103 protein-coding genes, 1 tRNA gene and 1 pseudogene (2 of these 105 cut by a window edge) are annotated in these 112,917 nt (G+C 65.8%); 62 read left to right on the top strand and 43 right to left on the bottom strand.

Annotated features, from left to right (window positions below; genetic code table 11):
- Window positions 1-549, bottom strand: the 5' portion of a protein-coding gene (locus tag ACV17W_RS04165) for a MotA/TolQ/ExbB proton channel family protein (protein ID WP_462595191.1). The gene continues 72 nt to the left of window position 1, outside the view; only the first 549 of its 621 coding nucleotides appear in the window; the start codon lies at window positions 547-549; its stop codon lies beyond the left edge, outside the window.
- 345 nt (window positions 550-894) lie between these two features.
- On the opposite strand from ACV17W_RS04165, the gene xseA reads away from it, so the two are divergent.
- The 4 genes from xseA (at window position 895) to pcaF (ending at window position 5,927) form a co-directional block, all read left to right on the top strand.
- Window positions 895-2,262 (top strand): exodeoxyribonuclease VII large subunit, encoded by a 1,368-nt coding sequence (xseA, locus tag ACV17W_RS04160; protein ID WP_462595190.1) that lies wholly within the window; start codon window positions 895-897, stop codon window positions 2,260-2,262.
- Between the two features lie 154 nt (window positions 2,263-2,416).
- Window positions 2,417-2,995: a superoxide dismutase [Fe] gene (gene sodB / locus ACV17W_RS04155; RefSeq protein ID WP_462595189.1), complete on the top strand. Its 579-nt coding sequence runs from the start codon at window positions 2,417-2,419 to the stop codon at window positions 2,993-2,995.
- A 222-nt stretch (window positions 2,996-3,217) separates the two neighbouring features.
- The gene (locus tag ACV17W_RS04150) at window positions 3,218-4,594 is read left to right on the top strand and encodes a chloride channel protein (protein WP_462596454.1); all 1,377 of its coding nucleotides are present in this window, start codon (window positions 3,218-3,220) and stop codon (window positions 4,592-4,594) included.
- Window positions 4,595-4,721: 127 nt separating this feature from the next.
- Window positions 4,722-5,927 (top strand): 3-oxoadipyl-CoA thiolase, encoded by a 1,206-nt coding sequence (pcaF, locus tag ACV17W_RS04145; protein ID WP_462595188.1) that lies wholly within the window; start codon window positions 4,722-4,724, stop codon window positions 5,925-5,927.
- A 198-nt stretch (window positions 5,928-6,125) separates the two neighbouring features.
- Here the strand turns inward: pcaF and ACV17W_RS04140 are convergent, their stop codons facing one another.
- Both ACV17W_RS04140 and ACV17W_RS04135 read right to left on the bottom strand, forming a co-directional pair.
- Window positions 6,126-6,608: a DUF192 domain-containing protein gene (locus tag ACV17W_RS04140; RefSeq protein WP_462595187.1), complete on the bottom strand. Its 483-nt coding sequence runs from the start codon at window positions 6,606-6,608 to the stop codon at window positions 6,126-6,128.
- A gap of 114 nt (window positions 6,609-6,722) precedes the next feature.
- Window positions 6,723-6,968, bottom strand: a complete 246-nt coding sequence (locus ACV17W_RS04135; RefSeq protein WP_462595186.1) for a cold-shock protein — start codon at window positions 6,966-6,968, stop codon at window positions 6,723-6,725.
- 219 nt (window positions 6,969-7,187) lie between these two features.
- On the opposite strand from ACV17W_RS04135, the gene clpS reads away from it, so the two are divergent.
- From clpS to ACV17W_RS04070, 13 genes are all read left to right on the top strand, one after another.
- Window positions 7,188-7,502, top strand: a complete 315-nt coding sequence (gene clpS / locus ACV17W_RS04130; RefSeq protein ID WP_462595185.1) for an ATP-dependent Clp protease adapter ClpS — start codon at window positions 7,188-7,190, stop codon at window positions 7,500-7,502.
- Between the two features lie 93 nt (window positions 7,503-7,595).
- Window positions 7,596-12,764: an alpha-2-macroglobulin family protein gene (locus tag ACV17W_RS04125; RefSeq protein WP_462595184.1), complete on the top strand. Its 5,169-nt coding sequence runs from the start codon at window positions 7,596-7,598 to the stop codon at window positions 12,762-12,764.
- On the top strand, window positions 12,719-14,917 hold the full coding sequence (gene pbpC, locus ACV17W_RS04120) for a penicillin-binding protein 1C (RefSeq protein WP_462595183.1): 2,199 nt from the start codon (window positions 12,719-12,721) through the stop codon (window positions 14,915-14,917). The genes ACV17W_RS04125 and pbpC overlap by 46 nt, the downstream gene beginning before the upstream one ends.
- A gap of 38 nt (window positions 14,918-14,955) precedes the next feature.
- On the top strand, window positions 14,956-17,283 hold the full coding sequence (clpA, locus tag ACV17W_RS04115) for an ATP-dependent Clp protease ATP-binding subunit ClpA (protein ID WP_462595182.1): 2,328 nt from the start codon (window positions 14,956-14,958) through the stop codon (window positions 17,281-17,283).
- Window positions 17,280-18,590 carry a paraquat-inducible protein A gene (locus ACV17W_RS04110; RefSeq protein ID WP_462595181.1) on the top strand — a complete coding sequence of 437 codons (1,311 nt, stop codon included), beginning with the start codon at window positions 17,280-17,282 and terminating at the stop codon, window positions 18,588-18,590. Before clpA ends, ACV17W_RS04110 begins: the two co-directional genes overlap by 4 nt.
- A gap of 27 nt (window positions 18,591-18,617) precedes the next feature.
- Complete coding sequence (locus ACV17W_RS04105) at window positions 18,618-20,270, top strand: PqiB family protein (protein WP_462595180.1); 1,653 nt, start codon at window positions 18,618-18,620, stop codon at window positions 20,268-20,270.
- Window positions 20,271-20,273: 3 nt separating this feature from the next.
- On the top strand, window positions 20,274-20,918 hold the full coding sequence (locus tag ACV17W_RS04100) for a PqiC family protein (protein WP_462595179.1): 645 nt from the start codon (window positions 20,274-20,276) through the stop codon (window positions 20,916-20,918).
- 172 nt (window positions 20,919-21,090) lie between these two features.
- Window positions 21,091-24,906: a trifunctional transcriptional regulator/proline dehydrogenase/L-glutamate gamma-semialdehyde dehydrogenase gene (gene putA, locus ACV17W_RS04095; RefSeq protein WP_462595178.1), complete on the top strand. Its 3,816-nt coding sequence runs from the start codon at window positions 21,091-21,093 to the stop codon at window positions 24,904-24,906.
- Between the two features lie 223 nt (window positions 24,907-25,129).
- On the top strand, window positions 25,130-26,275 hold the full coding sequence (locus ACV17W_RS04090; RefSeq protein WP_462595177.1) for a branched-chain amino acid ABC transporter substrate-binding protein: 1,146 nt from the start codon (window positions 25,130-25,132) through the stop codon (window positions 26,273-26,275).
- 326 nt (window positions 26,276-26,601) lie between these two features.
- Window positions 26,602-27,531, top strand: a complete 930-nt coding sequence (locus ACV17W_RS04085) for a branched-chain amino acid ABC transporter permease (RefSeq protein WP_462595176.1) — start codon at window positions 26,602-26,604, stop codon at window positions 27,529-27,531.
- Window positions 27,528-28,613 (top strand): ABC transporter permease subunit, encoded by a 1,086-nt coding sequence (locus tag ACV17W_RS04080; RefSeq protein WP_462595175.1) that lies wholly within the window; start codon window positions 27,528-27,530, stop codon window positions 28,611-28,613. Before ACV17W_RS04085 ends, ACV17W_RS04080 begins: the two co-directional genes overlap by 4 nt.
- Complete coding sequence (locus ACV17W_RS04075; protein ID WP_462595174.1) at window positions 28,610-29,413, top strand: ABC transporter ATP-binding protein; 804 nt, start codon at window positions 28,610-28,612, stop codon at window positions 29,411-29,413. Before ACV17W_RS04080 ends, ACV17W_RS04075 begins: the two co-directional genes overlap by 4 nt.
- Window positions 29,410-30,147: an ABC transporter ATP-binding protein gene (locus ACV17W_RS04070; RefSeq protein ID WP_462595173.1), complete on the top strand. Its 738-nt coding sequence runs from the start codon at window positions 29,410-29,412 to the stop codon at window positions 30,145-30,147. Before ACV17W_RS04075 ends, ACV17W_RS04070 begins: the two co-directional genes overlap by 4 nt.
- Before the next feature lie 251 nt (window positions 30,148-30,398).
- On the opposite strand, the gene amt is transcribed toward ACV17W_RS04070, so the two are convergent.
- Window positions 30,399-31,637, bottom strand: coding sequence for an ammonium transporter (amt, locus tag ACV17W_RS04065; RefSeq protein WP_462595172.1), 1,239 nt, complete (start codon window positions 31,635-31,637; stop codon window positions 30,399-30,401).
- Window positions 31,638-31,673: 36 nt separating this feature from the next.
- Window positions 31,674-32,012 carry a P-II family nitrogen regulator gene (gene glnK, locus ACV17W_RS04060; RefSeq protein ID WP_012249555.1) on the bottom strand — a complete coding sequence of 113 codons (339 nt, stop codon included), beginning with the start codon at window positions 32,010-32,012 and terminating at the stop codon, window positions 31,674-31,676.
- 644 nt (window positions 32,013-32,656) lie between these two features.
- Between glnK and ACV17W_RS04055 the strand changes: the two genes are divergently transcribed.
- The 9 genes from ACV17W_RS04055 to ACV17W_RS04015 all read left to right on the top strand — a co-directional run bounded on the left by ACV17W_RS04055 (window position 32,657) and on the right by ACV17W_RS04015 (window position 39,943).
- Entirely contained in the window at window positions 32,657-32,920 is a 264-nt protein-coding gene (locus tag ACV17W_RS04055) for an accessory factor UbiK family protein (protein WP_462595171.1), read from the top strand.
- Between the two features lie 86 nt (window positions 32,921-33,006).
- Window positions 33,007-34,533, top strand: a complete 1,527-nt coding sequence (locus tag ACV17W_RS04050; protein ID WP_462595170.1) for a YifB family Mg chelatase-like AAA ATPase — start codon at window positions 33,007-33,009, stop codon at window positions 34,531-34,533.
- 278 nt (window positions 34,534-34,811) lie between these two features.
- A complete protein-coding gene (gene rpmI / locus ACV17W_RS04045; protein WP_066659711.1) occupies window positions 34,812-35,009 on the top strand; it encodes a 50S ribosomal protein L35 in 198 nt (65 codons plus the stop codon).
- Window positions 35,010-35,024: 15 nt separating this feature from the next.
- Window positions 35,025-35,384 carry a 50S ribosomal protein L20 gene (gene rplT / locus ACV17W_RS04040; RefSeq protein WP_026637986.1) on the top strand — a complete coding sequence of 120 codons (360 nt, stop codon included), beginning with the start codon at window positions 35,025-35,027 and terminating at the stop codon, window positions 35,382-35,384.
- A 138-nt stretch (window positions 35,385-35,522) separates the two neighbouring features.
- Window positions 35,523-36,545, top strand: a complete 1,023-nt coding sequence (gene pheS / locus ACV17W_RS04035) for a phenylalanine--tRNA ligase subunit alpha (protein WP_462595169.1) — start codon at window positions 35,523-35,525, stop codon at window positions 36,543-36,545.
- Between the two features lie 13 nt (window positions 36,546-36,558).
- Window positions 36,559-38,976 carry a phenylalanine--tRNA ligase subunit beta gene (gene pheT, locus ACV17W_RS04030; protein ID WP_462595168.1) on the top strand — a complete coding sequence of 806 codons (2,418 nt, stop codon included), beginning with the start codon at window positions 36,559-36,561 and terminating at the stop codon, window positions 38,974-38,976.
- 14 nt (window positions 38,977-38,990) lie between these two features.
- Window positions 38,991-39,323, top strand: coding sequence for an integration host factor subunit alpha (locus ACV17W_RS04025; protein WP_462595167.1), 333 nt, complete (start codon window positions 38,991-38,993; stop codon window positions 39,321-39,323).
- A 58-nt stretch (window positions 39,324-39,381) separates the two neighbouring features.
- Window positions 39,382-39,789: a MerR family transcriptional regulator gene (locus ACV17W_RS04020; RefSeq protein ID WP_462595166.1), complete on the top strand. Its 408-nt coding sequence runs from the start codon at window positions 39,382-39,384 to the stop codon at window positions 39,787-39,789.
- A 77-nt stretch (window positions 39,790-39,866) separates the two neighbouring features.
- Window positions 39,867-39,943 (top strand) — tRNA-Pro (locus tag ACV17W_RS04015).
- 99 nt (window positions 39,944-40,042) lie between these two features.
- Here ACV17W_RS04015 and ACV17W_RS04010 read toward each other — a convergent pair.
- Both ACV17W_RS04010 and ACV17W_RS04005 read right to left on the bottom strand, forming a co-directional pair.
- A complete protein-coding gene (locus tag ACV17W_RS04010) occupies window positions 40,043-40,501 on the bottom strand; it encodes a carboxymuconolactone decarboxylase family protein (RefSeq protein ID WP_462595165.1) in 459 nt (152 codons plus the stop codon).
- 26 nt (window positions 40,502-40,527) lie between these two features.
- Complete coding sequence (locus tag ACV17W_RS04005) at window positions 40,528-41,262, bottom strand: SDR family oxidoreductase (RefSeq protein ID WP_462595164.1); 735 nt, start codon at window positions 41,260-41,262, stop codon at window positions 40,528-40,530.
- A gap of 191 nt (window positions 41,263-41,453) precedes the next feature.
- On the opposite strand from ACV17W_RS04005, the gene ACV17W_RS04000 reads away from it, so the two are divergent.
- Complete coding sequence (locus ACV17W_RS04000; RefSeq protein WP_462595163.1) at window positions 41,454-42,440, top strand: AraC family transcriptional regulator; 987 nt, start codon at window positions 41,454-41,456, stop codon at window positions 42,438-42,440.
- Window positions 42,441-42,529: 89 nt separating this feature from the next.
- The gene (locus ACV17W_RS03995) at window positions 42,530-42,928 is read left to right on the top strand and encodes a hypothetical protein (RefSeq protein ID WP_462595162.1); all 399 of its coding nucleotides are present in this window, start codon (window positions 42,530-42,532) and stop codon (window positions 42,926-42,928) included.
- Window positions 42,929-43,023: 95 nt separating this feature from the next.
- On the opposite strand, the gene ACV17W_RS03990 is transcribed toward ACV17W_RS03995, so the two are convergent.
- The 4 genes from ACV17W_RS03990 to hpaR form a co-directional block, all read right to left on the bottom strand.
- The gene (locus tag ACV17W_RS03990; protein ID WP_462595161.1) at window positions 43,024-43,221 is read right to left on the bottom strand and encodes a DUF3606 domain-containing protein; all 198 of its coding nucleotides are present in this window, start codon (window positions 43,219-43,221) and stop codon (window positions 43,024-43,026) included.
- A 147-nt stretch (window positions 43,222-43,368) separates the two neighbouring features.
- Window positions 43,369-44,175 carry a 4-hydroxy-2-oxoheptanedioate aldolase gene (gene hpaI / locus ACV17W_RS03985; protein WP_462595160.1) on the bottom strand — a complete coding sequence of 269 codons (807 nt, stop codon included), beginning with the start codon at window positions 44,173-44,175 and terminating at the stop codon, window positions 43,369-43,371.
- Window positions 44,176-44,182: 7 nt separating this feature from the next.
- Window positions 44,183-44,983 (bottom strand): 2-oxo-hept-4-ene-1,7-dioate hydratase, encoded by an 801-nt coding sequence (hpaH, locus tag ACV17W_RS03980; protein ID WP_462595159.1) that lies wholly within the window; start codon window positions 44,981-44,983, stop codon window positions 44,183-44,185.
- A 75-nt stretch (window positions 44,984-45,058) separates the two neighbouring features.
- Complete coding sequence (gene hpaR / locus ACV17W_RS03975) at window positions 45,059-45,508, bottom strand: homoprotocatechuate degradation operon regulator HpaR (RefSeq protein WP_462595158.1); 450 nt, start codon at window positions 45,506-45,508, stop codon at window positions 45,059-45,061.
- A 360-nt stretch (window positions 45,509-45,868) separates the two neighbouring features.
- Here hpaR and ACV17W_RS03970 point away from each other — a divergent pair, with 360 nt between their 5' ends.
- The 5 genes from ACV17W_RS03970 to ACV17W_RS03950 all read left to right on the top strand — a co-directional run bounded on the left by ACV17W_RS03970 (window position 45,869) and on the right by ACV17W_RS03950 (window position 48,820).
- Window positions 45,869-46,615 (top strand): sulfite exporter TauE/SafE family protein, encoded by a 747-nt coding sequence (locus ACV17W_RS03970; RefSeq protein ID WP_462595157.1) that lies wholly within the window; start codon window positions 45,869-45,871, stop codon window positions 46,613-46,615.
- Between the two features lie 72 nt (window positions 46,616-46,687).
- A complete protein-coding gene (locus ACV17W_RS03965) occupies window positions 46,688-46,903 on the top strand; it encodes a hypothetical protein (protein WP_462595156.1) in 216 nt (71 codons plus the stop codon).
- A gap of 181 nt (window positions 46,904-47,084) precedes the next feature.
- Window positions 47,085-47,297 (top strand): hypothetical protein, encoded by a 213-nt coding sequence (locus ACV17W_RS03960; protein WP_012249539.1) that lies wholly within the window; start codon window positions 47,085-47,087, stop codon window positions 47,295-47,297.
- A gap of 138 nt (window positions 47,298-47,435) precedes the next feature.
- On the top strand, window positions 47,436-48,539 hold the full coding sequence (locus ACV17W_RS03955) for an AGE family epimerase/isomerase (RefSeq protein ID WP_462595155.1): 1,104 nt from the start codon (window positions 47,436-47,438) through the stop codon (window positions 48,537-48,539).
- Window positions 48,540-48,604: 65 nt separating this feature from the next.
- Window positions 48,605-48,820: a hypothetical protein gene (locus tag ACV17W_RS03950; RefSeq protein ID WP_462595154.1), complete on the top strand. Its 216-nt coding sequence runs from the start codon at window positions 48,605-48,607 to the stop codon at window positions 48,818-48,820.
- Window positions 48,821-48,963: 143 nt separating this feature from the next.
- Here the strand turns inward: ACV17W_RS03950 and ACV17W_RS03945 are convergent, their stop codons facing one another.
- Window positions 48,964-50,004, bottom strand: coding sequence for a Bug family tripartite tricarboxylate transporter substrate binding protein (locus ACV17W_RS03945; protein ID WP_462595153.1), 1,041 nt, complete (start codon window positions 50,002-50,004; stop codon window positions 48,964-48,966).
- A 639-nt stretch (window positions 50,005-50,643) separates the two neighbouring features.
- On the opposite strand from ACV17W_RS03945, the gene ACV17W_RS03940 reads away from it, so the two are divergent.
- Window positions 50,644-51,471, top strand: coding sequence for an aldo/keto reductase (locus ACV17W_RS03940; protein WP_462595152.1), 828 nt, complete (start codon window positions 50,644-50,646; stop codon window positions 51,469-51,471).
- 33 nt (window positions 51,472-51,504) lie between these two features.
- On the opposite strand, the gene ACV17W_RS03935 is transcribed toward ACV17W_RS03940, so the two are convergent.
- From ACV17W_RS03935 to ACV17W_RS03920, 4 genes are all read right to left on the bottom strand, one after another.
- Window positions 51,505-51,687, bottom strand: coding sequence for a hypothetical protein (locus ACV17W_RS03935; RefSeq protein WP_462595151.1), 183 nt, complete (start codon window positions 51,685-51,687; stop codon window positions 51,505-51,507).
- Window positions 51,684-52,856, bottom strand: a complete 1,173-nt coding sequence (locus tag ACV17W_RS03930) for a PepSY-associated TM helix domain-containing protein (RefSeq protein WP_462595150.1) — start codon at window positions 52,854-52,856, stop codon at window positions 51,684-51,686. Before ACV17W_RS03930 ends, ACV17W_RS03935 begins: the two co-directional genes overlap by 4 nt.
- A 147-nt stretch (window positions 52,857-53,003) precedes the next feature.
- On the bottom strand, window positions 53,004-55,610 hold the full coding sequence (locus tag ACV17W_RS03925) for a penicillin-binding protein 1A (protein ID WP_462595149.1): 2,607 nt from the start codon (window positions 55,608-55,610) through the stop codon (window positions 53,004-53,006).
- A 114-nt stretch (window positions 55,611-55,724) separates the two neighbouring features.
- On the bottom strand, window positions 55,725-57,596 hold the full coding sequence (locus ACV17W_RS03920) for an alpha/beta hydrolase family protein (protein WP_462595148.1): 1,872 nt from the start codon (window positions 57,594-57,596) through the stop codon (window positions 55,725-55,727).
- Between the two features lie 141 nt (window positions 57,597-57,737).
- On the opposite strand from ACV17W_RS03920, the gene ACV17W_RS03915 reads away from it, so the two are divergent.
- The gene (locus ACV17W_RS03915) at window positions 57,738-58,181 is read left to right on the top strand and encodes a BPTD_2524 family lipoprotein (protein ID WP_462595147.1); all 444 of its coding nucleotides are present in this window, start codon (window positions 57,738-57,740) and stop codon (window positions 58,179-58,181) included.
- 255 nt (window positions 58,182-58,436) lie between these two features.
- Here the strand turns inward: ACV17W_RS03915 and ACV17W_RS03910 are convergent, their stop codons facing one another.
- The gene (locus ACV17W_RS03910; protein ID WP_462595146.1) at window positions 58,437-58,850 is read right to left on the bottom strand and encodes a PaaI family thioesterase; all 414 of its coding nucleotides are present in this window, start codon (window positions 58,848-58,850) and stop codon (window positions 58,437-58,439) included.
- A 92-nt stretch (window positions 58,851-58,942) separates the two neighbouring features.
- On the opposite strand from ACV17W_RS03910, the gene dinB reads away from it, so the two are divergent.
- Window positions 58,943-60,058 (top strand): DNA polymerase IV, encoded by a 1,116-nt coding sequence (dinB, locus tag ACV17W_RS03905; protein ID WP_462595145.1) that lies wholly within the window; start codon window positions 58,943-58,945, stop codon window positions 60,056-60,058.
- Here dinB and ACV17W_RS03900 read toward each other — a convergent pair.
- Window positions 60,039-60,500 (bottom strand): GatB/YqeY domain-containing protein, encoded by a 462-nt coding sequence (locus ACV17W_RS03900; protein ID WP_462595144.1) that lies wholly within the window; start codon window positions 60,498-60,500, stop codon window positions 60,039-60,041. The two genes, dinB and ACV17W_RS03900, sit on opposite strands and share 20 nt — an antisense overlap.
- 292 nt (window positions 60,501-60,792) lie before the next feature.
- Between ACV17W_RS03900 and ACV17W_RS03895 the strand changes: the two genes are divergently transcribed.
- Window positions 60,793-62,040 carry a D-amino acid dehydrogenase gene (locus ACV17W_RS03895; protein WP_462595143.1) on the top strand — a complete coding sequence of 416 codons (1,248 nt, stop codon included), beginning with the start codon at window positions 60,793-60,795 and terminating at the stop codon, window positions 62,038-62,040.
- Between the two features lie 52 nt (window positions 62,041-62,092).
- Here the strand turns inward: ACV17W_RS03895 and ACV17W_RS03890 are convergent, their stop codons facing one another.
- The 4 genes from ACV17W_RS03890 to ACV17W_RS03875 form a co-directional block, all read right to left on the bottom strand.
- Window positions 62,093-63,607 carry a tripartite tricarboxylate transporter permease gene (locus ACV17W_RS03890; RefSeq protein ID WP_462595142.1) on the bottom strand — a complete coding sequence of 505 codons (1,515 nt, stop codon included), beginning with the start codon at window positions 63,605-63,607 and terminating at the stop codon, window positions 62,093-62,095.
- 15 nt (window positions 63,608-63,622) lie between these two features.
- Entirely contained in the window at window positions 63,623-64,090 is a 468-nt protein-coding gene (locus ACV17W_RS03885) for a tripartite tricarboxylate transporter TctB family protein (RefSeq protein WP_462595141.1), read from the bottom strand.
- A gap of 154 nt (window positions 64,091-64,244) precedes the next feature.
- Window positions 64,245-65,618: a sensor histidine kinase gene (locus tag ACV17W_RS03880; protein ID WP_462595140.1), complete on the bottom strand. Its 1,374-nt coding sequence runs from the start codon at window positions 65,616-65,618 to the stop codon at window positions 64,245-64,247.
- A gap of 6 nt (window positions 65,619-65,624) precedes the next feature.
- Entirely contained in the window at window positions 65,625-66,329 is a 705-nt protein-coding gene (locus ACV17W_RS03875; protein ID WP_462596453.1) for a response regulator transcription factor, read from the bottom strand.
- Window positions 66,330-66,515: 186 nt separating this feature from the next.
- Here ACV17W_RS03875 and ACV17W_RS03870 point away from each other — a divergent pair, with 186 nt between their 5' ends.
- Window positions 66,516-67,058 (top strand): hypothetical protein, encoded by a 543-nt coding sequence (locus tag ACV17W_RS03870; protein ID WP_462595139.1) that lies wholly within the window; start codon window positions 66,516-66,518, stop codon window positions 67,056-67,058.
- Between the two features lie 91 nt (window positions 67,059-67,149).
- On the opposite strand, the gene ACV17W_RS03865 is transcribed toward ACV17W_RS03870, so the two are convergent.
- Genes ACV17W_RS03865 through imuA form a run of 3 tightly spaced genes read right to left on the bottom strand, consistent with a single transcriptional unit; the run spans window position 67,150 to window position 72,411 of the window.
- A complete protein-coding gene (locus ACV17W_RS03865) occupies window positions 67,150-70,311 on the bottom strand; it encodes an error-prone DNA polymerase (RefSeq protein WP_462596452.1) in 3,162 nt (1,053 codons plus the stop codon).
- The gene (locus ACV17W_RS03860; protein ID WP_462595138.1) at window positions 70,311-71,777 is read right to left on the bottom strand and encodes a Y-family DNA polymerase; all 1,467 of its coding nucleotides are present in this window, start codon (window positions 71,775-71,777) and stop codon (window positions 70,311-70,313) included. Before ACV17W_RS03860 ends, ACV17W_RS03865 begins: the two co-directional genes overlap by 1 nt.
- Window positions 71,707-72,411, bottom strand: a complete 705-nt coding sequence (imuA, locus tag ACV17W_RS03855) for a translesion DNA synthesis-associated protein ImuA (RefSeq protein ID WP_462595137.1) — start codon at window positions 72,409-72,411, stop codon at window positions 71,707-71,709. The genes ACV17W_RS03860 and imuA overlap by 71 nt, the downstream gene beginning before the upstream one ends.
- 127 nt (window positions 72,412-72,538) lie before the next feature.
- Here imuA and ypfH point away from each other — a divergent pair, with 127 nt between their 5' ends.
- On the top strand, window positions 72,539-73,237 hold the full coding sequence (gene ypfH / locus ACV17W_RS03850; RefSeq protein ID WP_462595136.1) for an esterase: 699 nt from the start codon (window positions 72,539-72,541) through the stop codon (window positions 73,235-73,237).
- A gap of 27 nt (window positions 73,238-73,264) precedes the next feature.
- Here the strand turns inward: ypfH and ACV17W_RS03845 are convergent, their stop codons facing one another.
- Window positions 73,265-73,864 (bottom strand): helix-turn-helix domain-containing protein, encoded by a 600-nt coding sequence (locus ACV17W_RS03845; RefSeq protein WP_462595135.1) that lies wholly within the window; start codon window positions 73,862-73,864, stop codon window positions 73,265-73,267.
- Window positions 73,865-74,054: 190 nt separating this feature from the next.
- Between ACV17W_RS03845 and ACV17W_RS03840 the strand changes: the two genes are divergently transcribed.
- Together ACV17W_RS03840 and ACV17W_RS03835 are read left to right on the top strand one after the other, a co-directional pair.
- Entirely contained in the window at window positions 74,055-74,843 is a 789-nt protein-coding gene (locus ACV17W_RS03840; protein WP_462595134.1) for an aldolase, read from the top strand.
- A gap of 11 nt (window positions 74,844-74,854) precedes the next feature.
- Complete coding sequence (locus ACV17W_RS03835; protein ID WP_462595133.1) at window positions 74,855-75,940, top strand: TRAP transporter substrate-binding protein; 1,086 nt, start codon at window positions 74,855-74,857, stop codon at window positions 75,938-75,940.
- A gap of 19 nt (window positions 75,941-75,959) precedes the next feature.
- Here the strand turns inward: ACV17W_RS03835 and queD are convergent, their stop codons facing one another.
- Together queD and queE are read right to left on the bottom strand one after the other, a co-directional pair.
- Window positions 75,960-76,403: a 6-carboxytetrahydropterin synthase QueD gene (gene queD / locus ACV17W_RS03830; protein WP_462595132.1), complete on the bottom strand. Its 444-nt coding sequence runs from the start codon at window positions 76,401-76,403 to the stop codon at window positions 75,960-75,962.
- 28 nt (window positions 76,404-76,431) lie between these two features.
- A complete protein-coding gene (gene queE, locus ACV17W_RS03825; protein WP_462595131.1) occupies window positions 76,432-77,064 on the bottom strand; it encodes a 7-carboxy-7-deazaguanine synthase in 633 nt (210 codons plus the stop codon).
- Window positions 77,065-77,162: 98 nt separating this feature from the next.
- Between queE and arfB the strand changes: the two genes are divergently transcribed.
- Complete coding sequence (arfB, locus tag ACV17W_RS03820; protein ID WP_462595130.1) at window positions 77,163-77,579, top strand: alternative ribosome rescue aminoacyl-tRNA hydrolase ArfB; 417 nt, start codon at window positions 77,163-77,165, stop codon at window positions 77,577-77,579.
- A gap of 42 nt (window positions 77,580-77,621) precedes the next feature.
- The gene (locus ACV17W_RS03815; RefSeq protein WP_462595129.1) at window positions 77,622-78,308 is read left to right on the top strand and encodes a DUF2238 domain-containing protein; all 687 of its coding nucleotides are present in this window, start codon (window positions 77,622-77,624) and stop codon (window positions 78,306-78,308) included.
- Window positions 78,309-78,361: 53 nt separating this feature from the next.
- On the opposite strand, the gene ACV17W_RS03810 is transcribed toward ACV17W_RS03815, so the two are convergent.
- From ACV17W_RS03810 to ACV17W_RS03770, 9 genes and pseudogenes are all read right to left on the bottom strand, one after another.
- Window positions 78,362-78,802, bottom strand: a complete 441-nt coding sequence (locus ACV17W_RS03810) for a carboxypeptidase-like regulatory domain-containing protein (RefSeq protein WP_462595128.1) — start codon at window positions 78,800-78,802, stop codon at window positions 78,362-78,364.
- 216 nt (window positions 78,803-79,018) lie between these two features.
- Window positions 79,019-79,816: an NRDE family protein gene (locus tag ACV17W_RS03805; protein ID WP_462595127.1), complete on the bottom strand. Its 798-nt coding sequence runs from the start codon at window positions 79,814-79,816 to the stop codon at window positions 79,019-79,021.
- A 63-nt stretch (window positions 79,817-79,879) separates the two neighbouring features.
- Complete coding sequence (locus ACV17W_RS03800; protein WP_462595126.1) at window positions 79,880-81,439, bottom strand: efflux transporter outer membrane subunit; 1,560 nt, start codon at window positions 81,437-81,439, stop codon at window positions 79,880-79,882.
- Window positions 81,440-81,442: 3 nt separating this feature from the next.
- Window positions 81,443-82,588 (bottom strand): ABC transporter permease, encoded by a 1,146-nt coding sequence (locus tag ACV17W_RS03795; protein WP_462595125.1) that lies wholly within the window; start codon window positions 82,586-82,588, stop codon window positions 81,443-81,445.
- Window positions 82,585-83,532: an ABC transporter ATP-binding protein gene (locus ACV17W_RS03790; protein WP_462595124.1), complete on the bottom strand. Its 948-nt coding sequence runs from the start codon at window positions 83,530-83,532 to the stop codon at window positions 82,585-82,587. Before ACV17W_RS03790 ends, ACV17W_RS03795 begins: the two co-directional genes overlap by 4 nt.
- Complete coding sequence (locus ACV17W_RS03785) at window positions 83,529-84,518, bottom strand: HlyD family secretion protein (protein ID WP_462595123.1); 990 nt, start codon at window positions 84,516-84,518, stop codon at window positions 83,529-83,531. The genes ACV17W_RS03790 and ACV17W_RS03785 overlap by 4 nt, the downstream gene beginning before the upstream one ends.
- Before the next feature lies 1 nt (window position 84,519).
- Entirely contained in the window at window positions 84,520-85,206 is a 687-nt protein-coding gene (locus ACV17W_RS03780) for a TetR/AcrR family transcriptional regulator (RefSeq protein WP_462595122.1), read from the bottom strand.
- A 153-nt stretch (window positions 85,207-85,359) separates the two neighbouring features.
- A pseudogene (locus ACV17W_RS03775) lies at window positions 85,360-86,956 on the bottom strand (glycerol-3-phosphate dehydrogenase/oxidase).
- A 27-nt stretch (window positions 86,957-86,983) separates the two neighbouring features.
- Window positions 86,984-87,799, bottom strand: coding sequence for a DeoR/GlpR family DNA-binding transcription regulator (locus ACV17W_RS03770; protein ID WP_462595121.1), 816 nt, complete (start codon window positions 87,797-87,799; stop codon window positions 86,984-86,986).
- 135 nt (window positions 87,800-87,934) lie between these two features.
- Between ACV17W_RS03770 and ACV17W_RS03765 the strand changes: the two genes are divergently transcribed.
- The 6 genes from ACV17W_RS03765 to ACV17W_RS03740 all read left to right on the top strand — a co-directional run bounded on the left by ACV17W_RS03765 (window position 87,935) and on the right by ACV17W_RS03740 (window position 93,940).
- Entirely contained in the window at window positions 87,935-89,011 is a 1,077-nt protein-coding gene (locus tag ACV17W_RS03765; RefSeq protein WP_462595120.1) for an ABC transporter ATP-binding protein, read from the top strand.
- Window positions 89,011-90,102, top strand: coding sequence for an ABC transporter ATP-binding protein (locus tag ACV17W_RS03760; protein WP_462595119.1), 1,092 nt, complete (start codon window positions 89,011-89,013; stop codon window positions 90,100-90,102). The genes ACV17W_RS03765 and ACV17W_RS03760 overlap by 1 nt, the downstream gene beginning before the upstream one ends.
- Window positions 90,099-90,980 (top strand): carbohydrate ABC transporter permease, encoded by an 882-nt coding sequence (locus tag ACV17W_RS03755; protein ID WP_462595118.1) that lies wholly within the window; start codon window positions 90,099-90,101, stop codon window positions 90,978-90,980. Before ACV17W_RS03760 ends, ACV17W_RS03755 begins: the two co-directional genes overlap by 4 nt.
- Window positions 90,973-91,785, top strand: a complete 813-nt coding sequence (locus tag ACV17W_RS03750; protein ID WP_462595117.1) for a carbohydrate ABC transporter permease — start codon at window positions 90,973-90,975, stop codon at window positions 91,783-91,785. The genes ACV17W_RS03755 and ACV17W_RS03750 overlap by 8 nt, the downstream gene beginning before the upstream one ends.
- Before the next feature lie 19 nt (window positions 91,786-91,804).
- Window positions 91,805-92,113: a DUF2160 domain-containing protein gene (locus ACV17W_RS03745; RefSeq protein WP_462595116.1), complete on the top strand. Its 309-nt coding sequence runs from the start codon at window positions 91,805-91,807 to the stop codon at window positions 92,111-92,113.
- Window positions 92,114-92,209: 96 nt separating this feature from the next.
- Window positions 92,210-93,940: an ABC transporter substrate-binding protein gene (locus ACV17W_RS03740; RefSeq protein ID WP_462595115.1), complete on the top strand. Its 1,731-nt coding sequence runs from the start codon at window positions 92,210-92,212 to the stop codon at window positions 93,938-93,940.
- 93 nt (window positions 93,941-94,033) lie between these two features.
- Here ACV17W_RS03740 and ACV17W_RS03735 read toward each other — a convergent pair whose 3' ends face one another.
- From ACV17W_RS03735 to ACV17W_RS03720, 4 genes are all read right to left on the bottom strand, one after another.
- The gene (locus ACV17W_RS03735) at window positions 94,034-95,185 is read right to left on the bottom strand and encodes a hypothetical protein (RefSeq protein WP_462595114.1); all 1,152 of its coding nucleotides are present in this window, start codon (window positions 95,183-95,185) and stop codon (window positions 94,034-94,036) included.
- A 65-nt stretch (window positions 95,186-95,250) separates the two neighbouring features.
- Window positions 95,251-95,844, bottom strand: a complete 594-nt coding sequence (locus ACV17W_RS03730) for a restriction endonuclease (protein WP_462595113.1) — start codon at window positions 95,842-95,844, stop codon at window positions 95,251-95,253.
- Between the two features lie 34 nt (window positions 95,845-95,878).
- Window positions 95,879-96,619: a DUF502 domain-containing protein gene (locus ACV17W_RS03725; RefSeq protein ID WP_462595112.1), complete on the bottom strand. Its 741-nt coding sequence runs from the start codon at window positions 96,617-96,619 to the stop codon at window positions 95,879-95,881.
- 46 nt (window positions 96,620-96,665) lie between these two features.
- On the bottom strand, window positions 96,666-97,136 hold the full coding sequence (locus ACV17W_RS03720; protein WP_462595111.1) for a winged helix-turn-helix transcriptional regulator: 471 nt from the start codon (window positions 97,134-97,136) through the stop codon (window positions 96,666-96,668).
- A 139-nt stretch (window positions 97,137-97,275) separates the two neighbouring features.
- Here ACV17W_RS03720 and ACV17W_RS03715 point away from each other — a divergent pair, with 139 nt between their 5' ends.
- The 3 genes from ACV17W_RS03715 to ACV17W_RS03705 all read left to right on the top strand — a co-directional run bounded on the left by ACV17W_RS03715 (window position 97,276) and on the right by ACV17W_RS03705 (window position 102,443).
- The gene (locus tag ACV17W_RS03715) at window positions 97,276-98,580 is read left to right on the top strand and encodes a D-amino acid dehydrogenase (RefSeq protein ID WP_462595110.1); all 1,305 of its coding nucleotides are present in this window, start codon (window positions 97,276-97,278) and stop codon (window positions 98,578-98,580) included.
- A 123-nt stretch (window positions 98,581-98,703) separates the two neighbouring features.
- On the top strand, window positions 98,704-99,822 hold the full coding sequence (locus ACV17W_RS03710) for a metallophosphoesterase family protein (protein WP_462595109.1): 1,119 nt from the start codon (window positions 98,704-98,706) through the stop codon (window positions 99,820-99,822).
- The gene (locus ACV17W_RS03705) at window positions 99,819-102,443 is read left to right on the top strand and encodes an AAA family ATPase (RefSeq protein ID WP_462595108.1); all 2,625 of its coding nucleotides are present in this window, start codon (window positions 99,819-99,821) and stop codon (window positions 102,441-102,443) included. The genes ACV17W_RS03710 and ACV17W_RS03705 overlap by 4 nt, the downstream gene beginning before the upstream one ends.
- Before the next feature lie 99 nt (window positions 102,444-102,542).
- On the opposite strand, the gene ACV17W_RS03700 is transcribed toward ACV17W_RS03705, so the two are convergent.
- On the bottom strand, window positions 102,543-103,511 hold the full coding sequence (locus tag ACV17W_RS03700; protein WP_462596451.1) for a Bug family tripartite tricarboxylate transporter substrate binding protein: 969 nt from the start codon (window positions 103,509-103,511) through the stop codon (window positions 102,543-102,545).
- 269 nt (window positions 103,512-103,780) lie between these two features.
- Between ACV17W_RS03700 and ACV17W_RS03695 the strand changes: the two genes are divergently transcribed.
- The 10 genes from ACV17W_RS03695 to ACV17W_RS03650 all read left to right on the top strand — a co-directional run bounded on the left by ACV17W_RS03695 (window position 103,781) and on the right by ACV17W_RS03650 (window position 112,868).
- A complete protein-coding gene (locus ACV17W_RS03695; RefSeq protein ID WP_462595107.1) occupies window positions 103,781-106,693 on the top strand; it encodes a monovalent cation/H+ antiporter subunit A in 2,913 nt (970 codons plus the stop codon).
- Window positions 106,693-107,037: a Na+/H+ antiporter subunit C gene (locus ACV17W_RS03690; RefSeq protein ID WP_462595106.1), complete on the top strand. Its 345-nt coding sequence runs from the start codon at window positions 106,693-106,695 to the stop codon at window positions 107,035-107,037. The genes ACV17W_RS03695 and ACV17W_RS03690 overlap by 1 nt, the downstream gene beginning before the upstream one ends.
- On the top strand, window positions 107,034-108,659 hold the full coding sequence (locus ACV17W_RS03685; RefSeq protein WP_462595105.1) for a monovalent cation/H+ antiporter subunit D: 1,626 nt from the start codon (window positions 107,034-107,036) through the stop codon (window positions 108,657-108,659). Before ACV17W_RS03690 ends, ACV17W_RS03685 begins: the two co-directional genes overlap by 4 nt.
- A complete protein-coding gene (locus tag ACV17W_RS03680) occupies window positions 108,659-109,135 on the top strand; it encodes a Na+/H+ antiporter subunit E (RefSeq protein WP_462595104.1) in 477 nt (158 codons plus the stop codon). Before ACV17W_RS03685 ends, ACV17W_RS03680 begins: the two co-directional genes overlap by 1 nt.
- The gene (locus ACV17W_RS03675) at window positions 109,132-109,413 is read left to right on the top strand and encodes a K+/H+ antiporter subunit F (RefSeq protein WP_462595103.1); all 282 of its coding nucleotides are present in this window, start codon (window positions 109,132-109,134) and stop codon (window positions 109,411-109,413) included. The genes ACV17W_RS03680 and ACV17W_RS03675 overlap by 4 nt, the downstream gene beginning before the upstream one ends.
- Window positions 109,410-109,781 (top strand): monovalent cation/H(+) antiporter subunit G, encoded by a 372-nt coding sequence (gene mnhG / locus ACV17W_RS03670; RefSeq protein ID WP_462595102.1) that lies wholly within the window; start codon window positions 109,410-109,412, stop codon window positions 109,779-109,781. The genes ACV17W_RS03675 and mnhG overlap by 4 nt, the downstream gene beginning before the upstream one ends.
- Before the next feature lie 85 nt (window positions 109,782-109,866).
- Window positions 109,867-110,469 carry a hypothetical protein gene (locus ACV17W_RS03665; RefSeq protein ID WP_462595101.1) on the top strand — a complete coding sequence of 201 codons (603 nt, stop codon included), beginning with the start codon at window positions 109,867-109,869 and terminating at the stop codon, window positions 110,467-110,469.
- Window positions 110,470-110,552: 83 nt separating this feature from the next.
- Window positions 110,553-111,401, top strand: a complete 849-nt coding sequence (locus ACV17W_RS03660; protein WP_462595100.1) for an HAD family hydrolase — start codon at window positions 110,553-110,555, stop codon at window positions 111,399-111,401.
- Between the two features lie 55 nt (window positions 111,402-111,456).
- On the top strand, window positions 111,457-111,909 hold the full coding sequence (gene tadA, locus ACV17W_RS03655) for a tRNA adenosine(34) deaminase TadA (protein WP_462596450.1): 453 nt from the start codon (window positions 111,457-111,459) through the stop codon (window positions 111,907-111,909).
- Entirely contained in the window at window positions 111,906-112,868 is a 963-nt protein-coding gene (locus ACV17W_RS03650) for an LD-carboxypeptidase (protein WP_462595099.1), read from the top strand. The genes tadA and ACV17W_RS03650 overlap by 4 nt, the downstream gene beginning before the upstream one ends.
- A gap of 33 nt (window positions 112,869-112,901) precedes the next feature.
- Here ACV17W_RS03650 and ACV17W_RS03645 read toward each other — a convergent pair whose 3' ends face one another.
- Window positions 112,902-112,917, bottom strand: partial view of an enoyl-CoA hydratase/isomerase family protein gene (locus ACV17W_RS03645; protein ID WP_462595098.1) — the final stretch only. The gene runs 791 nt beyond the window's last position; 16 of the gene's 807 nt are visible here — the last part of the coding sequence; its start codon lies beyond the right edge, outside the window — the gene reads right to left on this strand; it ends in the stop codon at window positions 112,902-112,904.

Genomic DNA, 112,917 nt, shown 5'->3' with positions numbered 1-112,917 from the left:
GACGAGCAGGCTGTCGACCCGGCCGCGGAGATAGCGATGGGCGACCATGGCGGGAATCGCGATCAGAATACCGAAGGCCGTGTTGTACAGGGCGATGGATATGCCGCGTGCCAGCTGGGCGGGGTCGCCTCCCGAGGGCGTGTACGACCCGAAGATCTCGATCATGCCGACGACGGTGCCGAACAGGCCCATCAGCGGTGCGATGACGGCAACCGTACCCAGCGCCGGAATATAGCGATTCAGGTCATGCGCCACGGCCCGGCCCACGTCCTCGACCGCGGCACGTTGCAGCTCTGGAGGCTGCTGGCGTTGGCGCAATACTTCGGCCAGTATCCGGCCCAGGGGAGAATTGCGTTCGAGACGCGCCAGCGCTTCGGGGGCATCCTGGCCGTTGCGCAGCATGTCCAGCACCTGGTCGGCAAGACCACGCGGCAGGATCAGTCCGCGCCGCAGCGTGAGCATGCGTTCGACGATCAGGGCCAGGCCCAGGACGGACGTGGCAAGCAGCGGCCAGATCGGCCAGCCGGCTTCTTGAATGATGGACAGCAAGACGGGGACTCCAGCTAGGGCTGCGCGCGCCGGCGCAGCCCGATTCAAGGGCGAACTGTAACGGGCCAACGGCGGTCGTGGCAAGGCCGCAGACCGCCAATGCAACTATCCACAGATTTTGTGGATAATTCTGTGCAGAACTTCCCCGAAACGTGGGTAAATGCTGGCTCTGCGCTGGATTGGGTCCGTGGCGTCCAATGTGCCAGATCCGATTTATTTATAACTATCAATCACTTAGTACGAATTCTTTGGCTCTGCGGGCCGTTGCGGCTGCTGGAGCGGGCTGAGATATCATCGGGGCCCATTCTTCAAGGCCTGTGGACAGGTATCCCTTCGGAAACCCTTATGACAGTTGAATTTCCCGTAAGAAACCACGTATTTACGCGGGATATCCTGACGGTTGCCCAGCTAAATCAAGCAGTAGGCCAGTTACTGGAAAGCAATGTCCCGCTGCTGTGGGTTCGCGGCGAGATCTCGAACTTCACCCAGGCCGCATCGGGGCATTGGTATTTCACGCTGAAGGACAGCCGGGCCTCGGTGCGAACGGTGATGTTCCGCAGCCGTGCTGGCGCGGTGGGTTTCGTGCCGCGCGCAGGCGACCAGGTGGAGGTGCGGGCGCGGGTGTCCCTGTACGAACCGCGCGGCGACTACCAACTGCAGGCAGACGCCATGCGCCGCGCCGGGCTGGGCAATCTGTATGAAACTTTTCTGCGGCTGAAGGCGCAGCTCGAGTCCGAGGGCCTCTTCGACCCAGCGTCCAAGCGTGCGCCCGCGGCACTGCCGCGCGCCATAGGCGTGATCACCTCCCTGCATGCCGCAGCCTTGCGCGACGTGCTGTCGGCGCTGGCGCGGCGGGCTCCCCAAGTGCCGGTCGTGGTGTATCCGGCCCCCGTCCAGGGCGCCGACGCGGCGGCCCGCCTGGCTGCCCAGCTGCAACTCGCCAACGCCCGGCAAGAAGTCGATACGCTGCTGCTGGTGCGCGGCGGAGGCAGTATCGAGGATCTCTGGAGCTTCAATGACGAGGCGCTGGCTCGCGCCGTTGCAGCGAGCGCCATTCCGATCATCAGTGGAGTAGGGCACGAAACGGACTTCACCATCGTCGATTTCGTGGCCGATGTGCGTGCGCCCACTCCCACGGCGGCAGCGGAGCTGGCTTGTGTGCCGCGCGCCGAGTTGCTGGGGCAGGTGCGGCAGGCGGCCCGTGGTCTGGCGCGCGCGCAACAGCGGCGCCTGGAAATGGCTGCGCAACGTCTCGATCGCGCCGCGTCTCAACTGGTGTCGCCCGGACGCCGGCTGGCGCACCAGGCGGAACGGCTGAACACGCTGCGGCATCGGCTGGTGGCGGCCTGGCGCGGCCCGCACGCCCGCCGGGTGGCGCGTGTGGGCCTGCTGTCCCAGCGGCTGGCGCATGCCACGCCCGACCTTGAACGCTCCCAGGAAAGACTGCGTGCCCTGGTGCGCCGCCTGGGCCAGGCGCAGAGTCGTCAGGTGGCCGTGCGGCAGGCGCGCGTGGCGGCGGTGGCGGCACATCTGCGTGCGCTCGATCCGCACCACACTTTGGCGCGCGGCTACGCGATTGTGCGCGGTGCCGAAGGGCGCATCCTGCGCGACGCGGCCTTGCTTGCGCGCGGCGACCGACTCGACGTCACGTTTGCACAGGGCGCAGCGCAGGTGCAGGTGGTCGACGCCAGCCCGCCCGTGAGCGACACGTGAACGGCGCGGCGGCTCCGGGGCGTGCACCATTGCGGCCGCCGCTGGTTTTGCCAGCCCTATACCCGCGCCAGATCAGGGTTAAGCTGCCCCATGGCTGCCAAGGTCGATACAATGACATCGCTTGATCGTGCACTCAACAAAGAAGGAAACCCACATGGCACATACTCTTCCCCCCCTGCCTTATGCTCTGGATGCTCTGGCTCCGCACATCTCGAAAGAAACGCTCGAGTTTCACTACGGCAAGCACCACCAGACCTATGTCACGAACCTGAACAACCTGATTCCGGGTACCGAGTTCGAAAATGCCTCGCTCGAAGACATCGTCAAGAAGTCGTCCGGTGGCATTTTCAACAACGCTGCCCAGGTCTGGAACCACACGTTCTACTGGAACAGCCTGGCTCCGAATGCAGGCGGCGCACCCTCGGGCGCCCTGGCCGACGCCATCAACGCCAAGTGGGGCAGCTTCGACGCCTTCAAGGAAGCGTTCAATAAATCCGCGGCCGGCAACTTCGGTTCGGGCTGGACCTGGCTTGTCAAGAAGGCCGATGGCTCGCTCGACATCGTGAACACCAGCAACGCCGCCACGCCGCTGACCACGTCCGACAAGCCGCTGCTCACCTGTGACGTCTGGGAGCACGCCTACTACATCGACTACCGCAACGCGCGTCCCAAGTACCTGGAAAACTTCTGGGCGCTGGTCAACTGGGACTTCGCCGCGAAGAACTACGCTTAAGGCTTCCAGCCCCAGTAAACGCCCGGCCCGACCGGGCGTTTTTGCGTGCGCGGCGTCCGCGACAGGCCGCCGGCTGCACAGCACTTCCTGGCGCGCAGGTATCTCGACGGCCGACGGCCCGTGGTGCCCATGCGCGGCAAATCCGTCTCGTCCGGTGGTAAGGTAGCGCCTGGCTGCGCCATGCCGGGCGCAGCGTCTGCTCGGTGGTGCCTTTCCATGCCGATGTTGCGCGTCCTGATTTCACGCCTGTCTGTTATTGCGCGCCGGAAGTTGCGCCAGAGCCGGCGCCTTTCCCGCAAGAGCCTGCCGATGCTGCTCTTGCTGGGCGGTGCCGGGTTGGTCGCTCTGGTATCCCTGGGCTTCGCACGCCTGGCCGACGTAGCCCTCGAATGGAATCAGGCCTGGACGTCCCGCAACGGATGGCTGGCCTTCGTGGTGATTCCCCTGGCATTCGCAGCGTTGCGGTGGGCCACGCTGCGGCTGGCTCCCAACGCCGCGGGCAGCGGTATTCCGCAGGTGATCGGGGCGCTGTCGCTGCCTCCCGGTCCGGCACAGACCAGCCTGGTGTCGGTCAGGCAGACTTTCTGGAAAATCCCTTTGACATTCCTGGGCCTGGCGGCGGGCGCCTCCGCCGGGCGCGAAGGCCCATCGGTGCAGGTCGGCGCTGCAGTGATGCTGGCGTGGGGCCAGTTCTGGCGCCGCAAGGGGCTGCCCCTGCGCGGCTTTCATGCCAACGAACTGATCGCGGCGGGCGCCGCCGGCGGGCTGGCCGCGGCGTTCAATGCGCCGCTGGCGGGGGTCATCTTCGCCATCGAAGAGCTGGGGCGTGGCACGGTATTGCGCTGGCAGCGCCTGGTGTTGATCGGCGTGCTGGCCTCCGGCTTCCTGGTCGTGGCGGTAGCTGGCAACAATCCCTATTTCGGCGTGTTCGCCGGCCAGGAGCTTGCGCATTACATGTTGCTATGGGTGCTGCTGTGCGGACTCGCAAACGGCATACTGGGCGGACTTTTCGGGCGCCTGCTGGGCAAAGGCGCCGCCGGCGCTGCGCCGGCGGGCTGGCGTGCGTGGATACGCGCGCACCCCATCTGGACGGCGGCCGCCATGGGCCTGGCGCTGGCCGTGCTGGGCGCACTCAGCCACAACACGGTCTACGGCACGGGCTATGGCGTGGCGGGCGGTCTGCTGGCCGGTGAGACCGAGGGTCCGGCGGCATTCGGGCTGGCCAAAATCGCGGCCACCGTGGTGTCGTACTGGGCGGGCATTCCGGGCGGGATTTTCACGCCTGCGCTCACGGCCGGCGCCGGCGTGGGCCAGCATCTGTGGGAAATGACGGGCGGGGAGGTCGACCGACGCGTACTCGTGCTGCTCTCGATGGCCGCCTTCCTGGCAGCGGCCACGCAGTCTCCGCTGACGGCCAGCGTGATCGTCATGGAGATGACCGGCAGCCAGCCCATGCTGTTCTGGTTGCTGCTGGCGTCGTTGTCGGCCTCGCTGGTGGCAAGGCAGTTCTGTCCACGGCCGTTCTATCATTTTTCGGCGGGCCGCTATCGCCGGCAGGCGCAGATCGACACGGCCCGCAAGGACAGGATGCAGGCTTAGTGTCCGTCGGCTAGACAGTGTCCGTCTTGCGGACAGATGGCAAGGTCGGCATGCCGGGCGTCGCCACGCTGGCGTAAGATCGAAAGTTGACGATTTTCTCTACCTCTACTTAGTCGAGCTCCGATCCATGACCGTGCATGCTTACATCTGCGATGCCATCCGCACTCCTTTCGGCCGCTATGGCGGCGCCCTGGCGCCGGTACGCGCCGACGACCTCGCCGCCGTGCCGATCAAGGCGCTGATGGCGCGCAATCCGGGCGTGCAATGGGACGAACTGGCAGACGTGATCATGGGTTGCGCCAACCAGGCCGGTGAAGACAATCGCAACGTCGCTCGCATGGCCGCACTGCTGGCGGGGCTGCCCATCGAGGTGCCTGGCGCCACGCTTAACCGGCTTTGCGGTTCGGGCCTGGACGCCGTGGGCACCGCGGCCCGCGCCATACGCGCCGGCGAGGCCGGCCTGATGCTGGCCGGCGGGGTGGAAAGCATGAGCCGCGCGCCGTTCGTCATGGGCAAGGCCACGTCCGCGTTTTCGCGCGATGCCGCTATCTATGACACCACCATCGGCTGGCGCTTCGTGAACAAGCTCATGAAGGCGCAATATGGCGTCGATTCGATGCCGGAAACGGCCGAGAACGTGGCCGACGATTACAAAATCAGTCGTGAAGACCAGGACAAGTTCGCACTCGCCAGCCAGGAAAAAACCGCTCGCGCACAGCAGGAAGGCTATTTCGACGCCGAAATCACGCCGGTAACCATCGCGCAGAAAAAAGGCGACCCCGTGGTTGTTTCGAAAGACGAGCACCCGCGTCAGACCAGCCTGGAAGCGCTGGGGCGCCTGAAGGGCGTGGTGCGCGAGGGCGGCAGCGTGACGGCAGGCAACGCCTCGGGCGTCAACGACGGTGCCGCGGCGCTGTTGCTCGCTGACGAGAGCGCTGCGGCCCGACACGGGCTCACCCCGCGCGCCCGCGTGGTGGGCATGGCCACTGCTGGCGTGGCGCCGCGCATCATGGGCATGGGCCCGGCGCCGGCCACGCGCAAGGTGCTTCAGCTCACCGGGCTCACGCTCGATCAGATCGACGTCATCGAATTGAACGAAGCTTTCGCCGCCCAGGGCCTGGCGGTGTTGCGCGACCTGGGCATCGCCGATGACGATGCTCGCGTCAATCCCAACGGGGGCGCCATCGCGCTGGGCCATCCGTTGGGCGCCAGCGGTGCGCGCCTGGCTACCACCGCCATCAACCAGCTGCATCGCACCGGTGGGCGCTATGCCTTGTGCACGATGTGCATCGGCGTGGGGCAGGGCATCGCACTGGTGATCGAACGCGTCTGAGTCGGGCGCACACAAAAGAGCCGGCTTGCCGGCTCTTTTTTTTGCGTGATGCGGGCCGCAAGCAGTTCTCAGGCCGCGTTGCAGCAAGTGCGCAATGTTTGGCGAAAGTGCGCGCCGCATCGGCCGCACGAATGCCACGGGTCAGGCCCAGGTGTGCCCATCTGGCTCACCGGGGGGGCGTACCAATCGGCCGTCAATTCAGGGCAGGCCGCGGATCCGGTTGCCGGCCTGGATTCCATGCGTGGCGAACCAGCCCTGGGCCATCTCGAGCGCATACCGCACGGGGCGAGCCGAGCAGTGCGCGTCGTCCGTGTAGGGCGCCATGTCGGCGATGTTCACGATGGTGCCGTCGTCAGCGATAAATGCGATGGAAAGCGGCAGGGGAGTATTGCGCATCCAGAAACACTGCAGGTCAGGCACTTGGAACACAAACAGCATGCCATTATTGTCGGGCAGGCTCTGACGATGCATCAGGCCGGCTCGGCGGGTCTCTTCCGTGTCGGCCAGCTCGGCCTTGATGATGTGGATTCCAGCGCTCAGCTGCACGACAGGCAGCCTCTGCTGGGGGGCGGCGGGTGCATATTGCGCAAGCGCCGTGGAGGATATGCCGCAGCACAACGCAGTGGCGAACGCCGCTTGGGCCAGCAGACGTGGCAGGGACAGCAGGGAAAGGGTCGACATGAAGCGGGAAAACGGCGGACAATAACAGGGCGGGGCATTGCGCCCCGCCCGGGCAATGACGCCGCCCGGAGCCGGCTGGCCGGCGCGCGGGCGGCGCTGTATGGATACTGGGCGTCAGGCCGAGGTGATATTCAGAGCCTGTTTGCCTTTAGGGCCCTGGATGATCTCGAAGGCGACCTTCTGGCCTTCTTTCAGGGTCTTGAAACCGTTCATCTGGATGGACGAAAAATGCGCGAACAGATCTTCACCGCCGTCATCGGGCGTAATGAAGCCGAAACCCTTCGCATCGTTGAACCATTTGACGGTACCCGTCGATTTGGGATTGTCCCCTTGGACGGCGGTTGCGGTCGAATCAGACATGCGGACTGCCTCATTGAATCGTATATTTGACAGAAGGCATGCGGCCTGGGCCGGTGGCCTTCCGGCTTCCGGGTGCATCCTGCCGCGGCAAGGAGCCCCGAATGCGTGGATAATGCTCCGCTTTTATTTCGTACGTCAAGTGTGGAAACTACGCATTTCTGCCTGTAATTGTGCGTAAGTGCTGGCCTTGTCTGCCCCTGTTGAATAGAATCCCGCCCTATGAGTTCGAGCTTGGATACCCAGCATGACCTGGCAGTCGAAAAGGCGCCGGCCCGTACCGCGCCGCCTCCGATGTATCAGGTGCTACTGCTGAACGATGACTACACCCCGATGGAATTCGTGGTGAAGGTCTTGCAGAAATTCTTCAACAAGAACCAGGAAGATGCCACGCGCATCATGCTGCAAGTGCACCACGAAGGCCGCGGTACCTGTGGGGTGTACCCGCGTGATGTCGCCGCGACACGCATTGCGCAAGTCGCGCAGTATGCGCGTGCGCGCCAGCATCCGCTGCAATGCGTCATGGAACCGGTATAAGAAGAACGGCTGCTTTCAACCGCTACCCGCCGGCGAGCCCAGGCAGGTGCATTCAGGGCGCACCGCGCTCGCGTACGCTGCACAAGGCATGTCATGAGTCAGAAGAAGGGTGCTGGTGGAATCCTGGTGTTGTTGCTGGTCATCGCACTGGGGTTGGGTTGGTTGGCGGGACGTACACACGGGCGGGATACCGCGGCAGCGCCGGCAGCGACTGCTTCGCCTGCTGCGCAGCGCGCTCCTGCTGCGACAGAACAGCCCCGAGCCGCGACGGTGGGGCGAGCGGATCCGTTTGGCGTCGTGGACTGCCAGGCGCGTGAATTCAACGATACGCTGGCATTGGCCATCACCTTTACGCAGCCCGTCGACCGCAAGGCGACCCTGGATCCTTATCTGACGGTGGTCGATACCGGGGCCGCCCGGCTCGAAGACGCCGATGACGACGCAACCCCGCCTGGCAGGTCAGGCCATGCGGCCGAAAACCTCGCGCAGGCGGGCAAGCCGGTGCAGGGGGCCTGGGTCGTGGGCGACAACCCCCGCATGGTCTATTTCCCCTATGTGCAGCCGCAGCGCAGCTATGCGCTGCAGGTGCGCGCCGACTTGCCGGCCGCCCAGGGCGCCGCGCTGGACGCCGAGCACCGGTGCAGTGTGCAGACCCCGGCGATGCCGCCGTCTTTCTATTTCGCGAGCCGGGGCGTCGTGCTGCCTGCCGGGCAGAATGGCGGCTTGCCCGTCACGACGGTGAATGTGCCCGAGATCGATGTGCAGTTCCTGCGCGTGGCGCCAGAGCGGATGCCCGAGTTCTTCGATAACGTGCTGGGCTTGAAGTCGCGCGCTTCCGACGGCGATGACGACGACGACGAAGACGAGTGGCGCTATGCGGACAATCGCAGCCTGAAGGGTTCGGTCAGCAACTGGGATCTCGACCGACTGCACCGCCTGACCACCAGCGTGTACCAGGGCCGCTTCCTGACCGACAACCGGCCCAACCGGCGGCACGTCACCTTTCTGCCCGTCGAGGCCATCGCCGAATTGAAGCAACCGGGCATTTATGTGGCCGTGATGAGCGAGCCCGGGCGGTTCCGCTATGAATATCAAGTCACGTACTTCTATGTCAGCGATATCGGCTTGCACACCCGGCGCTACGACGATCGCATCGAAGCCTATACGATATCGCTGCAATCCGGCCAGCCGTTGGCTGAAACCGAGGTCGAACTTATCGACAGCGCGGGCAAGGTGCTGGCGCGCGCGCGGGCAAACCAGGAAGGTCATGTCCGCTTCGACGGAGACACCGCCCAGGGCCGCCTGCTCAGGGCCTCACGCGGCGCCGAGATGACCGTCCTGGCATTGGGGGAGCCGGCGCTGGACCTGTCGGAATTCGATATCGCGGGTCACCCGGCGCGCGCCAATAATTTATTCGTCTATGCCGGGCGCAACCTGTATCGGCCCGGCGAAACCTTCCAGGTGTCGGTGCTGCCGCGAGACCGCGATGGCCGGGCCTTGGCCCCGGCTCCGCTCACCGCCACGTTGAAGCGTCCCGATGGCAAGGTGGTGCGCAGCGAGTTGTGGCAGCCCTCTGAACAAGTGCAGGCCTACGTGCAGCATCAGATCGATCTGCCCGGCGATGCCCAGACGGGCAAATGGTTGCTCGAATTGCGGGTCGATCCTGCCGCGCGCGTGGCGGACGCGTCATGGTGGTTTCAGGTTGAAGAGTTCATGCCCGAGCGCATGAAGCTGCGCCTTGAATCCACACAGTCTGTGTTGGCACCCGGCGAAGCCTGGCGCATCGATGCGCAGGGTGACTATCTATATGGCGCGCCGGCGGCAGGCAACCGGCTGCTCGCCAGCTTCCAGGTGCGGCGCGATCGATATGCGCTGGCCCAGCAGTGGCCCGGCTTCATCTTCGGCGATGCGGATGACGACACCTTGCGTCACTACGAAGAACTGCCCGAGCATACGCTGGACGACCAGGGTGCAACCCGGCTGCAGATCGACCCGCAGGGTGCGGGCGCCGCGCGTTCGCCGATGCGAGTCCGGTTGTCGGCGAGCTTGCTTGAATCCGGCGGGCGGCCGGTGGCGCGTTCTATCGAGCGAAGTGTCTGGCCCGCCGGGCAGTTGATCGCGGTACGCCCCCTGTTCGACGGGGATGTCACAAAAGAAGGTGCGCCGGCGGCATTCGAGGTCGTGCGGGTCGCCCCGAATGGCGACGTCAAGCCACTGCCCGAAGCGCAGCTGCGGCTGTATCGCGAGCATCGCCGTTACTACTGGCGCTATGACGACCAGCGAGGCTGGAACAGCGGTTATACCGACACCGAGGAGCTGGTCGAGTCGCGGATGATTGCGCTGCCGGACCGCACGACGCTCAGTCTGCCGGTAGGCTGGGGCCGTTACCGCCTGGAAATCGCAGACCCGCAAACCGGGCAGACGACCCGCTATCGTTTTTATGCCGGTTGGGGCGCGCAAGATGCCGAGGCCGTGGGTAACCGGCCCGATCGGGTGCAGATGAAGCTCGACGGCGTGCCGGCGCGGCCCGGCGAAAGCGTCAACCTGACCATTGTGCCGCCGCACGACGGGCAGGCGCTGGTCACCGTCGAAGGTGACCGCATGCTGTGGTCGCGCTGGGTACCCGTGCAGGCGGCAGGCACGGCGGTTGAAATTCCAGTGGACCCCGCATGGAAACGGCACGACCTGTACGTGTCGGCCGTCGTGTTCCGGCCCGCAAGCGCGGGTGATCGCGTGACGCCGGCGCGTGCGGTCGGCCTGGCTTTTCTGCCCGTCGCCAGCGCAGAGCGCAGGCTTCAGGTGAGTCTGTCAGCGCCCGGCAAGGTCGAACCGGAAAAGCGCACCGAAGTTCGCATCAAAGTTGAAGGCACGCGTGATCAGCGCGCCACGGTCACCTTGTCTGCGGTTGACGTGGGCATTCTCAACATCAACCAGTACGCCACGCCTGATCCGCTGGATTTCTTCTTTGGCAAGCATCGCTATGCCGCCGAGCTGCGCGACATGTATGGCAAGCTCATCGAGAAGATGGACGGTACCACCGGCCGCCTGAAATGGGGCGGCGACGCTGCGCTTCGCGGCGACAGCCGCAGCCTGCCTCGCAAGGTGAAACTGGTCGACCTTTTCTCCGGCCCGGTACGGCTGGATGAACAGGGGGAAGCAAGCATTCCGCTGGACCTGCCTGATTTCAACGGCACCTTGCGCCTGATGGCGGTCGCCTTCACCGACGACAACTACGGCAACGCGGATGCCGAGATGGTGGTCGCGGCGCCTATCGTCGCCGAGCTCAGCACGCCGCGCTTCATTACCCCGGGCGACGAGGCCGCGGTGGCGCTCGACCTCACGAACCTTAGCGGCGCGACGCAGCAAGTGAAGGTGGACTTGCGGGCCCTTGACCCGCTGGCCATTGCCGATGGCGTGCGAACGGTCACGCTCAAAGACCGCCAGCGCACCACGCTGCGCTTCGTGGCAACCACTACGGGATCCTATGGCCTGGGCTTGATGCGCCTGCAGATTGACGGCAGCGGCGGCGCCCAGCCCGTGCACATCGTGCGGGAGTCGGTGCTGCAAGTCCAGCCGGCCCATGCGCCCGAGAACCGGGTCCGGCGAGTGCGGTTGGCGCCCGGTGAAAGCTACGCGCCGGGAGCGGAGCAGGTGGCAGGGTATTTCTCCGACTCGATAACGGCCAGCTTCAGTATGTCGAACCGGCCCCCCATCAACGTGACGCGCCTGGTGCAACGCCTGCTGAGCTATCCGTATGGCTGCACCGAGCAGACCATCAGCGCCGCGCTGCCATGGGTGCTGATCGACGAGTCCCAGGCCGAGCGTTATGGCTTGCCCCCGAGCACGCAGCAGGTGCGCGCGGAGAAAGTCGCCTCGGCCATGGCGCGACTGTCCGGCATGCGAAACGCGGCGGGAGCTTACTCGCTGTGGGGCGATGCGTCGTCGCAGGACATCTGGCTCACCGCCTACGCCTTCGGCTTCATGCTGGACGCGCGCGATCGCGGCTTCGCCGTTCCGGACGCTCCCATGCTGCGCTCGCGGCAATGGCTGCTCGAGCGGTTGCAGCAGAGTGCTGGCCAGTTCGGTACCTGGCCCGATCAGTTGCGCACCGACCTGCGCAGCGGCCGAGTGAACCGGGACAACGCCGCCACGCTGCGCAACGACCATCGGCGTTTCGCTGGCTTTGCCGCCGCGGCACTGGTGCTCGCGCGCGATCGGCAGGCGCCGCTTTCGACGGTGCGCCAGCTTTTCGACCGCTACCAAGAGCGCGCTTTGTCCCCGTTGCCGCTGATCCAGCTGGCGGCCGCATTTCAATTGATGGGCGATTCGGCGCGCATGGAGCAGGCGGTTGCGCATGCGCTCGCGCGGCCTTACGGGTATCGCCAGCATGGGGGCTCGAACGCCGACGCCTGGCTGGGAGACTATGGCAGCGCGGTACGCGATTACGCGCAGGCCTATGCGCTGGCGGCTCAGTACCAGCTGGCGCCGCAGGGCCGGGAACGTTGGCTGTCCGACCTCGACAGCCGCATGCAGGGTCGTTCGTATTTTTCGACGCAAGAGCAAATGGCCCTTTTGCTGGCGGCCGAGTCTGCCGGCGGCGATCCGGCCCAGCCGTGGGCGGCGGTACTGTCTGCCGGCGGCAACTCGAAGAACCTGGGCGGCACTGCCGACCGCACCGTCGCGTTGGACGCGGCCGACCTGGGAAGCCTGCGGATCACCAACGCCGGTGCGCAGCCGCTGTTCGTCGAGTTCGACCTGCAAGGCACCCCGGCACTGCCCCCTGCACCCCGCAGCGACGCCATCCGTTTGCAACGGGCCTGGTACACGCCCGAGGGTCGGTCCTGGGACGGCGGTGTGCTGCGAACGGGCGACCTGCTGGTCGTAAAGCTGCGCGTATCATCCGACCAGGCCCTGCCGGACGCGCTGGTGGTGGATCGCGTGCCGGCGGGCTTCGAAGTCGAGAACCTCAATCTCTCGCAAAGTCCCGACATGCGGGATTGGGAGATCGGCGGTACCCGGGTGGCCGACGCCATGACGGACCCTGCGATCAAACACCGCGAATTCCGCGATGACCGGTACGTGGCGGCGCTGGCCTTGCACCGCCAGCCCGTCGACGTGTTCTACATGGTGCGCGTGGTCACGCCGGGCCGCTATGCCGTGCCGTCCAGCGTGGCGGAAGACATGTACAGGCCCGAATTGCGAGGCGTAGGCGAGCGATGGAGCCCTATCGAGATCCGCGATCGCGGCGTGGCGGAGAAATAGCGTCGTCCCGCACGCGCGCTCGAGCGGCGCGCTGGGCCCTCGGGCTGCTGGCGGCCGCGCTCTCGCTGGTCGCGCTGGACCACGAATTTCCCCTGCCGGCCACGGCCAATGGCGGCGCGGCGGTCGTGGTGGCTTCCGACGGGACGCCGCTGCGCACTTACCCGAGCCAGGATGGTGTGTGGCGCTATCCCGTGACCCCGGGGCAGGTGGCGCCCGTTTATATCGAGACGCTGCTGGGCTACGAAGACCGCTGGTTCTATTGGCACCCCGGCGTGAATCCGGCCGCGCTTGTGCGAGCCGGCTGGCAATGGCTGGTGCATGGGCGGATCGTTTCCGGGGGTTCGACCCTGACCATGCAGGTGGCTCGACTGCTGGACGCGCGACTGGCGGCGCGTCCGTCGCGCTCGGCGGCCGCCAAGCTGCATCAGGTTGCGCGGGCGCTCCAGCTCGAATGGCACTTCAGCAAAGACGAGATTCTTGCCATGTATCTGGCGCGCGCGCCGATGGGTGGAATCGTGGAAGGCGTGGAAATGGGCGCGCGGCTATGGCTGGGCAAGTCGGCACGCGACCTCAGCCCGGCCGAGGCCGCGCTGCTGACGGCTCTGCCGCAGGCGCCGTCGCGCCTGCGCCCGGATCGTCACCCCCGGGCAGCGCAGGCCGCGCGCGACAAGGTGCTGGACCGGATGCGCGCCCGGGGCTGGAGCGCTGCCGCCGTCGCCGACGCCAGCATCGAAACGGTCGTGTCGCCGCCCTTGCGCGCGCGGTGGCTTGCGCCCCTGGCCGCGCAGCGGCTGCTGGCCGAACAGCGGCGGTCGGGACGGCAGCCCGCCATCGTGACCTCTACGCTGGACGCCAACCTGCAGGTCATTGCCGAGAGCATGCTGCTCGACCGGGTCGATGCATTGCCGCCCAAAGTTTCAATGGCGGTGCTGGTCATGGACAACGATACGCTGGAGGTCAAAGCCTATGCCGGCTCGGCGGATTTTTCCGACGCAAGCCGCTATGCCCATGTGGATATGGTGCGCGGGGTGCGTTCGCCCGGCTCCACGCTGAAGCCTTTCCTGTACGCCCAGGCCCTGGACGAAGGGCTGGTGCATTCCGAAAGCCTTCTGATGGACGCGCCCCTGTCGTTCGGCGGATACGCGCCGGGCAATTTCCAGGCAGCGTTCTCGGGACCGGTGAGCGTGGCGCAGGCGTTGCAGCGCTCGCTGAACGTCCCGGCGGTGGATCTGCTCGACCGCGTCGGACCGGCGCGTTTCGCCGCCATGCTGCAGGCGGGCGGAGTGAGGCTGCGCCTGTCCGGCGGTGCGGTGCCCAACCTGAGCTTGATATTGGGCGGGGCAGGCACCACATTGGAAGAACTGGTGGGCGCGTACCGGGCGTTGGCGCGGGATGGTCTGGCGGGACGGCCCCGGCTGGCCCCGGAACAGCCGCGTGTCGAATCCCGTATGATGAGTCCGGGAGCCGCCTGGATCGTGCGCGACATCCTCGAGCGCGGCGGCCACCCCGACCGTCCCCTGGTGCAGGGAGGCCGCAGGCTGGCATGGAAGACCGGCACGAGTTTCGGTTTTCGCGACGCCTGGGCATTGGGCGTGACCGATGCATGGACCATCGGCGTGTGGGTAGGGCGCCCCGACGGAACCCCGAACCCGGGTTTTTTCGGTGCGAACGTGGCGGCGCCGCTGCTGCACGATATCGCGACGGCCTTGCCCGAGCGCGCCGCGGGCCGGGCCGCCCGGCCGGCCAGCGTGCAGCCGGTCATCACCTGCTGGCCTCACGGTCGGCGCCAGGACAGCGCTGCGGGTGGCGCCTGTGCGCAGCCGCGTGCGGCCTGGGCGCTGGACGACACCGTGCCGCCAAGTTTCGCCGGCTATGCCGATGTGGCCGAGGGACCGTTGCGCGTGGTGGGGGTGTCCAACGGATCCGTGTTGCGGCCGGTGCCGGGACAGCAAGAAGTAGTACTGGATGTAAACGTGCAGGGCGCACGCGGCCGGGTATGGTGGATGCTGGATGGCCGCGTACGCAAGCAGGACGCGGCTGCGGCGCCACTGACATTGTCAATAGTGCACAATGGTCGCTATAGCTTGACCGCCATGGATGAGCAAGGCCGTTACGATCGAGTGGTTTTTGAAATCGCTGGTGTTACGCCCTGATCAGCTTAGAATATGAATCGTGTATTTCGACCGCTTCGATGCGTTACGGAGGAAGCGTGATTTCCCAAGAACTTGAAGTCAGCCTGCATATGGCTTTTGTCGAGGCCCGTTCGGCCCGGCATGAATTCATCACCGTCGAGCATCTGCTTCTGTCGCTGCTCGACAACGCGTCGGCCGTAGAAGTCCTGCGTGCCTGCGCGGCCAATCTGGATGACTTGCGCCGTAATCTGCGTCAGTTCGTGTCCGAGAACACGCCGGTCATCCCTACCGGCGCCGAAGTCGACACGCAGCCCACGCTCGGGTTCCAGCGTGTGATCCAGCGCGCGATCATGCACGTATCGGCGGGCGGCACGGGCAAGAAGCCCGTCACCGGCGCCAACGTGCTGGTGGCCATCTTCGGCGAAAAGGACTCTCATGCGGTGTACTACCTGCAGCAGCAGGGCGTCACGCGCCTGGATGTCGTCAATTTCCTTTCGCATGGCATCACCAAGCAGCCCCAGGAGGATCCGGCGGCCGCGCCCAAAGAGCAACCGGGGCTCGACGAACCGGCCGAGTCGCGCCAGTCGCCGCTGGACCAATATGCCAACGACCTGAACGCCGCCGCGCTGGCCGGCCGCATCGATCCGCTCATCGGCCGTGAACACGAGGTCGAGCGCGTCATCCAGGTGTTGTGCCGCCGCCGCAAGAACAACCCGCTGCTGGTGGGAGAAGCGGGCGTGGGCAAGACTGCCATCGCAGAAGGCCTGGCCTGGCGCATCACCCGTGGCGAGGTGCCCGAGATCCTCCAGGGCGCGCATGTCTATGCGCTCGACATGGGCGCCCTGCTGGCGGGCACCAAGTACCGCGGAGATTTCGAACAGCGGCTCAAGGGTGTGCTCAAGCAGATCCGCGGCAATCCCGATTCCATCCTGTTCATCGATGAAATCCACACGCTGATCGGTGCCGGTTCGGCCTCGGGGGGCACGCTCGACGCATCCAATCTGCTGAAGCCGGCCCTGTCGTCCGGCCAGCTCAAGTGCATCGGCGCCACCACCTACACCGAGTTCCGCGGGGTCTTCGAAAAAGATCATGCCCTGTCGCGGCGGTTCCAGAAAATCGATGTCTCCGAGCCCAGCGTCGAGCAGACCGTCCAGATCCTGCGTGGTCTGAAAAGCCGTTTCGAAGAGCATCACAACGTGCGCTATTCGGCGGCGGCGCTCAGCGCCGCAGCCGAACTGTCGGCGCGCTACATCAACGACCGCCATCTGCCCGACAAGGCCATTGACGTCATTGATGAAGCGGGGGCCGCGCAACGTCTGTTGCCCCGCTCGCGCCAGAAAAAAGTCATCGGCAAGATCGACATCGAGAACATCGTGTCGAAGATCGCGCGCATTCCGCCGCAGTCGGTCTCGAACGACGACCGCAGCAAGCTGGCCACGCTCGAGCGCGACCTGAAAACCGTGGTGTTCGGCCAGGACGACGCCATCGAGGCCCTCGCTGCCGCCATCAAGATGGCGCGCTCGGGCCTGGGCAAGCCCGATCGTCCCATCGGCTCGTTCCTGTTTTCCGGTCCGACCGGCGTGGGCAAGACCGAAGTGGCGCGCCAGTTGGCATTCACCATGGGTGTCGAGCTGCTGCGCTTCGACATGTCCGAATACATGGAACGCCATGCGGTGTCGCGCCTGATCGGCGCGCCGCCGGGGTACGTGGGATTCGACCAGGGCGGCCTGCTCACTGAAGCCATCACCAAGCAGCCGCATTGCGTGCTGCTGCTCGATGAAATCGAGAAAGCGCATCCGGACGTCTTCAACATCCTGCTGCAGGTCATGGACCACGGCACCCTGACCGACAACAACGGACGCAAGGCCGATTTCCGCAACGTCATCATCATCATGACGACCAACGCCGGCGCCGAGACCCTCAACCGTCCGGCCATCGGGTTCTCGAATACACGCATTGTCGGCGACGAAATGGCCGAAATCCGGCGCATGTTCACGCCGGAGTTCCGCAACCGGCTCGATGCGATCATCCCTTTTGCGCCGCTGTCTCGCGAGATCATCCTGCGCGTGGTCGACAAGTTCCTCATGCAGCTCGAAGACCAGTTGCACGAACGACGCGTAGAAGTCGTGTTCACCGATGCGTTGCGCGAGCACCTGGCGAAAGAAGGCTTCGATCCGCTGATGGGGGCGAGGCCGATGCAGCGCCTCATCCAGGACACCATCCGCCGTGCGCTGGCCGACGAACTTCTGTTCGGCAAGCTGGCCGATGGCGGCACGGTCACTGTCGAACTCGACGATGCAGGCAAGGTACGGCTGAGCTTCGATGGCGCAGGCAAATCGCCGGATTCCGGTGCGCCAGACAAGCAGGAAGTCGAGCTGGTCGATTGACTTTGATCCGCGAGCCTCTGATCTCGTGCGAACATTGCGCCAACATCTTCAGGCGCCACCAGTTGCAGCCGGGCGAGACTGCGTCTTGCCCGCGTTGCGGCACCGTGCTGTGGCGCTATAGCCGCATCACGGCGTCCGGGTGGCTGGCGCTGGCGTTGGCCGCCTTGATCACGTTCGTGGTGGCCAACGCCTATCCCGTGGTGACCATGTCGGTACGCGGCATGGAGCGCGAAGCGTCGATGCTCGATGCCGTGGTCATGACCTGGCAGCACGGGTACATTGCCACCGCCGTCATGACCGGCCTGGCGGGATTCCTGCTGCCGCTGGTTCAGATATGCCTGCTGATATGGCTGTTGTGGCCACTGGCCGCCGGCCGCGAGCCTCGGGGCCTGCGCCTGTTTGTACGCATGCTGGGCCTGGCACGGCCGTGGTGCATGGTGCCGGTTTTCCTGCTGGGGGTGGTGGTTTCAGTCGTCAAACTGGCCGGCATGGCCAAAGTCGGGCCCGCTCCGGGGCTTTATGCGTTTGGCGCACTGACGGTGTTGTTGACCATGCTGGACCGGCTGTCGCCCCACATGATCTGGCGGCTCGTCGAGCAGGCTGGCGTGGTGCCGGCCAATGAGCCAAGCCGCAAGACTGGTCATGCGCTGGCGGGCTGCCATGCCTGCGGCCAGGTTCAGGGCATGGTTCCCGATCCGCATCGGCCTGTCCATGCGCGGTGCGTGCGTTGCCACGCCTTGCTGCACTACCGCAAGCCGAATAGCCTGGCGCGCACCTGGGCCTTGCTTGCAGCCGCCATCGTGCTGTACGTGCCCGCCAACGTCCTGCCCATCATGAACATCAGTTCGATATTCCTGGGCAACAGCGGTCATACGATCCTGGGCGGCGTGGTCGAACTCTGGGAAACCGGATCGTGGGACATCGCCCTGATTGTCTTCGTGGCCAGCGTCGTGGTGCCCCTGACCAAGATTCTCGCGTTGGTCGTGCTGGCCTGCGCGGTTCAATGGGGCAGTGTGCTCAACCTGCGACCTCGTACGCGCCTGTATGAAATGATCGAGTTCATCGGGCAGTGGTCGATGCTCGATGTCTTCGTCGTGATATTGTTGTCGGCGCTGGCGGATTTCCGGGGCGTTCTCGAGATTTCCGCCGGCCCCGCGGCCGGGGCATTCGGGCTGGTCGTCATACTGACCATGCTCGCGGCCATGAGCTTCGACCCGCGGCTCGCCTGGGACCGCGCCCGGCCGGGTGCCGGGCAGTCTCAGGGCGGCGGCCGGCAGGCCTGCGCCGGCGGACCCAACACGGCATAGCCCCACCAACAAGAACCACATTCCCATATGGCCGACGACACGCGTTCACCTGCCGAAGATGGCATCGATGTCCCGGAAGTGGCGCGCAAGAAGCAGCGCCGGATTCCCTGGATATGGCTTGTGCCCGTTGTGGCATTGCTGGCGGGCTTGTCGCTGGTGGTGCGCACCTGGATGGCCGTGGGCCCGGAAGTCTCGATCGAGTTCAATACTGCGGAGGGCATCGAGGTGGGCCGGACGCAGGTGCGCTACAAAGACGTGGTGGTTGGCACGGTCGAGACGATCCGATTCAACAAAGACCGCTCCAAAGTCATCGTCAAGGCGCAACTGGTCAAAGAGGCCGCCGGCCTGGCCACCGAAGGCACCAACTTCTGGGTGGTGCGCCCGCGGCTGGGCATCAGCGGAGTGTCGGGCCTTGGCACGCTGTTGTCGGGTGCCTACATCGGCGTAGATGCCGTGGACGGCGCCGGCGCTGCAACCACCGCCACCAAGTTCGACTTTGTCGGGCTGGAAACGCCTCCGGCCGTCACCCATGATCGTGACGGCAAGCGCTTCATGCTGAAGGCGCACGATCTGGGCTCGCTGGATATCGGTTCGCCAGTCTATTTCCGGCGCATCAACGTCGGCCGAGTCATCGGCTACAAGCTTGACGACAGCGGTAAAACGGTCAACGTCGAAGTGTTCGTCGACGCTCCCAACGACAAGTTCGTCACAGAAGGAACACGTTTCTGGAATGCCAGTGGGGTCGACTTGTCGGTCGACGGCAATGGCCTGAAGCTGCATACGCAATCCCTGGTGTCGCTGGCGCTGGGCGGCGTGGCTTTTGCTCCAGTCAACCTCAGTGATACCGAGCAGGCCAAGGCGGGAACGGCGTTCCAGCTCTACCCCAGCGAAAGCGAAGCGAAGGCCAACCCCGACGGCGACCCGGTGCCCATCCGCATGCGCTTCGATCAGTCGGTGCGCGGACTGAGTGCGGGCGCCACCATCGATTTCCAGGGTATCGCGCTGGGCGAGGTCACTCACGTCACTGTCGACTACGATTCCAACACCAAGCGATTCTTCGCCGTCGTCGATGCGGCGCTGTACCCCGAGCGCCTCGGTCCGGTCTACGACCGCGTGCATGAAAGGGCGATACGCGACGGCGACAACACTGAAGGCAAACTGCTGGCATCGATGATCAAGCATGGCCTGCGCGCACAGCTGCGCACCGCCAACTTGCTGACCGGGCAGTTGTACATCGTGATGGAGCATTTCCCCAAGGCCGCGCCGGTGGACTTCAAGATGACCGACCCGATCATGATTCCCACGGTGCCCGGCAATCTCGAGCAGTTGCAGCAGCAACTGACCAATATCGTCGCCAAGATCGATAAGATTCCGTTCGAGGAAATCGGCCGCGACTTGCGCAGCACCCTGTCCAGCGCTTCGAAGCTGATGAACAATCTGGACAAGAGCCTGGCGCCCGAGGCGCGCGCCACGCTGCGCGCGGCGCGCCAGTCGCTGGACAACATCAACCAGTTGCTGGCCAACGATGCCAGCTTGCCGGTGAATGCCGAACGCGCCATGCAGGAGCTGGGCCGTGCGGCGCGCTCGTTGCGCGCCCTGGCTGATTACCTGCAGGCCAATCCCCAGGCCCTGATCCGCGGTCGTGGTCCGGATCAGCTGCCCGGCGCACCCAGGAACTGATCAATGCGAAATTCCCGACGCCTTCCGCTTCTCTTGGCTGCTTCGGCGCTGCTGGCCGCATGCGGCACATCGCCGCCTGCCCAGTTCTATACGCTGCAACCGGCCGTTCAGAGCCAGCCGGCGCCTGTCGCCCCAGTCGATTTCCAGATCGAGATCACCCCCGTGTCCGTGCCCCTGCAGGCCGACCAGCCCCAGATCATGTTGCGCGAGCGCGACGGAGAGGGCGAACTCATCCCCCTGTATTCACATCGCTGGAGCGCTCCCTTGGCCGATGAAATCGGCAGCGCCTTGTCCGACGCGCTGACCCGCAAGTTGGGCGCGCTGAACGTCCAGACGCTGCAGCCCGTCAGCGGCACGCCCGTCTGGCGCGTGCAGGTTGACGTGCAGCGCTTCGACATGGTGGCGCAAGGGCCGGCACGGCTGGATGCCACCTGGCGGGTGCGACCGGTGAACCACAAGAAGGGACGGACGCTGGTCTGCCGCAGCGCGGTCGAAGTTGCGCCAGTCGGGGCCGGGGTCGCCGCGCTGGTCCAGGCCCAGCAGGGCGCGGTGGCTCTGCTAGCCGACACCATTGCTTCGGCGGTCCAGGCTCAAGGGCAGCGGGCCACCGCCCCGAATGGGCAGGTCGCACTACTCGGTTGCACGTGATTAGGGTAAACCCTTAAAGGTTAACCATTATATAAACCGGGTTGTATCTTCCTTAGTATTCGGTTGTACCGCCGCGCCCTCGCGTGGCAAACTGTAATGCGCGACACCTGCGTCCGGCCAGGCCTGACTACGGCGCCGCGCTGTAATCACCGAGTCAAGGATCCGATACATCATGGCCAGCACGACACTGGGCGTCAAGGTGGATGACACCTTGCGCGACCGCCTGAAAGCCGCGGCGCAAAAATTGAGCTGTACGCCACATTGGCTGCACAAGCAGGCGTTGCTGGCTTATCTAGAGAAAATCGAACGGGGGCACTTGCCGGCCGAGATTTCGCATTTGTCGCAGGAAGAGGGCGACGCGGAAAGCCACGATGCTGTCGGACCGCCGACCACGCCGCCATTCTTCGAGTTCGGCCAGGATGTGCAACCGCAGTCGGTGTTGCGCGCCGCCATTACGGCTGCGTATCGGCGGCCCGAGCCGGAATGCGTGCCGCTGTTACTGGGCCAGGCGCGTATGCCGCAGCCCGAGAAGATCCATGCCATGGCCGCGCGGCTGGTGCGCACCCTGCGCGACAAGGGCCGAGGCGGCGGCGTCGAAGGGCTGATTCACGAGTTTTCGCTGTCGAGCCAGGAAGGCGTCGCGCTGATGTGTCTGGCGGAAGCCCTGCTGCGCATTCCCGACAGCGCCACGCGGGACGCCCTCATCCGTGACAAGATTTCGCGGGGCGACTGGCGCTCGCACATGGGCGGGTCCCAGTCGCTGTTCGTCAACGCCGCCACCTGGGGGCTGATGCTCACGGGCAAGTTGGTGGCGGTGAACAGCGAGCAGTCGCTCTCCAAGGCCCTGACGCGCCTGATCGGCAAGGGCGGTGAGCCCCTGGTGCGCAAGGGGGTGAACCTGGCCATGCGCATGATGGGCGAGCAATTCGTCTCGGGCCAGTCGATTTCCGAAGCGCTGGCCAACAACCGCAAGCTCGAGGCCAAGGGCTTTCGCTATTCGTACGACATGCTGGGCGAGGCCGCTACCACCAGCGCCGATGCGGACCGCTACTACGCGTCGTACGAACAGGCCATTCACGCCATCGGCAAGTCGGCGGCCGGCCGCGGCATTTACGAGGGCCCGGGCATTTCCATCAAGCTGTCGGCGCTGCATCCTACTTATTCGCGCGCGCAGCGCGACCGTGTCATGACCGAGCTGCTGCCGCGCGTGAAAGCGTTGACGGTGCTCGCCCGCAGTTACGACATCGGCTTGAACATCGACGCCGAAGAGGCCGACCGCCTGGAGATATCGCTGGACCTGCTCGAGGCATTGTGCCTGGCGCCCGAACTGGAGGGCTGGAACGGCATCGGCTTCGTGGTGCAGGCCTACCAGAAGCGTGCGCCGTTCGTCATCGATTATGTAATTGACCTGGCGCGCCGCAGCCGTCACCGCATCATGGTGCGTCTGGTCAAAGGCGCATACTGGGACAGCGAGATCAAGCGCGCCCAGGTCGACGGTCTGGAAGGTTATCCGGTCTATACGCGCAAGGTATATACCGACGTGGCCTACCTGGCATGCGCACGCAAGCTGCTGGGCGCGCCCGAAGCGGTGTATCCGCAGTTCGCGACACACAATGCCTATACCTTGTCGGCGGTATATCACCTGGCCGGCCAGAACTACTATCCGGGGCAATACGAGTTCCAGTGCCTGCACGGTATGGGCGAACCGTTGTACGAAGAAGTCGTGGGACCGGTCGCGCAGAACAAACTCAACCGCCCGTGCCGCATTTATGCTCCGGTGGGCACCCATGAAACGCTGCTGGCCTACCTGGTGCGCCGCCTGCTCGAAAACGGCGCCAACACGTCGTTCGTAAACCTGATCGGCGACGAAAGCATTTCAGTGGACGAGCTGGTCGCGGACCCTGTCGAGTTGGCGTCGCGCATCTCGCCCCTGGGCGCTCCGCACGAAAAGATTCCCTTGCCGCGCGACCTATATGGCCCTCCGGGCAGTGGCGCGCGCGCCAATTCGGCCGGCCTCGACCTGACCAACGAACATCGCCTGGGCTCCCTGGCGGCGTCGTTGCTGGCCAGTGCCGCCACGCCGTGGCAGGCTTTGCCGCTGTTGGGAGAAGGCGAGGCCTGCTGGGACGCCGAACGTGCCGTAGAGGTGCGCAATCCGGCTGATCATCGCGATGTGGTGGGTCATGTGATCGAGGCCGGGGCCGATGATGTTCGGGCCGCCGTGCAGGCTGCCGACAATGCAGCGCCGATCTGGCAGTCGACCCCGGTGGGGGAGCGCGCGCAATGCCTGCGCCGCGCCGCGCAACTGCTCGAAGAAGGCATGCAGCCGCTGCTGGGCCTGATTGTCCGCGAAGCGGGCAAGTCCCTGCCCAACGCCATCGCCGAAGTGCGGGAAGCCGTGGATTTCCTGCGTTATTACGCCGACCAGGCCGAGCGCGAGTTCAGCAACGACACCCATCGGCCGCTGGGCACGGTGCTGTGCATCAGCCCCTGGAATTTCCCGCTGGCGATTTTCACAGGCCAGGTGGCCGCGGCCCTCGTGGCGGGCAACACCGTCATTGCCAAGCCGGCTGAACAGACGTGCCTGATCGCCGCGCAGGCCATACAGATATTGCGCGAGGCAGGCGTGCCGGCCGGCGCCGTGCAACTGCTGCCCGGGCGTGGCGAAACCGTGGGTGCGCAGCTGGTCGCGCACCCGGCGATCGACGGGGTGATGTTCACGGGCTCGACTGACGTGGCGCGCCTGATCGCGCGCACGCTGGCCGGCAGGCTCGATGACCGCGGCCACACCATCCCCCTGATCGCCGAGACCGGGGGGCAGAATGCGATGGTGGTGGACTCCTCCGCGCTGGCCGAGCAGGTGGTGTTCGATGTACTGGATTCTGCCTATGATTCGGCGGGACAGCGCTGTTCGGCGCTGCGCGTACTGTGCCTGCAGGAAGACAGCGCCGACCACGTGCTCGAGATGCTTCGTGGCGCCATGCGTGAACTGCGAGTCGGCAACCCCGATCACCTCAGCACCGACGTCGGCCCGGTCATCGACGCCGAAGCGCGGGAAAGCATCCTGCAGCACATCGACACCATGCGTGCCGCCGGCCATCGCGTCGACCAGGTCGAGCTCGACCCGGCCTGCCGTCACGGCACTTTCGTGCCTCCCACGCTGATCGAGATCGGAAGCATCAGTGAACTGAAGCGCGAGGTGTTCGGCCCCGTGCTGCATGTGCTGCGCTATGCGCGCACCGAACTGGACCAGGTGCTGGATCAGATCAACGCCACGGGATATGGACTGACCTTCGGGGTACACAGCCGCATCGACGAGACCATAGGTTGCGTGACGCAGCGCGTGCATGCCGGCAACATGTATGTCAACCGCAATATCGTGGGCGCCGTGGTGGGCGTGCAGCCCTTCGGAGGCGAGGGCCTCTCGGGCACCGGGCCGAAGGCGGGTGGCCCGCTGTATCTGTACCGCCTGCTGGCCACCCGTCCGACCGGGCTGCCGGCAAGCGTGGCCGGGCCGGATCCCTTGCCGCGCGCTCTTGCGCTGCCAGGCCCCACGGGCGAGCAGAACACCTACACCTTGATGCCTCGCGGCACCGTGCTGTGCATCGCCGCTACCGAAGCTGGCGTACGCGCCCAATATGCGGCCGTGCAGGCCACGGGCAACGCAGCACTGTTCCTGGACACGCCGGCGGCACGGTCCTGGCGGGACTGGGCGGGGGCTCAGGCCGCGGCGAGCCTGGTGGCTGACGCCGGGGTCGACGCGGTCGAGTTCCATGCCGTGTTGTTCGAGGGCGACGGCGACGCGCTGCGGGCGTGGAACCAGCGCATTGCCGAGCGTGGCGGTCCGATTCTGACCGTCCAGGGCCTCACGTCAGACGCGGTGGCGAGCGGCGCGGCCTACGTACAGGAGCAATTGCTTGCCGAGCGGTCCGTCAGCGTCAACACTGCGGCGGCAGGAGGCAATGCCAGCCTGATGTCCATCGGGTAGCGCGAGGGAATCAATGCGCGAAATGAAAAGTCGGTTGTACGCGGGTTATCGCCAATAGCGTGTCAGGTTGCACCTGATCGAAAATCCGGTGCAACTTTTGCAGGTCCGCCGATCCGGCGGAGTAGGGCTTACCGCCCGAGCATAGACAGGTCGACAATGACAAGGCTCTTGCGCCACGAGCGCACGGGCCATGTATTACCCCATTCACACAGGAGGGTTCATCATGAAACGCGCATTTTCCCGCACGGCCTTGCTGGCCGCTCTGGCTGCCGCCTGCATCAGCGGCGCCGTGCACGCCGAAGACATCAAGTTCGGTTTCGCCGCGCCGCTTACCGGGCCTCAATCGCACTACGGCGAAGACATGCAGAACGGCTTGACGCTGGCGCTGGAAGAGGCCAACCAGAAGGGCATCAAGATCGACGGCGAGACAGCACGATTCGTGCTGGTGTCCCGCGACGACCAGGCCGACCCGCGCACAGCCGTGCAGGTGGCTCAGCAACTGGTGGATGAAGACGTCGACGGAATTCTGGGCCACTTCAATTCCGGCACCACCATCCCGGCCTCGCGTGTGTACAACGAAGCCGGGTTGCCGCAGATTGCCATGGCGACCTCGCCCGAATACACCAACCAGGGCTATGACACGACGTTCCGCATGATGACCAGCGACACCCAGCAGGGTGCTGCGGTGGGTCAATTCATCGTCGAGAAACTCAAGGCCAAGAAGATCGCCATCATCGACGATCGCACGGCCTACGGCCAGGGCCTGGCCGACGAGGTCGAAAAAGCCGTGAAGAAGGCGGGCGGCGAAATCGTGCGGCGCGAGTACACCACCGACAAAGCCAACGATTTCACGTCGATCCTTACCAACATCAAGGCGGCGAACCCCGACGCCATTTTCTACGGCGGCCTTGATGCCCAGTCGGGGCCCATGAAGCGCCAGCTGGTGCGGCTTGGGCTGCAGGCACCGCTGGTCTCCGGCGAAATGACGCGCAGCGACACCTTCATCAAGCTTGCCGGCGATGCCGCCGACGGCACCTATGCGTCGCTGGCGGGTGTGCCGCTCGAGAAAATGGCGGCTGGCAAAGACTTCGCGCAGCGGTATGAAGCCCGCTTCAAGAAGGCGCCCGGCGTGTATGCGCCTTATGCCTACGACGGTGCGTGGAACATGATCACCGCCATCGAGCAAGCCGACTCCGCCGATCCTTCCGACTATCTGCCCAAGCTGGCCCAGCTGCAGCGCAAGGGCGCCACCAGCGAGCACATTGCCTACGACGCCAAGGGCGACCTGAAAGAAATTTCGGTCACGATCTATGAAGTGAAGAATGGCAAGTGGGAAATGGTCGAAACGATGGTGAGCCAGGCGAACTGAGCCGAGCGGCCCTGTGCGAGCGTATTGCGCCCGCGCCGCCGGATGGCTGCCTCACTGGTCATGTGCCACGGGGCCAGGGCCGGAATCACGGCCGGCGCGCCTGGCTCGCTCGCGGGCGGCCCGCGTGATCCGGCCAGTGCGGCCCCGGCGCGCGTGGCCGGGCGGCATGCATGTGACATGCCGCCCGACTGCGCGGCTCACCTCCGCGGCCCGACCTGCGCGGCCCGACCTGCACGGCCCGACCTCCGCGGCCCGTTATCTGGAGGGGCCGCCTTGGCCGGCCCCACGATCTTCTCTTCGGTATGCACCTGTAATGCGCGGGCCTTATGGATATCTTCATACAACAACTTATTAACGGCCTGACGCTGGGCAGCGTCTACGCGCTGGTGGCGCTGGGCTACACGATGGTGTACGGCATCATCGGACTGATCAATTTCGCGCATGGCGATGTCGTCATGATCGGGGCCATGGCGGCAACCATGCTCGCCGCGGCCCTGGTGGGGGGCGATCCCACTGTGTCGGCGTTCGCGGTGCTGGGCCTCGGGCTGCTCGTGTCGGTGCCTCTGTGCATGGGCGTGGGCTGGACGACAGAACGCCTGGCCTACCGCCCGCTGCGCCGCGCGCCGCGTCTGGCCGCGCTCATCACCGCCATAGGTGTTTCGATCATCCTGCAGAACGTGGCCATGATGGTGTGGGGCCGCAACTATCTGAATTTTCCGCAGGTGCTGCAGCCCGAAGTCTATGAGCTGGCCGGCGCGCGCATGAGTTCGCTGCAGATGGCCATTGTGCTGATCGCGGCGCTGATCATGGGGGCGCTGCTGGCGGTCGTGCACAAAACGCGGCTGGGTACTGCCATGCGGGCCACGGCGCAGAACCGCGAGGTGGCCGGCCTGATGGGCGTGAACATCAATACCGTCATCTCGGCGGCGTTCCTGATCGGCTCGGCGCTGGCCGCAGTGGCGGGCATGATGGTCACCACCTACTACGGTGTCGCGCAGTACACGATGGGCTTCATGCTTGGCTTGAAAGCGTTCACGGCGGCCGTGCTGGGCGGCATCGGCAATCTGGTGGGGGCAATGGCCGGTGGCCTGTTGCTTGGCATCATCGAATCGCTCGGTGCCGGCTACATCGGGGATCTCACCGGCGGCTTCCTGGGCAGCCACTACCAGGATGTGTTCGCCTTCGTGGTGCTGGTGCTGGTACTGGTGTTCCGGCCGTCGGGCCTGCTGGGTGAACGCGTGGGAGACCGTGCATGAACGCCATACTCAGAAAACAGGGCATGTCGCCTCGTGCGCTCGCCGGCGTGATTCTGATCGGCGTCGTGCTGGCGGTGTTGCCATTTGTGCTGGGCATGGCCGGGCAGAGCTGGGTGCGCATCCTCAATTTCGCGTTGCTGTACGTGATGCTGGCCCTGGGCCTGAACATCGTGGTGGGATTCGCCGGCCTGCTCGACCTGGGCTACATCGCGTTCTACGCCGTGGGCGCCTATACCTGGGCTCTGCTGGCCTCGCCACATTTCGGCCTGCACCTGCCGTTCTGGGCCATACTGCCCATCAGTCTGGCGCTGGCCTGCCTGTTCGGCGTGCTGCTGGGCGCGCCTACGCTGAAACTGCGGGGCGATTACCTGGCCATTGTCACGCTGGGGTTCGGCGAGATCATCCGCATCTTCCTGAACAACCTCAATGCGCCCGTGAACATCACCAACGGGCCGCAGGGCATCAACCGCATCGACGGCTTCAAGGTCGGCGAATTCATGTTCGGTCGCACCGAATCGCTGATGGGCATCCGTGTGACCGGCCCCGAGAAGTATTACTACCTGCTGCTGGGGCTGACGCTGCTCATCGTGCTGGTGTGCGTGCGCCTGCAGAATTCGCGCATCGGCCGCGCATGGGAAGCCGTGCGCGAGGACGAGGTCGCGGCCAAGGCCATGGGCATCAATACCCGCAACGTGAAGCTGCTGGCGTTCGCCATGGGCGCGTCCTTCGGCGGCGTGGCGGGTTCGCTGTTTGCTTCGATGCAGGGGTTCGTCAGCCCGGAAAGTTTCAGTCTCACCGAATCGATATCAGTGCTCTGCATGGTCGTGCTGGGCGGCATGGGCAACATCCCGGGTGTCATCCTGGGCGCCATCTTGCTCGCCGCGCTGCCGGAATTCCTGCGCGCGGTGGTCGAACCGGTGCAGAGAATGGTGTTCGGCGAAGTGGTGCTTGACCCCGAAGGCATACGCATGCTGCTGTTCGGCCTTGCCATGGTGTGCGTCATGCTGTTCCGTCCGGCAGGGCTCTGGCCCTCGGCCGTGCGCAAGCGCGAGCTGGCCGGCCATACCGGAGGCCAGGCATGAACGCGATACTTCACGCCGAGGGGCTGGGCAAGCGTTTTGGCGGACTGCGCGCGCTGAGTGACGTCAGTTTCGACATACGCCGGGGCGAGATCTATGGGCTGATCGGCCCCAACGGTGCGGGCAAGACCACGCTGTTCAATGTGCTGACCGGCCTGTATATCCCCGAAGAAGGGCGCTGCACGTTCGACGGCGCGCCCCTGACGGGGCTCAAGCCCCATGAGGTGGCTCAGGCCGGGCTGGCCCGCACTTTCCAGAACATCCGTCTGTTCGCCAACCTGAGCGCCATCGAGAATGTCATGATAGGCCGTCACGCGCGTACGAGCGCCAGCGTGCTGGGTGCCATATTGCGTACCCGCGCCGAGCGCGCCGAAGAGGCCGCCATCGAACGTCGCGCGCACGAGCTGCTCGATTATGTGGGCATCGGATCGCGCGCGAATGACGTGGCGCGTTCGCTTCCGTATGGCGATCAGCGGCGGCTGGAGATCGCACGCGCGCTGGCCACCGAACCCAAGCTGCTGGCGCTGGACGAGCCCGCCGCCGGCATGAACGCCTCTGAAACCCTGGTGCTGCGCCAGCTCATCGAAAAGATCCGTAGCGACGGCATTACGGTGCTGCTCATCGAACACGATATGAAGCTGGTGATGGGGCTGTGCGACCGCGTGCTGGTGCTGGAATATGGCAAGGTGCTGGCCATGGGCAAGCCTGCCCAGGTGCAGCGCGATCCCAAAGTGATCGAGGCCTATCTGGGCGCGGGCGCGGCCCACGATGCGCCCGCCCAAGCAGAGCGAGCGGCAACATGAGTGTCTCCCAACCTTTACTTGAATTGCGCGGCCTGGCGGTGGCCTACGGCGGTATACGCGCGGTGCGCGGCATCGACCTGCGTGTCGACGCGGGCGAGCTGGTCTGCCTGATCGGAGCCAACGGCGCGGGCAAAAGCACTACGCTGCGGGCGATCTGCGGGCTGGTGCCGCCGTCTGGGGGCGACATCACCTATGACGGGCAGCGCATCAACGGATGCAAGTCATTCGAGCTCGTGCGGCGCGGCCTCGTCATGGTTCCCGAAGGCCGCGGCATTTTTGGTCAGCTGACCATCGAAGAGAACCTTGCCATGGGGGCCTACGTGCGGCGTGACACCGCGCAGGTGCGTCGGGATACCGAGCGCGTATTTACGCTGTTTCCGCGCCTGGCCGAGCGGCGCAAGCAGGCCGCCGGCACCCTGTCGGGCGGCGAGCAGCAAATGGTGGCGATGGGGCGCGCGATGATCGCCCGACCCAAATTGCTGCTACTGGACGAGCCTTCCATGGGGCTGGCGCCATTGATGGTGGAAAAAGTGTTCGAGGTGGTACGTACGGTGGCCGCCGAAGGGGTCACCATCCTGCTCATCGAGCAGAACGCCAAGCTGGCGCTCGAGCACAGCCATCGCGGCTATGTGATGGAGTCCGGATCGCTCACGCTTTCCGGCCCGGCGGGCAAGCTGCTCACCAATCCCAAGGTGCGGGCCGCCTACCTGGGCGAAGTCGAAGATCCCGCCTGAGCCGCGCCCCGAGCCGGGGCCTGGCGCGAGTCCATGGCGCGTTCCCGGCCGGCTGCCGACATGCGCCGCAATGGCGACACATCCCCATGCTGCCGCGGCGGCGGGCAGGGTTGTCACTGCGTGCCGCTTGAGCGCACCCCAGGTGCCGGGTGCCCCCGAACTCCGGCAGTGGCACGTTCCTCAATGGACAAGGCCCGGTGGCCTGCCGCGCGGGGCGGTCGGACACCGGGCCTTGCAGCCGTACAGGTCGATCAGCTGTGGTACGCCGATTCGCCGTGGCTGGTGACGTCCAGTCCTTCGCGTTCCTGGTCTTCAGGCACACGCAGGCCGCAGAGAGCATTGGCGATCTTGTAGGCAACCCAGGCCACGACGCCCGACCATACGATCGTCAGCAGCACGCCTTCGAGCTGCACCCATACCTGGCCCAGTATTTCACCAGCATCGGCCAGGCCGGGGCCGCCCAGGACCTGGGCGTTGAACACGCCCGTGAGCAGCGCACCCACAATGCCGCCCACACCGTGCACGCCGAACACATCCAGCGCGTCGTCGGCGCGCAGCATGCGCTTGAGGCCGTTGACACCCCATACGCAGACCACACCCGCGGCAATGCCGATGATCAGCGCGCCGCCAGGGCCCACCAGGCCGGCTGCGGGCGTGATGCCGACCAGGCCGGCGATGGCGCCCGACGCGGCGCCCAGCATCGACGGTTTACCTTTCACGGCCCATTCGGTGAACAGCCAGGCCAGCACGGCGCCTGCCGTGGCGATCATGGTGTTGAAAAAGGCGAGGGTGGCGCCACCGTCGGCGGCCAGGGCCGAGCCGGCGTTGAAGCCGAACCAGCCCACCCACAGCAGGGCCGCGCCGATGAAAGTCATCGGCAGGTTGTGCGGCTGCATCGCTTCACGGCCATAGCCCAGGCGCTTGCCGACCACATAGGCGCCCACCAGGCCGGCCACACCGGCGTTGATGTGCACCACGGTGCCGCCGGCGAAATCGAGCGCGCCGCGGGCGTTGAGCAGGCCAGGCGCGGTGTCGGACGCGAACCAGACCATGTGCGCGATGGGCACGTAGGCAAAGGTGAACCAGATCACCGTGAACACCAACACGGCCGAGAAGCGGGCGCGCTCGGCAAAACTGCCGACGATGAGTGCGCAGGTGATCCCCGCGAACGTAGCCTGGAACGAGGCGAACAGCAGTTCCGTCAGGGTGCCCGACATGGCGAACGAGCCGTCGGCGGGCGTGAACATGCCCGAGAAGAAGGTGCGCGACAGGCCGCCGAAGAAGGCATTGCCTTCCGTAAAGGCCAGGGAATAGCCGTAGGCAAACCACAGGACCACGCCCAGCGCGAAGGTGCACAGCACCTGCAGCAATACGGACAGCACGTTCTTGCTGCGCACCAGGCCGCCGTAGAACAACGCCAGGCCGGGCACGGCCATCATCAACACCAGCAGGGTGGAAACAAGCAACCAGGAGATATCCGCTTTATCCATTTTTCAGGCTCCAATGCATTTTCTTTATCGTTGTGGTTACAGCGCGGCCTCGCCGGACTCTCCGGTCCGGATCCGGATCACCTGCTCCAGGGGCGCGGTAAAAATCTTTCCGTCCCCGATCTTGCCGGTACGGGCGGCCTGCTCGATGACGTCGATGACCTGATCGACCAGGTGGTCAGGCACGGCGGCCTCGACGCGCAGCTTGGGCAGGAAATCAACGGCGTATTCCGCTCCCCGGTAAAGTTCGGTATGGCCCTTCTGGCGGCCGAAGCCTTTGACTTCCGTCACGGTCAGGCCCTGGACGCCGATACCGGACAGAGCCACCCGCACTTCGTCGAGCTTGAAGGGCTTGATGATGGCGATGATGAGTTTCATGGCAATTCCTCTCGTGGTTGCACTCAGGCAAGCCCAATCAAGCAACATCCATGCCAAGTCGGTGCCTGACCTTCTGCCGTGGCCGTAGGGGCAGGGCCACTCGGGTGAGTCCGCAGGCGCTCCATATCGGTGCGCGTCGGCGTGCATGATTGCCCCATGGCGGTGCATGGCACCGCGGCGGGGCGTCCTGCAACAAAATATTCGTCCTACCTTTGTGTTGTATCGAATTGCTGCCCCTCCGGCCGCCTTGCCCGACAGGCAAGCCGGAAGCGAGGCGCCGGCAAGGCGGGCCGACAGCCTTGTCCGGCGCGCTTTGCCGCCGATCGACGGCCCGAATTACGTCAGAATTGGCCCGCAATTCGACACAGATGTGTCGTCGGCATTGAAACGCCGGATTACATGCGGCGCTTGTGGGTCGGGCCGGCCTCAGCAAGAATCAACTCATGCCGCATCGGTTGCGGCCAGCACCTCAGGGTGTGATTGCTTCTGGGAGTCGCCAGATGGCGATTCGGTTTTCTCCTGTGCTTTGAGGCGGTGCCGCGTGCGGCCCGCCCATTTTTTTGCCCGGCCGACGCCGGCGTGCGGGGGCGTTCGCCTACACGTTCGCCTACACTGTACGCACTGAACATGAATGCGAGGATGTCATGAACCGCACGCAATGGCTCGAAGATCTCCAGAAGAACCTGTCTGACCTGATCGCACGCAGCCCGGCCGCCGATCTGGAACGCAATGTCAAGGCCATGATGGGGCAGGCGTTCACCAGGATGGACCTGGTCACGCGCGAAGAATTCGATGTGCAGGCCGACTTGCTGGCGCGCGCCCGCGAGCGGGTCGACCAGCTCGACGCTCAGGTGCGCCAGTTGGAACTGCGCGTCGCGGCGATGGAAAGCAAGCCTGACGCGGGTTAGGCGGGCGTGACATTCGGGTCGCGCCGGCACTGCCGCGCGGCGGCCTGACTCGCATACTGGCGGTTTTCCCGGAAAGGGGGGCCGCCATGACGCTTTCCATACTCTCCAGCCGTGCCCTGGCGGGCGCCGAGGCGCCCGCCGTGCGGGTCGAGACCCACCTGGGTCCGGGCCTGCCCGCGTTCACGGTCGTTGGTCTGCCGGACACCGAAGTGCGCGAAAGCCGCGAGCGGGTCCGGGCGGCGATTGTCAACAGTGGGTTCGAATTTCCGAACGGCCGCATCACGGTCAACCTCTCTCCGGCCGATCTTCCAAAGGCGTCGGCGCGTTTCGACTTGCCGATTGCGGTGGGGGTGTTGCTGGCGTCAGGCCAGGTAGCGGTGCCCGGCCCGGCGGGTGGTCTGGCGCCCTCCGGCCTGCAGGACTTCGTCCTGGCAGGCGAGTTGTCGCTGACCGGCGCCCTGGTGCCTGTCGGCACGCCATTGCCGTTGGCCTTGGCCGTGGCGCGCGAGCAGCCCGGCGCGATGCTGGTGCTTCCCGGTGCCAGCGCGGCGGTGGCCGCCTGGGTCCCCGGCTTGCGAGTGCTGGCAGCCGGAACGCTGGCCGACGTCGTGGCGCACCTGACCGGCGCGACGGCCTTGCCGCAGGCGCAGCCGGGGGAGTGGCCCGCCGCCGAGCCCTTGCCCTGCCTGGCTGACGTGCGAGGCCAGAGCATGGCGCGCCGCGCGCTCGAAGTCGCCGCCGCGGGCGGGCACAGCCTGCTCATGGTGGGTCCGCCCGGGGCGGGCAAGAGCATGCTGGCGCAGCGGCTTCCCGGATTGCTGCCCCCGCTGTCGCGGACACAGGCGCTGGAGGCGGCCGCCCTGGCAGGGCTAGCCGCTCCGGCCGGGGTGGCGCCGGCGCTGCAGGGTCACCCGCCTTTCCGGGCGCCGCACCATGGCGCCACCGCCGCCGCCCTGATCGGCGGTGGGGCGCGGCCGCGCCCGGGCGAGGTCAGCCTGGCGCACAACGGGGTGCTGTTCCTCGACGAGCTGCCCGAATTCGACCGGCGCGCCCTGGAATCACTGCGCGAACCGCTCGAGACGGGCAGGGTGGCGATCGCCCGCGCGCGGCACACGGTGCAGTATCCTGCGCGCTTCCAACTGATAGCGGCCATGAATCCCTGTCCGTGTGGCTGGCGAGGGCATCCGGCGCGTGCCTGCCGGTGCACGCCTGACCAGGTGGCCCGCTACCTGGGCAAGATTTCCGGGCCGCTATTCGATCGGCTGGACCTGGCGATCGAGCTGCCGGCCGCGGCGCCCGACTGGCTGGAGGCGCCCCCCGGCGAACCGTCCGAGGCGGTGCGTGCGCGGGTGGCCCATTGCCGCGCGCTGCAGCAACAGCGCCAGGGCGGTCCCAATGCCGGGCTGCACGGCGCCGCGCTAGAGGATTTCTGTGTGCTGGAGGCCGATGGGCGCAACCTGTTGCAGCAGGCCATGCAACGCCTGCACGGCTCGGCGCGCGCGGCACACCGGGCATTGCGGGTGGCTCGTACGGTGGCCGACCTTGACGCGAAGCCGCGAATTCTGCCGCGCCATGTGGCCGAGGCCCTGCAGTATCGCTGCACCTTGCGCTAGCCGGGGGCTCGATTCGACAAAAATCTCGAAATCACCTTATAATCAAGGGCTTTTCCTGGTTTGCCAGTCATGCAAGCCGGGTGAAGTACGCTTTGACCGCTATCGTGGTCTTGCTGGTCGGAACGGCATGGTTCTGGCCGGGGCGCACGGCCGTGCAGGCCACGCCCGCAAGCCGCATGCGGATCGAGGCACCCCCAGAAGTGGGCCCGGGTTCGGCAAGTCTTGCCTTCGTGCAAGCACCTGAGGTTCATGTAATCATCAACAATGTAGGAATCATCATGCCCAAGATGAAGACCAAGAAAAGCGCGTCCAAGCGCTTTAAGGTTCGCGGCAGCGGATCCATCAAGCGTGGCCAGGCTTTCAAGCGCCACATCCTGACCAAGAAGACCACCAAGAACAAGCGTCAACTGCGCGGTTCGGCGGCGGTTCATGAAACCAACGTGGCCTCCGTCAAGGCCATGATGCCTTTCGCTTGATAAAGGAGATCCACTATGCCTCGCGTTAAACGTGGTGTTACCGCCCGTGCCCGTCACAAGAAAGTCATTGCCGCCGCCAAGGGTTACCGTGGCCGCCGTGGCAATGTATTCCGCATCGCCAAACAGGCGGTCATGCGCGCCGGGCAATACGCCTATCGCGATCGCCGCAACAAGAAGCGCACCTTCCGCGCCCTGTGGATCACCCGCATCAACGCCGCCGTGCGTGAGCAGGGCATGAGCTACAGCGTGTTCATCGCCGGCCTCAAGAAGGCCTCGATCGAGCTCGACCGCAAGGTGCTGGCCGACCTGGCCGTTCGCGACAAGGCCGGCTTTGCCGCGATCGTGCAGCAGGCCAAGGCGGCGCTGTCTGCCTGATCGCGCATCGCATCGCGCATCGCTGCAAACGGGGCTGTAGGCCCCGTTTGCGTTTTGCCGGGCCGCCCCCAGGCAAGACGGCCTTCGGGCTTGCAGGCAAGGCGTGGCGTGGGGGCGTTGTTTTTAGGCTGTGAATCCATGACTCTACTGGCTGACGACCTGGTTTCCCAGGCCCAACAACGCTTTGCCGCGGCCACCGACGCCGCCGCGCTCGAGAACGCCAAGGCGCGCTTCCTGGGCAAAGAAGGCGCGCTGACCACGCTGCTCAAGGGGCTCGGCAAGCTCGAGCCCGAGCAGAAGCGCGAAATGGGCGCCCGCATCAATCAGGCCAAGCAACAGATCGAGGCGCTGCTGAACCAGCGCCGCTCCGAGCTGGCGCAGGCCGAGCTCGATGCCCGTCTGGCGGCGGAAACCATTGATGTCACCCTGCCGGGCCGCGGCCGCGCGCCGGGCGGCATACATCCTGTGGCGCGCAGCTGGGAGCGCGTCGAGGAAATCTTTCGTTCCATCGGTTTCGACGTGGCCGACGGCCCCGAAATCGAAAACGACTGGACCAACTTCACCGCGCTGAACAATCCGCTGGATCACCCCGCGCGTTCCATGCAGGACACGTTCTACGTCGACCTGCAAGACGGTGACGGCTTGCCGCTGCTGCTGCGCACGCACACCAGCCCCATGCAGGTGCGCTATGCGCGCATGCACAAGCCGCCCATCAAGGTGATCGCACCCGGACGCACGTACCGCGTCGACAGCGACGCCACCCATTCGCCCATGTTTCATCAGGTCGAAGGGCTCTGGATCGCCGAAGATATCTCTTTCGCCGACCTGAAAGGCGTCTACACCGATTTCCTGCGGCGGTTCTTCGAAAGCGACGACCTGGTCGTGCGGTTCCGGCCGTCGTTCTTCCCGTTTACCGAGCCCTCGGCCGAAATCGACATGATGTTCACGTCCGGCCCCAACCGCGGGCGCTGGCTGGAAATTTCCGGTTCAGGCCAGGTGCATCCGCAAGTGGTTCGCAACTTCGGTCTCGATCCCGAGCGCTACATCGGCTTCGCGTTCGGCTCAGGCCTCGAGCGCCTGACCATGTTGCGCTACGGGGTCAACGACCTGCGCCAGTTCTACGAAGGCGACCTGCGCTTCCTTCGCCAGTTCAACGAATAACCGACGGCTGATCATGCAATTTCCCGAATCCTGGCTGCGCGCCCTGGTCAATCCCGAGATTTCCACCGACGAACTGGCGCATCGGCTCACCATGGCCGGCCTTGAAGTCGAAGAAACGGCTCCCGCCGCGCCGCCTTTCAAAGGGGTCGTGGTCGCGCGCATCACTTCGGTGGCGGCCCATCCCGATGCCGACAAGCTGCGGGTGTGCCAGGTGGTTGACGGCTCCGGCCAGCCACTGCAGATCGTGTGCGGCGCGCCCAACGCGGCGCAGGGCATCACGGTGCCACTGGCGCGCGTCGGCGCCGAATTGCCCGGTGGCATGAAGATCGGCGTGGCCAAGATGCGCGGCGTGGCATCCGCCGGCATGTTGTGCTCGGCGCGCGAGCTGGGCCTGTCCCAGGATCACGGCGGCTTGCTCGAGCTGCCGGGCACCTTGCAGCCCGGCCAGTCGCTGCGCGAGGCGCTGGATCTCGACGACACGCTGTTCACGCTGAAGCTCACGCCCAATCGTGCCGACTGCCTGTCGATCCTGGGCGTGGCCCGGGAGGTCGCGGCCCTGACCGGCGCGCCGCTGTCCGTGCCCACCGCGCAAGCCGTGCCCGTCACGCTCGATGAGCGGGTACCCGTGGCCATCCAGGCGCCCGACCTGTGCGGGCGGTTCGCCGGCCGCGTGATCCGCGGCGTCGATGCGCGCGCCGCCACGCCGGCCTGGATGAAATCGCGGCTGGAGCGCGCCGGCCAGCGCTCGGTGTCCGCACTGGTGGATATCTCCAACTATGTGATGCTCGAGCTCGGACGTCCGTCGCACGTGTTCGATCTCGACAAGATCCATGGCGGCATCGAGGTGCGTTGGGCCCGTGAGGGCGAAACGCTCGAGCTGCTGAACGGCCAGACGGTCGAGCTTGCCGGCAACGTCGGCGTGGTGGCAGCGGGCGAGCAGGTCGAGAGCCTGGCTGGCATCATGGGCGGCGAAGCCACCGCCGTCACCTTGGATACCCGGAACATCTACGTCGAAGCGGCGTTCTGGTGGCCCGAGGCGATCGCCGGGCGCGCGCGCCGCTTCAAGTTCAGCTCTGAAGCCAGCCATCGCTTCGAGCGCGGTGTCGACTACGCCAGCATTCCCGAGCACCTCGAGTTCCTGAGCCGCCTGATCATCGATATCTGCGGCGGCCAGGCCGGCCCCATTGATGATCAGATCACGCGTCTGCCCAGCCGCGATCCGGTGCGCATGCGGCTGTCGCGTTGCCACAAGGTGCTGGGCGTGCCCGTGACCCAGGATGAAGTCGGCCAGATATTCGCCCGGCTGGGCTTGCCGTACCAGGTCGTGGGCGATGACTTCATTGTCGAGCCGCCGTCGTATCGCTTCGACCTGTCGCTCGAAGAAGATCTCATTGAAGAGGTGGCACGCATCTATGGTTTCGAGCGCCTGCCCGACGTGCCCCCGATGGCGCGCGCGCAGATGTTCTCGCAGCCCGAGCAGCGCCGGGGTCCGCACGCCTTGCGCCGCATGGCTGCCGCGCAAGACTACCAGGAAGTGGTCAACTACAGCTTCGTCGAGGCCGACTGGGAACGTGACTACGCAGGCAACGAACAGCCGGTTCGGCTGCTCAATCCCATTGCCAGCCATCTGTCGGTCATGCGTTCCAGCCTGATTGCCGGGCTGGTTGCCAACATCCGCTACAACGCCAACCGCAAGCAAACGCGCGTGCGGGTGTTCGAGCTGGGGCGCGTGTTCCTGCGCGATGCTGCGCACGCTGATGGCCCACTCGACGTCGCGGGCGTGCGGCAACCCTTGCGCCTGGCGGGTGCCGCCTGGGGCCCGGCCGTCGAAGAGCAGTGGGGAACGCCCGCTCGGCAGGTGGATTTCTATGACGTGAAAATGGATGTCGAGGCTCTTTTTGGCGCCCGGGCGCGGCAGCTGCGTTTCGAACCCGCGACGCATCCGGCCCTGCATCCGGGGCGCAGCGCCCGCATCGACCTGCATGGCCAGACGGTCGGCTGGATCGGCGAGCTGCATCCGCGCTGGGCTCAGCAATCCGACCTGCAACATGCTCCGGTGGTGTTTGAACTCGAAGTCGAGGCACTGTCTCAGGGCCGCCTGCCTGAAGTCCGTGAATTGTCCCGCCAGCCCGTGGTGGTGCGCGACCTTGCCCTGTGGGTCGATCTGTCGGTCAGCGCGCAAGCCATGCTGGACACGGTCGCGGCCGCCATCCAGGCCGATCCGCAACTGGCCGTGGTGCAGGACGCCCGGGTGTTCGACGTGTGGCGAGACCGCCAGCAAGATGGCAAGGCTGTTACCGAGAAAAGCCTTGCGTTCCGCTTCTGGCTACAGGACACTGAAGTCACGCTGGACGAAGCCCGGGTGGCCGATTGCCTGGCCCGTATCAACCAGGCGCTGGTCAGCGCCCACGGCGCGCGCCAGCGCACTTGAACCAGGGAAACACCATGCTCGTCGAGCCGCGTACGCTTACCAAGGCCGAACTCGCCGAACTGCTGTTCGAGCGAGTGGGCCTCAACAAGCGCGAAGCCAAAGACATTGTCGATACCTTCTTCGAAGAAATCCGCGACGCCCTGGCGCGTGGCGAGCCGGTGAAGCTTTCCGGCTTCGGCAATTTCCAGGTGCGCAACAAGCCGCCACGCCCTGGGCGCAACCCCAAGACGGGCGAAACCATTCCGATCGCGGCTCGCCGCGTAGTGACTTTCCACGCCAGCCAGAAGCTGAAAAGCGTGGTCGAACAGGCCGATCCGGCCACAGGTGCCGACCAAAACGGGGAGTGATACCCTTTGTCGGTAATTGTTATCGGAGCGCCGGCGTCAGCCGGCATAAAATCCTGATATGACTCGTCCTGAAACCACTGCCGCGCTTCCGCCCATTCCCGCCAAACGCTACTTCACCATTGGCGAAGTCAGCGATCTATGCCAGGTCAAGCCGCACGTCCTGCGCTACTGGGAACAAGAATTCACACAGCTCAAGCCGGTGAAGCGCCGGGGCAACCGCCGCTACTACCAACATCACGAAGTCCTGCTGATCCGCCGCATTCGTTCGCTGCTGTACGAGCAGGGCTTCACGATCAGCGGCGCGCGCAATCGCCTGGGTGACGCACGCGATACGCCACACGACCAGGACGCAGCGGTACGCCTGAGCGCCACCGAAATCCAGGCGCTGCGCGCCGAGCTCGGCAATGTATCGGCAATGCTGGGCGAAGCATTGGGAGGCGCGTCGCAGACGCAAGCCTCGGCTTGAATCAATATGCGTTTTGAACAAAAAAACCTGCGTCGCTGATGCAGGTTTTTTTCAGTTCTGATATACTCTTTTTCTTTCGGGGCGTAGCGCAGCCTGGTAGCGCACTTGCATGGGGTGCAAGGGGTCGCGAGTTCGAATCCCGCCGTCCCGACCAGCAGTTTGAAGGCCGTCAGTGGTTGCCACTGACGGCCTTTTTCATTGCAGGCGCATGTGGCACCCCTTTGTTTTGGCGGGCAGGAGGCCCGCCGCAAGCCTAGTTTGCCGCGGCCTTGCGATGCTGCTCGAACACTTGCGACAAGGCTTGCGAAGCGGCGATCGCTCGCGGAAAACCCACCGGCACAGTGATCAGATAAATCATTTCCTTGAGCTCGTCTTCAGACACGCCGACGTTCAGTGCATAACCCGCGTGCACGCGCATCATTGCCGTTTCGCCCAGCGCCGCCATGACGGCCACCGCTGCCAGCTGTCGCGTTCGATGATCCAGGCCCGGGCGGCCCCAGACATCGCCCAGCGCGTAGGCTTCGGTGGCCTCCGCCAGGAACGGGAATTCCTTGCGCAGCGCTTCGAGATTGCCCTGGGCCTGGCCCCGATTCAATTCAAGGATCACTTCGGCGCCTCGCTTTGCGCGCGCTTCGGTCGTGGTGGCGTGCGAAAGGGACGGGGCCAGGCCGGCCAAAAGCAGGCCGGTGAGCAGGGTTCGGATACGAGTCATGACATTCTCCTTGAATGAGGGCAAGTTCAAACGCCGGCGGTGGGCCGCACCACGATTTCGCTGGTGTCCACGTCGGCGGGTTGGTCGATCACATGCGCGATCGCAGAGGCAATGGCATCGGGCTTGAGCGCGATGCGGCGGAAGCTTTCCATGGCGCTTGCCGCGGCGGGGTCGGTAATGGTGTTGGCCAGCTCCGACTCGACGACGCCGGGATATACGCAGGTGACGCGCAGCTTGTCATTTTCCTGACGCAGGCCATCGGAAATGGCCCGTACGGCGTATTTGGTGGCGCAATACACCGCGGCGGTGGGCACCACCGACAATCCTCCGATCGAGGATACGTTGATGATCTGACCCGAGCCTTGCCGCTGCATGCTGGGCAGCACAGCGGCCACGCCGTGCAGCACGCCCCGGATGTTCACGTCGATCATGCGATCCCATTCGTCGACCTTCAGCGAGGCCATGGGCGACAGGGGCATGATTCCCGCATTGTTGACGATGACGTCGATACGGCCGTGGGCTTGCAATGCGTGGTCGGCGAAGGCCTGCACGTCTTCGCGGGAGGTCACGTCAAGCGCGCGGTACTGCACATGGCCGCCGGCGGCGTTCAAGGTGTCGGCCAGTGCCTGCAGGCGGTCGGTGCGCCTGGCGCCTATCACCAGGTGATGGCCGCGCGTCGCCAGCAGGCGGACGGTGGCTTCACCGATGCCGCTGCTGGCGCCGGTGACGAGTATGACTTTTTCGTTTGAGGGGGTGGACATGGGTATTTCCTTGATCAATAGTGGACAGGCGGGGCGGCAACCGTTACGCCATGACAAGCATGCTAGGGCCGCGAGCGTGCCGCGGTAAGACCCATTTGTCTTCCAGGTTTGCCTGAAACTATTCGATCTTTGCGATACGTGCTGCAAAATTGGTATCTTCTGTCCTGTTCCTCTTCTTCCCGGGATCACACATGGACAGAGCCCCTGAGGCCCGCTCGCCGAGGCAGGCGCGCATGGTCGAACTGTTGAAGCAGCTGGCGCCCTCCGAGGGCTATACGCGCTCGTTACTGGACGGGGTCACCTTCATGCGATCGAACGCGCCCCTGGCCTGCACGGCGGCGCTGTATGAACCGAGCATCGTCATCGTGGCGCAAGGGCGCAAGCGCGGGTTCCACGGAGGTGCCATGTACGTGTATGACGCGCAGCATTACCTCGTGCTGTCGGTGCCGCTGCCCTTCAATATCGAAACCGAGGCCAGCGAGTCAGAACCCTTGCTGGGACTGGCGCTGCGCATCGACGCGTCGATGACGGCTGAGCTCGTCATGGGCGTGGACGCGTCCGGTCCGGAATATGCAGCCCAGCCGGTCAGCATGTATGCCTCGCGCATGGACGGCAAGCTTGAAGACGCCACGCTGCGCCTCCTGGAGGCCCTGGGTTCGCCGGTCGAAGCCAAGCTGCTGGGGCCGTCGATCTACCGCGAGATCACATATCGTGTATTGATGGGCGAGCAGGGCGGCGGCTTGCGCGCGGCTTTACTGCAGGGCGGCAGCTTCGGACGCGTCGCCAAGGTGCTGCGTCGTATTCACGCCCAGTATCAGCGTGAACTGGATGTTGCGACGCTGGCCCGTGATGCGAACCTGAGCGTGGCCGCATTTCATGTGCACTTCAAGGCAGTGACGTCAACCACGCCCATCCAGTACATCAAGGCGATACGCCTGCACCAGGCCCGCCTGATGATGGTACGCCAGGGGCTGAGCGCCGCCAGCGCCTGCGCGCAAGTGGGCTACGAAAGCGCCTCGCAGTTCAGCCGTGAATTCAAGCGCCTGTTCGGCCGCAGCCCCACGCAAGAAGTGCGCAGCCTGAAATCGGTGCTGGGCCTGGCTTCGCCTTCGGTGTATCCGGAAGGCTATCTGCGCAGGTCCGGCGAACTGGGAGCTTCGGCTTCTCAGGTCGCCTGAGCCCGTTGCGGTAATAATGCGCGAAGCCGCCGGGCATCGCGCTGGCGCAACCTACGCGGCTGCTTCTTTATCCACACCAAGGAATCACGATGAAATCCATCTTAAGGCCACTGGTCGCGGGATGCCTGATGACACTGGCCGCCTGCGCGTCCGACCCCATTGCGGAATTCAAGGCCGACACGGATGGCCGCGAGACGCGCGACAGCAGGCTGGGCGCCCGCGCGCTGGCGGAGTGCATGCGCCCACATCTCGAGAAAACCACTACGGCGGGCGCGAGCACACCTGAATTGCGGCTCCATGCGTTCGAGGATCGGTGGGAGGCCTGGCGCCTGCAAGCCACCAATGGCTCGCGCACGGTGTACCTCACAGAATTCGAACCCCGCGGGGATAACGGAAGTACGGCCCGGCTGTACTACGCTCGCCAATTCCAGCACATCGATGCGTTGCGCGCCAACTTCAATGAAGGAATGGCGGCCTGCCAGGGATAGCGCGCCACGTGGCCTGGGCGGCGGTGATGGCACAGATGGCCGCGCGCACGTCCGCACCATTTCGCCGGCATGCTCATGCCGGTTCAGGCACGGCTTCAGCTGGTACGACCCGATGCCGGCGTAGCCAGGTAATCGCGTACGGTTTCGACTGCCGGGCCCACCTGGTGCACGGCCTCATCGAGCTGGTCCATGGTGACCCCGAGCTGCTCGCTCCAATAGCGACGGTCACCCTCGTCATCGATAGCGATCTTCGACGGGTCGATCGGACTTGATGGCTGCTTGCTGTCGTTCATATGCGGTTCCTATTACAGGTTGGTCGTAATGTCGGTTCAGCAAGCGGCGTGCCCCCGCAGCCCTGTTCGCAAGCGGCAGTCGCCAACGGAGTGGATCGCCGGAGCCAGCCAGACGCAGCGGGCCGGCCGCAGGGGCCGGCCGGCGGGTCAGTAGGGCCCGCCTGCCCGGGGTGCCGTCGTAGCCGGCTTGCCCTTGAAGTCCTGCGCAAGCTTTTCGGCCGCACGGGCGAGAAGGGTGGCATCGACGCCCACCGCGACAAAGGTGGCGCCCAGGTCCAGGTAATGCCGCGCCTGGACGGGATCGGCGTGCAGAATGCCCGCTGCCTTTCCCGAACGCACGATGCGCACGATGGCGTCGTCAATTGCGGCCCGCACATCGGGATGCCCAGGGTTGCCCAGGTGGCCCATGCTGGCAGACAGATCGGCCGGGCCGATGAACACGCCATCCACGCCTTCGACGGCGAGAATTTCATCGAGCGCCTGCAGCCCCTGGGGCGTCTCGAGCTGCACCAGCAGGCACATCTCGTCGTTGGCGCGTTGAATGTAGTCGGGGATGCGATTCCAACGCGACGCGCGGGCCAGCGCCGCGCCCAGGCCGCGTATGCCGGCGGGCGGGTACCGCATGGCCGACACGGCCGCGGCTGCCTCTTCAGCGGTCTGGATCATGGGAACCAGCAGCGTCTGCGCGCCGGCGTCCAGCAGTTGCTTGATCTGGACGAAATCGTTCCACGGCGGGCGCACCACGGGGGCGACGGGGTACGCCGCGACCGCCTGCAACTGAGCCAGCACGGTCTGCAAGGTATTGGGCGCGTGCTCACCGTCGATCAGCAGCCAGTCGAAGCCGGCGCCGGCGCAGATTTCGGCGGGGTAGGGGTGAGCCATGCCGGCCCACAGACCGATCTGCGGCTGTCCGGCGCGCAGGGCGCGCTTGAATTGGTTCGTGAGAATGTCCATGGCGTGCTCAGACGAAGTGGCAGTTGACGCTGCCCAATGTGCCATAGTCGACGGCGAAGGTGTCGCCGGGCTTCGCGAAAACCGGTCGTGTGAAAGAGCCGGACAAGATGACCTGACCCGGTTCGAGCATTACATCGCGCGGGCCGAGTTTGTTGGCCAGCCACACGACGCCATTGGCCGGGTGGTTCAACACGCCTGCTGCCACGCCGGTCTCTTCGATGATGGCGTTGCGTGACATGATCGCGCCGACCCAGCGCAGGTCGAGGTCATGCATGCGCACCGGACGCCCACCCAGCACGACGCCTGCATTGGCGGCGTTGTCGGCGATGGTATCGAACACTTTGCGAGGACGCTTGGTATCGGGGTCGATCATGTGCGAGCGGGCGTCGATGATTTCGAGTGCGGGCACGACATAATCCACCGCATTGAACACGTCTGCCAGCGTGACGCCGGGCCCGCGCAGGGGCTTGGCCAGGATGAAAGCCAGTTCCACCTCCAGGCGGGGGGCAATAAAACGGCTGGATGGAATCTCGCCCTCTTCGAAGAACATGTCGTCGAACAGCGTGCCGTAATCGGGTTCGTTGATTTGCGAGGCTTGCTGCATGGCGCGCGAGGTCAGGCCGATCTTGTGGCCTTTGATGACGCGGCCTTCCGCCAGTTTCAATTCCAGCCATTGCCGCTGGATGGCGTACGCGTCGTCGATGGTGATCTCGGGATATTCCAGCGAAATCTGGCTGATCTGCGTGCGGCTGCGTTCGGCCTCGTGCAGGCGCGCGGCCAGGGCCTGGATGGTGGATGTGTCGAGCATGGCGGGTTCCGCAAAGTAGTTAACACGTTATCTATTATGCGGAAAGGCCATCGGGCTGGCAAGCCCGTTCGCCGGCTACGCCGGGGGATGACGCTTGATCTGCTCGATCGCCTCGTCGATGTCGCGGTACAGGCGCTCCAGACGTTCTTTTCCCAGAGAGGACTCGAGCCCCTGATAGCAGGCATCCACTTGCGGGCGCAAGGCATCGATGAGGCGACGCGCCTTGGGGGTCAGGGTGATGTCCTGCCGGCGCTGGTCGGCGTGCGACCGCGTACGTTGGATCAGGCCCGCCTGTTCCATGCCAAGCAGCATGCGGGTCAGGCTGGGGCGCAGGATCTGGCATTGCGCGGCGATCTGATTGGGCTCCATGGGCTCCAGTTCGCTGAGCGTGCGCAGCACGCGCCATTGCTGCTCGGTGATGCCGGCGCGATGCAGAATGGGCCTGAAATGCGCCATCAGGGTTTCGCGCGCGTGCAATAACAGGTGGGGCAGGTTGCGATGGTGGAACTGGCTCATGCGCGGCATGTTACCAAGACGCCCAACGGCCCGGAAAAATCTGCGCCGCGCGCCGGGGCACGCCCTGCGGCCTGTCCGCATGGGCCTGGGCACTATGGGCGGGCAATCGGAGCGTCACAACCGTGTATCGCGGGCGCTGCCACCGTGCGATGAGGGCGCGCAACGTGAAATGAAGGGCGCCGCAGACGCGCAATAAAGAGCGCCCCAACTCAGGGAGTGTGGGGCGCTCTTGCCTGGCTTCGCACGCATGGGTGTCAGAACGCCTGGCAACTTCAATTTAGTGCTGCAGCGTGCACGATGCAAGCGGAAAATCGTATCAGGCAGTACGATCCGCGACTGACATATACGGCAACGGGAACTGATGAGTCGATGGATAGTGCGCTGATCCTGGTTGTTGCCGGCGCGGCGGTGGCCGGTTTCGTGCAGGGCCTCGCCGGGTTCGGCTTCGGCATGGTCGCCATGGCATTCTGGGCCTGGTCGTTGGACCCGCGCCTGGCCGCCGTGATGGCGGTGGCATGCGGACTGGCAGGGCAGATCCTGGCGGCGCTCACCGTGCGCAGGGGGTTCGACCTGCGGCGCCTGTTGCCCTTCGTGGCCGGCGGCCTGGTGGGCATTCCGATAGGCGTGGCGATTCTGCCGCTGTTGAATCCAGCGTGGTTCAAGGCCCTGATAGGGGGCTTCCTGGCTACATGGTGTCCATTCATGCTTGCCGCGAGCCGGCTTCCGCGCGTAGAGCGGGGGGGCCGCGCGGCCGACGCCGCTGTGGGCGCCCTGGGGGGCATCATGGGTGGGCTGGGCGGGTTCACCGGCGTGCTGCCCACGCTATGGTGCACCCTGCGGGGCCTGGACAAAGACGCGCAGCGCTCCATCATCCAGAACTTCAACCTGGCCATGCTGGCCGCCACGCTGGCCTCGTATGGGGCCACAGGCCTGGTCACTGCCGCCATGGGCCCCTTTCTGGCCGTTGCCATTCTGGCGATGCTGCTGCCGGGATGGTTGGGCGCGCGAGCCTATCTGGGCATCTCGGATGCAACGTTTCGCAAGATCGTGCTGGGCCTGCTGACGGCCGCCGGCGTCGCGCTGCTGGCGTCGTCATTGCCGGAGCTGCTGGGGTGAATCGGGGGCAGGCACGCCCCATGCTATCGTACAGACAGCGTTTTTCCACTTAACAGCACGAGCATGGCGCGCATGAAAATTCAACAGGGCGAGTTGGCCCATTGGCTGCAGTTCGTGGCCGATGCCGAATCAGAGACGGTGGCAGCCGACCAGCTGCCTGCGCATGTGGCCGAAAGCTTGCTCATTCTTCGATGCGTGCAAGAGGCGGGGCAGGGTAGGCTGTCGCTTACCGGCAAGGGGCGTCTGGCCCTTCGTATGCAGGCGCCCGGCGCCATCCATCTGCAGTAGGGTGACGGCGGGCGTCCACGGCGCGGGCGCCCCGGCACGCCGGGGTATCCCTGTTGCGGCTGCGCCGTTAAGATGAACTTGCGTGTCGCTTGCGGGTCCAACCGATAGCGGACCTTTCCAACGGAACCCGCCAGCGCCGCGCGTGGATCCACGCGTTTTGGTAACCGACTGGGAGGCAGCCATGCAGCATCATGACCAGGAAGTACTGATCGACGTATCCACAGCGGCCATGGATACCGGCGGATACGGTGTACTGCTGACGGTGACGGCCGAAGGAGGCACCGAAGTCGATGCCGCCTTTTCGTATCTGGGCGACTGCGCGTCGTTGCACGAGGCGCGCGATCGCGCAGAAATCTTCGCCCAGAACTGGGTAGAGGAAAACATCTTCCGCTGACGACGCTCGTGGGGCGCAGGAAGCTGGCAGGGTGCGCGCGCCATGACCTGGTTTCGATACGTGGCCCGACGGCGGCACAAATCCGGGTTATCGTCGCTGCTTCGTCATTTCAGGCGCGCGCCCCCGCGCCAGGTATCGATGGGCGCTCCGTTGGCTTCCGATCTTCAGCTTACTGTCCAGACCCTGCGCCAGCACTTCAATGAAGTGATTCTGGCGCTATGGTGCGACGCCGGCTTCAACGCGAACGTGGGCCTGCCCTACGAGTCGCTGCACGGCGACAGCACCCTTGCGGTGCCGCCGCAGCGCTACCGGGCGATGGCGTGCGCGCGCCAGTTGTACATCTATGCGCGCGCTCCCGAGTCCGGTCACGTGCGGCACGCCGATCGCCTGTTCGAGGCCTTGCTGCGCCATTTTCGCGACGACCGCCATGGCGGCTGGCGATACAGCGTCGATCCGCACGGCGAAACGCTGGACGCTACGCAAGATCTATATACACACGCGTTCGTCATTTTCGCGTGCGCGGCGTATTTCGAACGTACCCGCAATGCGGACGCGCGCCATGCCATGTTGCAGACGGCCGAACGGGTCGAGCAGCATTTCCGCCGGCCCGACGGCTTGTACGAGGCGGCCCTGTCGTCCGACTGGCGCGAACCGCGGGCGGGGCCGGCGCAGAATCCCATGATGCACTTGACCGAGGCTTACCTGGCGGCCGCCCGCGTGGCCGAGCCGGCCTGGTTTGCGCAGAATTTGCGCCATATCGCACAAGGGGTGGCCGACGCCTTTCTCCATGCGGCCACCCAATGCATCGCCGAGGCCCCGGTGGGCACCCCTGGCAATCGCATCGAACCTGGCCACCAGTTCGAATGGTTTGTGTTGCTCGGCAGCGCCCCGGCGGTGTTCGCCGGACTTGAATTGCCCCTGGCCGTTCCGCGTGGTTGTGATTGGGCGAGGCGTCATGGCGTGGACCGCGACACGGCGGGAGTACTGGCGTCGCTACACGAAGGTGGGCAAGTGCTCGATTCCGTGCAGCGCCTGTGGGCGCAGACCGAATACGCACGCTATCTGGCCGTTACGGATCCCGCGGCACTCGGCGCCCAGCTCCAGGCGCTGCGACGCCGGTTCATCACACCGACAGGCTGGCGCGAATGCCTGGACGCCCATGGCGCAGTGGTGCGCGGCGACATGCCGTCCACGACGCCTTATCACCTCGCCACCTGCTACGAGAGTTTGCAATCTATTTAACTGCCTGGCATAACGCTACAGACTAATTCCTTTACAATTTGGCAACTATTGTCTAGAGGTAGGTCATGAGCGTAATGTGTGCAGGGTGCCAGGCCATCACGCCGGGCGTGCCGGGTATTCCTCCCCATGCGGGGCTGGGCCACCAAGGATTCGTGCATCCCAGCGTGAAGGGACGCGAAGGTTGCCGCGAGGACCACTTCCGCTGCCTGGAATGCGGCGCCAAATGGCTGCGGGAAACCGACAAATGGGGAACTGATCAGGGTTTCAAGCTGGCCCCCTAGCGGGGCAGTTGGGCGGCACTCTACCGGGCAGCGATCCGCCGGGCAGCGATCCGCCGGGCGGCACTGCGCTGGGCAGAGCGCCTAGGGGCAGCGGGCTCGGCCGGCGCTGATAAACCGGCCTCGGGCGCGCCCCGCGCGCCGGTTCAATCGACCTGGGCCCCGGAAGCCCGCACCACTTCACTCCACCGTTCCACGTCGGCAGCGAGTATCTGCGCGAACTCTGCGGGGCTGGTCGCGTAGGGTTCGGCGCCTTGCGCGGCGAAGCTTTCCGCTACTTTGGGTTCAGCGAGCGTGGCATTGACGATGCTGTTGATCTGATCCACGCGTTCGGGGGGAGTCCCCTTGGGCGCCATCAGGCCGAACCAGGGGTTTACGTCGAAACTCGTGAAGCCGGCTTCCGCAATGGTCGGGATGTCCGGGAACGACTTCGCGCGTTTTGCGCTGGTGACGGCGAGCGGGCGCAGGGCACCGCTCTTGATGGAGCCCGCGACAGACGGCAGGCTGGTGAACACCACGTCGATTCGGCCGCCCAGCAGGTCTTGCAGCGCCGGGGCGGCGCCGCGGTAGGGCACGTGCTGCATGGGAACTTGCGCGGCGGTGCTGAACATCTCGCCCAGCAGATGGTTCACCGAACCGTTGCCTGCCGACCCGTACGTCACGTGGCCCTGCTTGGCCGCCTGCACCAGGTCGCCAACCGACTTCAGAGGCGAATCGGGCCGCGTGATCAGCACGAAGGGAAGCGTTGCGAGCGTGGCCACCGGCACGAAATCGGTGCCTGGGTCGAACTTCAGCTGCTTGTACAGCGAGCCATTGATGGCCTGGGTACCCACGTAGCTCATCAGCAGCGTGTAGCCATCGGGCGGCGCGCCCAGCACCGCTTCCATGCCTACATTACCCCCGGCGCCAGCACGGTTCTCGACGACTACCGTCTGCTTCCATTTGTCGCCGAGTTGCTGCCCCATGATGCGTGCCAGCGTGTCTGAGGCGCCACCAGGAGTTTGCGGAACAATGATGCGCACCGGCTTGGTCGGGAAGTCTTGCGCGGCGGCGCCCGGCGCAGCGGCGCCCGGCGCAGCGGCGCCCGGCGCAGCGGCGGCCGGCGCGGCGGCGGCCGGCGCGGCGAGGGCGGGCGCGGCCAGCCCGGCCGACAGCAGCAGGCCCAGTGCCCAGGTTGCACGACGCATGTTTCTCTCCTTTGAGGATAACGGCCTTATGAATGGCCTTGGGTTTGTGCCAGCGCGGCAGGCAGCCGCGCCAGCTGATCTGGCAATGGTATCGAAAAGAACGTGCTGTCCCGGGCCGCGATGGCTCGGCGCCGCTTATCCCGAGCAGGCGGCGCGGGCGATGACGTGCGCGCTCGTCGGGAACGCGTTCGCGCTGTCGCGCTGACGCGAACGGGGCCTGATGTTGATCGACGGGGTCGGACAGAGCCCGGATAGTATCAGGCTGGCCGAGCGCGAGCCGTCATGCGGGCGGCATCCCGGCGTGCCGTTCGTGAAGCGATGCGTCGGGGACGCGGCGGATGTCGCCCGCCCGCGGCGAGACCGTCGCTGACAACCGGGCGGTCGCGTGGCGGCGAGTACTGAATCAAGAACCCTTTGCCGCGAGTTTCCGGAATGAAGCGCCGCCCGGGTCGGTCACGGCGCACTGCACAGTGCGCCGCTTGCAGCTTCTGTTGCGCCAGTCCCACGCCAGGCGCCGACGCGATTCCGTCGCTGGCAACGCCTGGTTGCAAGCCCGCCCCGATAGAGCGCTATCATGAAGTCATGTTGCCCCCCGCCCGCGGGGCGGTTCGCATACCCGCTAGTCAATTCGGAGGTCACATGGCGACAGTTCCCATCCTGAAATTGAACGACGGCAATACGATTCCGCAACTTGGCCTGGGCGTCTGGCAGATTCCCGACGACGAGGCCTCGCGCTGCGTGAAAGAGGCGCTGGCGGCCGGCTACCGCTTGATCGACACCGCGGCGATCTATGGCAACGAAAGCGGCGTGGGCGAGGGCCTGCGCGCGTCGGGTGTGGCGCGTAAAGACCTGTTCGTCACCACCAAGCTTTGGAATGACACACACGGCTACGATGAAGCCCAGCAGGCCATGGACGAAAGCCTGAAGCGCCTGGGCCTGGCATATGTCGACCTGTATCTGATTCATTGGCCGGTGGCGGGCAGCGACAAATACCTGGATGCGTGGCGCGCGCTGGTGGCCATGAAGGAAGACGGACGTGCGCGGTCGATAGGTGTCTCGAATTTTCCCCCGGCGCAGTTGCAGCGCTTGATCGACGAAACGGGCGTGGTTCCTGCGGTGAATCAGGTGGAACTGCATCCGGGGTTTGCCCAGAAGCCGCTGCGCGCCGTGCATGCGGAACAAGGCATCGCCACCGAGTGCTGGAGCCCGCTCGGGCAGGGCAGCGTCGTCGATAATGCCACGCTGGCCGCCCTGGGACAGAAATACGGGAAGTCGGCCGCGCAGGTCACGCTGCGCTGGCACGTCCAGAATGGCCTCATCGCCATTCCCAAATCCGCAACGCCGGCGCGCATCCGCGCCAACATCGATATCTTCGACTTCGAGCTGTCGGCCGACGACATGGCCGATATCGACAACCTGCCTCAGGGCGAGCGTCTGGGCCCCGATCCCGAACGTTTCCGCGGCTGACGCCGAACCGGCGCCGCCGGCCTGAGGCCGGCCTCAGTGCCTGGCGGGAAAGCACCAGTAACGTGCAATCACTAGCAGCAGCGCGCCCAGCGACAGCCAGGACGCCCAATGCCACGGGCCCGTGCCCAGCAACGCGGCCAGCAAGCCGAACACGCTGAGCACGCCCAGTGCGATGGGGGCTGCCCAGACGAACCAGAAACGTTGGCGAGGCGTCATGCGGGGCTCCGTTGCGGGGTGGCGTGCTGGTGCCGCCGCACCAGTTCGGCGATTCGGGCGTCGGTGGCTTTGCGCCGCGCGATCCACAGGTACAGGCCGCTGGCCAGAACCACAATGGTGACCAGGTCGAGCAGGGTCCAGAGAATCTTGAGCGGCATGCCACCGTAGTCGCCGAAGTGCAGGGGGCGCGAAAGTTCGAGCGCCGTCAGGTACCAGGGCATGCGCGCCACGGCGCTCAGCTGGCCGGTGACACCGTCCACAAGGACAGGGCTGTTCAATTTGGACGTCAACGGCGTACTGCCGCGCAACCACACAATGTAATGATGCGGGCTCCCGTAGGCATTGCCCGGATAGGCGATGAAGGACACCTCGCGCCCGGGCAGCGCCTTCATGGCGGTATCGGCGGCATGTTGCACCGACGACAGCGTGGTGGGCACGGGCTTGCCCTGGTAGGGCGCCAGCACGCGCGGCAGCTCGGTGGATTGCCACAAGCGGAACAGCGGCGTGGATAGCTCGTTGATGACCCCGGTGATGCCGACGACGAAGGCCCACACCAGCGTCACGATGCCCAGCAGATTGTGCAGATCCAGCCATTTCAGTCGGGTCGAACGCGCCGCGCGCACAGTGCCGAATTCCAGCTTTTTCATGAAGGGGCCGTACAGCACCACGCCCGATACGATGGCAACGACGAACAGCAAGCCCATGAAGCCCAGGAACAGTTCGCCGGGCAGACCGGCGAACAGATCCACGTGCAGGGCCAGCATGATGCCCATGAAGGAGAACCGGTCATCGGAGTAGGGTGGGCCGTCGTGCAGCACGTCGGCCGTGCGCAGGTCGACGCGTACCGCATGGCCTTTCTCGACGGCCTTGCCCAGTTCGGGCACGAAGCCGACAAAGGCCTGCGGCTCATGGTCGTCGATATAGACGTAGTCGATGTATTCGTCCGGGTAGAGCGTGCGGGCCTGCGCGACGATCCGGTCCAGGCTGGCATTGGGCGTGCCTTCCGGCAGTTCCGCTACGGGCTTGCCTTCATCGAACAGGTGTTCGATCTCATGATGAAAAATCAGGGGCAGGCCGGTCAGGCAGATGACCAGCAGAAACAGGGTGCAGACCAGGCTGGTCCATTTGTGTACCAGGTACCAGGTCTTGACGGTGGTCGCGGTGGTCATGGGCGCGCGTCGGGCAAATTGAACGAAACCTGAACGATATCATGAACAATATGTATTCTCATCATCATATTTGCACGGGGCGTAGCTCAGGCCCCTTGCGCTGCCCCGACCGAATCCCGCCGCCCGGGCTGCGGGCGGACAGCGGAATCAGAGCGGCCGGGCTTCCCCGGCGCCAGGCGCCTGGATAGGCTGCGCGCTGGCGGGGCCGGGCGCGGGCGGGATGGGAATGGTGAAGATGGGAGCTGCCTCGGTGCGCGGCGTGGGGGCCGGGGCGGTCGCAGGCACGGCGGGGGCCGCGGCCTGGCCTATCGGAGGCATGGACGGGGCCGCGGGCGACGGCGCCGAGGGCATCGGCTGATCCAGCGGCCGCACGCGGGTCGGCGCGCTGTCGCTGGGGCGCATGTTGTTCAGGAAGTCGGTAAGCTCATCGCCGGTGGAAAGGTCGAGCGCGGCCACCGCCTGGCCGGGGGGAAACTCGGAAAAATAATACTCGTCGTTGTGCACGATCAGGCCGCTGGGCAGGGGACGCTGGGGCTGTTCAGGAACGTCTTTCATGACCGGCTGCATGTAATCGAGCCAGGTCGACAGGGCCAGCCCGCTGCCGAAGGCATTGGTGCCCAGCGAGCGCGGCTGGTCGAAACCCATCCAGACCGTGGTGCTGAGCGTCGAGGTGTAGCCGCTGAACCAGACGTCGACCGCGTCGTTGGTGGTGCCGGTCTTGCCGCCCACGTCGGAACGCTTGAGCGTACGCTTGGCACGCGCGCCCGTGCCAATGGAGGCCACGTCGCGCAGCATATCGTCCATGACCCAGGCGGTGCGGGGGTCGATGGCGCGGACGGCTTCGTCGCCGGCCTTTACCGGCTGGGCCTGCATCAGTACCTTGCCCGAACGGTCGGTGACGCGGGCGATCAGGTACGGCGGCACGCTGTAGCCGCCGTTGGCGAATACGCTGTAGGCATTGGCCACCTGCAGCGGCGTGGCGCCCCCGGCGCCCAGGGCCAGCGGCAGTACGGCGGGCCAGCGTTCTTTCTGGAAGCCGAAGCGGGTCAGGTAGTCTTGCGCGTACTGCGGCGAAATGGCTTGCAGGATGCGGATGGACACCATGTTCTTCGAGCGGTACAGGCCCTGGCGCAAGGTCTGCATGGGCTCATAGCGGTTGCCGTCGTTCTTGGGCGACCAGGGCCGTGAACCCGTCTGCTCGACAGACAGCGTGAACGGCATGTCCGACACTTGCGTGGCGGGCGTCATGCCGCGTTCCAGTGCGGCCGCATAGACAAACGGCTTGATGGTGGACCCGGGTTGGCGCCAGGCCTGGGTGGCGCGGTTGAACGAACCCCGGTAGAAATCGAAGCCGCCTATCATGGCGCGCACCGCGCCATCCTGCGGCGACAGCGATACCAGCGCGGCCTGCAGCGCCGGCATGTTGATGATTTCCCAGGTGTCGCCATTGCGATGCAGGTACACGACCGAGCCGCGGCGCAGGCGCAGTTTGTCGTCGGCCTTGGGCGCCAGCGCCCGCGCCACGATGGACAGCGCCTTCTTGTCGGACACCGTGACGATGTCGGTGGCGCTGCGGGCCACTCTGACCTCGGTAGGGCTCGCCGACAGCACCACACCCGCGGTCAGGTCACCGCTGTCGGGGGTTTCTTCCTGCACGCCGTCGAGAATCTCTTCGAACGCCTGGCGATCGTCTTCGATGCCCTCCGGCAGGTCGATCTGGTCTTCCGGGCCGGGATAGGGCGCGCGCCGGGTGTAGTCGAGCACGCCTGCGCGCACGGCCTCGTAGGCGGCCTGCTGGGCCTTGGAATCGATGGTGGTGTAGACGTCCAGGCCCAGCGTGTAGGTCTCGTCCTGGAACATGCCATACATGAGCTGGCGGACCAGTTCGGCCGGGTACTCCCCGTGCACGGCGAAGCCGTTCGCCTGGGCGCCTTCGGTTCCGCGGATCAGCAGCGGCTGTTCGAGCGCGGCCTGGGTCTGCTCTGGCGTGAGGAACCCCAGTTTCTGCATGCGTCCGAGCACATAGTGCTGGCGCACCTTGGCGCGTTCAAGGTTGGTGATGGGATTGGAGCGTGACGGCGCCTTGGGCACTCCGGCCAGCAATGCAGCCTCGGCCGCGGTGATTTCGGACAAGGGCTTGCCGAAGTAGGTGCGCGAGGCCGCGGCGAAGCCATAGGCACGATGCCCCAGATAGATCTGATTCATGTAGAGCTCGAGGATCTGATCTTTGGTGAGCTCGGCTTCGATCTTGAACGTGAGCAGCAGTTCGTAGAACTTGCGCGAATAGGTTTTATCGGAAGACAGGTAGAAGTTGCGCGCCACCTGCATGGTGATGGTGCTGGCGCCCTGCGATTTCGACATGCTGACGACGTTGGCCAGCCCCGCGCGGATCATGCCCATCCAGTCGATGCCGCGATGTTCGTAGAAGCTGTCGTCTTCGGCCGCCAGGATGGCCTGCTTCATGACCAGCGGTATCTCTTCGAAATGCAGCACATTGCGGTGCTCTTCGCCGAATTCGCCGATCAGTACCTTGTCGGCGGTGTAGATGCGCAACGGCACGCTGGGCCGGTAGTCGGTCATGGCGTGCAGGGCCGGCAGACTGGGCCACGCCAGGGCCACGGCCAGGCCCACCGCAAGCAGGCCGCACAGGCCCAGCCCGGCCAGGGCGACGGCGGCCTTGGCCAGGAAGCGCTGTTGCAATAACGATCTGAAGCCCCGGCGAGGGGCGGAAGGGCGGTGTTCGGGGGTATTCATTGCTGCCGATTCTAGGCCAGATCCAGATAGACCCGCCCGCGGGCCATTAGGTTTCCGTAACCAAACGTGGCAGCGGGCGGGGGCGCGCAGGTCCAGGTGCGCGCACCCGGTGCATTATGGTTTCAGGTGTTCCACCAGAAACGCTTCCATGGCGGCGTAAAACTCGAACTTGTTTTCATCATTGTGAAAACCGTGCCCTTCATTGTCTTTCACCATGTACTGCACTTCAACGCCCCGCTGGCGCAGCGCTTCGACGACCTGATCGCTTTCGGCCTTGTTGACGCGGGGATCCTGGGCGCCCTGGGCGATGAAAAGCGGGGTACGGATACGGTCGACGTGCAACGCGGGCGAAGTGGCCGCCAGGCGCTCGCGATCCCGCTCGGGGTGGCCCACCATATCGTACATCTTGGCCAGCAGCGGCTTCCAGTAAGGCGGGATGGTGTTCATGAAGGTGAACAGGTTCGACACGCCGACGTAGTCGACCGCCGCAGCGTACAGGTCGGGCGTGAACGCGATGCCCGCCAGCGTGGCATAGCCGCCGTAGCTGCCGCCGTAGATGCCGATGCGCGCCGGGTCGGCAATGCCCTGGTCGATGAGCCATTGCACGCCATCGGTGATGTCGTCCTGCATGGCAAGGCCCCATTGTCCGAAGCTGGCCTCCCAGAACCGGCGCCCATAGCCGGTCGAGCCGCGGAAGTTGATCTGCAGCACGCAGAAGCCCCGGTTGGCCAGGAATTGCACCTCGGGGTTGTAACCCCAGCCGTCGCGCGCCCACGGGCCGCCGTGGGGGTTGATGATGCAGGGCAGGCCGCGTGGGGCGCGCCCGACGGGCAGCGTCAGGTAGCCGTGGATTTCCAGGCCGTCGCGGCTGGTGTAGCGCACCGGGCGGACCGGTGCCATGTCGGCTTCGGGAATGGCCGGATTGATGTCCGCCAGCTTGTGCAGCGCTCTGGTGTCGGTCTGGTATAGATAGCGCGCACCCGGGGTGCGGTCGTTGTAGGCGGCCACGATGCAAGTGTCTTCATCGCGGTTCCAGCCCTGGATGGCAAGATCGTAGCCGGGCAGCAGGGTTTCGAGCTGCTGGTACAGATCGCGCGTGGGTCCGTCGAAATAATGGCGGCGCGGCTTGTCGGTCTGGTAGGCGGCCAGCTTCAGCACGCGGCGCTTGCGCGAATACGTGGCTGCGTCGAGATCGACCTCGTCGGTGGCGTACACGAGTTCTTCGTCGTGGGGCAGTGACGGGTCGATGATGACCAGCGCGAGCTTGTCGCGGCCGCGATTGCTCAACGCGTACAGGGCGCGGTCGTCGAACGTGAAGAACAGCGGATGTACCGTCGTACGGTAATCGGTGGTGATGATGGGGCGAAACGGCGCGGCTTCGTCATCGCGGTACAGCAGGGTGGTGTCCAGACCATCGCTGGTGAGCGCGGCGCGCACCTTGCCGGCGTGGTCGGTCTGCCAGCCCATGACGTTGCCGGGGTTCTGCGCCACCAGGGCAGCCGCTCCCGTGTGCACATTGACGCGGTACACATCGAATACCTGCGGATCGCGCTGGTTGTGGCTGATCAGCAAGTGATCGGGATCGTCGGGCAGGTCGTCTTCGATGGTTGCGCGGACGCCCGGGTAAGGCGTCAGATCGTTGACCGTGCCGGTGCGGGCATTCACCGCAAGCACGTGGAAGTTCTCGTCTCCGCCGAAGTCTTTCTGGTAGAGCACGATGTCGTTGCCTTTCCAGAAGAAATCGCTGATATCGCGGGCGGTTTCGGCTGTGAGCCGGCGCGGCTCGCCCACCGGGCGGCCCTCTTGCAGCGGCTGCACGTAGATGTTCATGCGCGCCGGATGTTCGTCCAGCGCCACGGGCTGCATGAATCCCAGCGTCTTGCCGTCGTCGGCAAGGCGGAAGAAGCCTCGGTCGGGGTTGCGGAAGAAGTCCTTCAAGGGGTAGGCGCGCGGCGATTGCGCGGCGGGCGGCGTGGCGTGGGGCAAGGCGGTCTCCTGGGCCGGGCGGGCCGGCGCTGATTGCCGATCATGCCACAGGCCACGCCGGCGAGTCGAACCGGGGACAGCGCAGAACTGGCCTGCATGGCGTAGATTGCGGGATAATCGCAGCCACTTCAGGGAGTCGAGATGATAAGAGTTGCAGTTGCGGCGGTCTTGGCCGCCGCGGGCCTGGCGGCCTGCTCCACCGGACTGTCCAGCGGCGGCGGGCTGAATGACAGCCTGACCGTGCCCACGGATTACCGCGAGGTCTATCGTTCGGCCAAGTCGCAGGCCGAACGCTGCCTGCAAGGCTCGGGGGCGTACAAGGTCCATGGCGAGGTCGACGAGGTCGCGCGCACGGCACTGGTGCGCGTCGAGGCACCCATCTCCGGCGATGACGTGACGCGCGTGCGCATCGCGGCGACCGCCGCGCGCCATTCGCAAGTCGACATCGCCATGTGGGGCCGCAGCATCTGGAATCGCGACGCCGTGCGCGCCATGCGCGAAGCCATCATCTACGGCGTGCCGTCGTGCGTGGCCTACATGCCCGGCGACCCCAGACCCCAGGGGCGGCTGCCGCAGCCGCGCTGAGCGGGCGGCCGCGAGATGCTGCAGCGGTGGGCGAGCGAACCTCGACCAGCACGGCCTGACCGGAATCGGGCACGCCCGGTCGTGCCCCCGCGGTGGCGAGTCTGCCGTGTGCAAGGGCCGTCAGCGGCGCGCTCGCCAGTGCCGGCGGTCGGTGGCCGGGCAGTGTCGCACAGCGCAGGACGCGTTGCGCCGCCACGGCGGCACCGGCCGGGTCATTTGCCCCGCACACAGGCTGGCGCGCGGCAGGACCCGTGTCTAATCGCCTCCGGGGCGTCGCTTGATCACCTTGAAGGTGGCGGTGGCCCTGGCCACCAGTTCGCCGCCCGGCCCGCGTACTTCGCCTTCGCAGAAGGCGATGGAACTGCCGCGCCGCAGGCAGCGCGCTTCGATCACCAGGTCGCCTTGGCCGGGGGACATGAAGCTGGTGGTCATGTCTATGGTGGCCATGCCCAGGGTCGGGTCTTCGCCGCGTGCCGCCGCACTCAGCGTGAAGTCGAGCACGCTCATCAGAGTGCCGCCGTGGATATCGCCACGGCTGTTGGTCAGGTCGGCCCGCCAGGGAAGCACGGTGCGCGCATGGTCGGCGCCGATGCGGTCGGGCACCAGGCCCAGCAGTGCCATGAGCGGAATGTTCAGGCCGAAGTAGTCAGTCGAGGCGGGCGAGGTCATGGGTACGGCGGGTTCCAGGTAGTGCGCAAGAGCGCGTCATAATATTCTCTTTTTCGCCATATTGCCGTTGCGCGACGCCGCTCGCATCCGTCATGTCATCCGCCATACGCAAGATCGTACACATCGATATGGACGCGTTCTACGCGTCGGTCGAGCAGCGTGACAACCCCGCATTGCGCGGTTTGCCTGTGGTGGTGGCCTGGGAAGGACCGCGTTCTGTGGTGTGCGCCGCCTCGTATGAGGCGCGCCGCTACGGAGTGCATTCGGCGATGTCGGTGGCGCGGGCACAGCGCCTGTGCCCGCAGGCCGTCTACGTGCCGCCCGATTTCGGGCGCTACCGCGAGGTGTCGCGGCAGGTGCGGCAGGTCTTCGCACGCCACACCGACCTGATCGAGCCGCTGTCGCTCGATGAAGCTTACCTGGACGTCACCACCAACAAGTATGGCCTGGCTTCGGCCACCGACGTCGCCCGCACCGTCCGCGCCGAGATTCTGCACGAAACGGCGCTGACGGCATCGGCCGGCGTCGCGCCCAATAAATTCCTGGCCAAGATCGCATCCGACTGGAACAAGCCCGATGGCTTGTTCGTGATCAAACCGGCCCAGGTGATGGCTTTCTTGCAGCCTTTGCCGGTACGCAAGGTCCCGGGCGTGGGCAAGGTCATGCAGGCCCGTCTGGAGGCGCTGGGCGTGCACACAGTGGGCGACCTGGGCCAATTCGGCGCGGCCGAACTGGAGCATCATTTCGGTCGCTACGGCCGGCGCCTGCACGAGCTGTCACGGGGCATCGATACGCGGCCGGTACAGCCCGATGCCCCTTTGCAGCAGATATCGGCCGAGACCACTTTCGCGGTCGACCTGCCCCTGCACGAGCTGGGCGAAACCCTCACGCGCCTGGCCGCGCGCCTTTGGGAACAGGGCACGCGCAAGGGAGCCATCGGGCGCACCGTCGTGCTGAAACTGAAAACAGACCGCTTCCGCATTCTGACGCGCACGCTGACGCTGACGCGCCCGGTGGCCTCGGCTGACATGCTGGCCGAGGCCGCGCGGCAGCTGTGCACGCGCGTCGACCTGCCGGACAGTACACGCTACCGGCTGGCAGGCGTGGGCATGAGCAATTTCGACGACGCGGCCGCACTGGGCGTGCAGGCCGACCTGGAGCTGTTCGGGCAGTTGCCCGGCGGGAGCGCTACACCAGACGCTGCTTGACCTGCTGCGACACGACCGTCATGTCGGCGCGGCCGGCCAGAGCAGGCTTGAGAATGGCCATGATCTTCCCCATGGCGGGCCCGCCACTGACACCCTGGGCGGCCACGGTCGCGAGCGCCGCGCTGATGGCGGCGTCGATTTCTTCGGGGGTGGCGGCCTGAGGCAGGAACTCGCGCAGCACGTCGAGCTCGGCGGTTTCCTGGGCCGCGGTTTCCAGCCGGCCCGCCTTTTCGAAGGCCGCGATCGACTCGCGCCGCTGCTTGACCTGCTTTTCGATGATGGCCGTGATGTCGGCGTCGCTCAATTCCTGGCGCTCGTCGACTTCTTTTTGCTTGACCGCGGCAAACAGGAACCGCAGGGTCGACAGGCGCTGGGTATCGCGTGCGCGCATGGCGTCTTTGATGGCGTCGGACAAACGGGTTTTGAGCGAGATGCTGCTCATGGGTGGTTACCTTTGTGATGGATACGGCTGAACCGGTGTTTTAACCGGACGGCGGGCCGCCGCGCAAACGCGGGCAGGGGCGCACTGAAAGAGGCTGGGTGGCCATGCCCCCGCACGCCCATCGTGCCCGCAGGCCGTCCGGCGCGACTGCGTGGCGCAATACCGCAGGGGGCGGCCTTTCTGAGGCGCGGCGTCAGGCAAACCTTAAGTTATGGGGGCCCCCGGCATTGGCATTTGTGCCAGGCATGAAGGGGGCCGACAATGGATCACAGATCATCAATCAGGGTTTGCCATGAGAGTGTGCGTCATCGGTGCCGGGGTCGTGGGTGTGACCTCGGCCTATTTCCTGGCCCGCCAGGGGCACGAGGTCGTGCTGGTCGACAGCCGTGCCCAGCCGGCCACGGTTTCCAGTTTCGCCAACGGCGGGCAGCTCAGCTACAGCTACGTCGCGCCGCTGGCCGGCCCCGGCGTTCTGCCCAATGTGCCGGCTTGGCTGCTGCGCGCCGATTCTCCGTTGCGCTTCCGGCCGCGCCTGGACCCTCACCAATGGGCATGGTGCCTGCAGTTCGCCATGGCCTGCCGGGCAACGGTGGCGCAGGCGTCCACGGCCCAGCTGCAGTCGCTGTCGTACCTCAGCCGTGACGTGCTGCATGGCTTGCTTGCCGAAGAAGACCTGGACTTCGGCCATGTGCGCAATGGCAAGCTGATCGCCTACCGCAGCCCCGAACTGCTCGAGAAGGCGCGGCGGCTGGTCGATTACCAGGCCTCGCTCGGCGCAGAGCAGCGGGTTCTGGACGCCGTTGAAACCCTGCAGCTTGAACCTGCGCTGGCTGGCCTGGGCAAGAATCTGGCGGGTGCCATCTACACCCCCAGCGAAGAAGCGGGCGACTGCCGGCAGTTCACCGAGGCCTTGTTCGGCCGCTTGCGCGAACTCGGCAATGTCGAATGCCGCATGGCCAGCCCCGTGCACCGCCTGCGCCGCGACGGACGCAAGATCGTGGCGGTGGAGAGCGCCACGGGCGACATCGCCGCCGACGCCGTGGTGCTGGCGGCCGGCATGGGCGCGCGTGAACTCATCAGGCCGCTGGGCCAGGACGTGCCGCTGTATCCGCTCAAGGGCTACAGCCTCAGCGTTCCCATCGCTCCCGAGGACGCGACGGCACCTGCGATCAGCGTCACCGACTACGAACGGCGCATCGTGTACGCCCGGATCGGCCGCGTACTGCGCATCGCGGCCATGGTCGACATCGGCAGTCACGACGCCGACATCGACCCGGCGCGCATCACCCTGCTCAAACGCCAGGTCCACGAAGCCTTTCCTCACCTGGACCTGAGCCAGGCAGTGCCCTGGGCCGGCTTGCGGCCGGCCACTCCCACGGGCAAGCCGCTGATCGGCGCGAGCCGGGTGGCCGACAACCTGTGGTTGAACATAGGGCAGGGCGCGCTGGGCTTCACCCTGGCATGCGGCAGCGCCGCGCTGCTGACGGCTCAGATGTCGGGTCTGGAACTGCCGATCGATGGGCGCCCGTTCAAACCCTGACTCCTGCCCGGCCGGACGCATCGGCGTCGGCCCGGGCAGGACCTGGGCGCAATCAAGCACGCGTTGCGCTGAGCGTTGGCTGGGGACGCGGACCCCGCAGGCGCTTGTACGCGACGGTGGCCAACATCAGTATGGTGACGGCCATGAAGCTGCCGCTCAGGGGACGGTCGAAGAACACCAGCACATCGCCTCGCGACAACAGCAGCGCGCGCCTGAAGTTCTCTTCCATCATGGGTCCCAGGATGAAGCCCATCAGCAGCGGAGCGGGCTGGAAGCCGAGCGAGGCGGCGACGTATCCGAATACTCCGATAAACAGCACGACTCCGACGTCGAAGAGGTTGTTGTTGGTGCTGTAGACCCCCAGCGCGATCAGGAAGAGCACGGTCGGATAGATCAGGCGATAAGGCACGGACAACAGCTTCACCCAGACCCCGATGAGGGGAATGTTCAGCACCATGAGCATCAGGTTGCCCAGCCAGAAGCTGATCAGCAGCCCCCAGAACATCTCGGGATACTCCACCATCAGCTGGGGGCCCGGCGTGATGTTGTGGATCATCAGGGCGCCCAGCATCAGTGCCATGACCGCGTCACCGGGAATACCGAGGGTGAGAGTGGGAATGAAGGCGGTGATGGCGGCGGAGCTGTTTGCGGCTTCGGGTCCGGAGACGCCTTCCATTGCGCCGCGTCCGAAGCGTTCCGGCGTGCGCGAGGCCTTTTTTTCAATGGCGTACGACATGAACGAAGCCATCGTGCCGCCGGCGCCCGGCAGTATGCCCAGCACGCCGCCGATGGCGGAGCCGCGCCCGATGGAGGGCATGGCCCTGCGAATTTCGCCCTTGGCGGGGCGTACGGAGTGGCGCCCCAGTTTCCCTTCGGTCAGGAGCGTGCCGCCGCCCAGGTTCGCTGCGTTCGCCAGTACGTCGGTGATGCCGAACAAGCCCATGGCCAGCGCGACCAGCGCAATGCCGTCCTGCAGTTCCGGGACGCCTAGGGCGAAGCGCGCCACCCCGCTGTTGACGTCGGTGCCGATGACGCCGACGATCAGGCCCACCATGACCGAGGCGATGCCTTTCAGCGGCGAGCCGCTGGTCAGCGTAGAGGCCGCCAGCAATCCCATCAACATGAGGGCGAAGTACTCTGAAGGCCCGAACAGGAACGCCACGTCGACCAACATGGGGCTGAAGAACATCATCAGTCCGATGCCGAAGCAAACGCCCACGAACGAGGCGAACATTGCCATGAAGACCGCCTGGCCGCCCTTGCCCTGGCGGGCCAGCGGGTTGCCGTCCACACACACGACCGCGTGCGAGGCCGTGCCCGGCAGGTTGAGCAGGATGGAGGTCGTCGCGCCACCGAAGCTGGTTCCGTAATACAGCCCGGCAAGCATGAGTAGCGCTCCCGTGGGGTCAAGCCCGTAGGTCACCGGCAGCAACATCGAAATGGCCGCCAGGGCACCTATCCCTGGAAGCACCCCGATCAGGTTCCCGAGCACCACACCCGCGAAGGCATAGGCTAGGTTCTGCAGGGAGAAGGCCGTCTGAAAGCCCAATATCAGATTGTCGATCATGATGTCTCCCTTTCCTTACCACCCGGTGAACAGGGGAAACTGCAGCTGCAGTCCATAATGAAAAGCGAGAATCGCGAACGCGACGACGCCTGCCGCCAGCAGGAGGCTGGCTCTGATCGAATTCTTCGAGTCTCCCAGCGCGGCCAGGAAGATCAGGGCGAATGTCGCCGGCACCAGGCCGCCGTAGTTGCCCAGGACGATAAAGGCGACCATGCCCCCTACCGCGGCGCCCCAAGGGCGCATCCTGCGTCGGAAGACGTCGCGCAGCGGCTCACGCTTGGCATCCGCCTCTGCCTCGTCGGCTGAACTGGGCGTGACCGCAATCAGCACGGCAAGAACGCAGAGCGTGACGCCCAGGATCAACGGGAAATAGCCGGGGCCCATGCGGTCCAGCGTGCCCAGGTCGTAGCTTAGGCTGCCTAGGGCCGTCACCGCGCCGATCAGCAGCATGAAACCGGCGGAATAGTACTTATGCTTAAGCATCGATCTCCTCGTCTTTTGTATCTTGCAGAACGCGTCGGGCGGCCACGCGAGGGGCCGCTTGGGATCGTGCAGGATATAAAAGGCCCGCTCGGCCGTGGATGACAATTGCCTTACTTTTTGGTCAGGTGCGGATGCGGGCAGGAGCGCTGCGGCGCTACGGATCGCGCGTCGTCCCAAGTGGCAGGAAGAGCGTGACGTACAGCCCCGGCTGCGCATCAGAGAAGGTCATGCGTCCGCCATGCAGTTCGACGATACTCAGCACGCTGGCCAGGCCCAATCCATGACCCTCGAGTGAGGGGTCGAGTCGGTAGAAGTGCTTGCCCAGGTGCTCGTACTCGGCAGTCGGCACGCCTGGCCCGTCGTCTTCGATGACGACGCAGCCGGCGTCCTGTGCAGCCGTGACGGTGATATTGATCTGGCTGCGTGCGTACTTGACCGCGTTGTCGATCAAGTTGGCCAGGGCGCTTGCCAGCAGGTTCGGATCGCCCTGCACGGAAACCGCGTCGACGCGACGAACGCGCAGGGCGACGTTTCTGTCTTCGGCCAGTGACGAGTACATGTCGGCCACGTCGTTCACGATGGTGTCCAGCGCGCAGGGCCTGAACGAGCGGCGCTGGACGCCCGCCCGCATATCGGCGATCTGCAGCAGCTTTTCGAGCATGACGCCGAGGCGCTCGATCTCGCCAATGGCTTGGTGATGGGCCTGCAGGAGTTGCGTCGGGCAGGCCTGGGGAGGCTGAGCCTGGCGCAGGGTGCCCACGACGCGCATCAATGGCGTGCGCAGATTGTGGGCGACGGTATCCGAGATATGGCGGGCGCTCTTCATGAGCTGTTCGATGCGGTCCAGCATCGCGTTGATGTCACGATTGAGCAGGGTGAACTCATCGTTGCCGGAAACCACGGGAATGCGCCTGGAAAGTTGCCCCGCCCCGAGCTGTTGCGTGGTGCGCCGGATTTGCCCCACCCTGTGGTCCAGTTCCTGCCGGAATATGTAGGTGCCGAGCATCACCAATAGCGCGGCGAGAATCATTGCCGCCACGATCGCCTGGCCTATCATCGCGCTGATATCGCCCATTTCGCTCAGATCGTGCCCCACGACCAGCGTTTCGCCGCCCGCCATCGTCTGCATCTTCAGGTGGCCGCGAATCGGGACGCCCGCCTGGACGACGTCCCCTTCGAAAACGCCGGGGCCCGGCCGCAGCGGCACAGGAAGCCGGTCGAGATTGCCCGCGAGCTTTGCTCCTCGCTCGTCGAGCAATAGATAGATCTCTCGATCGGAGTCGATGCGGTCGGATAGTGTAAGTTCGATCGCCGCGATCAACGCGCTGCGGCCGCCTTCTTCGTAGGCGATGCCCAGCCGCTGCGCCGACGCAGTGATCTGGCGCGTGTACTCGGTGCGCAATGCGCCGATGCCTTGCACATACAGGAACGCGATCAGAATCAGGGTGGTGATAATCGCCAGCAGCCCGTAGTTCAGGGTCAGGCGAAACGAGATCGAGCCCCACAGATTCCTGGCGGCGCGGATCATGGTGGTTCAGGAGGCCGACATGGGCTCGTCGCGCATCTCAGCCAGCGTATAGCCTGAGCCGCGCACGGTGTGGATCAAAGGGCAGGGCGATCCCGAATCGATTTTTCGTCGCAGCCGGCTGACCTGGACGTCGATCACATTGGATTGCGGGTCGAAGTTGTATCCCCAGATGGTTTCGAGCAGCATCGTGCGTGTGATGGTCTGGCCGGTGTTCAGCATCAGGTAGACCAGCAGGCGGAACTCCTGGGGCTGCAGGACAATCGGTCGTCCAGCGCGCGTCACCTTCTGCGAGGCCATGTTCACCACCAGGTCGGCCACGCGCAGCTCCTTGATCTCCGGTCTCGGACGTGTCCGCCTGACCAGGGCGTCCATGCGGGCCACCAGTTCGGTAAACGAGAACGGCTTTACCAGATAGTCGTCGCCGCCCGCGCGCAGTCCGTCCACGCGATCATCTACCGCGGAAAGTGCGCTGAGGACGAGCACCGGGGTGGCCTTGCCCAGTGCGCGCAAGGTCGACAGGATGGACAGGCCATCGACGTGGTTGGGCAGGATGCGATCAAGGACGATGATGTCCCAGTGCTCTTTCATGGCGTGCTCTAGCCCGCTCACTCCATCCGGGCAGATCTTCACTGCATGGCCCAGTTCGACGAGGCCATTGGCCAGGTAGCGCGCGTTGTCTTTGTCGTCTTCAATAATCAGGCATTGCCACATCATCACGTCCCCCCGCGGGCCTGACGCGGCCCAGGGTCTTGCAATATAGCGGAACACAGCGTGCCGGAGGGCCTTGCGGGCGCTTCATTACGAAATGGTAAGGCTGGCGTAATACGCGCCGGCGGCGAACTGGCTAAGATGCGCGAACAGCGCGCAGCAGGGGCGTGTTTCGTGTCGAGGATCGCTATGAGCCTGTACGTCAATCCCATTCTGGATCCCGGTCAACGTATACGCAGGGTGTTCACCTTCTATGAGCTCGTAGAACTGACGACATTCGGAAAGTTGTTTTTCGACCGGCCAGATCGTCTGTCCGGACACGGTCAGTCATGGTGGCTGGTGGACGACAACGACGCGACTGACGTTCTCGAATGCGGGTCGGATGCGGTGATCGTGGTCGAGTCCTCGGTGCAGGGCCTGGCCCGCTCGTTTCTCGTGGGGGATGACGTGGACGTCGTGCTAGCCCCCTCGGACGCCCCGGGCGTGTCGGCTGCGGCCCGGCGGCGCGCCGCTGGCGACGCCTCGGGGGAACGCGAGTTGATGGTGGTGTTGCGTGCTCGCTGCCGGGCTCGCGGCGAGCCGCAACCTGCGCTCCAGTCTCTCTCGATCGACCTGAAGTCATTGCTTGAGCGGGTGATGGTGCCTCCCGCGGCGTCCACCCGGTTCTTGCGCGTGGTGGCAGACCTGGTGCAGCGCATTACAAATGCGCCGGTGTTTCGCGCCAGCACGTAGAACCTGGATTCGGTACAGCCCTGCCTGACTGCAAGTCCGTCGTGCTCCACAGTTCGCGACACATGCCCGCCGGACGCGCGCCTTGAGCAGATCAATGGAAATTGCGGCTGCGGGCCTCCAGGCCGCCCAGCAAACCCGACAGGTCTACGAGCCGCCGCGCGATCAAGTGTCGGACGCCTTCGACGCTTTGCCACACCCCATACACACCCAGCAGCGTGGCGCCCAGCAGTTCCCGCCGCTGGCGTTCGATGAGTTCATTGCGCACCACTACGTTGACGGGCCCGGTTTCGTCTTCGAGCGTGACGAAAATCGTGCCCTTGGCGGTCTGTGGCCGTTGCCGCACCGTGACCAGCCCGCATGCGCGCGCCAGACGGCGGTCGGGGTAGGTGTTGAGCACCGCGGCGGTTTCGAAGCGCAGTGCCTGCAGGCGGGGCCTGAGCAGCACCAGGGGGTGACTGCGCAGGGTCAGCCGCAGGCTGCGATAGTCGGCAGAGATCGATTGTCCTTCGGTGGGCTCGGGCAAAGTGGGGGCATCGTCGTCTGCGCTGTCGGCATCGCGCAGCAGATCGCGATGGGCCACGCTGGCGCTGGCTTCCCAACTGGCCAGGCGGCGGTGGCCCGCCAGGCTGTGCAGGGCATCGGCGGCGGCCAGCGCGTCGAGTTCCCGCCGCGTCAGCGCGGCGCGGCGGCCCAGGTCGCGGGTGTCGGTGTAAGGGCGTTCGGCGCGTGCCCGTACAATGCGTCGCGCCGTGTCTTCCGCCAGGCCCTGCACCTGGTTCAGGCCCAGGCGCACCGCGGGTCGGTCTGTGTGGCCGGGCCAGGTTTCCAATGACGCTTCCCAGCCGCTGGCCGCGACATCGGCGGGCAACACCGTGACGTCGTGGCGGCGGGCATCCTGGAGCAGCTGGGCGGGTGCATAAAACCCCATGGGCTGGGAATTGAGCAGGGCCGCCAGGAACGCCTCGGGTTCGTGGCATTTGAGCCAGGAACTGGCGTAGGCCAGTTGGGCGAAGCTGGCTGCATGGCTTTCGGGAAAACCGTATTCGCCGAAACCCTCGATCTGACGGATGATCGCTTCGGCGAATTCGGGGCTGTAGCCGTTCTTCAGCAGGCCCTTGACCAGTTTTTCGTTGAACTTGCCGATACCGCCCTTGCGTTTCCAGGCAGCCATCGAACGTCGCAGACCGTCGGCTTCGCCGGGCGTGAAATCGGCCGCCACCATGGCGATCTGCATGACCTGTTCCTGGAAGATGGGCACGCCCATGGTGCGCGACAGGACTTTTTCCACCGCTCTGCTGGGATAGGTGATGTCTTCCTTTTTCTGGCGTCGACGCAGGTAGGGATGCACCATGCCGCCCTGGATCGGCCCGGGCCGCACAATGGCCACCTGCACGACCAGGTCGTAGTATTCGCGGGGCTGCAGGCGCGGCAGCATGCTCATCTGCGCCCGGGATTCGATCTGGAATACGCCTACCGTGTCGGCTGCGCAGATCATGTCGTAGGTAGCCGGGTCGTCTTGTGGAATTTCGTGCAGGGCGAGGGGCTGGCCGCGCCGCTGGCCGGCGAGATCGAGGGCGCGATGCAGTACCGACAGCATGCCCAGCGCCAGGATGTCGACCTTTAGCAGACCCAGCGCGTCGAGATCGTCTTTGTCCCACTGGACCACGCTGCGATCGGGCATGGCGGCATTCTCGATGGGCACCAGGCGGGCCAGGTTGTCGCGCGCGATGACAAAGCCGCCGGGATGCTGCGACAGGTGGCGCGGAAAACCTATCAGTGTCTCGGCCAGCGCAGCCCAATGGCGCGCCACGCGCGAGGCGGGGTCGAGCCCGCAACTGCCCAGCGTGCGCAACATGGCCTGCTTGCCATCCCACCACTGGTGCGCCCGCGCCACCGCATCGATGATGCCCAGGTCCACGCCCAGGGCGCGGCCGGTGTCGCGCAAGACACTGCGCGGCCGGTAGGAGATCACCACGCCGGTCAAGGCGGCACGGTGCCTGCCGTATTTGTCGTAGATGTATTGAATGACTTCTTCGCGGCGCTGGTGCTCGAAATCGACATCGATGTCGGGCGGCTCGTTGCGCTCTTTGCTGATGAAGCGCTCGAACAGTGATTGGCTCTGTTCGGGGGATACCGAAGTGATGCCCAGGCAATAGCAGACGACTGAATTGGCGGCCGAGCCGCGCCCCTGGCACAGGATGTTCTGGCGGCGTGCATATTGCACGATGTCGTACACCGTGAGGAAGTACGGCTCGTATTTCAGTTCGGCAATCAGGGCCAGTTCTTTTTCGATCTGGGCCACGACGGTTTCGGGAATGTCGCCGCGGTAGCGGCCCCGCGCACCCGCATAGACTTCCTGGCGCAGGTAGCTGGCGGGGGTGGCGCCGGGCGGCACGATTTCATCCGGGTATTCGTAGCGCAGTTCCGACAATGAAAAGGTACATCGCCGCGCAATGGCCAGTGTCTGGGCCAGGGCATCGGGCGGATACAGGGCGGCCAGGCGCATGCGGGTGCGCAGGTGCTGTTCGGCATTGGCCTGCAGGTCATAGCCGCATTGCGCCACGCTGCGCTTGCTGCGTATGGCGGCCAGGGTGTCGTGCAGCGGTTTGCGTGAACGCAGGTGCATCTGCACGCAGCCCAACGCCACCACCGGCAGCCCGCTGGCCTGCGCGGCGTGCTGGACGGCCGCGCGGTGCAGGTCGTCGCGCGCATGATGCAGCAGGGTCAGGCCTACCCAGGCCCGGCCGGCGAAGTGCTGCGCCATCCAGCAGGCCTGTTCGGCCAGCACGTCGGCGTCGACGCCGACGGGAGGCGCCAGGATGGCCAGGCAATCGGGCATGCCGCGCAGATGGGCGTGGGCCGGTCCGGGTGCGGCAATGTCGTCGGCCATCAGGCGGTATTCGCCCTTGGGCGCGCGCGAACGCGCCAGGGTGATCAGTTCGGAGAGATTGCCGTAGCCTTGGCGGTTCTGCGCCAGCAATACCAGTGTCAGGGGCGGCGTGTCGGGACCGCGTTGCAGGGCCAGGGTGCTGCCTATGATGAGCGGCAGTTTGCAATCCTGGGCAGCGACGTGCGCGCGCACCACGCCTGCCAGCGAGCACTCATCGGTGATGGCAAGCGCGGTATAGCCCAGTTGGGCGGCCTGCCCGACCAGTTCGGCGGGATGTGAGGCGCCCTGCAGGAACGAGAAGTTCGACAGGCATTGCAGTTCGGCATAGCCCGGCAGCAGGTTGGACAAAGAAGGCGTCGCCATCATGCATAGCGCCCATGCAGGAACCAGCGGGCGTGTTCGGTGTCGCGTTCGCGGTAGATCCAGTAGCGCACGGTGGCGGCATCTTCAGCCACGAAATAATCGCGCACCGTCAGGGGGGCGTCCCACCAGCCGCTTTCGATGCGTTCGGGGCCGCGCACCAGCCGCAGCGCCTGCCCGGCATAGACCGGCCGATGCCCCGCTTCCTGCAGCAGGGTCGGAGGGTCGAGCAGCCAGAAAGGCCGGTCGAGCGGGCCCGGGCCGGTGTCAGCGCCGGCAGGACCGTCTTGCGCGGCCTGCCAGCCGTTGGCGGCCTCGGGGCGATGGTCAGCCACGGGATGCGCATGCAATACGCGGTGGCGGCCCAGCCGGGCGCTGAGCAGATCGAGCAGCCGAGCGTGTTCGGCCGGCGTGCCGCCGGGCTCGGGGAACAGGCAAGTGCTGGCGGCCGGCTGTTCCACCGTGTCGTCGACGCTGAGCACCAGCGCGATGACTGGCGCTTCCAGTTGCAGTCGGCCGAGTTTTTCGCGTAGCAGATCGAGCAGGTGCGATTGCTGCCAGGCGGGCTGGGCCAGGCTCAGGGGCAGGGCGGTGGGAGGGCGTGCGCGCCGGCCGCGTTCGTGTTCGAGCAGCAGGTTGAGATGCTGCACTGCACGCCGCCTGGCTGCCAGCCAGCCGCATAGCGGTTCGAGCAGGCGGCGGGTCCAGGCCAGCACGGCGTCGGCGTGCTCGATGTAGTCGGGCAGTTCCAGGCGTTGATGAAAGCGTGCGGGCGGCTGGATCCAGGCATGGCATTCCGGGCGGGAGCCATAGGCGGCATCGAGTTCCTGTGTCAGCGTGGTGCCGCAGCGCCGTTGCAGGCCGGCGCGAGGCAGGCGGCGCAGGGCGCCCAGGGTGTGGCAGCCCAGGTCGTTGAGCCATTCCAGGCGCGGCTGGGCGCTGGGCAGCAGGGCGCAGGGCAAGACATCGAGCCGGCGCGCGAGCGTGGAGGTTTGCAGGACGCGGCGCGGCGTCTGCGCACGGGCGTGGTGCGCCAGCAGCCAGGCGCCCTGCGCGGTGGGAGCCATGCCCAGCCGGGCGTGCAGGTGCATGGCGTGCAAGGTAGCGGCCACGCGCCGATGCAAGGCGCGCGGGCCGCCAAAATAGGTGAGGCTCGCGCCTACCTGCAGCAGCAGGGTATCGGAGCCGGCCAGGGCGATGTCCGGCGTGTATTGAAGCAGGGCCAGCGCCGTTTCTTGCAACAGGTGATGTTCGGCGGGGGCGTCGCGGCCTAGCAGCGGAATATCGGGCGCCAGGGCGGCCGCGCCCGCGCGGCGCATGCCGGACCGCAGCCCGGCGGCGGCCGCTGCGGGTGTCAGGGCGGCGATGCGTTCTTGTTCCAGTACCGCAAAAGCCGCATCATGAGGCCATTGCGGGCGTGCGGCGTCCAGCGGCAGGCAGCGCAGGAAGACGGCGATCCAGAGGGGCATGGCGAGGGGGTACAGAAGCCGGCAGCGAGGCAGGCTCGAAGACAATATGTAGCGGTTCGGCGCAGGCCGGGCCGCGCCGTTTCAGGATATGGACCGACAGCCCACCCGGAGCGGGTGCAAGGGCCAGCCGCAGAGGCGCGGGCGAAGCCTGTTGCGCGGCCGTGGCCGGACGCAGCACGAAACACAGGGTGTCGTGCCCCTGGGCCGCCAGGTGCAGGCGGCGCAGCGCTTCGGGTTTTACCCGTGGCAGCCAGCACAGCAGGGCGCCGCAACTGCCATGCTTCAGGATCTGTTCGGCGGCCCACAGGGCGTCGGCGGGGCGTTCGGGCGCGACCCACAGCAGTTGCCGCGGGTCCAGGCGCCAACCCTGCCAGCAGGCCAGGTGCGGCACATGGGGGGGCTGTACCAGCGCAATGACATGGCGGCGGTCGAGCTGGGCCAGGGCGGGCTGCAGCAGGCGGATTTCACCGATGCCCGGATGGGGAGCCAGCAATTCGACCAGCGCCCCTTGCGGCCACCCGCCACCGGGCAGCTGCGCGGACAGCGCGGCATGGCCGGTAGGGACGCCACGCTGGGCGCCGCGCGCCAGTTGCGTGGCGCGCCACAGGGAGGGGTGGATGTGTTCGGGTTGCATGGGGTATCGATATCTACTGTACAAATATACAGTATTTTGGGCGAGGCCATCCCGGTTTTGCAGATGCCATGCGCCTCCCGGCGCTCTACAATGACCCATACCCCCGCCCGCCGCCCCAGGCCCCGTCATGTCCCACAGCGCAGCCCTCGAATTCCTTCCGCAGACCGAGCCCAAGCAGTTGTTCATCCTGCTGCACGGCGCGGGCGACGCGCCCCACGACATGCAACCGCTGGCCCAGGCGCTGCGGGCGGCGTTTCCGCAGGCCGCCATTCTGGTGCCGGCCGGTTTCCAGCCCTGCGACGCCGCCGCCCATGGCCGCCAATGGTTCTCGATAAGCGGCATCAATGAGCACAACCGCGCCGAACGCGTCGCTGATGCCATGCCGGCGCTGGTCGACTACATCCGTGCGGCCCAGGCACGGCTGGGCCTGCTGCAATCCGATACTGCGCTGGCCGGCTTCTCGGAAGGAGCCATCATGGCGCTGGAAGCCGTGCAGGCGCACGATGGGCTGGCCGGCCGCGTACTGGCTTTTTCAGGGCGCTACGCCGAGTTGCCCAAAAGCGCACCGCAATACACCACCATTCACCTGCTGCATGGCGCCGACGATACCGTCATGACGGTATCGCACACCCAAGCCGCGCAGGCCCGGCTCGATGCGCTGCATGGCGATGCCACCATCGACGTGGCTACGCGGGTGGGCCATACCCTGCACCCCGCGCTGATCCAACGCGCCATTGAACGGTTGCAGACCTGCGTGCCGTTGCGCAGCTGGGAAGCGGCCCTGGGCCTGAACCAGGCGCCGCCGCAGGGTTCCACACTGCATTGAGCTGCAGGCCAGCCGCCTGAAGCAGGTTCAGGACTGCCCGCTGGCGATGATGACCAGCGCACGGGCGGTCTTGCGCCCTTCAGCGCTCAGGCTGTGAGGCAGGTAACCGGGGAAGCGCACGCTGTCGTCGCGCTCCAGCAGTACGGTATGTTCGCCGAACTGTACCCGTACCCGGCCTTCCAGCACGAAGATCAGTTCGTCGCCAGAATGGTGTGCCACGGTGTGTTCGCCCTGCATCCCCACCTGCACCACCATCACCGACAGGCCGCTGTTCGGGGCGCCCATGGTGATGGCTTCGTAGGCATGTTCGCGGGCGTCGGTAAGCGGCGAGGTCAACCGATGGCGCTCGCCGGAGCGCACGATATGGATTTCGTCCTTCGGGTCGGTTTCACCGAGCAAGGCCGATATCGACGTGTTCAGCGCCACCGCCACAGTGTGCAGCGAGCCTACCGAGGCCGATTTTTCACCTCGTTCCAGACGCGACAGGAAACCTTTATCGAGCTGGGTGAGTTCCGACAACTGGGCCAGCGTGAGTTTGCGGCGACGCCGCATGGCCCGTATGCGCAGTCCCACCTGCGGGGCATCGGGAGCGGCGGCGATCGGGGACAGCGGGCGTTTCGGCGGCATGGAAGGGCGGGTCAGACTGGCGAAGGCTGCATGATGCCATTTTTGCGCGCAGGGGGCAGGGCAGGACTGCGGGTTTTCCCCGATTTGAACGGAGGGGCAATTGTTTGTACTTTAGGCAACGAGTTGTCTATAAGGCAACATAAAACAGAAGGCAGTCCACGCTGCCTCAGCCATTACCAGGATGATGTTGATGTCGGAATACGCTTCCCAGGACAAGGACGCATTGCGCCGCCGCGTCGATCGCGAGATCGAAGAGCGCGCCACGCCCCAGGCAACCTGGACCTCGGCCCAGAAAATGGCGCTGGCCTGCCGCATGCTGGCCGCGCAAGGCCATTGGCACGGCGGCCTGGCCGGCCAGATCACCGCGCGGGGCGACCAGCCCGGCACCATCTGGACCTTGCCGTTCGGCATGGGCGCCGACGAGGCTCGCGCCAGTGAACTGATTCTCATCGATGAAGACATCAATCCGCTGGATGGGAAGTCCCTGCCCAATCCGGCCAATCGCTTCCACGCCTGGATATATCGCCACCGCCCCGAAGTGCAGTGCATCGTGCACACCCATCCGCCGGCTGTCTCTGCCTTGTCGATGGTGGGCGAGCCGCTGGTGGTGGCGCACATGGATGCCACCCCGTTCTTCAACGATTGTGCCTACCTGGCCGAGTGGCCGGGCCTGCCCATCGGCGACGACGAGGGAGAGATCATCTCGGCCGCGCTGGGCGACAAACGTGCCATCCTGCTGGCCAACCATGGCATGCTGACCGCCGGCAAGTCCATCGAAGAAGCCACCGTCATGGCGATCTGGCTTGAACAGGTTGCCGCCTTGCAACTGCGCGCCCGCGCCATCGGGCCGGTCAAGCCGGTGCCGGCCGAACTGGCCCGCGAGTCGCACGATTTCCTCGTCAAGCCCAAGATCCTGGGGTTGACGTTTGCCTACTTCGCCCGTCGCGTCCTGCGCGAGGCGCCTGACTGCATCGAATAAGGAGCCGTGCCATGCAACGACGTCGATTCCTGACTCTGGCGGGCGCCGGTGGCGCCGCGCTGGCCGCGCCGGCCGTGGCGCAGGATGCGCCGGTGGTCAACTGGCGCATGCCCAGCAGTTTTCCCCGTTCCCTCGATACGGTATGGGGCGCCGCTGAATTCCTGTGCGCACGCGTCGCCGCGCTGACCGATGGGAAGTTCAATATACGGCCGTTCTCGGCTGGCGAAATCGTCCCGCCGCTGCAGGTGCTGGACGCGGTGCAGAACGGCACCACCGAATGCGGCCATACCGCAGGCTTTTACTATGTAGGCAAAGCGCCCGCGCTGGTGTTCGATACCGGTGTGCCGTTCGGCTTGACTCCACGCCAGCACATGGCCTGGGTATTGCACGGCGGCGGCGGGCCCCTGCTCGACGAGCTGTATGCCGGCTTCAACGCCCTGGCCATTCCCTGTGGCAATACCGGCGCGCAAATGGGCGGCTGGTTTCGCAAGGAAATCAACAGCCCCGCCGACTTGAAGGGGCTGCGCATCCGCACGCCGGGCCTGCTCAGTATGGTGTATGAAAAACTGGGGGCGATTCCCCAGCAGGTGGCGGGCAGCGACATTTATCCCGCATTGGAAAAGGGCTCGCTGGATGCCGTGGAGTTCGTGGGCCCCTACGACGACGAGAAACTCGGTTTTGCCAAGGTGGCGCAGTTTTACTATGGCCCAGGGGTGATGGAGCTGGGCGCGAACCTGTGCCTGGCCATCAATCGCAACAGCTGGGACAAGCTGCCACCGCGCTACCAGGAAGCGCTGCGGGCGGCCAGCGCATTGGCCGCCGACGACCTGCTCGCGAAGTACGACGCCAATAACATCCCGGCGCTCAAGCGCCTGGTGGCGCAGGGTGTGAAGCTGAAGTCCTGGCCGCCGGAGGTGATGCACGCCATGCAGCAGGCCACGCGCGATGTGCTCGAAGAATACGCGGCGAAGAACCCGGCCTTCGCCAAGGTGCTGGCGTCGTGGCGCGCATTCCGCAGCGACCAGCTGCTGTGGGCCAGCGTCAATGACGGGGCAGCCGAAAACTACCTGATGGCCACCCGTCAGAAAGGCCTGTAAAGCGGGCCCCGCCTGGCCGCTAGCCTGTGCAGTCTGCCCAGCAATTGGGAGTTTCGTACAGGCGCACGCGCGCCAGGCGCAATTGCGCGCCGTAGTGGCCGTGATAATGCGGCGCCAGAACGCCGAAGATGACCCGCGCCAGATTTTCGGCGGTGGGTATGCAGTCGAGCACCACGGTCTTGTGGTCAGGCATGCTTTCAAGAAACCCGCGCACCGCCGTATCGCCGCGATAGACCAGGAAGGCGTGGTCCCAGGGGTCGACGATGTGGCGCTTGGCGATGGCCTTGATCTCGGAGAAGTCCATCAGCATGCCATTTTCGGATTGCCCGGGCGCATCGATGACATCGCCCGACAGCGTCACTTCGAGGACGTAGCGGTGGCCATGCAGGTTTCGGCACTGGCTGCGATGGTCGGGAATGCGATGGCCAGCGTCGAATTCCAGCTTGCGGGTCACCGAAATCATGCCCGCCCCGGCACGGCAGAGTAGCGAATCATGGAATGCCTATGTATTTGTGGGTTTGCAGGCTGAGCCGCCATTGCGGGTGCTGCATGCAGTACTGCACAGCCTGCTCGGTATGCGTGGCGCGCCGAGGGCCGTCCATGGGCTGCAAGAAAAAGTGCTGGAAGTCGAGATGGGCGTAGGCTTCGGGACGGGCGTCGAGCTGGGGGTAGACCAGCTTCAGCTCATTGCCGCGTTCGATGACGACCTTGTTGCGGCCCTTGGGGCTGACGCAGATCCAGTCGACGCCCTCGGGCGCGGGCAGCGTGCCATTGGTTTCGATGGCCGCCATGAAACCGTGCGCATGCACGGCCTGTAGCAGGGCCGCGTCGAGCTGCAACAGCGGCTCGCCGCCCGTGAACACCACATAGCGGTCTTGCGTGCCTGGGCCCCAGGTGGCGGCGATGGCATCGGCCAGCAGCTGCGCGGTGGCGAACTTGCCGCCACCCGGCCCATCGGTGCCGATGAAATCGGTATCGCAGAAGGTACAGGCGGCGCTGGCGCGATCGGCTTCGCGGCCCGACCACAGGTTGCAGCCGGCAAAGCGGCAGAACACGGCTGCCCGCCCGGCGTGGGCACCTTCGCCCTGCAGTGTCTTGAAGATTTCTTTGGTGGAGTAAGTCATGCAATGGCTGCGGCACGGCGCCGGCCTGATCCAAACCGCTATTTTACCGGCATGGCGCGGGTCGCGCCGGACGGCGGCCTGGCGTAGACTGGCGGCCTATGTATTACGTTCAAGACGACCTTTACCTGGACGAGCGCGATATCGAGTTCGGCATGATCCGCGCGCAGGGGGCGGGGGGCCAGAACGTCAACAAGGTGTCCAGCGCCGTGCACCTGCGCTTTGACGTGCGCGCCTCCAGCCTGCCCGCGCACATCAAAGAGGCGCTGTGCGCGCTGGCCGACCGCCGGGTGTCCAAGGATGGCATTATCGTCATCAAGTCGCAGGCCTTTCGCAGCCAGGAGAAAAACCGCGGCGAGGCCCTTGAAAGGCTGGCCGAGATGGTGCGAGCCGTGGCCCAGCCGGCCAAGACGCGCCGCCCCACGCGCCCCACGCGGGCGTCGCAGCGCCGCCGCGTGCAGCGCAAAGTGTTGCACGGCGAAGTCAAGCGCCTGCGCGGCCGGATCACCGATGATTAATACCCGGCCTGCTCAGGTCCCAGGCAATGGGGGGGCCGCTTCGTGAAAGCGCCGGCCCGCCAGACGTATCTGCGGGTACTGGCCGCACTGTATGCGGCGTGGTGGGTGGCGCTTGCCATTCACCCGCACAACCGTGCCGACTGGCTGCTCGAAAACGCGCTGGTATTGCTATTTGCGGCCGTGCTGGGCATCACGCGCCGGTGGTTCGCGTTTTCGCGTGTGTCCTACACGCTGATTTTCCTGTTCCTGTGCCTGCATGCGGTGGGTGCCCACTACACGTACTCGCACGTTCCCTACGATGCCTGGTGGCGCGCCCTGACGGGCCATGGCCTGAATGAAACGCTGGGCTGGGACCGCAACCACTTCGACCGCCTGGTGCATTTTTCCTACGGGTTGCTGTTGGCCTACCCGATCCGCGAGGTTTTCCTGCGCGTGGTGGAGGTACGCGGATTCTGGGGCTACGTTCTGCCGCTCGACGTGGCGCTGTCGACCTCGGCCTTGTACGAACTGATCGAATGGGGCGCCGCAGAGGTGTTCGGCGGCGAGCTGGGGGCAGCCTACCTGGGCATGCAGGGCGACATCTGGGACGCACAGAAAGACATGGCGCTTGCCGCAGCAGGCGCCGGTATTGCCATGCTGCTCACCGCATTGGCCAACTGGCGCGCGCGACGCGACCTGGCGCGCGAGTGGGCCGACAGCCTGAAGCCGTCTGCGGCCGGGCACCCATGAGGCAGGCCAAGCCCGCTTGATGCGCAGGGCCGTGGATACAGTGGGCTTCGCGCTCAGGCGTCCCACCGGAAGGTGACGCGCGTGGCCCCTTTCCCCGACACCGAGACCTGGCGCGTCTGTTCGTTGTCTTTGAAGCGGGCCGATATGGTGTAGCGGCCGTCGGGCAGTTTGACGAGCAGGTAAGGCCCCTGGGCAGTGGTGTCGAGCACGGCCGACCCCTGGGCGTCGGTGATCACGACACGCACGTCCGCGAGATAGGCGCCGCCATGCACCGAGGCAAAGGTCAGTGCCAGGGGATACTGGCTGCTTGCGGCCTTGATCGCTTCGGATTCGTCGTAGCCGAATCCGCCGGTCAGGAATTGCACCGCGCCTTGTTGCTGAACGGGCGGCAGGGCGCCGGCGGCGGGCTGCGCGCCGGCCGGCACGGTGCCCAGGGCCAGGCTGGCGGCCGCCAGGACGGCGGCCAGGCGCATCGGGTGAAGGCAAGCTTGCATGAGCGTGGCTCCAGATATCCCGGCACCTGCCGCGGCCGGGTCTGCGCGGCCGCTCCGTCGCCACGGAGCGAGTGTATGGATCTGATGATATTGCGGACGGGCCGAATGTCCCGGCACAGGATGCAACCGGTGTTTCGGCAGGTGTCCGGCTTGCTGGCGATCGGCCAGCCGGCTCGGCGGGCGCTCGGGATACCGTCTCAGCGCTTGCGGTGTGGATCAGCGTCCGGCTTGCTGGCCGCCGCCGGATTCGTTCCAGCGGAATTCGAGATCGCTGTCGCCCATGGGGGCCCCGTCGGTGCCGTAACGGCGCTCGTGCAATTCGCCGCGGCCGTCGGCGTGCAGCGCCAGCACAGTAGAGCTGCGCGTGCCGTAGTTGGGGCTCACGATGAACGGACTGCTCAGCAGGCGTTCGCGCTCGCGTCCGATGCCGGTGTCAGGAAGGCTTGCGTCATCGGCCGGCGTGTCGTCGCGCAACGTGGCGTACAGTCCGTCGAGATCGGGCTGCGCGGCGTGGCGCAGTCCGCGCTCGAATGCCTCCTTGGTGCGGGCCAGCTTGGGCCAGGGCGTATCCAGCAAATGGTTCGACACGGCATAGATGCCCGGCGTCAGCCGGCGCGGAGCGCCGTCACGATTGGTGGCATACCACGCGGCGCCGGCATCCCCCACGATCAGGTTGAAGCCGTTGTACCGCCCGCCACGCGCGTGCACGTCCGCGGCATAGTCGGCGGGCGCCGCGTCGCCGCGCAGATAGTGTTCGACCAATTCTCCCCGCGAGCGGGCGTCGGGAAGCAGATGCGCGGGATCTCGGAAATTGGTGACGATGGCGTAGCGGCCCCGTTCATCCACGCCCATCCAGGTACCTCCTGCGCGCAGGTCGCGGCCGGCAAAAATGGTGGGCCGTCCCGGCCAGGCGCCAGCCGGCAGGGTGGGTCGGTCATGAAACTCATCGCGGTTGGCGGCAACAAGCACCGGCAGGCCGGCAAGGGTGTGCAGGGCGAGCACGGCAAGACACATGGTGCTCTCCTTCAGCGGCCGATGCCGTCCGGCCGTTGCGACGCAGGCGGAAGGGGGGGGATTTCAGCGGGGGGGATGGCTCTGGAGCAGGCAGGCATGGCAGGAATCAGGGTCGACAGACTGCAGGGATGATACCGCTAAGGGCTCGTTCCACCAGCCGCCGCCCAGCGCCTGCAGCAACGCGGCCGTGTCGGCGTAACGGTCGGCCTGGGCCTGGATGCGAACGGCGCGCGTGCGCCACAGTTCGCGCTGGGCGTCCAGCAATGCCAGCTGGCTGACACCACCCGCCCGGTACAGCCGCTCGGTAATCCGGTAAGCCTCCTCGGCATGCTGGTCGGCGTCCGTGGCGGCCTGCAGCGTGTCCGCATCCGCGTGCACCGCGCGCAGGGCATTCGCCACTTGCTGGAACCCCTGCAGTACGGTGTCGCGATAGGCCGCCGCCGCACCCTGCAACGCGGCCTCGGCGGCGCGCTGGCGGCCCAGCAGCTCGCCGCCGCGAAACAAGGGCTGCGTCAGCCCCAGCGCCAGGCTCCAGACATTGACGCCGTCGGCGACCTCGCCCGCCCGGGTGCGCTGCGAGCCGAAGCTGCCGGTGAGCGTAAAGCGCGGATAGCGATTTGCCGTGGCAACGCCCACATCCGCGGAGGCGCGCTGCCACAGCGCCTCGGCGGCCAGGATGTCGGGGCGCTGCCGCACCAGCATCGATGGCACGCCGAGCGGCACATCGAGCGGCAGCTGCAGCTCGTCCAGCGACAGATCGGGCAACGTGGCCTGCGATGGCATCTGCCCCAGGTACACCGCGAGCTGGTGACGCGAGCGATCCAGCTCTTCTTCCAGGGGGGGTAGCGTGGCGCGAGTCTGCGCCAGCAGCGTGGCCTGCCGCCGTACCTCGAGCGCCGAGACGCCTCCCGCCTGCTGGCGAGCGCGCAGGATGTCGAACTGCCGCGCCTGCGCTTGCAGCAGGCTGCGGTTGGCGTCCAGGCGCGTCTGCAGTCCGGCGAGCTGGATGGCGGTGGTGACGACATTGCCGGCCAGCATCATGCGTACACCCTGCATTTCGTGCCGCTGATAATCGACCTGAGCCTGCAACCCCTCGAGCGCACGCCGATTGGCGCCGAAGAAGTCCAGCGTGTACGACACTTCAACCGAGGCGTTGTACAGCGTGAAGGGCGGCGGCAATTCCGCGACCGGTACCCCGTAGGCCGATGGGTCGACCTTCTGCCGTGCGGCCGACACCCCGGCATCAGCCGCAGGCAGGGTACGCGCGCCGGTTTCGGCGCGCAGCGTTTCCCGAGCCTGCTGCAGCGTCGCGCGTGCCTGCGCCAGCGTGGGACTGTTGTCCAGCGCCTGGCGCACCAGCGTGTCGAGCACTGGCGAGCGGAACAGTGTCCACCACTGGGCCGGAATATCCATGCCCGCCTGGAGCCGTTGCGCGGGAACGCGAGCGTCGCCGGACGTTGCCGAGGCATCTGGCGAGCCCGAATAACGCGCCACGTCGGGGGGCGGAGCCCGCTCGAAATCCGGGCCCACGGCGCATGCGGAAAGCGCCAGGGCCAGGGCGGCGCACGCCCAGGTGGTGCGTGGGCGGGGCGGGCTTTGCGCGGGTAACGGGCAGGGGCTCATGGCTCAGTCCAGCGTGCGGCGATAGAACTTCACCGCCAATGTGATGACCAGTACCGTGAACAGCAGCAGGGGCCACACGTGCGGCCACAGGTCGGCCCAGCCGCTGCCCTTGAGCAGAATGCCGCGGATAAGCCGGTTGAAATACGTCAGCGGCAGCAGATTGCCCAGGTGCTGCGCCCAGACAGGCATGCCGTGGAAGGGGAACATAAAGCCCGACAGCAGGATGTTCGGCAGGAAGTAGAAGGTGGTCAACTGCATCGCCTGCAGCTGGTTCTGCGCCAGTGACGACAAGGTGATGCCCACGGTCAGGTTCGCAGCCACGAACAGCAGGGCGGCCAGGTAGACCGCCACCAGGCTGCCCATGAAGGGTACGTGGAAGACGTAGCGGGCCGCCAGCAGGATGATGGTGGCCTGCGCCAATCCGATGAAGATGTAGGGCACGATCTTGCCCGTCATGACTTCCAGCGGATGCACGGGCGTGGCCAGCAGGTTTTCCATGGTTCCGCGCTCGCGCTCGCGCGTCATGGCCAGGCCCGTCATCATCACGAGCGTCATGCTCAGGATCACGCCCATCAGGCCGGGCACGGTGTTGTACTGGGCGATCTGTTCTTCGTTGTACAGCCGGTGCACGCGGACCTCGAACGGCGGCTCGCCGCCGGCCAGGTGGGCAAGCGGGCCCGTCAGGTCTTTGCGTGCGACGGCCCTGCTCAGCTGTGTGGCGGCGGCCACCGCCATGCCGGTGGCCGTGGGATCGGTTGCGTCGGCTTCGATCAAGAGTGCCGGCCGCTCTCCGCGCAGCAGGCTGCGGGTGAAGTCGGGCGGGATGGTCAGCACGAACAGCACGCGGCCTTGCGCCAGCGCGGCACGGCCCGCCTCTTCGCTGGGCAGTTCCTCGACGATATTGAAATAGTCCGAGGTCTTCATCGCCGCCACGAACGTACGCGTGAACTCGCTGTGGTCCGACGCGATGACCGCCGTGGGCATCTGCTTGGGATCGGTATTGATGGCGTACCCGAACAAGGCCAGTTCCATGATGGGTATGCCGACGATCATGCCGAAAGTGAGGCGGTCGCGGCGCAACTGCAGGAATTCCTTCAACACCATGCTCCACCACCGCAGCCAGGAAAACCGCCTTTCGCGCTCGCTCATGGCCGGCTGCCGTAGTTGTCGGTAGAGCGGTTCATCAAGTAGATGAACACGTCTTCCAGGCTCGTGTCGACGGGTTCGGCGCGCAGGTCGGCGCCTCGTGCGGCTTCTCGCACCGTGCGTTCGAGCAGATCGTGGTCAGTGCCGCTGACGTGCAGCGCCGCGCCGAAGGCCACGGTCTGGTCTACGCCTGGGCTGCGGCGCAGACGTTGCCCGAGCGCCACGAGGTCATGTCCGTGAATGGCCCACGTGGCGAGCCCTTGTTCGGACGTGACGCTGGCTGCCGTGCCTTGTGTAAGCAGCCGCCCATAAGCGAGGTAGGCCAGTTTATGGCAGCGCTCGGCCTCGTCCATGTAATGCGTACTGACCAGGACCGAGATGCCGCGCGCCGCGAGCGCGTGCAATTCTTCCCAGAAGTCGCGCCGCGCGGTGGGGTCGACGCCCGCCGTGGGTTCGTCCAGCAGCAGGAGTCGAGGCTCATGCAACAGGCAGGCCGCCAGGGCCAGGCGCTGCTTCCATCCGCCGGACAGCGCACCGGTCAACTGGTTGGCGCGGCTCTGCAGGCCCAGGCCCTCCAGCGCCTGATCGACCGCATCGCGGCGGTTGGGCATTTCATACATGCGCGCCACGAAATCCAGGTTCTCGCGTATGGTCAGGTCTTCCCAGTACGAGAACTTCTGCGTCATGTAGCCCACATGCCGCTTGATGTCGGCGCTTTGCGTCAGGATGTCGTAGCCCAGGCACGTGCCGCTGCCGGAATCGGGCGTCAACAGGCCGCACATCAGGCGTATGCAGGTGGTCTTGCCGCTGCCATTCGGCCCGAGAAAGCCGAAAATCTCGCCGCGCCGCACCTGCAGGGACACGTCGTTGACCACTTGCTTGTCGCCGAACCGCTTGTTCAGCCCGCGCACGTCGATGACCAGTTCTTTTGCCGGGATCTCGCTCATTGCGGCGTGACCTCGACGGGCTGGCCGGGGTGCAGGCGTGCGGCGTCCTGCGGCGCGGGATGCGCTTCCACCATGTACACCAGCTTGCCACGGCTGTCGCGGCTGTAGATGATGGGCGGGGTGTATTCCGCCTCGAGCGACACGTAGCTGACGGTGGCAGGTATTGCCTCGCCACACCCATCGCATCGCACGAGCACGCGTTGACCGTTGCGCAGTCCGCCCAGAGCCGGTTCCGGAACGAAGAAGCGCAACTTGATATTGCCGGGCGGCAGCATGCGCACGACGGGGTTGCCGGCGGCTATCCATTCGCCCGGCCGGAACATGGTGTCGAACACGCGCCCGGCCTGAGCGGCGGCAACCCGCTTCTGCGCCAGGGCCCATTCGGCTTGGGCAAGCGCGGCGCGAGCCGCTTCCACCTGTGCGTCCTGGGCTTTCAACTGTTCGCTGCGGCCCGGCAGCTCGGCCACTTGCAGCTGCGCGCGCAATTCGCGCGCGCGTGCCGCGCTTGCCTGCGCCTGCGCACGGCTGTCATCGAGCTGCGCCCGTGCGATGCCGCCGGCCGCGAACTGGGCGCGATCACGCTTGTACTGCGCCGCCGCACGGGCCGCCTCGGCTTCAGCCTGCACCCGCTGCGCGCGCACCACCTCGATTTCCTGCGGCCGCTTGCCGCTGTCCAGATCCAGGCGCTGTGCCTGTGCGGCGTCGAGCCGGGCCCGCGCCTCACGATGGGCCGCGGCTTCCGGTACGGCATCCAGAGAAAACAAGGGCGTGCCCGCGTCCACCTCGTCGCCGCGCGAGACGTGCAACGTCTGCAGCCGGCCGGGCCGCTCGGGCGCTATGTAGACGAATTCGCCTTCGACATAACCCTGGTAGTACGGGGGCGCCGGGTCGCCGCAGGCCACCAGCAAGAGGGGAAGGCAGGCGGCCGCCATCAGATGGCGCAACACATATCGGCGATTCGCGGACGGGCGCGACCGGGCGGGCATATCAGGCTCCAGAGCGAGGCGTGGCAGAAGGCGGGGCGGTGGAATTGAAAAGCCCGCAGGACAGCAGGGCGAGCGTGTGCGCAATAATCGTGCCGCCATCGGCGCCATGATCGTCCTGCCACAGGCGCTGCGACAGAGCCCGCGTTGCCATGGGCAGCATCGTGACGCCCAGTATCGACAGGAACACCAGGCGGGGATCGATGCCGGGGTTGACGGTGCCCGCTGCCTGGCCCGCACGTATCGCATCGGCAAACGCGTGCAGCCGATCGACCGGCAGCCGGTTGAACACTTTTTCGCGCAGCATCCCGCCCTCGTTGACCACTTCGCGCATCCATAGCGGCGCAAGCCACGGCCGTTCGCTGGCGCACTGGACAATGCGGGTCACGATCTGCGTGACCATGGCGCGCGGTTCGGCGCGCGCATGCGGCGCCGCAGGCCCCCACACATAGTCGATGACGGGGGACAGGCGTTCGGCCACGACCACGTCGATAAGCTGCTCGCGGCTCTTGAAGTAGTAATGCACCATGGCCGATGTGACACCGGCCTGCTGGGCAATGTGGGCCAATGTGGTGCCGGCCACCCCTTTCGCCGCGAACAGCCCTGTTGCGGCGTCGAGCAGCACGTCGCGGGCGTCGGGCCGGCGGGGACGGCCTGGCTTGGGGGGAGAGCAGTCGGCAGGCGTGGACATGCCGCTGAGATTAATTAACTAATTAGTTAATTAATATTGCGTATATGCAATGAGTCGTATGCGTCCGTGTCTGGCCCCGCCGGCCAGAAGCCGTCTGCCACGCCGCAGACGGCGGTGCGGGCCACGCACGGCGCGGGCGGCGGCTTCGCGGAATCAGTCGAGGCGGTAATGCGCGGCAGTGCGCGAGAAGTCATCCAGCGTGGCTTGCTGCCACGCGGCATCCAGGCCCAGTTCCTCGGCCAGGATGCGGGCGACTTCGGGGGCGGCGAGCAGGGCGGCCTGGCTGTCCAGGAACAGGGCGCGGTTGCGCCTCGCCAGCACATCTTCGACGCTGCGCGCAAGCTCATGGCGGGCGGCGAATCGGACGTGGGCTTCGGTCAGGCCGCTGGCCTTGACCAACGGGTGGTCCACCGGGCAGGGCGCGAAGCGCCGGCAGGTCGGTGCCGTAATAGCTGTCGGGCGTGCCATGCGGGACGCCATCGGGCAGGGCGCCCGCGCCGTGCAGCGGCAGATCCGCCGTGCGGCAAAATGCCTGCGGCAGCAATTGGTGCTGGATGGCCGTATCGACCACATCCTGCGCCATCTTGCGATAGGTGGTCCATTTGCCGCCCGTCACCGTCACCAGACCGGCCCGCGACACCACGATGGTGTGTTCGCGCGACAGGGTCTTGGTAGCGGTTTCGCCCGTGGACTTCACGAGGGGCCGCAGCCCGGCCCAGACGCTGGTCACATCGGCCCGCGTCGGCTTGCGGCTCAGATAGCGGGAGGCCGTCTGCAGGATGAAATTGATCTCGTCCTGAGTGGCGGGCGGATCCAGCGGCAGGTCGCCCCGCGGCGTATCGGTGGTGCCGACGATGGTGTGGCCGTTCCAGGGCACGACGAACAGCACGCGCCCGTCATCGGTCTTGGGGATGAGGATCGCCTTGTCGCCCGGCAGGAAATCGCGCGGCAGGGTCAGGTGCACCCCCTGGCTGGGTGCCACCATGACCTTTGCCTGGGCGTCATCCATGCGCCGCACACTGTCTACCCAGACGCCTGTGGCATTGATCACGCAGCGAGCCCGCAAGGTGTACTGGCCTTCGCCGGCGGCGTCCTGCACCAGCACGCCGTCGATGCTGCCCTTCTGGTTGCGCAAGAGCCCGCTGGCGCGCATGTAGTTCACTGCCGTGCCGCCAAGATCGAACAGGGTGCGCATCAGCGCCATGGCCAGACGCGCGTCGTCGAACTGGCCGTCGTAATAGAGCACGCCGCCGCGCAGGCGGCGTCCGCCCACGGTCTCGGCCACGGTGCAAGCCTGTGACAGCGTCTCGCCGCGTGACAGCCAGCGGCTGGGCGACAGATTGAGCCTGCCCGCCAGCATGTCGTACAACTTCAGGCCCGCACCATAGAAGGGCTGGTCCAGCAGTCCATACGCAGGCACCACGAAGCCCAGCGGCCACACCAGGTGCGGCGCGTTGCGATTGAGCAGTCCGCGCTCGTGCAGCGCTTCTCGCACCAGGCTGATATTGCCCTGGGCCAGGTATCGCACGCCGCCATGCACCAGCTTGGTGGCCTTGCTGGAAGTGCCTTTGGCGAAATCGGCCGCTTCGACCAGCAGCGTGCGATAGCCCCTGGCCGCGGCATCGACCGCAGTGCCCAGCCCCGTGGCGCCGCCGCCTATCACGACGACATCCCAAGGAGCCGGATCGTTCAGCGTTTCAAGCAGGGCGTCGCGGCTGGGCACAGACAGGGAGGCGGGCGTGGTGGTCATGGCAGGATGGCGACGGGGGGCGGTAGATCAGGAACCGACACGCGCGGCGTCGCCGGCGTGGGCTTGCGCAGCGTCGACGGCAGAGGCGATTTCGCAGCGCACGCCGGATTCCTGCAGCACTTGCGCCAGGGGTTCTTGCGGATAGGCGTCGGTGAAGAAGCGATCGATCTGCGAAATATGGGCCAGTTCGACCATGGCCTGCCGCTGGAACTTGCTGCTGTCGGCGGCCAGCCAGACCTCGCGCGACTGTTCGATGATGCTGCGCGCCACGCGTACCTCGCGAAAATCGTAGTCGCGCAGCGTGCCGTCGGCTTCGATGCCCGATATTCCGATCAGGCCGATGTCGACTTTGAACTGGCGTATGAAATCGACGGTGGCTTCGCCCACGATGCCACGATCGCGCGGGCGCACCACGCCGCCGGCGACAATGACCTCGCATTCGGGGTTGTCGGAAAGAATGTCGGCCACGTGCAGGTTGTTCGTAATGACGCGCAGGCCACGGTGGTTCAACAGCGCCCGTGCGATGGCTTCGGTTGTGGTGCCGATGTTCAGGATCAGCGAGCAGCCATCGGGCACGGCCTGCGCGACGGCATGCGCAATGCGCCGCTTGGCTTCGGCATGCAGGCCCTGCCGCTTGCGGTAGGCAATATTCTCGATGGTCGACGCCTCGATGCGCACGCCCCCATGAAACCGCGACAGCATGCCGGCTTCGGCCAGCAGGTTCACATCGCGCCGCACCGTCTGCAGGGTGACGTCGAAGTGGCGGGCCAGGGCCTCGATGGTGGCCGACCCCTGGGATCGGACCATCTCGACCAGGGCGCTTTGGCGTGGATTCAGAGTCATATTCGCATCATAAAACAACAAAAGCGAAAAATAATGACGCGCTGCAAGATTGTTTTTCTTTCGCTTGTTAGGTAAAACGCAAAAAAGCAAAAAAACAACGAAAGCGCGTGCATCCCGCCCACCCGGAGGAGAACGATGCAGTTGACGTTGGACGAGATCGGCCTCCAGGCGGGTTCGCAAACCCACCTGTACCCCATGACGCTGTCCCCCGTACCGGGTGCAATGACCGTGCTGCTGGGAGCCACCCAGGCGGGCAAGACCACTCTCATGCGCATCATGGCCGGACTGGACCGGCCTACGCGGGGGCGCGTGTGGGTCGACGGCACCGATGTGACCGGGGTGCCGGTGCGGCGCCGCAACGTCGCCATGGTGTACCAGCAGTTCATCAACTACCCCTCGATGTCCGTGTACGACAACATCGCCTCGCCGCTGAAGCTGCGCGGCGCTGCGGACATTCCGGCTCGCGTCGAGGCCATGGCCGGCCGCCTGCACATCGAGCATCTGCTGTCGCGCTATCCCTCGGAACTGTCCGGGGGTCAGCAGCAACGCGTCGCGCTGGCGCGCGCCCTGGCCAAGCAGGCCCCGCTGGTGCTGCTGGACGAGCCCCTCGTCAATCTGGACTACAAGCTACGCGAGGCATTGCGCGACGAGCTGGCAGGCTTGTTCGCCGATGAAGGCGCCACGGTGGTTTACGCGACCACCGAGCCGGCCGAGGCGTTGCTGCTGGGGGGCTATACCGCCGTGCTCGATGCCGGCGAGCTGCTGCAATACGGTCCTGCCGCGCAGGTCTTCCACCAGCCCGCCTCATTGCGGGTCGCCCAGGCGTACAGCGACCCGCCCATGAATTTGTTCACCGCGCATCGCAGTTCCGACGCCATCGTGCTGGCGGGCGGCGTGACCGCTGCTCGCCGCCTGCCCGAACACGCGGGCGGGCAGGAGCTGACTGCGGGCCTGCGCGCTGGCGCTTTCCACCTGGAACCCGCTGCGGGGCGGGTCGCCTTGCCGGGCACGGTGAAGCTGGCCGAGATTTCCGGGTCCGACACCTACCTTCATGCCGAGACCGCCGCCGGCAGCGTCGTGGCCCAGTTGGCCGGTGTGCACCGCTATGCACTGGAAGACTCGCTGACTCTGTATTTCGATCCGGCCAGCCTGTATGCCTTCGACGGCGAGGGGCAACTGCTCGCGGCCGGCAGTGCTGCGGGGGCGCTGTGATGGCGGCCATCGAGCTCGACCTGGCGCATTCGTATGTGGCTGATCCACGCTCGGACGATGACTATGCCCTGTTGCCGCTCCGATTTACGTTCAGCGACGGCGGGGCCTACGCGTTGCTCGGGCCGTCCGGCTGCGGCAAGACCACGCTGCTCAACTGCGTCTCGGGGCTGTTGCGCCCTTCGCAGGGCCGAGTCCTGTTCGACGGGCGCGACGTTACCGGCCTGACGCCACAGCAGCGCAACATCGCTCAGGTGTTCCAGTTTCCGGTGGTGTACGACACCATGACCGTGGCACAGAACCTGGCGTTTCCGTTGCGCAATCGCGGCATGCCTTCCGAGCAGATACGCGAGCGCGTCGGGCGTATCGCAGAAATGCTGGAATTGTCGGGGCAACTCGATCGCCGCGCCAGCGGCCTGGCCGCCGACGCCAAGCAGAAAATTTCGCTGGGACGCGGCCTGGTGCGCAGCGATGTGTCGGCAGTGTTGTTCGACGAGCCGCTCACAGTGATCGACCCGCACCTGAAATGGCAATTGCGGCGCAAGCTGAAAGAGATCCATCACGAGCTCAAGCTCACGCTGATCTACGTAACGCATGACCAGACCGAAGCGCTGACCTTCGCCGAGCAGGTTGTCGTCATGTCGCGCGGCAAGGCGGTGCAGATCGGCACCCCGGATGACTTATTCGAGCGGCCGGCGCATACTTTCGTGGGGCATTTCATCGGCTCACCGGGTATGAACTTCCTGCCGGCGCTGTGGCGAGACGGCGCACTTTACGTGGGCGGCCACCGGCTTGCGGCATTGCCGTCCGGCGTGGCCGACAGCCTGGCCGCGGCGGCGGGCGAGGCCGTGCAGTTGGGCGTCCGGCCTGAAACCTTGCAACCCTGCGCGCCGGCCACACCGGGGGCAGTGCCGGTGCAGCTCACCCGGATCCAGGACCTCGGCACTTATCTGCTGCTGACGGCCGAGTTCCAGGGCCATACCCTCAGGGCGCGCGCCGCCGCCTCCACCGCCGTGGCCGTCGGCGACATCGCCTGGCTGCCTGTGGTGAATCCGCACACCAGCTTCTACCGCAACCAGGAGCGCCTGCCGTGAAGCCCATCAATCAACGTGCCTGGCTGCTGGTGCTTCCGGTGGTGATCTGCGTGGCGTTCTCGGCCATCCTGCCGCTGATGACGATTGTCAACTATTCCGTGCAGGACATTATTTCGCCGGACCGGCGGGTGTTCGTGGGCACGGAGTGGTATGCCATGGTCCTGCAAGACGAAGAACTTCATGGGGCGCTGTTGAGGCAGATCGGCTTCTCGCTGGCCGTACTGGCCATCGAGATCCCGCTGGGCATTCTGCTGGCCTTGTGCATGCCGGCCGCCGGCTGGCGCGCTTCCGCGGTGCTGGTCATCATCGCGCTGTCGCTGCTGATTCCCTGGAACGTGGTGGGAACCATCTGGCAGGTGTTCGGCCGCACCGATATCGGCCTGCTGGGCGCCGCGCTGGCGTGGATGGGCGTCGACTACCACTACACCGGGCATCCGCTGGATGCCTGGCTCACGGTGCTGGCCATGGATGTCTGGCACTGGACGCCGCTGGTCGCGCTGCTGTGCTATGCCGGCTTGCGAGCCATTCCAGAGGCTTACTACCAGGCCGCGCGCATCGATGGCGCCTCACGCATGGCGGTATTCCGCTACATCCAGCTGCCCAAGCTGCGCGGCGTGCTGATGATCGCGGTACTGCTGCGCTTCATGGACAGCTTCATGATCTACACCGAGCCCTTCGTGCTGACGGGCGGCGGGCCGGGCAACGCCACGACCTTTCTGTCGCAGTACCTGACCCAAAAGGCCGTGGGGCAGTTCGACCTGGGGCCCGCGGCGGCCTTTTCGATCGTGTATTTCCTGATCATCCTGCTGCTGTGCTTCATTCTGTACAACTGGATGCTGCGCGCCGGCACCGCGCCCGAGGAGACGGCTCATGAATAAGCGGCCCACTTTCTGGCGCACCGCGTTCCTGGTGCTTTACCTGGCGTTTGCCATTCTGCCGCTGTACTGGATGCTGAACATGTCGTTCAAGTCCAATACCGAGATCGTCAGCACGCTTACCCTTTGGCCTCGCGATTTCACGCTCGAACACTATCTCACTATCTTTACCGACCCCGCCTGGTATTCGGGCTACATCAATTCTCTGATCTACGTCGGGATCAATACCGTGGTGTCCCTGGCCGTGGCGCTGCCGGCCGCCTACGCCTTTTCGCGCTATCGGTTCATCGGTGACAAGCATGTCTTTTTCTGGCTGCTGACCAACCGCATGACCCCGCCGGCGGTGTTTCTGCTGCCGTTCTTCCAGCTGTACAGCTCCATGGGCCTGATGGACACTCACCTGGCGGTCGCGCTCGCGCACCTGGTGTTCAACGTTCCCCTGGCGGTATGGATTCTTGAAGGCTTCATGTCCGGCGTGCCTCGCGAGATCGACGAGACCGCGTACGTCGATGGCTATTCTTTCCCGCGATTCTTCTTGACGATCTTCCTGCCGCTCATCAAGTCGGGCGTCGGCGTGGCGGCCTTCTTCTGCTTCATGTTCAGCTGGGTCGAGCTGCTGCTCGCCCGCACGCTCACGTCGGTGAACGCCAAGCCCATCGTGGCCACCATGACGCGCACCGTGTCGGCATCGGGCATGGACTGGGGTGTGCTGGCCGCGGCCGGGGTGCTGACCATCGTGCCCGGGGGCATCGTGATCTGGTTCGTGCGGCACTACATCGCGAAAGGTTTCGCGATGGGGCGCGTCTGAGCCCGCGGAGGTAGACATCATGTTCGATTGGATGGTCTGGACCACACCGGTCGCGGTGTTTTTCGGTTGCATCGTCCTGATGCTGGCTGGCATGACGGTATGGGAGCTCAAGTCGCCGACGCGCCTGCGCAAGGGCTTCCTGCCCATTGCCACCACCCGCGGCGACCGCTTGTTCATCGGCCTGATGGCGGCGGCCTGGGTCAACCTCGCCTATGTTGGTCTGGGCACCCATCTGATGGATTGGTTTTCGCTGGAAGATCCGCCCACCGTATGGATCAGCTTCGCAATGTCGATGCTGGTGCTGGTGTGGATCATGCGCAAAGGCTAGGCGTGTTGATAACGAGTTGTAGGCAACGACCCCGGCCTATGTCTTCCCAGGCCCCGGTCCGCAGCAAGACGGGAAGGTACATCGAGGAGCAAGGTCATGAAATTGCGCATGCAAGCCGTGGCGGCAAGCATAGCCCTGATGGGGTGCTCAGCCGCCTGGGCAGGAATGCCCGAGGCCGAGAAATGGGTGGACTCCGAGTTTCAGCCGTCGTCGCTGTCGAAAGACAAGCAGATGGCCGAGATGCAGTGGTTCATCGAAGCGGCCGCCAAGCTCAAGGCCAAGGGGGTCACCGAAGTCAACGTGGTCTCGGAGACCATCACCACTCACGAATATGAATCCAAGACGCTGGCGCGTGCCTTCACTGAAATCACCGGCATCAAGGTCAACCACGACCTGATACAGGAAGGCGACGTCGTCGAGAAGCTGCAGACATCGATGCAGTCCGGCAAGTCGATCTACGACGGCTGGATCTCCGATTCAGACCTCATAGGTACTCACTACCGGTATGGCGCCATACTGCCGTTGTCGGACTACATCGCCGGCGCCGGCAAAGACTGGACCAATCCTGGGCTGGACCTGAACGATTTCATCGGCACCAAGTTCACCACCGCGCCCGACGGCAAGTTGTACCAGTTGCCGGACCAGCAGTTCGCCAACGTGTACTGGTTCCGGGCCGACTGGTTCGAACGACCCGAGCTGCGCGAAAAATTCAAGGCCAAATATGGCTATGAGCTGGGCGTGCCCACCAACTGGTCAGCCTATGAAGACATTGCCGACTTCTTCACCAATGACGTGAAGGAACTCGACGGCAAGAAAGTCTACGGCCATATGGACTATGGCAAGAAAGATCCGTCTCTGGGCTGGCGGTTCACCGATGCGTGGCTGTCGATGGCAGGCGCGGCGGACAAGGGCTTGCCCAATGGCATGCCGGTCGACGAATGGGGCATACGCGTGGCCGATGATAAATGCACGCCCGTGGGTGCCTCGGTCGATCGGGGCGGGGCCACCAACAGCCCGGCCGCGGTGTACGCGCTTACCAAATACATCGACTGGATGAAGAAGTACGCCCCTCCGCAGGCCATGGGCATGACGTTCTCGGAATCCGGGCCGGTGCCGGCGCAGGGCCATATCGCGCAACAGATATTCTGGTACACCGCCTTCACGGCAGACATGACCAAGAAGGGGCTGCCAGTCGTCAATGACGATGGCACGCCCAAGTGGCGCATGGCGCCGTCGCCTTACGGTCCTTACTGGAAAGACGGCATGCAGAACGGCTACCAGGATGTGGGGTCATGGACCTTCTTCAAGTCCACCGATCCCGATCGTCTCGCGGCGGCCTGGCTGTATGCGCAGTTCGTCACTTCCAAGACGGTGTCGCTGAAGAAGTCGATCACGGGGCTGACGTTCATACGCGACAGCGACATCCATAGCGACTACTTCAGCCAGAACGCCGACCGCTACGGCGGCCTGGTCGAGTTCTACCGCAGCCCGGCGCGCGTGGCGTGGACGCCTACCGGCAACAACGTGCCCGACTATCCGAAGTTGGCGCAACTGTGGTGGAAGAATGTCGCGACGGCTGTGACGGGCGAGCAGACACCGCAGAAGGCCATGGATACCCTGGCCGACGAGATGGATCGCGTCATGGCCCGCCTGGAGCGCGCAGGCATGGCGCAATGTGCTCCCAAGCTCAACAAGAAGAGCGATCCGTCCGAGTGGCTGTCGGATGAGCACGCGCCGTGGAAGCAGCTGGCCAATGAAAAGCCGCAAGGCCAGACCATTCCGTACGATCAGCTGTTGCAGGCCTGGAAAGCGGGCAAGGTGCGCTGACAGGGGGTGCCCGGCGGCCGCCGGGCCGCCGGCCGCTGCGGGAATTGCCGCGCCGCGTTGCGCAGCAGGGGGCGCGGCGCTGCACCTGTCTCATCACGCCGGTGCGGCGCCATCGGGCAGCACTATCTGCGCGGTGCCCGGCAGTACCCATCGGGCGCATTCGCGCGTCGCGTCCATGCAGCCGCCTTCAGCGTAGACGCCCTGGGGATCGCGCAGACGCAGCATGCGCGCGAGCACCGCGCGCAAGGCCTCGGGATCTTGCAGCGTTCGCGCCGCGCGCGATTCCACGATGCTTTCATCCAAAATCAGCCTGCCGTCCGCATCTCGCCTTGCACCGTCGCGCCAGTGGTAGATTTCCACGCATTTTTCGGCAAGCGTATAGGGCCGGTCGCGTTTCCAGAAATTGTTGAACAGGCCGCCGCCCAGGTAAAACACCCAAGACCCTTCGTAGCCTTCGACGTTCGAAGATAGGGGGTCGGGGTTGCGAAACCACAGGCGGTCTCCCGGCACGTAATAGCGGGGCGGCAGCGGCGCGTCCATCGAGCCGTACTCGCGCAGGAACACCTCGTGGAACTGCCCGGACATGATGGCGCGCGCTTCCCATTGCCTCTGCAGGCTGGCGTGCAGGGCAGGGTGGGCAGACTGAAGCTCCTGGGCGATGCCCAGCAGCGTCACGTATTCGGTGGCGCGATAGCACGAGAATGCATACAACTTGCCCGAGACTTCCGGCTGCGTCGCCTTTCGCAAGGCCTCGATCAATGACACGCCGGGTTCGATGGTGAATCCGCGGTCGGAGTCGTAGCGCCAGTATCCGGCCGGCCTTTCGGCTTGCTCAGTGTCGAAAGCCAGCGCGGTCTTGCGCGCGGCCTGCACGATATGCCTGCGGATGTGGACGGCGCTGCGCAACTCGGCGGCGCTGGGGAAGGGGAAGGCGACCGGGCCCAGCAGCATGGCGAGCACGATTGCGCGTTCCAGGTCGGCGTGGCCGGCATGCGTGTCCAGGCCCAGCGAGGCGCACAGCCCGGTGGTGTCGCACTGCGGCGCCAAATCCCGCAACGCCGGATTTGCTTCCCAATGCAAAGCGCGCGGGCCCTCGGCGGCAACCTGGCAGTATCCGAGAACCTTCCATTGCCTCAGCAGCGCCTCGGCGGCCTGGCGTTCGGCGTGCAGGGTGCGCATGTCGGCAGCTTCGAGCCGGATGCCGCCGCGCGCGGCGTTCGATGGAAAACTTGCGGGTGCGGGCATGCATCGGCTCCGAAGCTGGCGCGCCGCCGCATGGCTGGGCGAAGCGCGCCGTCAGGCGCCAGATTCTACTGCCGCGCGGCGCCCTTAGGTATCCCCGCCGGCATCAGGCGGGCGAGCGCTTCGGCGTCCATGAACCGGATGTTGTGGCGCGCTGCGAAGTCGCGGGCCGGGGCGGAAGGCGCGCCCAGCGCAACGTAGATGCCTTCGCTGGCGCCGGCGTCGGTGCGGGCCGTGTGCAGCCGTTGCAGCGGCTCGACGCCGGTGTGCGCGGCTTTCCAGCGCCGCGCGGTCAGCAGCGCGCGGCCGCCGCCCTTGCGGGTCAGTTCAAAATCGGCTGCCTTGCCGTCCAGTCGCCGAACGTCGCAGCCGTCGCGGCGCAGCGCGGCTTCGAGGGCGTCGGCGAAGGCTGGCCAGGGCAGGGCGGCCAGCGCTGCCGCCGTGTGCTCCACCCGTTCGGCCGATGGCTTGCCGCGCTGCTTCCAGGCCGCAACGGCTGAAATCACCAGGAAAGGGATCGCCCCGAATATTGGAAAGGGGGCATAAGCCGGCGGCAATGCCGCCAGCGCCAGCACGATCAGGCCCGCCGCCACCAGCAGGCTTATCCACCACGGCGAGCGCAGCAATATGGCAAACAGCGAATTCTTGGCCATGAATTTCATGGAGGTGTTCCGTGGGGATGTTGGCGCAGGGGGATCACGACTGCTGGGTGTCGGACGCCGCCCCGGCGGGGTGGTTTGCCGAGGGGGCGGGCGCCTGCGGTGTTGCGGCATCGCCCGCCGGCGCGGCCGCATCATGATCCGCCGGCTGGCCGGGAGCGGGCGCAGGCGAGGCGGGACGCGGTGCGGGCGCGCCTTCGGCGCGTGCCATCCAGGCGATCAGCGACGCACGCATGGCTTCTTCGACCGACATGTCGATGGGGGTGACCCATTCGACCGGTACGAAAACCGTGTAACCGCCGATCATGTAGCCCATGGGCAGGTATACCGCCACGCGCTCGCCCGGCAGGAAGCCTTCGGGCAGGCCCGCCGTGCCGCGCCGGGTGATCAGGCCCACCAGTTCGAGAGCCTGGCCCGGAATCCGCAGCACCACCACGTGCTGGGTGTCGGTCTTGGCGCTGGGCGAAAAATAGTCCGCGAAACTCTTGAGCGACGAATAAATGCTCTTGACGACCGGCAGATTGGTGAATGGCATTTCGACCAGCAGGAACACCCGCTGCACGCGCTCTTTGGACACCAGGTATCCCACCAGCAGGATGCCCAGAATGCCAAGCACCAGTCCCATGCCCGGAATATAGAAACTGCCGATGAACGGGCTGAGCAGGGCCATGGCCATGCGTTCGGTCCAGTTCAGCACGATATACAGAAGGTAGATCGTCAGGGCGATGGGCAGCAGGGTGATCAGTCCGCGGAAAAAATAGCGGGACAAGCGGGTCATGGATATAAATCTCAGGTAAGGCTTCGATGCCGGCATGTCACGGACCTTAATGGCTGTAGGTGGGCAGGAAGAGGGACTCCTTTATCTCTTCCATGACGACATAGCTGCGCGATTCCGCCGAAGCGGGCAGCCGCTTCAGTATCTCGCCCAGCAGCCGCCGGTACTCGTTCATTTCGGCCAGGCGCGCCTTGACCAGATAGTCGAAGTCGCCCGACACCAGGTGGCATTCCATGACCTCGGGAACATAAAGCAGTTCCTGCTTGACTCTTTCGAACATGTCGCCCGACTTGGCGGACAGTTTGATTTCCAGGAACACCAGCAGATTCCGGCCCAGCGCGGCCGGGTTGACGCGCGCATAGTAGCCGGTGACCACACCCTCCCGCTCGAGGCGCTTCACCCGCTCGGAGCACGGGGTGGCCGACAGGTTCACGCGCTCGGCCAGGTCGGTGATGGAAATCCGCCCGTCGCGCTGCAGGATGTCGAGGATTTTCAGGTCGATACGGTCGAGTTCGCGCATTTCACTCTTTGAGGGCGTTTGCAGCCCATGCCGCCAGTCAAAAATTGGATTGGGGCCGCTGATTTTAGTGCTTTTCACTGGCAGCTCGCTTCTAGACTAACTGAATATCCCTGTGACCTGTCTAAAACGGAAATTCCCCATGCATGTCATCGTCCTGGGCAGCGGCGTGATCGGCGTCACCACCGCTTATTACCTCGCCCGCCAGGGCGCCAGCGTCACGGTGCTGGATCGCCGGCCCGAGGCGGCGAGTGAAACCAGCTATGCGAACGCCGGCCAGGTGTCGCCGGGCTATTCAACGCCCTGGGCCGCGCCGGGCATTCCGTTCAAGGCGCTGAAGTGGCTGTTCCAGAAAGACGCGCCCCTGGCGATTCGTCCCGATGGGACGCTGTACCAGTGGCGCTGGATGGCCGCCATGCTGGCCAATTGTTCTGCGGCGCGGTATGCCGTGAACAAAGAACGCATGTTGCGTCTGGCGGAATACAGCCGCGATTGTCTGCGCGAGCTGCGGGCCGACACCGGCATCCAGTACGAAGAACGGACCCGCGGCACCTTGCAGCTGTTCCGAACGGCGGCACAGTACGCCGCCGCACAGCGGGACATCCAGGTGCTTGAAAGCTGTGGCGTGCCATATGAACTGCTCGACCGCGGCCGTCTGACCACGGCCGAGCCGGCTTTGGCCCGCAGTGCACACAAACTGGCGGGTGGATTGCGCCTGCCCAACGATGAAACCGGCGATTGCCGGCTGTTCACGCGCCGTCTTGCGCAACTGGCCCAGCACCTGGGCGTGCAGTTCCGCTACGGCAGGGCCGTCCAGGGGCTGCAGGTGCTCGATGGCCAGGTCCGCGGCGTGCGGCTCGACGATGAGATCGTGGCGGCCGACCGCTACGTCGCGGCTTTTGGCAGCTATTCGCGCGGCTTTCTCGAGCCGCTGGGGCTGGACCTGCCGGTATATCCGGTGAAGGGATACTCGCTGACGATACCGTTGGCGCGCGCCGACGCCGCGCCGGTGTCCACTGTGCTCGACGAAACCTATAAAGTCGCGGTCACCCGTTTCGACAATCGCATCCGCGTGGGTGGCATGGCCGAACTGGCGGGCTTCGACCTGAGCCTGAACCCCGCGCGCCGGCGCACGCTCGAACATGTCGTCAACGATCTCTACCCCGGATGCGGCCACCTGACTCAGGCCGAGTTCTGGACGGGGCTGCGTCCCATGACGCCCGACAGCACGCCCATCGTGGGCGCGACGCGCTACCCCAACCTGTATCTCAATACGGGGCACGGGACCCTGGGCTGGACGATGGCGTGCGGATCAGGGAAGCTCCTGGCCGACCTCCTCACCGGCCAGCAGCCTGCCATCCGCGCCGACGACCTCGACCTGTCGCGCTACGGCGCCGCCCCGGCACGAATCCGCCGGCCGGCGCTGGGCGAGCGCTCCGCCGCATAGCGCGGCGCAGGGGCGCGACGCCGTCGCGCCGGCGGCGCAGCGGCCCCGCCAATCGGCCTGCCGCCCTTGTGCCACAATCCCGCATGGTCGCCGTCGGGCGCAGGCACTATCCGGGTAATTGTCGTGATCCATCTCTTACATACCGCCGACTGGCAGGTCGGCCGGCAGTACGGCCAGTTCGAAACCGATGACGCCGCCATGCTGGCCGAGGCGCGCTACGAAGTCGTGGCGCGCATCGCGGCCCTGGCCACGCAACGGCAGGTCGACGCCGTGTTGGTCGCCGGCGACGTTTTCGATACCCAGGCGGTGTCCGACCGCAGCATCCGTCGCCTGTTCGATGCCCTGGGAGCCTATGCGGGCCCCTGGGTGCTGATCGCAGGCAACCACGACGCGGCGCTGGCCGACAGCGTATGGTCGCGGGCGCACCAGCTGGGTTGTATCGGCCCCAATGTCCATGTGCCCCTGCGGCCCGGAGTGGTCGACCTGCCCCAGCTGAACCTGGCGGTGCTGGCCGCACCGCTGACTCAGCGTCATACCTATGATGACACTACCGCGATCTTCGATACGCTGGCGTCCGAGCCGGGGCGCGTGCGTGTGGGGCTCGCGCATGGCAGTGTGGCGGGCCGGCTGCCCGAAGCAGTCGACTCCGCCAATCCGATCGCGGCCGATCGCGCAGCGCGCGCCGGGCTCGACTATTTGGCGCTGGGAGACTGGCATGGCTGCCTTCAGATCGATGCCCGCACGTGGTACGCGGGCACGCCAGAACCCGACCGCTTTCGCGCCAATGCCTCCGGCGGCGTGCTCGACGTGCGGCTGCCCGGAGCCGGCGTCGACCCTGTGGTCGAAATGCTGCCCGTCGCCAAGTACCGTTGGGCGCAATGGGTGGAATCGATGAGCTTGCCGTCGGATGCCGAGGCGCTGGCCCATCGTCTGCAGCAGGTCGGTGCCGACGATGTACTGCGCCTGGAACTGTCCGGCCAGTTGCCGCTCGAGGCCTGGGACGCGCTCCAGGAGGCCATCGGCCGGGCCGCGGCGCGCACGCGCGCCTTGCTGCTGGACGCCACCGACGTCGCACTGGTGCCCGATACCAGCGACCTGGCTGCGCTGGGCGCCAGCGGCTATGTGGCCGAGGTGGCTGCCGAATTGCAGGCGCTGCAGGACGACCCCGGTCAGGCTCCGGCTGCGCGCCAGGCCTTGCGCCTGCTGGTGCAGTTTCAGCGCGAGCGCTCGGAGGCGTCATGAAGCTGCGTCGTATCGCCCTGCAGGAATTCCGGCGGTTTCGCCATTGCGCGGTGCTGGATGATCTGGCCGACGGCCTGAATGTGATTGCCGGCCCCAACGAGGCCGGCAAGAGTACTTTCGTCGCCGCCATCCGCGCGGCGTTCCTTGAGCGCTACAAGACCACCAAGGTGGGCGACCTGGCGCCCTGGGGCATGCAGGGCGCCAGGCCATCGGTCGAGATCGAATTCGAGCATGGCGCCCACCGTTATCTGCTGCGCAAAAGCTTTCTCAGCCGGGCCCGGTGCGAGCTGCTCATCGACGGCGGCACCGAACGCCATGAGGGCGAAGCCGCCGAACTGGCGCTGGCCAGCCTGCTGGGGTTCGAGTTTCCGGGCAAGGGCAGCAGCCGTCCCGAGCATGGCGGCATACCCGGCCTGCTCTGGATTTCGCAGGGCGAAGGCCAGAACCTGGCCGAGCCCGCGCTACACGCGCAGGCCCATCTGCGCGACGCCCTGACGCGCTTGACCGGAGAACTGGCCTCGGCCGACGGCGATTATCTGTACGATCGCGTCGCGACCGAGCGCGCGGCGCTTCGCGATGCCCGAAGCGGCCGCCCCAAGGGGCCCTACAAAGAGGCAGAAGATGCCAGCTTGCGCGCCTCTCAAGCCGCCGACGCCCTGGCCGCAGCCAAGGCTGCCCTGGACACCGACGTAGACCGGCTGGCGGCACTGCGCCGCGAATATGACAAGGCGCAGCGCGAACAGCCCTGGCTCGAGCTTGAACAGCGCGCGGCCCAAGCCCGCGCCCGGTTGGCCGAGATTTCCCGCGAACGCGAGGCCCTGTCCGGACTGCAACGCGAACTGGCGCAGGCCGAACAGACGCTGGCCCTGCTGCACGAGCAGGTCGAACGCGATCAGCGCGACAGCGGGGCGTTGAGCGCATTGCGGCAGCAAGCCGAGGCCGCCGCCGCCGAACTCGCTCCGGCCACCGAGGCGCTCGAGCGCGCTCTGCAGTTGCAGCAGCAAGTCACGGCCCGGCTCGCGCATTGCCAGGCGCAGGTGGCCGCTGCGCAGCAGGCCGAGCACCGGCGCGATTGCGACGAGCAAATGGGGCGCATCGACCAGGATTTGCAGCGCCTGCATGGCGCCATCATGCAGGCTGGCAGGCTTGCCCAGCAAATCCGCGACCTCCAGCGTAACGAAGCCGATCTCGCCATTGATGTCGACGCGCTGCATGCGCTGCGCGAGCTCGAGCAACGTATCGCACGACTGCAGGCGCAGCAGCAGGCGGGGGCGACCAAGCTTCAGTACAGCCTGCTGGCGGGCCGACACATCGAGCTGGACGGCGCCGCGTTGACGGGCGCCGGTGATGCTCTGCTGTCCGAGGCTGCCGAGCTACATCTGCCGGGCATGGGCGTGCTGCGCATCGAACCCGGCGGCCACGACCTGCCCGCGGCATTGGCCGCGCTGAAGGCGGCGCGCGAGCAGCGTGCGGGGTTGCTTGCGCGCTTGAAAACCCAAGATCTGGGGCAGGCCGAGAACCGCGCCGCGGCGCACGAGCAGGCGCGGCGCGAGCTCGATATGGCGCGCGAACACCTGCGCATTCAGGCGCCCGATGGCATCGACGCCTTGCATGCCGCGCAGGCGCAAGCCCAGGCGCGGCTTGAACAGTTGCGCGCGCAGCGGGCGAGTCTGCCCGACAGCGCCGCTCCCGCCGATCCGGGGCAAGCGCAGCAGGCATTGACAGACGCCACGCTGGAGTCCGACCATGCGGCACAGGCCGTCGTGGCGGCCCGTACCACGCTGGACACGCGGCGCGCACGCGCTCAGGTGCTGCACGATCAATGGACAGCCCAGCAGGCACAGTTCAGCAGCGCCGGCAGGGCCGAGCAGCGTGAGCAGCGCAGCGCCAGGCTGGTCGATGCGCGAGCGCATCGGGATACGCTGGCGCGGCGCGTGTCCGAGGCGCAGGCGGCGCTGCAGGCGCTGCAACCGGAGCTCATCGAACAGGACGCTCAGCGCTATGAGCAGTCGGCGGTGCTGGCGCGGACCGAGCAACACCGGCGCCATGCCGAACTGCTGCAATTGCAGGGCAAACTCGAACAAGCCCAGGCGCAGGGCCTGGGCGAACAGCTATTGCAGGCGCAGGCCGAGGCCCAGAGGCTCGCCAGGCGGCGCGATGAATTCGCCACCCGCGCCCAGGCGCTTGATTTGCTCTGGCATCTGCTGTCCGAGCGACGGGCCGCCGCCACGCAGCGCCTGCTCGACCCCCTGGCGAGGCGACTGCAGCATTATGTGGGTCTGTTGTTTCCGGGCGCGCAATGGCGTCTTGATGACACTCTGGCTCCCGCCGCGCTGGTGCGGGGGCAGGGCGACGACGCCCTCGACGCCCTGAGTTTCGGTACGCGCGAGCAGTTGGGCGTACTGGCGCGCCTGGCTTACGCCGATCTGCTGCAACAAGCGGGCCGGCCGGCGTTGCTGGTGCTGGACGACACGCTGGTGCACGCCGACGAAGGGCGGCGCGAGCTCATGAAGCGGGCGCTCTATGATGCCGCCTCGCGACACCAGGTGCTGCTGTTCACCTGCCATCGTGAATCGTGGCAGGACATGGGAGTCGGGGTGAGAGACGTGCCGGCGGTGTGAGCGGCTTCCGGCCGGCATCGGGCTCGCAGAGCCCGGATCTGTCCTGCATCAGGCCGAACGCAGGCGTCCGGCCCGGCGCAGCGAGCGCACGGGGCGGAATCAGTTCAGTTTGATGTTCTGCTCGTTGGCAATGCGCTTGCGCAGTTCGAGTTCGCGACGGATCACCTCGGCATACTGTTCGGGCGTGCCGCCATCGACCAGCGAACCGCGGTCTTGCAGGCGCTGGCGCAGCGCCGGGTCTTGCAGGGCACGTGCCGCGGCGTCGTGAACCCGCGCGACGACCTGCGCAGGCACGCCGGCGGGCGCCACCAGGCCATACCACGCCATGTTGTCCATGGCGGGCAGGCCGGCCTCGGCGAACGTGGGCACGTCGGGCAGGCTGGCCACACGCTCGGTGGACGCGACAGCCAGTGCGCGCAGCTTGCCGGCCTGAATGTGGGCCAGCGACGACGGCAGATTGTCGAACTGCGCGCTGACCTGCCCGGCCAGGGTGTCGTTCAGCGCAGGGCCCGAGCCGCGGTAGGGAACGTGGATCATGTCGGTGCCCGTCAGCGACTTGAACAGCTCGCCGTCCAGGTGCGAGATGCTGCCGGTGCCGGCCGAGGCATAGCTGTATTTCGCGGGGTTCGCTTTCAGCAGCGCGATGAATTCCGCCAGCGTGCTGGCCGGTGTGTTCGGATTGACAGTCAGCACGTTGGGCACATTGACCAGGTTGATGATGGGCACGAAGTCCTTCAACGGATCGTACGGCGTTTGCGCATTGGTGGCCGGGTTGGTGGCCATGGTGCTCACGGTGGCCACGCCGATTGTGTAGCCGTCGGGCGCGGCCTTGGTCAGGGCTTCGGCGCCTATGGCCCCGCCGCCGCCGCCACGGTTCTCGACCACGACGGGCTGGCCCAGTTCTCGTCCCAGGCCTTCGGCCACGATGCGTGCGACGATGTCGGTGGTTCCCCCAGCGGCAAAGGGAACCAGCAGGCGTACGGCGCGGTCAGGGTATTCTTGGGCATGTGCCGCGGCCCCCACGACGCACGTCAGTGCGGCAGCTGCGAGGGCAGCCCGGCGGACCATGTCGACAACGTTAATCTTCTTCAAGGTAGTGTCTCCGGAGTACCTGCCGTCCGATCGGCCGGCATGACGGGTTCTAATTGCACCGTGCGAACCTTACAAGAATCTGATATTTTTCGGGGTGGATTCCTGGCCGGCCTCGTTGACGCCCCTGGCGCCGCGGCCGCGGCGTTGCTGCAACGGCAAGCCATTCCCGGTTTCCGAGTAATGTCATCCCGGCTATATGCCTGGCTCATGCCCGCGAGTCAGGCCGCTGGCCTTCCCGGAACGCCATGTCGCTGATTCTCATCCTCGCTCTGCCGTTCGCCGGCAGCCTGTGCGCCGCGCTGCTGCCGTCCAACGCCCGCAACGCCGAGGCCTGGCTGGCCGGCCTTATCGCGCTGACCTGCACGGTGTTGGTGGCCTTCCTGTATCCGCAAGTGGCCGACGGCGGCGTCATCCGCGCCGATCTCCAATGGGCGCCGGCCCTGGGTCTGCAGTTCACCTTGCGCATGGACGGCTTCGCCTGGCTGTTCGCGCTGATTGTTTCCGCGATGGGCGCGCTGGTGGTGCTGTATGCCCGGTACTACATGTCGCCCGACGATCCGGTGCCGCGATTTTTCTCGTTCTTCCAGGCCTTCATGGCCGCCATGCTGGGGGTGGTGCTGTCCGGCAACCTGATCCAGCTGGTGCTTTTCTGGGAAATGACCAGCCTGGCGTCATTCATGCTGATTGCCTACTGGCATCACCGCCTCGACGCCAAACGCGGCGCGCGCATGGCCTTGACGGTCACGGGCGGCGGCGGTTTGTGCCTGCTCGCCGGCGTGCTCATTCTGGGCCATATCGTCGGCAGCTATGACCTCGACCAGGTGCTGGCCGCCGGCGACGTGGTGCGTGCAGATCCCTGGTACCCCGCCGTCGTGGCGCTGGTGGCGCTGGGGGCCCTGACCAAGAGCGCCCAGTTCCCGTTCCAGTTCTGGCTGCCCAACGCCATGGCGGCCCCCACGCCCGTGTCGGCATATCTGCATTCGGCCACCATGGTGAAGGCGGGGGTGTTCCTGCTGGCGCGCTTCTGGCCGGTGCTGTCCGGCACCGAGGAATGGTTCTGGATCATCGGCGGGGCGGGGCTGTGCTCGCTGGTGCTGGGTGCGTATGCCGCGATCTTCCAGCAGGACATGAAAGGCGTATTGGCCTACTCCACCATCAGCCACCTGGGACTGATCACGCTGCTGCTCGGCATGAACAGCCCGCTGGGGCTGGTGGCCGCCATTTTCCATATGGTGAACCACGCCACCTTCAAGGCGTCGCTGTTCATGGCGGCGGGCATTGTCGATCACGAAACCGGCACCCGCGATCTCGGGCGCCTCAGCGGACTGCGGCGCGCCATGCCCATCACCGCCACGCTGGCCATGGTGGCGGCCGCGGCCATGGCCGGCGTGCCCTTGCTCAATGGCTTCATCTCGAAAGAGATGTTCTTTGCCGAAACCACTTTCGTCAGCGGCGATCCGGTGGTTCAGTATGGCCTTCCGGCCATGGCCGTGCTCGCCAGCGCGTTCAGCGTGGCCTATTCGCTGCGCTTCATACTGCAGGTGTTTTTCGGGCCTCCAGCGCAGGATCTGCCGCGCGCGCCCCATGAGCCGCCGCGCTGGATGCTGGTTCCAAGCGGGCTGCTGGTGCTCTGCTGCCTGGTGGTGGGCGTGATCCCGGGGTTCACCGTCGGGCCTTTCCTGCACACGGCCGCGCAGAGCGTGCTGGGCCCGGACATGCCGGCCTACAGCCTGTCTGTGTGGCACGGGCTGAATCTTCCTCTCATGATGAGCTTCGTGGCCATGATTGCCGGGGTGCTGCTCTATCTGGCGTTGCGGGCGCGCCAGCGCGCCTTGCCTGGCCGGGTGCCGTTCATCTATCGATTCGATGGCCGCCGCTCTTTCGAATTCCTGCTCGACTATTCCAGCGTGGCCGCAGGCTGGGTGCTGGCACGGGTGGCATCGCCGCGCCTGCAGGTGCAGATGCTGCTGATCGTGCTGGGAGCGCTGCTGGTGGCGTGGCTGCCTTTGCACAACGGCGTCTGGAACGACGCCCCGGCTCCGGTCACTCCGCTCGATCCGGCCTTCGCCGTGCTCTGGATCGTAGGGGGCATCTGCGCCGTGGGCACGGCTTTCCAGGCCAAGTATCACCGGCTGGCCGCGCTCATTCTGGCTGGCGGCGCGGGCCTGGCCACCTGCATGACCTTCGTCTGGTTCTCCGCGCCCGACCTGGCGCTGACCCAGCTGGCCGTGGAAGTCGTCACCGTGGTGCTGCTGTTGTCGGGCCTGCGCTGGCTGCCACGGCGCATTGAAGGCAGCCTCGACGGAGGACGCCACGAAACCCGTGCGCAGTTGCGCCGCACCCGCGACCTGATCATTGCGGCCGCCGCGGGAACATCGGTCGCGGCATTGGCCTATGCCATCCTGACGCGCGGGCCCCAAGATACCATCTCTTCGTTCTTTGTCGACAAGGCTTTGCCGGAAGGCGGCGGCACCAATGTCGTGAACGTCATCCTGGTCGACTTCCGGGGCTTTGACACCCTGGGCGAGATCACCGTCGTCGGTATCGTCGCCCTGACGGTGTACGCATTGTTGCGGCGCTTCAGGCCGGCGCCCGAAAGCGCCGACCTGCCGCCCCAGCAGCGCGACCCGGCCAGCGCACCCAGCGCCACGCCCGATATCCATGCGCCGCTGCCCGAAGGCCCGCTGGCGCTGCCCGCGGTGCTGGTCAGGCTGCTGCTGCCCATCGCGGCCATGGCCTCGGCCTACCTGCTGCTGCGCGGTCACAATGAACCGGGCGGCGGCTTCGTGGGCGGGCTGGTGATGGCCACGGCCGTCATTCTGCAATACATGGTCGGGGGGGTGTACTGGGTGGAATCGCGCAGCCGGCTCAACCCGCAGCACTGGATCGCGCTGGGCCTGCTGTGCGCAGGGCTGACGGCCATGTCGGCCGCTCTGGCGGCGCGGCCTTTCCTGTCCGCGCTGGCCTGGGATGTCGCCGTGCCTTTCATCGGACATATCCATTTGTCCACGGTGCTGTTTTTCGATATAGGCGTGTATATGCTGGTCGTGGGGGGCACCTTATTGATCTTGGTCGCGCTGGCTCACCAATCGCTGCGCGCGCAACGCAAGGCGGCTGCCGAAGCTCAGGCGGCCCTAGAATCCGGGAGCGCTGCCTGATGGAACTGATTTATGCCGCGGCAATAGGCGTGCTGGCCGGCTCGGGCGTGTGGCTGATCCTGAGGCCCCGCACGTTCCAGGTCATCATGGGCCTGACGCTGGTTTCATACGCCGTCAACCTTTTCATTTTCGGCATGGGCCGACTCATGGTCGGCCGGCCTCCCGTGCTCGACCCCAACAGCACGCCCGACCCGTCCACGCTGGCCGATCCGCTGCCCCAGGCGCTGGTGCTTACCGCCATCGTCATCGGCTTTGCGACCACCGCGCTTTTCCTGGTAGTTCTGCTCGCTTCGCGCGGACTTACCGGCACTGATCACGTCGATGGCAGGGAGTCCGAATCTTGATCGATTGGCTGCAACACGCTCCCATTTATCCCATTGCGGTTCCGCTGCTGGCCGGCGCGGCCATGCTGCTGCTTTCGGACACTCGTCGCAAGACACGCGCGGGTATCGCAGTCGCCTCGGTGCTTGCGCAACTTGCTGCCGCAGTGGTGCTGCTGGCCCTGGCGGCCGGTGCCGGCGGGCTCTGGCCCAACGGCATCGGGGTGTATCTGCCCGGAGATTGGCCGGCGCCCTTTGGCATCGTCCTGGTCGTCGACCGCCTCGCCGCCATCATGCTGGCCCTGAATGCCGTACTGGGTCTGGCAGCACTGATTTATTCGCTGGCGCGCTGGGACCGTCTCGGGGTGCACTTCCATCCCTTGTTCCAGTTCCTGCTCATGGGTCTGAACGGGGCCTTTCTTACCGGCGACCTCTTCAACCTCTTCGTCTTCTTCGAGGTGCTGCTGGCGGCCTCGTATGGCCTCATGCTGCATGGTTCCGGCGTGGCGCGGGTCAGTGCGGGCCTGCATTACATTGTCGTGAACCTGGTGGCGTCGTTCCTGCTGCTGATCAGCATTGCGCTCATCTATGGTGTCACCGGCACGCTCAACATGGCCGACCTGGCGGTGCGGGCCGGCACGCTGGGCGGCAGCGAGCGGCTGCTGTTCGAGGCAGGCGCGGCCGTGCTGGGCCTGGCATTCCTGGTCAAGGCCGGGGCATGGCCGCTGAATCTCTGGCTGGTGCGCGGCTACGGGTCTGCCAGCGCACCCGTCGCAGCGGTGTTTTCCATCATGACCAAGGTGGGTATCTACGCCCTGTTGCGCATCGGATCGCTGCTGCTGCCCACCGGGGCGCCGGCCGCCTTCAGCCTCGACTGGATGTTCGCTGCGGGCCTGGCCACACTGGTGTTCGGCGCCATCGGACTGCTGGCCACGCAGCAGCTCGAACAGATGGTGGGCTATTGCGTCATCATCTCGGCCGGAACGCTGCTCACCGCGCTGGGTATGCCCGGCGTGGCCCTCACAGGTCCCGCGCTGTTCTACCTGCTCAGCTCGGTGCTGACCACCGGCGCCTTTTTCCTGCTGGTCGAACTGGTCGAGCGTACCCGCACATTCGGCGCCAACGTGCTGGCGGTCACAATGGATATGTTCGACCTCGACGACCCCGAGGCCCCGAACCGGTCCGACGACGTGGTGGGTGTCGCCATTCCGGCGGCCATGGCCTTTCTCGGCCTGGCGTTCGTATCGTGTGCCCTGCTGGTGACGGGGCTGCCGCCACTTTCGGGCTTCGTTGCCAAGTTTTCGCTGCTGTCGGCGGCCGTGACGGCCGCCAATGATTCGGCGCAGCCGGCCGATGCGTGGATCCTGGTTGCCGCGGTGTTGGTCTCGGGCCTGGCCGGCATTGTCGCGTTCGGGCGCGCCGGCATCCGCATATTCTGGAGCGCCGATGAGCGCAGCACGCCGCGTCTGCGCATCAGTGAAGCGGGCCCGGTGGCTGTGCTGATCCTGCTGTGCGTGGCACTGGTGGCGGGGGCCGGGCCGGTGTCGGCCTACCTCGACGATGCAGCGCGATCGCTGGACCAGCCCGCGCAATATATCGATGCCGTGTTGTCCGCCAACACGGTACGCAGCCTGGGAGTCCACTGATGCGGCGCTTGTACTGGTTCTTCCTGCCCGCGGTACTGCTGGCCCTATGGTTGCTGCTGAATCAATCCTTGTCGGCGGGGCAAGTGGCGCTCGGCCTGGTGCTGGCCCTGTGGCTGGGCTATGCGTCCAGCCGTTTGAGGCCGGTGCGCAGCCGTCCGCACAAATTGTGGCTGCTTCCCGGTCTGCTTTGGCGCGTGGCGGTCGACATCGTGCGATCGAATATTTCGGTGGGCAAGCTCATCATCCAGTACCGCCGCGAGTTCACGCCCGGCTATGTACACGTTCCTCTCGACCTGAAGGATGCGCACGCCCGGGCGTTCCTGGGATGCATTCTGACCTATACGCCGGGTACGGTATGGGTGGATGTGTCAGACGACACGCTCACCCTGCATGTGCTGGACCTTGAAAACGAACAGGCCTGGATCGATCTGATCAAGCTGCGCTACGAGCGCGCCCTGAAGGAGATTTTCGAATGAACACTGTGCTGTATTGGGCAGCCTCGTTCGCGATGGTTTGTTTCGTGCTGGGCATGGCATGCGCCACCGTGCGCATGGTGCGCGGCCCCACGGCCCAGGATCGCGTCCTGGCGCTGGACGCGTTTTATATCAACGGTATGCTGGCCATCCTGACCTTCGGCATCCGGTCGGGCACTGCGGTGTATTTCGACGTGGCGCTGCTGATCGCCCTGTTCGGCTTCGTGGGCGCCACGGCGATGGCCAGATTCCTGCTGCGCGGCGAGGTCATCGAGCCATGAACGTTGACATTCCTCTGTGGGCGGGCATCCCCGCCACCATCCTGCTGGTGGCGGGCGGCCTGCTCGCGCTGATCGGCGCGCTGGGCCTGATTCGCTTCGACCATTTCTATTGCCGCATTCACGCGCCCACGCTGGGCAACACCCTCGGCGCCGGCTGCGTGCTGGTGGCTTCGATGCTTGTGTTCTCGGCCGTGCAGCAGCGGCCCGTGGTGCATGAAATTCTCATCACACTGTTGCTGTTCGTGTCTTCGCCGGTCACCGCCATGATCCTGATGCGGGCCGCGGTGTATCGCGCCCGCCGCAAGCGCGGCGAAGCCTATCCGGCAGACGCCTCTCCCCGGGTCCGTTACGGCCGGACCGATCTGTAACATCTGCATTCCGCTTGGGCACGGGCTTTCCCGTACCTTAAATGCACCGCCGCGCCTGGCGCGGCGCAGCAAAAAGGAGCGGAAGATGAACATGCGACGTATGCAGAAACTGTATTGCGCCCTGGCCCTGGGCGCAGCGGGCCTGACCGGCGTTCCGGCAGCCCTGGCAGCCGGCGCGGCGGCGTCCGGTTCCGTCCAGTCCCAGTATGAGCTCGATGTGCAGCGGTGCAATACGGGTCAGACCCACCAGGATCGTGCCACCTGCCTGCGTGAAGCGGGCGCGGCGCGGCAGGAAGCGGCCCGCAATCGCCTGGACAATAACCAGTCGGCCAACTTCGGCGCCAATGCAACGGCGCGGTGCCAGCAGTTGCCCCAGGCCCAGCAAGCCGATTGCTTGCGCCAGATGGCAGCTCCCAGCAGTGTGCGGGGCAGCGTGGAAAGCGGCGGCGTATTGCGGGAAACCGTGATCCCGGTTCCGGCGCAGCCGTCGGGCGCGGCGCCCGGCATGGCTACCCCGGTCACGCCGCCCGCGGGCACCCCGATGCCGACCACCCCGACCCCCGGCGTGACGACGCCCGGCGTACCGACGCCCGGCGTGACCACGATGCCGGCGCCGGTGCCGCCCGGCGCGGCCCCCGGGACGGTGGCGCCTCCACCGGCGCCCGTCACGCCCGTGCCTGTGCGATAGCGCTCGGGCAGATTGCGGCCTCGGGCGCGCCCCTGGCCGCAATCAGGCAAAATGTCGGCTATTGCCGACTCTGCGCCGCACCCATGTCCGACGTCATCGCACTGATTTTTGATTTCGACGATACGCTGGCCCCCGACAGCACGTCCGGATTCCTCGATAGCCTGGGGGTGGATACCGCCGCCTTCTGGAAAGACAAGGTCGGTCCGCTGCTGGCGGACCAGGACTGGGATCCGGTGCCGGCGTATCTCTACCAGATGATTGAACTGTCGCGCAGTGGCGTACATGGCCGCATCACGCGCGAGCGGTTGACCGAATGGGGCAGGGCGCTTCCTCTTCACGACGGCGTGCTCACCTTGTTCCAGCGCCTGCGTGCTGCGGTTCGCGCCGAGCACCCGCAGGTGCAGCTCGAGTTCTACCTGATCTCCAGCGGTATCGGCGACGTAGTGCGCGCCACCCCGATCGCCCATGAATTCACAGAAATCTGGGCATCAGAGTTCGTCTACGGCAGTGACGGCGGCATCGAGTTTCCACGGCGCCTGGTCAGCTTCACCGACAAGACGCGCTATCTTTTTCATATCCAGAAGGGGATCATCGGGCGCGAGTTCCGCAACAAGCCGTTCGAGGTCAACCGCAAGGTGCCCGAAGACCGTCTGCGCGTCCCGTTCGACCAGATGGTGTTCGTGGGCGACGGCTACACCGACATCCCTTGCTTTTCGCTGATACGTCGCGCGGGGGGCTTCGCCTTCGGCGTCTGGGATCCCAAGCATCGCGACAAGCGCAGCCGCGCCTGGGGCTTCATCGAAGAGGGCCGTGTGTCCAACCTCAATCAGGCGCGCTATGACGAACACGCCGAGCTGTATCAATGGCTGGAAGAGGCGGTCGTGAGCCTTGCCGGCCGTATCGCCCTGAAGTCGCGGGTGTATCGTGGCTGAGGCCGGTACGACCGCCACGGCCGCCAACGCCGCGCCGCAAACCCGAGATCACGACCTGATGGTGCTGGCCCTGCAGCAGGCCGAGCTGGCCTCGCAGGCCGGCGAAGTACCGGTGGGCGCAGTCGTCGTCGATGCGCAGGGCACCGTGCTCGGCGCGGGTTTCAACCGCACCATTACCGACAGCGATCCCACCGCACACGCCGAAATCGTGGCGCTGCGCGCCGCGGCGCGCCATCTGGACAACTATCGCCTGCCCGGGCTGAGCCTTTATGTGACGCTCGAGCCATGTGTCATGTGCATGGGCGCGATGCTACATGCCAGGCTGGCGCGGGTGGTATACGGCGCCAGCGATCCCAAGACGGGCGCTTGCGGCAGCGTACTCGACGTGGGCGCGCTGCCGCAGCTCAATCATCACACAACCATTATCGGCAACGTGCTGGCCGAACCCTGCGGCGACCTGCTGCGGCGGTTTTTCCGTGCTCGCCGCGCCAAGGATTCCTCGACATGAGCTCCCCGCAACATCCGCACCACGACCACACCTGCACCGCGCAATGCGACCATGACTCTCTGCCACCAGCCGGCGGCATCTACCTGGTTTCGCCTTCGTCGGCGGTGGCCGATCCGGGCGCGCTGGAACGCGCGTGCGGCCGGCTTGCACAGCAGGGTTTCAAGACCACCGTCGATCGTGCCGCGCTGGCGGTGCAACAGCGATTCGCCGGCACCGAAAAGCAACGTCTGGCCGGGCTGACCCGTGCCATCCGGCAGAAGCACCCCATCGTGATGGCCACGCGTGGCGGCTACGGCCTGAGCCGGCTGCTGCCTGCCATCGACTGGCGCGCCATGGCCGATAGTGGCAAGCGTTTCGTCGGCATGAGCGACTTCACGGCGTTCAACCTGGCCCTGCTGGCGCAGACCGGCGCCGTCAGCTACACCGGCGCCACGGCCGTCGCCGATTTCGGCGGACGCAAGGTCGATGAGCTCACCGCCGCGCTGTTCGGCGAACTCATGCGCGGCGAACTCGAAATACTCAGCTTCGAGACACCCGACGCCGACCCTGTCGATTGCCGCGGCATATTGTGGGGCGGCAACCTGGCCACGCTGGTGGCTTTGATGGGCACGCCTTATTTTCCCAAAGTGCGGGGCGGCATCCTGTTCCTGGAAGACGTGGGCGAGCATCCCTACCGAATCGAGCGCATGCTCGCGCAATTGTGGCAGGCCGGTGTTCTGCAACGGCAAAAGGCCCTCGTGCTGGGTCATTTCAGCAACTACCGCCTGGCTCCGCACGATGCCGGCTACGACATGCCTGAAGTGCTCAAGTGGTTGCGTCGTACCGTCAACGTCCCGGTCGTCACGGGCCTGCCTTACGGGCACATCGACACCAAGGCCACCGTGCCCATCGGCAAGAAGGTGGGGCTTGCAACCGAGCCGGGCATGGCGCACCTGGTCATCGACGAACACCAGCACTAGCCTGCCATCGCCGCGCCGCCACGAGCGGCCGCGCTAAGCGTCGCCGTCC

Source organism: Bordetella sp. MIP270_01_BMS, assembly GCF_054958705.1.
The sequence above is the reverse complement of the archived record's forward strand: the minus strand, read 5'-3'. Positions and strand labels throughout refer to the sequence as shown.

Coding starts and splice junctions, on each gene's coding strand:
- xseA (WP_462595190.1), top strand. CDS start 895: ATGACAGTTGAATTTCCCGTAAGAAACCACGTATTTACGCGGGATATC.
- sodB (WP_462595189.1), top strand. CDS start 2,417: ATGGCACATACTCTTCCCCCCCTGCCTTATGCTCTGGATGCTCTGGCT.
- ACV17W_RS04150 (WP_462596454.1), top strand. CDS start 3,218: ATGTTGCGCGTCCTGATTTCACGCCTGTCTGTTATTGCGCGCCGGAAG.
- pcaF (WP_462595188.1), top strand. CDS start 4,722: ATGACCGTGCATGCTTACATCTGCGATGCCATCCGCACTCCTTTCGGC.
- ACV17W_RS04140 (WP_462595187.1), bottom strand. CDS start 6,608: ATGTCGACCCTTTCCCTGCTGTCCCTGCCACGTCTGCTGGCCCAAGCG.
- ACV17W_RS04135 (WP_462595186.1), bottom strand. CDS start 6,968: ATGTCTGATTCGACCGCAACCGCCGTCCAAGGGGACAATCCCAAATCG.
- clpS (WP_462595185.1), top strand. CDS start 7,188: ATGAGTTCGAGCTTGGATACCCAGCATGACCTGGCAGTCGAAAAGGCG.
- ACV17W_RS04125 (WP_462595184.1), top strand. CDS start 7,596: ATGAGTCAGAAGAAGGGTGCTGGTGGAATCCTGGTGTTGTTGCTGGTC.
- pbpC (WP_462595183.1), top strand. CDS start 12,719: ATGGAGCCCTATCGAGATCCGCGATCGCGGCGTGGCGGAGAAATAGCG.
- clpA (WP_462595182.1), top strand. CDS start 14,956: ATGCGTTACGGAGGAAGCGTGATTTCCCAAGAACTTGAAGTCAGCCTG.
- ACV17W_RS04105 (WP_462595180.1), top strand. CDS start 18,618: ATGGCCGACGACACGCGTTCACCTGCCGAAGATGGCATCGATGTCCCG.
- ACV17W_RS04100 (WP_462595179.1), top strand. CDS start 20,274: ATGCGAAATTCCCGACGCCTTCCGCTTCTCTTGGCTGCTTCGGCGCTG.
- putA (WP_462595178.1), top strand. CDS start 21,091: ATGGCCAGCACGACACTGGGCGTCAAGGTGGATGACACCTTGCGCGAC.
- ACV17W_RS04090 (WP_462595177.1), top strand. CDS start 25,130: ATGAAACGCGCATTTTCCCGCACGGCCTTGCTGGCCGCTCTGGCTGCC.
- ACV17W_RS04085 (WP_462595176.1), top strand. CDS start 26,602: ATGGATATCTTCATACAACAACTTATTAACGGCCTGACGCTGGGCAGC.
- ACV17W_RS04080 (WP_462595175.1), top strand. CDS start 27,528: ATGAACGCCATACTCAGAAAACAGGGCATGTCGCCTCGTGCGCTCGCC.
- ACV17W_RS04075 (WP_462595174.1), top strand. CDS start 28,610: ATGAACGCGATACTTCACGCCGAGGGGCTGGGCAAGCGTTTTGGCGGA.
- ACV17W_RS04070 (WP_462595173.1), top strand. CDS start 29,410: ATGAGTGTCTCCCAACCTTTACTTGAATTGCGCGGCCTGGCGGTGGCC.
- amt (WP_462595172.1), bottom strand. CDS start 31,637: ATGGATAAAGCGGATATCTCCTGGTTGCTTGTTTCCACCCTGCTGGTG.
- glnK (WP_012249555.1), bottom strand. CDS start 32,012: ATGAAACTCATCATCGCCATCATCAAGCCCTTCAAGCTCGACGAAGTG.
- ACV17W_RS04055 (WP_462595171.1), top strand. CDS start 32,657: ATGAACCGCACGCAATGGCTCGAAGATCTCCAGAAGAACCTGTCTGAC.
- ACV17W_RS04050 (WP_462595170.1), top strand. CDS start 33,007: ATGACGCTTTCCATACTCTCCAGCCGTGCCCTGGCGGGCGCCGAGGCG.
- rpmI (WP_066659711.1), top strand. CDS start 34,812: ATGCCCAAGATGAAGACCAAGAAAAGCGCGTCCAAGCGCTTTAAGGTT.
- rplT (WP_026637986.1), top strand. CDS start 35,025: ATGCCTCGCGTTAAACGTGGTGTTACCGCCCGTGCCCGTCACAAGAAA.
- pheS (WP_462595169.1), top strand. CDS start 35,523: ATGACTCTACTGGCTGACGACCTGGTTTCCCAGGCCCAACAACGCTTT.
- pheT (WP_462595168.1), top strand. CDS start 36,559: ATGCAATTTCCCGAATCCTGGCTGCGCGCCCTGGTCAATCCCGAGATT.
- ACV17W_RS04025 (WP_462595167.1), top strand. CDS start 38,991: ATGCTCGTCGAGCCGCGTACGCTTACCAAGGCCGAACTCGCCGAACTG.
- ACV17W_RS04020 (WP_462595166.1), top strand. CDS start 39,382: ATGACTCGTCCTGAAACCACTGCCGCGCTTCCGCCCATTCCCGCCAAA.
- ACV17W_RS04010 (WP_462595165.1), bottom strand. CDS start 40,501: ATGACTCGTATCCGAACCCTGCTCACCGGCCTGCTTTTGGCCGGCCTG.
- ACV17W_RS04005 (WP_462595164.1), bottom strand. CDS start 41,262: ATGTCCACCCCCTCAAACGAAAAAGTCATACTCGTCACCGGCGCCAGC.
- ACV17W_RS04000 (WP_462595163.1), top strand. CDS start 41,454: ATGGACAGAGCCCCTGAGGCCCGCTCGCCGAGGCAGGCGCGCATGGTC.
- ACV17W_RS03995 (WP_462595162.1), top strand. CDS start 42,530: ATGAAATCCATCTTAAGGCCACTGGTCGCGGGATGCCTGATGACACTG.
- ACV17W_RS03990 (WP_462595161.1), bottom strand. CDS start 43,221: ATGAACGACAGCAAGCAGCCATCAAGTCCGATCGACCCGTCGAAGATC.
- hpaI (WP_462595160.1), bottom strand. CDS start 44,175: ATGGACATTCTCACGAACCAATTCAAGCGCGCCCTGCGCGCCGGACAG.
- hpaH (WP_462595159.1), bottom strand. CDS start 44,983: ATGCTCGACACATCCACCATCCAGGCCCTGGCCGCGCGCCTGCACGAG.
- hpaR (WP_462595158.1), bottom strand. CDS start 45,508: ATGCCGCGCATGAGCCAGTTCCACCATCGCAACCTGCCCCACCTGTTA.
- ACV17W_RS03970 (WP_462595157.1), top strand. CDS start 45,869: ATGGATAGTGCGCTGATCCTGGTTGTTGCCGGCGCGGCGGTGGCCGGT.
- ACV17W_RS03965 (WP_462595156.1), top strand. CDS start 46,688: ATGAAAATTCAACAGGGCGAGTTGGCCCATTGGCTGCAGTTCGTGGCC.
- ACV17W_RS03960 (WP_012249539.1), top strand. CDS start 47,085: ATGCAGCATCATGACCAGGAAGTACTGATCGACGTATCCACAGCGGCC.
- ACV17W_RS03955 (WP_462595155.1), top strand. CDS start 47,436: ATGGGCGCTCCGTTGGCTTCCGATCTTCAGCTTACTGTCCAGACCCTG.
- ACV17W_RS03950 (WP_462595154.1), top strand. CDS start 48,605: ATGAGCGTAATGTGTGCAGGGTGCCAGGCCATCACGCCGGGCGTGCCG.
- ACV17W_RS03945 (WP_462595153.1), bottom strand. CDS start 50,004: ATGCGTCGTGCAACCTGGGCACTGGGCCTGCTGCTGTCGGCCGGGCTG.
- ACV17W_RS03940 (WP_462595152.1), top strand. CDS start 50,644: ATGGCGACAGTTCCCATCCTGAAATTGAACGACGGCAATACGATTCCG.
- ACV17W_RS03935 (WP_462595151.1), bottom strand. CDS start 51,687: ATGACGCCTCGCCAACGTTTCTGGTTCGTCTGGGCAGCCCCCATCGCA.
- ACV17W_RS03930 (WP_462595150.1), bottom strand. CDS start 52,856: ATGACCACCGCGACCACCGTCAAGACCTGGTACCTGGTACACAAATGG.
- ACV17W_RS03925 (WP_462595149.1), bottom strand. CDS start 55,610: ATGAATACCCCCGAACACCGCCCTTCCGCCCCTCGCCGGGGCTTCAGA.
- ACV17W_RS03915 (WP_462595147.1), top strand. CDS start 57,738: ATGATAAGAGTTGCAGTTGCGGCGGTCTTGGCCGCCGCGGGCCTGGCG.
- ACV17W_RS03910 (WP_462595146.1), bottom strand. CDS start 58,850: ATGACCTCGCCCGCCTCGACTGACTACTTCGGCCTGAACATTCCGCTC.
- dinB (WP_462595145.1), top strand. CDS start 58,943: ATGTCATCCGCCATACGCAAGATCGTACACATCGATATGGACGCGTTC.
- ACV17W_RS03900 (WP_462595144.1), bottom strand. CDS start 60,500: ATGAGCAGCATCTCGCTCAAAACCCGTTTGTCCGACGCCATCAAAGAC.
- ACV17W_RS03895 (WP_462595143.1), top strand. CDS start 60,793: ATGAGAGTGTGCGTCATCGGTGCCGGGGTCGTGGGTGTGACCTCGGCC.
- ACV17W_RS03890 (WP_462595142.1), bottom strand. CDS start 63,607: ATGATCGACAATCTGATATTGGGCTTTCAGACGGCCTTCTCCCTGCAG.
- ACV17W_RS03885 (WP_462595141.1), bottom strand. CDS start 64,090: ATGCTTAAGCATAAGTACTATTCCGCCGGTTTCATGCTGCTGATCGGC.
- ACV17W_RS03880 (WP_462595140.1), bottom strand. CDS start 65,618: ATGATCCGCGCCGCCAGGAATCTGTGGGGCTCGATCTCGTTTCGCCTG.
- ACV17W_RS03875 (WP_462596453.1), bottom strand. CDS start 66,329: ATGTGGCAATGCCTGATTATTGAAGACGACAAAGACAACGCGCGCTAC.
- ACV17W_RS03870 (WP_462595139.1), top strand. CDS start 66,516: ATGAGCCTGTACGTCAATCCCATTCTGGATCCCGGTCAACGTATACGC.
- ACV17W_RS03865 (WP_462596452.1), bottom strand. CDS start 70,311: ATGGCGACGCCTTCTTTGTCCAACCTGCTGCCGGGCTATGCCGAACTG.
- ACV17W_RS03860 (WP_462595138.1), bottom strand. CDS start 71,777: ATGCCCCTCTGGATCGCCGTCTTCCTGCGCTGCCTGCCGCTGGACGCC.
- imuA (WP_462595137.1), bottom strand. CDS start 72,411: ATGCAACCCGAACACATCCACCCCTCCCTGTGGCGCGCCACGCAACTG.
- ypfH (WP_462595136.1), top strand. CDS start 72,539: ATGTCCCACAGCGCAGCCCTCGAATTCCTTCCGCAGACCGAGCCCAAG.
- ACV17W_RS03845 (WP_462595135.1), bottom strand. CDS start 73,864: ATGCCGCCGAAACGCCCGCTGTCCCCGATCGCCGCCGCTCCCGATGCC.
- ACV17W_RS03840 (WP_462595134.1), top strand. CDS start 74,055: ATGTCGGAATACGCTTCCCAGGACAAGGACGCATTGCGCCGCCGCGTC.
- ACV17W_RS03835 (WP_462595133.1), top strand. CDS start 74,855: ATGCAACGACGTCGATTCCTGACTCTGGCGGGCGCCGGTGGCGCCGCG.
- queD (WP_462595132.1), bottom strand. CDS start 76,403: ATGATTTCGGTGACCCGCAAGCTGGAATTCGACGCTGGCCATCGCATT.
- queE (WP_462595131.1), bottom strand. CDS start 77,064: ATGACTTACTCCACCAAAGAAATCTTCAAGACACTGCAGGGCGAAGGT.
- arfB (WP_462595130.1), top strand. CDS start 77,163: ATGTATTACGTTCAAGACGACCTTTACCTGGACGAGCGCGATATCGAG.
- ACV17W_RS03810 (WP_462595128.1), bottom strand. CDS start 78,802: ATGCAAGCTTGCCTTCACCCGATGCGCCTGGCCGCCGTCCTGGCGGCC.
- ACV17W_RS03805 (WP_462595127.1), bottom strand. CDS start 79,816: ATGTGTCTTGCCGTGCTCGCCCTGCACACCCTTGCCGGCCTGCCGGTG.
- ACV17W_RS03800 (WP_462595126.1), bottom strand. CDS start 81,439: ATGAGCCCCTGCCCGTTACCCGCGCAAAGCCCGCCCCGCCCACGCACC.
- ACV17W_RS03795 (WP_462595125.1), bottom strand. CDS start 82,588: ATGAGCGAGCGCGAAAGGCGGTTTTCCTGGCTGCGGTGGTGGAGCATG.
- ACV17W_RS03790 (WP_462595124.1), bottom strand. CDS start 83,532: ATGAGCGAGATCCCGGCAAAAGAACTGGTCATCGACGTGCGCGGGCTG.
- ACV17W_RS03785 (WP_462595123.1), bottom strand. CDS start 84,518: ATGCCCGCCCGGTCGCGCCCGTCCGCGAATCGCCGATATGTGTTGCGC.
- ACV17W_RS03780 (WP_462595122.1), bottom strand. CDS start 85,206: ATGTCCACGCCTGCCGACTGCTCTCCCCCCAAGCCAGGCCGTCCCCGC.
- ACV17W_RS03770 (WP_462595121.1), bottom strand. CDS start 87,799: ATGACTCTGAATCCACGCCAAAGCGCCCTGGTCGAGATGGTCCGATCC.
- ACV17W_RS03765 (WP_462595120.1), top strand. CDS start 87,935: ATGCAGTTGACGTTGGACGAGATCGGCCTCCAGGCGGGTTCGCAAACC.
- ACV17W_RS03760 (WP_462595119.1), top strand. CDS start 89,011: ATGGCGGCCATCGAGCTCGACCTGGCGCATTCGTATGTGGCTGATCCA.
- ACV17W_RS03750 (WP_462595117.1), top strand. CDS start 90,973: ATGAATAAGCGGCCCACTTTCTGGCGCACCGCGTTCCTGGTGCTTTAC.
- ACV17W_RS03745 (WP_462595116.1), top strand. CDS start 91,805: ATGTTCGATTGGATGGTCTGGACCACACCGGTCGCGGTGTTTTTCGGT.
- ACV17W_RS03740 (WP_462595115.1), top strand. CDS start 92,210: ATGAAATTGCGCATGCAAGCCGTGGCGGCAAGCATAGCCCTGATGGGG.
- ACV17W_RS03735 (WP_462595114.1), bottom strand. CDS start 95,185: ATGCCCGCACCCGCAAGTTTTCCATCGAACGCCGCGCGCGGCGGCATC.
- ACV17W_RS03730 (WP_462595113.1), bottom strand. CDS start 95,844: ATGAAATTCATGGCCAAGAATTCGCTGTTTGCCATATTGCTGCGCTCG.
- ACV17W_RS03725 (WP_462595112.1), bottom strand. CDS start 96,619: ATGACCCGCTTGTCCCGCTATTTTTTCCGCGGACTGATCACCCTGCTG.
- ACV17W_RS03720 (WP_462595111.1), bottom strand. CDS start 97,136: ATGCGCGAACTCGACCGTATCGACCTGAAAATCCTCGACATCCTGCAG.
- ACV17W_RS03715 (WP_462595110.1), top strand. CDS start 97,276: ATGCATGTCATCGTCCTGGGCAGCGGCGTGATCGGCGTCACCACCGCT.
- ACV17W_RS03705 (WP_462595108.1), top strand. CDS start 99,819: ATGAAGCTGCGTCGTATCGCCCTGCAGGAATTCCGGCGGTTTCGCCAT.
- ACV17W_RS03700 (WP_462596451.1), bottom strand. CDS start 103,511: ATGGTCCGCCGGGCTGCCCTCGCAGCTGCCGCACTGACGTGCGTCGTG.
- ACV17W_RS03695 (WP_462595107.1), top strand. CDS start 103,781: ATGTCGCTGATTCTCATCCTCGCTCTGCCGTTCGCCGGCAGCCTGTGC.
- ACV17W_RS03690 (WP_462595106.1), top strand. CDS start 106,693: ATGGAACTGATTTATGCCGCGGCAATAGGCGTGCTGGCCGGCTCGGGC.
- ACV17W_RS03680 (WP_462595104.1), top strand. CDS start 108,659: ATGCGGCGCTTGTACTGGTTCTTCCTGCCCGCGGTACTGCTGGCCCTA.
- ACV17W_RS03675 (WP_462595103.1), top strand. CDS start 109,132: ATGAACACTGTGCTGTATTGGGCAGCCTCGTTCGCGATGGTTTGTTTC.
- mnhG (WP_462595102.1), top strand. CDS start 109,410: ATGAACGTTGACATTCCTCTGTGGGCGGGCATCCCCGCCACCATCCTG.
- ACV17W_RS03665 (WP_462595101.1), top strand. CDS start 109,867: ATGAACATGCGACGTATGCAGAAACTGTATTGCGCCCTGGCCCTGGGC.
- ACV17W_RS03660 (WP_462595100.1), top strand. CDS start 110,553: ATGTCCGACGTCATCGCACTGATTTTTGATTTCGACGATACGCTGGCC.
- ACV17W_RS03650 (WP_462595099.1), top strand. CDS start 111,906: ATGAGCTCCCCGCAACATCCGCACCACGACCACACCTGCACCGCGCAA.